This window comes from Streptomyces sp. NBC_01571 (genome assembly GCF_026339875.1).
Lineage (GTDB): Bacteria > Actinomycetota > Actinomycetes > Streptomycetales > Streptomycetaceae > Streptomyces.
Genome location: NZ_JAPEPZ010000001.1, coordinates 8052304 through 8167646 on the forward strand (window position 1 = coordinate 8052304; position 115343 = coordinate 8167646).

A 115343-nucleotide genomic window follows, 5' to 3' on the forward strand; every position below is an offset into this window, starting at 1 on the left:
CCCGTCGCGGGGCGGTCCGAGGCCGACGCCACCACGTCGACCGCCCGATCCGGGGAGACGACCGAGGTCGCGGTCCGGATCTGCGGCGATCTGGTCGCGCGGGTCGACGTACTGCTCGACCTGGGCCTCGGATATCTCAGCCTCGGGCGCCGCTCGACGACCCTGTCGCCCGGCGAGGCGCAGCGCCTGCGCATCGCCACCCAGCTGCGCTCGGGGCTCTTCGGCGTCGTCTACGTCCTCGACGAACCCTCTGCGGGCCTGCACCCGGCTGACGCGGAACCGCTGCTGGACGTGCTGGACCGCCTCAAGGCGGCGGGCAACTCGCTGTTCGTCGTGGAGCACGACATGGACGTCGTACGGCGGGCGGACTGGGTGGTCGACATCGGCCCCGGCGCGGGTGAGGGCGGCGGACGCGTGCTGTACAGCGGCCCGGTCGCCGGTCTTGAGCGGGTCGCGGAGTCGGCCACGAGCCAGTACCTGTTCGGGCGTGCCCAGCCGCTCGATCACCGCCCGCGCACACCGCACGGCTGGCTGCACCTGAGCGGCGTCTCCCGGCACAATCTGCACGACGTGTCCGTCGACGTACCGCTCTGTGTACTGACGGCGGTGACGGGCGTGTCCGGTTCCGGAAAGTCGACGCTGGTGACGCAGGTGCTCGCCGAGGTCGTCCGCGGCCACCTCGGACTCGCACCCGAGGAGCCCGACGAGGCGCAACTGGAGGTCGACGTCCAGGACGCGTCGGGGGTCGAGTCGTTCGACCGGCTGGTCCGGGTCGACCAACGGCCCATCGGCCGAACTCCCCGGTCCAACCTGGCCACGTACACGGGGATGTTCGACGCGGTGCGCAAGCTGTACGCGGCGACGGACGAGGCCAGGGCGCGCGGCTACTCGGCCGGCCGGTTCTCCTTCAACGTGCCCGAAGGGCGGTGCGAGACCTGCCAGGGCGAAGGATTCGTCGCGGTGGAACTGCTGTTCCTGCCCGGCACCTACGCGCCGTGCCCGACCTGCCAGGGCGCCCGGTACAACGCCGAAACGCTGGAAGTCACCTACCGCGGCAAGAACATCGCGGAAGTACTGGCGCTGTCCGTCGACGCCGCCGCCAAGTTCCTGTCCGCCGTCCCGGCCGCCTCCCGCAGTCTGGAGACGTTGCGCGAGGTGGGACTGGGGTACCTGCGGCTGGGCCAGCCCGCGACGGAACTCAGCGGGGGTGAGGCGCAACGCATCAAACTGGCCACCGAACTCCAGCGAGCCCGCCGCGGGCACGCGCTCTACCTGCTCGACGAGCCGACGGCGGGGCTGCACCCCTCGGACATCGCGCTGCTGCTGCGACAGCTGCACCGGCTCGTCGACGCCGGCAACACGGTCGTCCTCGTCGAGCACGACCTGGACACGATCGCCACCGCGGACTGGGTGATCGACCTCGGGCCGGGCGGCGGCGACGCGGGCGGGCGCGTGGTCGCGGCGGGCCCGCCGGCCAAGGTGGCGAGGGCCCGCCGCAGCGTCACCGCGCCCTATCTCGCGGCCCGGCTCGCGCGCTCCTGACGACGGCGCGAGGGGCTGAGCACCCGTCAGCCGGGTCCGGGGCGCAGGGTCGCGCGCGTCGCCATGCTGCGTTCCAGCTGGTGGCGGATACCGCTCGCGAGGTGCCCCGCGCGGGTCCGTTCCGCGCGGTCAGCTGGGCATGGGGTGGTGCGCCCGGGCGAACTGTTCCACGATGGCGGCGCAGAAGGCGGGCAGGTCGGCAGGGCTGCGGCTGGTGACCAACTGTCCGTCGACGACCACCTCCTGGTCGACGACCTCCGCGCCGGCGTTGCGCAGGTCCGTGCGGATGCTGGGCCAGGACGTCAGACGGCGGCCGCGCACGGCGTCGGCTTCCACCAGGGTCCACGGGCCGTGGCAGATCGATGCGACCGGTTTCCCGCTGGCCATGAAGTCCTTGACGAACTGCACCGCGTCGCGGTCCATGCGCAGTTGGTCGGGGTTCATGGTGCCGCCGGGCAGGAGAAGGGCGTGGTAGTCGTCGACGGAGGCGTCGGCGACCAGGCGGTCCACGGGGAAGGTTCCGGCCGCGTTGAGGTCGAACTGGCGGGCCTGGATCTCGCCGGGGTGGAGCGAGACGATCTCGGTCTTCGCGCCTGCGCCCTGCAGCGCACCGCGCGGTTGGTCGAGTTCCACGCGCTCGACGCCGTCGGTGGCCAGAATCCCCACCCGCATCCCCTGGAGTTCCTGTGTCATGGTAAAGCTCCCTTCACGAGTCGCTGGTTGTGACGTGAGCGGTAGGGACACCCGGCCACTAGGGCGCGACCGCTACAGCAGCCGGTCGAACACCGCGGTCACGCCCTCCCAGTGACTGGTCTGCGGGTTCTTGACATCCGGATACATGATTTTGAACGTCTCCGCGAGGGCGACGCTGAGACCGCCGATGATCTCGGGGTAGCGCTCTTCGGTCTCCTGGGTGGGTGTCCTGTCGAGGGGAGGATGCGCGGCGAGCTGTTCCAGGATCGGCTTCAGCTCGACCTCCTCGTCGAGCCGCCGGAACCGGTGGATGCTCTCCTGGAGGCCCTTGGTCATCGGTAGATCCCACGGTTCGACGGTATCCCTGCCGTTGGCCTTGGCCGACGCCTGGCCGGCGACCAGGAGGTCGTAGAGCTTGGCGTCGACGAAGTCGCCGTACCGCTTCAGGTCGTTCTTGTCCACGTCGAGGCTTGCGGCGGCGCGGAAGAACCTCTCGAACTTCGACACACCCATCACGGTCATGCCCTCTCGCCTCCTCACCGGAACGGACGGCGTCGCTCCTGCCCGCGCCGCCATCGGCTGTTACCCGGTCGAGATTCGCAGAGCCCCCCGCTGAGCGCCTCCGCACCCCAGGCCGAAAAGGGGTGCCCCCTCTTCCCCTGGCAGAGCAGCATGAAGTGCGCAGGCATCCGTCGGCCAGCCGTGCGGCCGTCCGTCGGCAGGAGACTGCACGGCGTTGTCACGTCTCGCATTGCTGACCAGACGACACGACCAGCCCGGAGGAGCGGGACCGTACAGGGCACCCAGCCGGGACTGGAACAAGGCCGGCCTCGGCGCAGGGGCCGGTCTGAAGAGTAGGCAGCGGCAGCCGTTCTTCTCCGGACTGCGAGGTGACTCATGAGACAGCGGCGACCGAGCTGCCCCACTTGCCGCCAGGCCATCGACGTGTTTCCCGCGAAACGATCCACGCAAGGCTGGGTGAAACGACCCCATGCGTGCGCACGCAAGGTAGGGCGCCGGCCTCTGGCCTCCTGGGGCCCGAAGCTCGAGGACGGCTGGGATGAAGGCGTGGCGACCGTGAGGGAGGCCCTTGGCTGCGCGCCGCACACCGGGACCGGTCACGGCGCGTCGGCCGGTCGGAAGAGGCGGCCGGACGGGCTGGTCGCGGTGGCGCGCGCAACGTGGCCCGGTGGTGGAGCACGCCCCGCGCGGGGAGGACGAGGAGATCCGACCGTACCGCCCGCACCTGTCGGCAGGGGCCAGCGTGTCACGCGGCGTCGGCGATACCTCGGGGGCATCCTGTGGGCACGGGCGGTCGGGGGGCAGCCGACGAGAAGGAGTCATGCGGGTGTCGTCTCAGGGCGTTACGGTCGTGGCTCTCCTGGCGGATCCCGACGCGCCCACGGAGATCGCGCAGCGCATTGCCCGGGTACTTCCCACTCGGCTCGCCGACAAGTCAGGCCAGGGGCGGAAGTTCGACGTCGAGGTGGTCAGTGAGCCCTTCACCGCAGGGACCGATGACCCGCCCACCTTGATGCGCCGGATCATGGACCGCGGAAGAGCGGAGAGTTGGGACATCGTCGTGGCCCTCACCGACCTTCCGCTGCACTCACACGGGCGCAAGCTCGTGGTGGATCTGAGCCACGAGCACGGCTTGGCGCTGCTGTCCCTTCCTCCGCTGGGGGGCTTGCGTCTGCAGACGAGGGCCCGGCGGGCCGTGGAAGAAGCCGTGCTCAGCTTGGCGGGCCTGCGGGCCACCGGGGCTGAGGGACCTCCACAGAGTCAGCCGCTCCTGGGGCCTTTCGTCAGTCGTCTCGCGCCTGTTCACCCGGGCCACGTCGGTGAGGAGGAGACCGCTGATCTCCGGTACGTCGTCAGCGGACCGCGCGGTTACCTGAGGGTGCTCGTCGGTATGGTTCGCGCCAACCGGCCGTGGCGCTTGGTGCCGGGCCTGTCGAAAGCCCTGGCGGCCGCACTCGCCACGGGAGCGGTCGCCACCGTGAACTCCACCATCTGGAGCCTGGCCGAGTCCCTGAGCGCGCCACGCCTCGTGATCGCCACGGTCGGGTCTGTCGCGCTCATGGTCGGCTGGCTGATCGTCGACGCGCAGCTGTGGCATCGATCAACAGAGGTCTCGCCGGAGGCGAGGCAGAGGGCGAGGCTCTACAACGCCTCGACGGTCATGACCGTGGGTATCGGGGTGCTCGTCTGCTACGGCGGTTTGATCGTCATCAACTTGGCGTGGGCTCTGTTCATCATCAACGGCCGAGTGTTCGCTTCCGTGACACACACCCCGCTGCACGCCGCGGAATACATGACGTTGTCATGGTTCGTGGCTTCGGTCGCCACCGTGGGTGGCGCGCTGGGATCAGGCCTGGAGAGCGACGAGGCGATCCGGGCAGCCGCCTACTCCAAGCGCGAACAGGAACGTCGCCACATGCTCCAGGACGACCACGATGACTAGCTGGTAAGGTGAGTTGGAGATGCGTCGTTGAGTGGTGGTCGTCCGAGTCCGAAGCGTGCGTGGCCGATTCACGTCGAGGGCCCACGGGGATTCGGACGGTATGCCACCGGAGCGCCGGGACTCCGCCTGACGGCGGTGGCACCGCCTTTCCGCCTGGACCGGGTGACCCTCCCCAGAGGCATGCCGGAGCCACGGAGTCCGTCGCACCCACTCCCCGGAGTCAGGCTCCTTACGCCGTCTCCATCCCCTGCCGTGCTGCGGTCATGCCGCGGCACAAAGGAAGCCATCATGAAAGCAGCGGTATACGAAGGCCCGCGAACGGTCACCGTGAAGGACGTACCGGACGCGAAGATCGAACACCCATGCGACATCATCGTCAAGATCACCACTACCAATATCTGCGGTTCGGACCTGCACATGTACGAGGGCCGAACCTCGTTCGAGTCCGGCCGCACCCTGGGACACGAGAATCTGGGGCAGGTCGTGGAGGTCGGCTCGGCTGTCCGCAAGGTCCAGGTCGGCCAGTATGTGGTCCTGCCCTTCAACATCGCCTGCGGCTTCTGCAAGCAGTGCGAGCGGGGTCTCACCAATTACTGTCTGACCATGCAGCCGGAACCGGCCCTCGCCGGAGCCGCCTACGGATTCGCCGACATGGGCCCCTACCAGGGCGGCCAGGCGGAACTGCTGCGCGTGCCCTACGGCGACTTCAACGCGCTGCGTCTGGGTGAGGACGCCGCCGAGCGGCAGACCGACTATGTGATGCTCGCCGACATCTTCCCCACCGGCTATCACGCCACCGAGATGGCCCACGTCAAGCCGGGCGACCAGACGATCGTCTTCGGAGCCGGTCCCGTCGGGCTGATGGCGGCTTACTCGGCCCTCCTCAAGGGCGCCGGCCGCGTCTGGGTAGCCGACTACCAGCCCGACCGGCTGCGCAAGGCGGAGGAGATCGGGGCCATCCCGATCAACACCGCCGAGCAGAAGCCGGCGGAGGTCGTCAAGGAGGCCACCCTCGGTCTGGGCGCCGACAACGGCTGTGAGTGCGTCGGCTACCAGGCACACGACCCCGAGGGACACGAGGACGCCAGTCTCACGCTCAACGGACTGATCGACTCGGTCAGGTTCACGGGCGACATCGGTGTGGTGGGCGTGTTCCTGCCGGAGGACCCCGGCGGTGCCGAGGCCCAGGGGGAGCTGGAGGCGCACGGCAAGGTTCCGATCGACTTCGGCATGATGTGGTTCAAGGGCCAGCACATGGGCACCGGGCAGGCGCCGGTGAAGAGGTACAACCGGGCGCTGCGGGACCTGATCGCCGGCGGGAAGGCGAAGCCGAGCTTCGTCGTCTCCCACGAACTCGGCCTGGACGAGGCCCCCACCGCCTACGAGCACTTCGACGCCCGTGACGAGGGCTGGACCAAGGTGGTCCTGCATCCGAACGGACACGGGAACGGTCACAAGCGGTAAGAGACCCGGGGCCGCCGTCCCGCCTGTTCCTCCCGGGCCGGTCCGGGAGACGGGCGGCGTTCTGCCCGTCCCCCGGCCGGAGCTGTGGGCAATCGCCCGCGCTCCGGTCGGACCTGAACCAACGAGTCTGTTCGCGCGGGGCGTGTGGGAGGCTTCCTTGGCCGACGGCTGCCGCACCTCAACCAGGCCGACGCGACCCGGCAGGGTGTTCCGACTAGGCTCACGCCCGTGACGTGGCTGCGGGCCTTCGGGGAGGTCGTGCGATCCGGGCTCACGATCGAGGAGACGCGGCTGGAGCCCCTGCTCGCGCTGCGCACGGCAGTTGGGGTGGCGATCGTCGTCGGACCGACTCTGTGGCTGGTCTCCCCTGCGTATGCCGCGTCCGCCGCCCTCGGTGCCTACTCCGCGGGTGGGGCCACCTTCCAGCGCACCTGGCGGCCACGCAAGGTGATCGCGCTCGGCGCGGGCGTGGGTCTGGCGCTCAGCACCTTCGTGGGCTACCTGGCGGCGGGGCGGCTCGTGACGTTCCTCCCGCTGCTGGCCGTATGGGCCTTTGCCGCGGGGATGGCGTGGGCCCTCGGATCGACCGCTGGGATCGTCGCAGCGACGACGGTCGGCAGCATGCTGGTGACCATCACCCTTCCCACGAGCGTCGGGCGAGCCCTGGAGCACGCGGGGGTCATCGCACTCGGGGGCGTGGCGCAGGCCCTGCTGATCCTGCTGTTCCCGATCCGCCGTTGGGGGGCGCATCGTGACGCGCTCGCCGACGCCCTGGCCGCCGTGGCGGACTACGCCCGCCGGCTGCGGCACGACCCGACCGCCCCGTTCGACCCGGAACCGTTGATGACGGCCCGGGACGCGGCCGCCGTGACGCCATCACAGGCCCGCACCCGTCCCCCCGTCCTGCACGGCCCCCGGGGACTCGCCGAGCGCATTCGGCCGGTCGTCGCCGCACTCGCCGACCCGGACGTCGGCGCCCCGGCGGAGGGCCCCGGGCGGGACCGCGCGCGGGAGTTGCTCGACGCGGCCGCCGACGTCCTGGATGCGGCCGCCCGTGCGATCCGCCGCGGCACTCCCGCCGAGGTGCCGCCCAGGAGCACGGACGTCCTGCGCGTCGACGAGGAGCACGAGGTGCTGGAGGGGCCCGCGCGGCAGGCCGCCGAGCGGCTCGTGGAACTGCTCGGCGAGGCGTTGGAGATCGCCGGGAGCGGCGGCGAGCGCGGGAGGACGCCCACGCCGCCCGGCCCCGCGGACGCCCAGTTCCTGGTACGCCCGACAATGTTCCGGCTGGTCCCGGTCGTCGTCCGGGCGGTCCGCCGTGAGCTCCGCCGGGACTCGCCGGTGTTCCGGCACGCCGTCCGCGTGGCGGCGGTGGCCACGCTGGGCTATCTGATCGCCGCCCGGCTCCCCCTGGGCCACGGCTACTGGGCGCCCATCGCCTCGGTGATGGTGATGCGGCCGGACTTCCACCGGACGTACGCGCGTGCGGTGGCCCGTTTCGCCGGGACCCTGGCGGGGGTCGCGCTCGCCACCGGGATGGTGCGGGCCCTGGGCCCGGACGCCCATGTGTCCGGCGCGCTGGCGGTGGTCTCGGCAGGTCTGTCGTACACGCTGATCCGTACCGGCTACGCCTACTCCCAGTGCTTCACTGCCGCGTACGTCGTCTTCCTGCTCGGCATGGGCGGCCAGGCATGGGAGCAGACGGTCCCGGAGCGGGTGGTGCTCACCCTGCTCGGTGGGGCCCTGGCGATGCTGGCGTACGCGGTGTTCCCCGCATGGGAGACACCCCGGCTGCCGGGCCGGCTTGCGGACTGGCTCGCCGCCAACGGCCGGTACGCGGCCGCGGTGCTCCGCAGCTACGCCGAACCGACCCGGGAGCATCACGCCGACATGCGCAGGGCACTGCTGGCGAGCAGGGAGGCGCGTGCCGCCTGGCAGGAGGCGTACGACAGGGCAAGGCAGGAACCGGGGCGCCCCAGGGGTCTGACGTCGCGCGAGGTGGAGGAGGCGCAGGAGGCGCTCAAGGGGTTCGGCCGGGCGGCGATGCTCATGGAGAGCCACGTCCCGCGGGCCGACAGCCGTTTCGTCCCCGAGGCGGAGCGGTTCGCCGACGCCCTGGAGGCGGACACCGCGCAGGCGGCAGCCGACGTGCGCGAGCACAGGAATCCGGACTGGGGGCGCGTGCAGGAGGCGCTCCACGCGTGGGAGGGCGCCGCCGCCGGGGACCGGAGCCCGGTGGTGCGGCGCGGGGCGGAACTGCAGAAGCGGGCCTTGGAGGACCTCGCGACAGCCGTGAGCCGCACACCCCTGGAACGGGACGTCTGTTCTGCTCGCGAGGAGCAGCGGGTGCGGGCGGCCGTGGCGGCGGAGGGTGACGGATCAGGAACCGCGCCCGCGCACCGGGGTGGGTGACGACTCCGGCGACAGGGCGCGCCGCGCCTCCTGCAGGGGAGCCGTTGCCGGCGGCTGGTGCCACAGCCCCTTGCGAGGTCTCGGGCCACGGCCGGGACGCGTCAGTGAACGACGACACCACCCGGCCTTGCGGAATCTCTTCGGGGCCGTCGTCTCCGGCAGGCGGCATCGCGCTGGGGTCAGGTGGCCCGCCACACATCCGTCCGGCCACCCCGGTCCGCCTGTCTGCCGCGTCTCTCCCGCGTCCGTGCCCGGCTTTGGTGAGCGGGCGGCGCGTACCGGTCGGGGGACCCGAGTCGTGACGGCGTCGGGCTTCCGCCGATCCGGTACTGCGCGGACGTGCAGGCCGGACCCGCGGGGCGTGGCTTCACGAACCTTCATCTTCTCCTCTACGTCTTCACATGGTGCGGCGGCCCGCTGATGCCGAGCCGTACTGCGGTGAAAAGGATCACGTTCGCCGCGTTGACCTGCCACTTTCGGCGTCTGTGGTGGCGATTCGCCTGTGGTGCGAGGGCACGGGGCGGGCTGCGGATGACTCATACGCTGTTCGGAGTGAGACTCGGCCGGGGGGCGGGTTGCCAGCGGAAGGCACGGTGCAGGATGGTTGCCGCAGGGCAACAATTCTTCGACCGGATGAGGTGAGGGGTTCGCGTAGCGGGCCTTCCTGTTTGTGACTTCCACCCAGCACGGACATGCCGTGAGCGCTGTTGCTCCGGCCCACGAGGCATTCACGTCGGTGCCCCACCCAGTTCTGGTCGTGGACGGCGCCGGCGTCGTATGTCACGTCAACCCGCAGGCGGCTGCGCTCTTTCCCAGCCTCTGCCGCGGTACTGCTCTTTCGGACGGCGTTCCGGCCTGGCTGGCGAACGCCCACGCCCGCCGGACGGCCGACAGGCGCCAGGGCGACACTGCTGCCGTCCCGGGGCTGGTGGGGGAGCGGAGCTTCGAGGCGCATCCGACCGTGCAAGATGACGGGAACGTGGTGTGGTGGCTGGTGGACGACACCGATCACCGGCTGGCCCGCGAGGCGCTGCGGGAGGAACGCGAACGCACAGCGTTTCTCACCGAGGCGTCCAACACGTTGCTGTCGTCACTGAATCTGGAGCGGTGCATGGACGTGACCGCCCAACTGGCGGCTGAGCATCTCGCGGATGCTGCCGTGGTCATCGCTCCCCGCAGCGCCCGCCGCCTGCCCGTCGTCCTGTGCCTGCGCGGCGGACGCCCACAGCGCTTCCAGTGGGACGTCGACCCGTCCGAGGTTCCCGGGCTGGCGGAGGCGATCCAGGGCTTTCCGCCGGTGCCGTCACGCTGGATCGATCCCGCGTCCGCTCCCGAGTGGCTCGTGCCGGAAGGCTTCGGGACGGTCGGGTCCATCGTCGTCACCCCACTGCCCGGGCACGGTGTACCGGCCGGCGCTCTGGTGCTGCTGCGACGCAGCGGAGAGACTGCGTTCAGCGACGGGGAGGAGATCTTCGCCCGGCTGTTCGCGGCCCGTTCAGGCGCCGCGATGTCCGCGGCCCGCCTCTATGCCGAGCAGTCGTCGTTGACGCAGACGCTGATGCGGGACCTGCTCCCCCCTGCCCTGCACCAGATCTCGGGTGTGGACTTCGCGGGCGGCTACCGCGCCTCCCGGGATCACGAGCGCATCGGCGGCGACTTCTACGACGTCCACCCCGCCTCCGTCGAAGGGGAGGAGTCCTTCGCGGTGCTGGGCGACGTGTGCGGCAAGGGAATGGAAGCCGCCGTCCTGACGGGGAAGATCCGCAACACCCTGCAGGCACTCCTGCCGATGGCAGGCGACCACCAGCGGATGATCGACCTGCTCAACGGCGCGCTCCTCAATTCCCACCACACCCGCTTCGCCACCCTGGTGATGGCGTCCGCCGTGCGCGAGGCCGGTTCCGTACGCCTGCGCGTGACGAGCGCCGGGCACCAGCCCGTCCTCATCGTGCGGCACGACGGCACGGTGGAGGAAGGATCCTCCCGCGGCACCCTCATCGGAACCTTCCCCAAGGCGCCGGCCACGACCATGCACGAGACGCTGGCGCCGGGCGAGTTCTGCATGCTGTTCACGGACGGCTTCACCGAGGCCAAAGGCGGCCCGCTGGGCGACGAGTTCTTCGGTGAGGACCGGCTCAGGGCAGCGCTGTCCCAGTGCGCGGGCATGCCGGCGGAAGCCGTCGTCGAGCACGTGCAGATGCTCGCCTCCCAGTGGGTGGGGAGCGGATCGCACGACGACATGGCCGTCATAGTGATCGCCTCGCCCCGTTCCCATCATCTGAGTGCGGTGGACGGTCATACCCGGGGCAGGTTCACCGCATGAGTACCCTCACCGCTGTCTCCTTCGAGGACCGGACCGATCAGCTGTGGCGGGCGGTCGCCGCCGGCGACGAGCACGCCGCCACCGCGGTGGTCTTCGACGCCCTCAAGGACGGCGTCACCGCGGAGCGAGCGCTCCTGGACCTCATTGCCTCCGTGCAGCGCAAGGTGGGCGAGGAGTGGGCCGCCAACCGCATGACCGTTGCGCAGGAGCACGCCGCCACCGCGATCAACGACCGGGCCGTCTCCGCGCTCTCCCACCACTACGACGCTCACACCGCTCAGGCCCGCGGCCGGGTCATCGTGGCGTGCGTGGACGGCGAATGGCACGGCCTGCCCGCCCGCATCCTGGCCGAGGTCCTGAAACTCCGAGGCTGGACGGTCGACTATCTCGGCGCGCAGGTTCCCCCCACCCACCTGATCACCCACCTCCACCAGACCGGACCCGACATGGTGGCCCTCTCCAGTTCCATCGCCACCCGCCTGCCGACCGCGCATGCCGCCATCACGGCGGTTCAGGCGACGAACACGCCTGTTCTGGTGGGCGGGGCGGCCTTCGGCGTGCACGGCCAGTACGCTCGCATGCTCGGTGCGGACGCCTGGGCGCCCGATGCGGCCGCGGCCGCGGACCGGCTCGATCAGGGACCGCTGCCGCAGCCCCGGCCGGCGCATCAGCCCATCGACGATCTGCCGCACCTGGCCGACCAGGAATACACGATGGTCGCCCGCACCCACACCAACCTGGTGCGCACCGTCATGAACGGGCTCGAGGAACGCTTTCCGGCGATGCGGGATTACACGGCCTTGCAGCGTCAGCACACGGCTGAGGACATTGCGCACATTGTGCATTTCCTGGCTACCGCCCTCTACACGAACGACGCCGAGCTCCTCACCAGCTTCCTGACCTGGACGGCCGGGATCCTCACGGCCCGCGGCGTTCCCGCCCGCTCCCTCATTCCGGCTCTGGACATTCTTGGCGAGCAGCTCAAAGACTTCCCCCGGGCCACTCTCATGCTCACCGAGGCAACCGACCATCTCACCGGGACAAGGTCCGTGAACGCCTCCGACTCCAGGAACAGTGGATGACGCCGCCGGCCGGAATAGAACTCATCACCACCCCCAGCGGCGACAGGACTGCGGTGCATCTGGAGGTGCACGGGTTTCTGGACTACGACTGCGCCGACCACTTCCTGGCCCTCGCCTCTCGGCAGCTCACCGACAACCCGGACCTGCGTGTCCTGCGCCTGGACTGCGGCCACCTGGGGGGTCTCGACTCGATGGGGCTGGCCGTGCTGCTGATGCTCCACCGCCGCACCAACGCGGCAGGCGTCACGCTGTTCCTCGACAACCGGCGTCCGACTCTCGAGCGGATGCTGGACATCACCGGCGCACTCGCCCACCTCATACCCGACCATGCGGATTCGCCCGACGTGTCGGCCGAGTCCCAGGGCATGGCATATCGTCATACGTCCGAAGGCGGCACGTCGGTCGACCGCACGAGTCGCCCAGCGGGACCGGAGGTCGGCGGCTGACTTGTCCACCTGCGTGCATGACCGGCATCAGGGACCAGGCCCCTGGAGGGGGAATCGCATGACCGACCGCCTCCGGCCCGACCTCGATCACCTCCGCGACGCTGCCCGGCAGGCCCGCAGCATCGCGGAACTCTTCGACGTCATGTGGGAGCAGGACCGCAACGGGGGCCCGCCCCCCTACATCCGCGTCTCCCAGCTGCGCGTCATGAACATCGTGGATCGCGAGGACGGCATCCGCATGCGCGCCCTTACCCGACTCCTGGGCGCGGCACGCCCCTCCGTCTGCCGCCTGGTCGACCGTCTCCAGGCCCTCGGCTTCGTCGAACGCCGGCCCTGGCCCGACAGCGGCCGCGAAGTCCTTCTTACCCTGACCCCCTCCGGCCGCCGGCATCTGGCGCAGCTACGTGAACGGCGCGAGGAACTCCTCCTGGAAGCGCTCGCCACCATGCCCGCCCATCAGCGCACAGCGATGGCCGAAGGCCTCGCCCACCTGCAGAGTGCGCTGGCCGACCAGCCCAAGCTCCGCCTTGCTCCTGAGGACGCCCCTCTCGTCTCCGTGGCACAAGGGCAGGCGCGATCCGCCTGATCAGCCGCCTCACCGGCAAGGCAAGGCCCGGTGGCCCGCTGCGCTACGTGGTGGTCGTGTTGAGCGCCATGTCGGCGGTGATGCGCTTGCCGACCGTGGTCGGCTCCACGGTGAGGGTCCGATCGAGACTCTTTCGCCCTTTCCCGTGAGGCCCCTTGCCCTGCCCCCAGGGGAGGAGTGGGGGGCAGGGCAAGGACGGCAGGAAAGGCGGCCAGGGTTGTGACGTACGGGATGCGACGGCGGTTTCGCGGACCCATGCCTGCCACGGCCTTGGGCCGGGCGGAACGACGCCGTGTCGCAGGGGCTTTCCGACTGGGGCCGGGTTCAGCCGGCGAAGAGCAGGGAGTCGTCTTCGGGCCGGGCGCCGGGCAGTTGGTGGCGTGCGGCTATCAGGGCGGCGTCGATGTCATGGGTGCCGGTGGACACGCACAGGGTGTAGGCCACGTCCTGCATGCGCTGCTCCGTGTTCGGGCTCCCGTTCTCCGCGTGCAGGTCGCGCAGCGTCTCGTACTCGGCGACCAGTCGCTGCAGAACCACCGGGTGAGCCATCAACATGAGTGTCTCCTCTACCAGCCACACCAATACCGATAACCCGGATACCCCCGCCCAAGGCCCCCACGCGGTGACTGTTTCGGACACATCGCCGACTCCCAGCCACGTGTCCGCAGAGTGGTGCCCGGGACGGAACCGGGTTGTGGACCCTGACCGGGGGCGGGACGCGGGGGCTCGCCAGGTGCGTGGTGGGGGCTGTGGTGAGGCCTCACCACAGCCCCCACCGGTGCAGTCGCCTCGGTCATACGCGGTGGTGCACCGGTGATCTGAGCAGTCGGGGACGGCCTGGCCTACGTTCTTCCAGCTGTCGGAGACGAGGTCTCGCCGCCGCCGATGACATGTCGGTCTTCCGCGACCTGCTGGTTCTCCGTTGTCCCACCGCGATGCCACCCGGGATCAGTCTCGGATCGATGTCATTTCCTCGGCGGACGAGGAGTCTGCGGCTGAGTCACCGCGTACGAGGACCACATGTGAGCTCGGATCGCGCACCGATGAGTTTCCCGCGCCGCGCCGGTCTGTACGCGTGAGACCGACTCACGGAAGGCCGGCGCCATGCGGAAACTGATCTACGGCATGAACCTGACCCTGGACGGCTACATCGCCGCGCCCGGCGACGACATCGGCTGGAGCGTGCCGAGCGACGAGCTGTTCCAGTTCTGGTCCGACCAGTTGCAGGCGACCGACCTGTCGCTGTACGGGCGCAAGCTGTGGCAGACGATGAGCTCCTACTGGCCGACCGGCGACCAGCAGCCCAACGCCACCCCGGCGGAGATCGAGTTCGCGCGCCGCTGGCGGGACATGGCGAAGGTGGTGTTCTCCTCGACGATCGACAAGGTCGACTGGAACACCCGCCTGGTCACCGGCGACGCGCTCGCCGAGATCACCCGGCTCAGGGCCGAGGACGGCGGCCCGATGGACATCGGCGGCGCGACGCTCGCCGGGGCGGCCATGCGGGCCGGGCTGATTGACGAGTACGTGCTGGCCACCGCGCCGGTCCTGGTGGGCGGCGGCACGCCGTTCTTCACCGCGCTGGACAACTGGGTGAACCTGAACCTGGTGGAGACGCGCACGTTTCCCTGCGGCGTGATCCTGACCAGGTACGAGACGAGGCGCTGAGGGCCCGTCCGGGAGCCACGGGTCATGTGCTCCACGGGTGACACCCCCTGGGTGACCCGGACCACCGCCCGAGCCTCCCCACCGAGTGAAGCCCCTGAGCTGCAAGTCTTCGTGCCCACTTCATGCCGGAGGCGGGGAAGGAGGGGCGCAGGGCGATCGACAGGCTTCTCGGGGAGCGGGAGAAGGAGATCCCGGCGCAAACTCCCACCACAGTGGTCGGCGTCTTTGGGGCCGGGGGCGGCGACGCGGTCATTACGGATGACGGTGCCGTCCAGGGTGTAACCGGCGGCCGCCGCCCGTTCCAGCGCGGTGGACAGACCCGGGGGCGGGGTCGGCGAGCACGGTCAGCCCTTCGTGCAAGTAAGCGGTACGTGGTGGGCACTGAGACCCCGTTGTCCCGGGCGAGCTGGGCCAGCCGAGCCCCGTCGACGAACCACGCCTGGCCGGCCAGGAAGATCGCGGATCTGTCGGACGGGCGGCACGGGCCAATACTCTGAGTCCCGTCCGCACTATCCGGGAGAGTCATGGCAAGTAGGTTCACCGAGTTGGTCGTTGACTGCCACGATCCGGAGAGGCTCGCGGCCTTCTGGTGCGAGGTCCTGGACTTCAAGGTGATCGACCGGAGCGAGGGCAAGGTCGAGATCGGCTCCTGGATGCCGACCGTCGAGGATGTTCGGGCCCGCCAGATGCCGCCCACCCTGGTGTTCATCCAGGTGCCCGAGGAGAAGACTGTGAAGAACCGGCTTCACCTCGACGTCAGCCCGATCGACGGCAGCACCGAGGACGAGGTGACCAGATTGCTCGGCCTCGGCGCCACCAGGGCGGACGTGGGCCAGGGCCCAGACCGAAACTGGGTGGTCATGGCAGACCCCGAAGGCAACGAGTTCGACGTCCTGCGCACCCTGGCACCGCAGACCTAGGCCGCGGGCACCCGCACCCCGTCACACACCGCAACCGCCACGTTGCCGAGAAGACCTCAGCGAAGTGAGAGGCTCCGTGTTCACGACCCGACCGACCCTCCAGGGCACCTTCGGCATGGTGTCCTCCACCCACTGGCTCGCCTCGCAGTCCGCCATGGCCGTCCTGGAGGACGGCGGCAACGCGTTCGACGCCGCCGTCGCCGCGGGCTTCGTCCTGCACGTCGTCGAGCCGCACCTCAACGGACCCGCGGGGGAGGTCCCGATCATCCTCGCCCCGGCGGACGGCGCGGTACGGGTGCTGTGCGGGCAGGGCGGCGCGCCCGCCGGGGCCACGATCGCGCACTACAGGGGACTCGGTCTGGATCTCGTACCCGGCACCGGCCCGCTCGCCGCGGCTGTTCCCGGCGCCTTCGACGCGTGGATGCTGCTCCTGCGCGACCACGGCACGAAGTCCCTCGCCGACGTCCTGAAGTACGCCATCGGATACGCCGAGGACGGGCACGCGCCCGTGGAGCGTGTCGGCGAGACGGTGGAGGCCGTCCGCGAACTGTTCGAGACGGAGTGGACGTCGTCCGCGGAGGTGTACCTGCCGGGCGGGACGGCACCGCGACCCGGTGAGCTCTTCCGCAACGCCGCACTCGCCGCCACCTGGAAGCGGCTGCTCGCCGAGGTGTCCGCGGCGGGGGACCGGGAGGCCGAGATCGAGGCGGCACGGGAGGTCTGGCGCACCGGATTCATCGCCGAGGCCCTGGTGCGCCAGGCCGGGCGGCCCACGATGGACACCAGTGGTGAGCGCCACGCCGGCACCCTGACGGCCACCGACCTCGCCTCCTGGTCCGCGGCCTACGAGACGCCGGCGACGTACGACTGGCGGGGCTGGACCCTGTGCAAGGCGGGCCCCTGGAGCCAGGGCCCGGTCCTCCTGCAGCAACTCGCCCTGCTCCCGCCGGAGCTGCCGCCGCACGGCTCCGCCGACTACGTCCACCTGCTCGTCGAGGGCTGCAAACTCGCCATGGCCGACCGGGAGGCCTGGTACGGGGACGCGGCCGAGGTGCCGCTCGGCGCGCTGCTGTCGGACGAGTACAACACCGCGCGCCGCGCCCTCATCGGCGACGAGGCCTCGTACGAGCTGCGCCCCGGCGCTCCCGGCGGGCGCACCCCGAGGACGAGCCGGCACGCCCGGCTGGTGGCCTCCGGGGAGCCCGGATTCGACGCCCTGGCCGCGCCCGGCGCGGGCGAACCCACCGTGGCCCGGGCGGCCGCCGAACCCGAGGTGGCACCGGACGGTTCCACCCGCGGCGACACCTGTCACCTCGACGTCGTGGACCGCTGGGGCAACATGGTCGCGGCCACCCCCAGCGGTGGCTGGCTCCAGTCCAACCCGGTCGTCCCGGAACTGGGCTTCCCGCTCGGCACCCGGCTGCAGATGGCCTGGCTGGAGGAGGGACTGCCCAACTCCCTGACGCCCGGCCGCCGTCCGCGCACCACCTTGACGCCTTCGCTCGCGTTGCGCGACGGAGTACCGGTCATGGCGTTCGGCACCCCGGGCGGCGACCAGCAGGACCAGTGGCAGACCCACTTCTTCCTGGCCGTGGCGCTGCGCGCCGAAGTACGCGGCGGGCTCGACCTCCAAGGGGCGATCGACGCGCCGAACTGGCACAACGACAGCTTCCCCGGCTCCTTCTACCCGCGCGGTATGCGTCCTGGCAGCCTCACCGTCGAGTCCCGCACCGACTCCCCCGTCGTTGCGGAACTGCGCCGCCGCGGTCACGACGTCCAGGTCGCCGACGCCTGGTCGGAGGGCCGGCTGTGCGCGGTCGCCCGGGACCCGCGCACCGGGGTGCTGTCCGCCGCGGCGAATCCGCGAGGGATGCAGGGGTACGCGGTCGGACGCTGAGCCGGGGGCCGCGGGGGCCGGTCCGAGCACTCCGGTCCCCGCCGGGCGTCCCCGCGAATTCACCCCGAATCCACCTGAAGTGCACTGGGCGGGCGGGGATTGTCAGCGGCGCGTGCTGTCATGGAGCCATGATCGGACACACCGAAACCATCGACGAGTTTCTCGCTCACCGCACGACCGATGTCGAAGAAGCGGTCCGCCACGCGGCCGCCGCAGAGATCATGCCCCGCTTCAGGCAGCTCGCCGCGCACGAGATCGACCAGAAGAGCGGCCCGCACGACCTCGTCACGGACGCCGACCGCAAGGCCGAGGAGTACCTCACCGAAAAGCTCGCCAAGCTGCTGCCCGGCTCGGTCGTGGTCGGCGAGGAGGCGGTCCACGCCGACCCGGCGACGTACGACGCGATCCAGGGCCCGGCGCCGGTCTGGATAGTCGACCCGGTCGACGGCACCCGCCAGTTCGTCCGCGGCGAGGCCGGTTTCTGCACGCTCGTCGCCCTCACCCTGGGCGGCGTCGTCCACGCCTCCTGGACCTACGCGCCGGCCCGTGACCAGCTCGCCGTCGCCCTCCGCGGCCGGGGCGCCCGCCTCGACGGACAGCCGCTGCGCTCCGGCTCGCCCGCGCCCGGCCGCGACCTGGAGATAGCCACCTCGCACCCCGACTACACGACGGACGAGCAGAAGCGCGCCCTGCTCGGACTGGACACCGAGGGCGTCCGGCCGCGCCCGTGCGGCTCGGCCGGCCTGGAGTACCTCGCCGTCGCCCGCGGCGAACTGGACGCGACGGCCTTCTCCTGGGAGGCGGCCTGGGACCACGCGGCGGGTCTGCTGCTGGTCGAGGAGGCGGGCGGCACCCACCTGACACTGACGGGCGAGCCGTTCCGCGTCACCGGCGGCAACGCGCTGCCGTTCACAGCGGCCCGGGACGAGGCGACGGCCCGCCGGGTACGGGAGCTGCTGGCCGCCGGAGCCTGACCGGGAGCCGCGCGGCGCCGCGTGCGCTGTCGTGAGGTTCGCGTCCTGCGTGGTCCGTGAGGTTCGCCTCCCGTGTGGTCCGTTGCGCGGTCCATCTCCGCGCTGCCCCACCTCCGCACCGCCGTCCATCCCCGTTCCGCCGTCCATCGTCGCGCCGCGACGATCCGGATCAACAACCTCAACCCGGACACCCCACCTACCTGGACGTCGCCGCAGTCGAAGCCGGGGCACCCTCGTGCCCCGGCTTTTCGGGTTCCCCCTCTCGCACGCGGCGCACTCTCCCGTGCCGGTGTTCGATCGACCCCTGCTGTGCACAGCGAGGGTGTGACTCGGTGACGGTCGCGACGAGCCGTGCCCCTGCGGACGTCGATGTGAAGGGGTGCGGGCCCGGCGGCTTCCGTGGGGTGTGCGGAAGGTGGATGGCCTCGGAAAGTTGCAGTTCAGTGGCCATTTAATGATCCTGTTCCGGCTCTTCGGGCCGTGCGGAGAAACCTGAGAGTTCCGTCTTCCTCCCGGGTGGAGGCAACCTCTCGTTCACGGGGACGTCGCCGGGGGACGGCTTGCTATGGAGCGAAGTTATCTAGACAACTTTGCTCCCCTGGGTGTCGCCGCGGCGGTGCCCGGGGCGGAGAGGACCCAACACCGTGTCATCCCTCTCACAGGCCGCCGCGTCCGGGAGCAGCGTCGCGATCGGCTCCCCGACGCCCCCGCCGCGCGGCACCGAACTGACCCTCACCTGGGCGACGGACGCCCCCGACCCCAAGAACTGGATCGGCGTCTACCCCGCCGACCGGCTGCCCGCCGGCGGCAGCAGCTCCCTCGTGTGGGCATACGTGCCCGGCGCGTCCGGGCAGACCACCCTCGACACCTCCGGCCTGAGCGGCGGGCCGTACATCGTGTACCTGCTGGCCAAGGACGGCTACGGCGTCCTCGCCAAGACGGAGCCGTTCAGCTTCGCGGGCGCCCCCGTCGGCGACTCCGTCAAGCTGACGACCCCCGCCCCGCACGAGGGCGACAAGGTCTCCTTTCACTGGACGACCGGCACACCCGACCCGAAGAACTGGATCGGGGTGTACGACGGCGACCGGCAGCCGGGTCACGGCTCCTCCCTCGCCTGGGAGTACACCCCGGCCGCCACCGGGGACATCACCCTGGACACCTCCGGCCTGAGCGGCGGGCCGTACACCGCCTACCTGCTGGCCAAGGACGGCTACGGCATCCTCGCCGAGACCGCCGCGTTCAGCTTCGCCGTGCGCCCCGAGATCCCGCGCCCGCACGCGGCCGTGGACGCCGTCACCACCGAGCCGCAGACCGCGGGCAGGGACTTCTCGGTGAAGCTGGGCGGCCTGTGGATCAGGCCCGAGGGCAACGCCGCCGGCAGCGCGACCTTCAAGCGGATCGGTGGCGACTCCTGGCTGACGGTGGCCACCGACGGCACGGTCAGCGGCAGGGCCCCGCTCTCGGCGCCCCGCAGACCCGGCCGAGTGGTCGCCGCCGTCACCGACAGCGCCGTCGGCAGCGACACCGTCACCGTCCAGGTGCCGGTGCGCACCTCCCGGGAACGGCTCCGGCTGAAGGTGGCCACGCTGAACCTCTGGGACGCCGGCACCCACGTCGACGGCTTCCTGGAGAAGCAGCTGCGGCTGGTGCTCACCCAGGGCCTGGACGTCGTGGCGCTCCAGGAATGCGGTGACAAAGCGGCCGAGGCCCTCGCCGGGGCGCTCGGTTGGCACGCGCACCAGGCCGGCGGCCTCGGCATGGTGAGCCGCTACCCGCTCGGCGACGTCGTCGCCCCGACCGCGGCGCTCCCGGCCGCGGCGGCGACGCTGCACCTGCCCGGCGACCGCACGGTACGCCTGTGGACCGCCCAGTTGGACGAAGCCGACTACGGGCCGTACGCGCTGTTGTCGGGCCGGACGCCCGCGCAGGTCGAGGCGGCGGAGAAGGGGACGGCCCGCTACCGGCAGGCGCGGGCGCTGGTCGCCGCCCTGCGGCCGGAACTCGCCTCGCGCACCCCCGTCGTGCTGGCGGCCGGACTAGCCTCGCCGTCCCACCACGACTGGACGAGCCGGACCGCGTCCGCGCACGGGGGAGCGGGCCGGGTCCGCTGGCCCGTCACCGAGGCGCTGGAGAAGGCGGGTCTCGTCGACGCCTTCCGCGACGCCCACGCCGACCCGAAGAAGTCACCCGGCATCACCTGGTCCCCCGTCAGGCCGCAGCGCGAGAGCGGTGGCGGGGCGGAACCGCAGGACCGGATCGACCAGATCCAGTACGCGGGGCGGCTCAAGGTCCTGGAGGCACACAGCCTGTTCACCGGCTGGCCCCGGCCGGTCCCGGACACCGCCGCCAACGGCTGGCCCTCCGACCACGCCGCCGCCGTCGTCACCTTCTCCCTGTCCGCCCGCGGCTGACCGCGAACGATCCGAAGGACCTTCCTCCCATGACCGAGATCAGCCGCCGCACCTTCATCGGCACCACTGCGGCCGGAGCCGCGATAGCGGCCGGACTCCCCGGCACGGCGGAGGCCGCAGGGCGCGGCACCGGCCACGGCAGCATCGACGACGTCAAGCACGTCGTCGTCCTGATGCAGGAGAACCGCAGCTTCGACCACTACTTCGGCACCCTGAGCGGGGTACGAGGCTTCAGCGACCGTCAGGCCACCGTCCTCCCGGGCGGCGACCCGGTGTTCCGCCAGCCCGCCGGGGGCCGCGCGGAGGGCCACCTCCTGCCCTTCCGCATGGACACCACGAAGTACAACGCGCAGAACGCGGCCGGCCTCCCGCACGACTGGGACAGCGGCCACTCGGCCGTCAACGGCGGCGCCATGAACAAGTGGGTCGCCGCCAAGGGCGAGCGGACCATGGGCTACTTCACGCGCGCGGACATCCCCTACCAGTACGCGCTGGCCGACGCCTTCACCCTCTGCGACGGCTACTTCTGTTCGCTGAACGGCCCCACCGACCCCAACCGTCTCTACCTGTGGACGGGCACCGCGGGCCCCGGCGTGGACGGCACCACCGGCCCGTGGACCGACAACACGCCGGTCACGGACAACCCGGTGGCCGACTGGACGACGTACGCCGAACGCCTGGAGCAGGCCGGCGTCACCTGGCGCGTCTACCACAACCCCGACGGCTCCGACGACCGTTACGGCGACTACGACGACAACGCCCTGTCGTACTTCAAGCAGTTCCACGAGTTCCCCAAGGACGACCCGCGGTACGTCAACGCGATGACGAAGTGGGACCTCACGGCGTTCGACAAGCACTGCAAGGACGGCACCCTGCCCACGGTCTCCTGGCTGGTGGCGCCCTACCTGTTCTGCGAGCACCCGAACGCCAGCCCCGACTACGGCGCCCACTGGGTCGACACCGCACTGAAGTCGCTGTTCTCCAACCCCGACGTGTGGAAGCACACCGTCTTCCTGGTCATGTACGACGAGAACGACGGCTACTTCGACCACGTCATCCCGCCCTTCCCCGAGCCCGGCACCAAGGACGAGTTCGCGGGCGGCAAGCCCATCGGTCTGGGCAGCCGGGTGCCGCTGTGGGTCGTCTCACCGTGGTCGCGCGGCGGCTGGGTCAACTCCCAGGTGTTCGACCACACCTCGGTGGTCCGCTTCCTGGAGCACGTCACCGGCGTGCGCGAGCCCAACATCTCCGACTGGCGGCGCACCGTCTGCGGCGACCTCACCAGCTGCTTCGACTTCAGCAAGCCCGACTACGGCATCCCCGAACTGCCCGACACCGTCGCCCTGATGGCCAAGGCGGACGCCGGCAGCTCGCTGCCGCCGGTCAAGGTGCCGGACCAGCAGTCCATGCCCGCGCAGGAGGAGGGCCACCGGCCGCACCGCGCCCTGCCGTACCGCCCGTGGGCCGACGTGAAGGTCGACCGGACCACCGGCAAGGTCACCTGCACCCTCACCAACGACGGCAGCGTCGGCTACCACTTCACCGTCCTGCCGAACACCGCCCTGCCCTTCGCCGGCACGCCCTTCACGGTCCCGCCGCGCTCGTCCCGCACCTATGTGTGGGACGCCGCCGGCACCGACGGCCGCTACGACTTCTCCGTGTACGGCGCCGACGGCTTCGTCCGCCGCTTCTCCGGCACGGTCGCCCGCACGGGCCAGGACGACATGGCGGTGCCTTCGGTGACGGCGACCCTGCGGCACTCCGGGCGCGCGGAGAACGCCTCGGTGGAGCTGGACCTGCGCAACACCGGCGACACCGAGGCGGCGTTCACGATCACGCCGAACGACTTCGCCGGCGAGGAGCGGACCGTATGGGTCGGGGCGGGCGACCGCACCCGGCTGACGTGGCGCACCGACGCGGGACGGTACGACTTCACGGTCACCGCGGGCACCGGCACCCGGTTCGTCCAGCGCTACGCCGGAACCGTCCACACCGTGTGAGCCACCGCCGGCCGGGACCGGGCGCCGACGACGCGGCACGCCCGGTCCCGGCCGGTGCCCGGGGCCCGCTCGCCCCGCGCGGTCCGCCGCCTCCGCCTCCGCGCGACCTGCGGTCGTGACCACGTGGGGTCCGGCGGTCACAGCCCCCGCGGTTCGTGGATTCCCACCCCGCGCCGCCGGGGTCGTCGGCTCTGCGGCATATCCTGGTGGTCAGTGGCCGTCGGCGACAAAGGAGTCCGAAGGTGCCGTCGATGCTCGATGTCGTCGTCGTGGGTGCGGGGCCGAACGGGCTGACAGCTGCCGTGGAACTGGCCCGCCGGGGCTTCTCCGTGGCCGTCTTCGAGGCGCGGGACACGGTGGGTGGCGGCGCCCGCACCGAAGAGCTGACCCTGCCCGGATTCCGGCACGACCCCTGCGCGGCCGCGCATCCGCTCGGTATCAACTCGCCCGCGTTCCGGGCGATGCCCCTGGAGCGCTACGGCCTGGAGTGGCTGCATGCCGAGCTGCCCATGGCCCACCCGTTCCCGGACGGCACGGCCGCGGTGCTCGCGCGCTCCGTCGCGGAGACGGCCGCCTCGTTCGGACCGCGCGACGCCGGCACCTACCGCCGACTGGTCGCCCCCTTCCTCCCCAAGTGGGACACGCTGGCCCACGACTTCATGTCCCTGCCCGCGACCGCACTGCCCCGCGACCCGGTCACCCTGGCCCGATTCGGCCTCACCGGGCTGCCACCCTCCACGTGGCTGATGCGGCGCTTCCGTGACGAGCGCGCCAAGGCCCTGTTCGCCGGCCTCGTCGCCCATGTCATGGCCCCGTTGGGCGGCATCGGCACCGGCGCCGTCGGCCTGGTCTTCGCCCTGGCCGCGCACGCCCGCGGCTGGCCCGTCGCGCGCGGCGGCTCCCAGGCGATCTCCGACGCGCTCGCCGCCTACCTGCGGGACCTCGGGGGAAGCGTCCACACCGACTACGAGGTCAAGCGCCTCGACGACCTGCCGCCCGCCCGCGCCTACGTCTTCGACACGTCGCCCACCGCGCTGTCCCGGATCGCGGGCTTCGGCCGCTACTACGAGAACTACCGCTACGGGGCAGCCGTCTTCAAGGTCGATTACGCGCTGGACGGGCCCGTGCCCTGGACGGCCGAGGAGGCCCGTACCGCCGGGACCGTGCAGGTGGGCGCGAGCCGCGCCGAGATCGGTGCCGCGCTGCACGCCGCCTCGCGCGAGGGCCGGGCGCCGGACGCCCCCTTCCTGATCACCGTGCAGCCCAGCGTCGTCGACCCCTCCCGGGCACCCGAGGGAAAGCAGGTCTTCTGGGCGTACGGGCACGTCCCCAACGGCTGGACGGGAGACCTCACGGACACGATCGAGCGCCAGCTGGAGCGGTTCGCGCCCGGATTCCGCGACCGTGTCCTGGCCCGCGCGACCGCCGGCCCGCGCGAACTCGCCGCGCGCAACGCCAACTACGTGGGCGGCGACATCGCGTGCGGCGCCGCGTCCGGACTTCAGCTCCTGCTGCGTCCCAGGCTGTCCGCGTCCCCGTACAGCACTCCGCACCCGGCCGTCTTCATCTGCTCCTCGGCCACCCCACCGGGACCCGGCGTGCACGGCATGTCGGGGCACAACGCGGCGAAGGCCGTGTGGCGTCGCCTGCGACGGTCCTGACCGCGAACGCGGCACGGGACGGCGGCGGGTCGGCGGCGGCCGGGGGACAATGCGGTGAGGAGCGTCCACGAGGAGGCCGAGCCGTCATGACCGTCATCACCCTGGTCCGGGGCGACATCACAGGGCAGAGCGTCGACGCGATCGTCAACGCGGCGAACTCCTCGCTGCTCGGCGGCGGGGGCGTGGACGGGGCCATCCACCGCCGCGGGGGCCCTGCCATCCTGGCGGACTGCCGCAGGCTCCGCGCCTCGCACTACGGCAAGGGCCTGGCCACCGGCGAGGCGGTCGCGACCACCGCGGGCGACCTGGACGCGCGGTGGGTGATCCACACCGTGGGCCCGGTCTTCAGCGGCACCGAGGACCGCTCGCACCTGCTGGCCTCGTGCTACCGCGAATCACTACGGGTCGCCGACGAACTCGGCGCCCGCACGGTCGCGTTCCCCGCCGTCTCGGCCGGTGTGTACGGGTGGCCGATGGAGGACGCCGCACGTGTCGCGGTGCGGACCGTGCGGGACACGGAGGCGGCGGTCGAGGAGGTCAGGTTCGTCCTCTTCGACGAGCGGGCGTACGAGGCGTTCGCCGCGCAGGTCGGCTGACGGCCGACGGCTGCCGAAAGCCCCGGCCGCCGGTGCCGCGCCGACTCCGAAGCCGGGTGGGGCCCGAGGTGGGCCCGAGACTGGGCATGGTGTCGCCGGCAAGCGGACTCGTGCCGCGCGGGCGGTGGACCCGAAGCGCACGGTGAGCGGGTAGCAGGCGGTGGCCCGGAGCGGGCGGTGGGCCGGGGTGGGTGGCGAACCGGGCGCGGGCGGTGGACCCGGGCAAGTGGCGAACCCGGGCGAGTGGCGAACCCGGCTCGGGCCGTGCGGACCCGGCGCAGAAGACGAGGTGACCTCCTGAACCGGGTTCACGGCCTGCACCGGGTTCGCGCGGCCCGTGCACGGCCTGCGCCGGGTTCCCGGCCGCCCCGAGCAACCCCGCCGCACCGGGCCCGCCGGTCGTAGCCCGGCCGGTTTCCGCGCCGGAGGCGGCGACGCGCGGGTGACGGGTGACGGGTGAGGGGTGTGGGGTGTGGGTGTCGGGTGACGGGTGTAGTGCCGGTCGCTCAGGCGGAGGCGGCGCGCAGTTCCGCCAGGGTGGCCGCGGTCAGAGGCCGGGGCGCGCTGCCGGGGTCGACGAGGACGACCGTGCAGGCCGCGGTGTGCGTGAGCGCGCTGGTGAAGCTCCCGTCGGCGAACTGTGCCAGCGGACCCCGGGGAGAGCGGCCTACGGCGACGGTGCCGGCGTGGACGTCGGCGGCGTGCTGGGCCAGGGCCCGGCCCGCGGCGGCGTGGTCGCCGACGCTGGTGAGTATCTGGCCGACGGCGGGGATGCCCTGGGCCGCGAGCCGGTCGAGGTGGGCGGTGACGGCGGAGCGGGCCTGGTCGGCGGTCTCGACGTCCACGGCCTGTTCCTCGACCACCGCGGTCTGCTGGACGTGGACGACCTCCAGGGCCGTACCCGAGTCATGGGCGAGCCGAGCCGCGGTGTCGACGATGGCGGCGGCCCTGTCGTGGGCGCCGACGGCCACGATGAGCGGCGGCCCGTCGGTGGCCGGCGCGGCGCCGACCGGCGTGAGCGTGGGCGCGACGGGCTCGCCCTGGCCTGCCCCCTGTTCGGCCCGGCGGAGCAGACGGTGACCGCTCGCCAGTACCGGGATGGCCACCACGAAGGTCCCGGCGCCCAGGTAGAACGGGACGCTGAGATCGGTGGCGTCGGCGAGCTTGCCGGCGACATACGGGGCGAGGCCGCCGCCGATGAACCGGAGGAAGCCGTAGGCGGAGGAGGCCACCGGCCGCTCGACGGGCGAGACGAGCATGACGGCCTGGGTGGTGAGGGTGTTGTTGATACCGATGAAGGCGCCGCTGACGACGACCGCCACGATCACCACGCCGGGCGAGTCGACGCCGGCCGCGATGACCGCCATGACGATTCCCAGGCCGAGCAGGTTGGCGTACAGCACCGGGGCGGTGCCGTACCGGGCCTGCAGGCGCGGGGCGAAGAACACGCTGAAGGCCGCCACCAGCAGGCCCCACCCGGTGAAGACCAGTCCGAGCTGGTGCGCGCTCAGCTTCATCGGGTAGGGGGCGTACCCCAGCATCGTGAAGAAGCCCCAGTTGTAGAGCAGGGCCATGATGCCCATGGTCAGCAGGCCGCGGTGGCGCAGCGCCTTGAGGGGGGCGAGCGGCGAGGTGGGCCGCTGCGGCTTGGGGAGTGCCGGCACGAAGGCGAGTGTCGCGGCCAGGGCGACGGCCATCAGGACGGCGACGCCGAAGAAGGGGCCGCGCCAGCTGATGGCCCCCAGCTCACCGCCGAGCAGGGGACCCACGGCTATGCCGAGGCCGAGGGCCGTCTCGTACAGGATGATCGCGCCGCCGAAGCCGCCGCTCGCGGAGGCGACGATGACGGCGAGCGAGGTGGCGATGAACAGCGCGTTGCCCAGGCCCCAGCCGGCCCGGAAGCCGACGATGCCGTTGATGGAGTCGGTGGTGCCCGCGAGCGCCGCGAAGACGACGATGACGGCCAGACCCACGACGAGGGTGCGCTTGGCGCCGATGTGGCTGGAGACCCAGCCGACGAACAGCATGGCGACCGCGGTGACGATCAGATAGCTGCTGAACAGCAGGGAGACCTGGCTGGGTGAGGCGTGCAGGCCCTCGGCGAGGGCGGGCAGGATCGGGTCGACCAGACCGATGCCCATGAACGAGATGACGCAGGCGAACGCGACGGCCCAGACGGCCTTGGGCTGCTTGAAGGGGCTGGCGGCCCTTCCGTGCGGTGCACTCATGTGCGGTTCTCCGTGGTGTCGCAGGAACGGGGTCATGAGCGGGAATGGCGGTCGTCGATGACCCGGGCCAGGGCGGGCAGCGCGACCTGGACGGCCCGCTGTTCCGGTTCGGTCAGGTCCTCGATCAGCTGCCGCAGGGCGTCCGCGCGCTCGGCCCGGCGCCGGCGGAAGACGTCCAGGCCTTCGTCGGTGGCTTCCACGAGCACGCCCCGGCCGTCGCTGTGGTCGGCGGTGCGCCGGACCAGGCCCGCGCGTTCCATCCGGGTGACCAGCTGCGTCATGTTCGGCTGGGAGACGTTCTCGGCCCTGGCGAGCTCGGTCAGCCGCTGCGGCCCCTCCCGGCCGAGTCGGCTCAGTGCCGAGGAGGCCGCCGTGCTCAGGCCACCGGTGACGGCGCTGCGACGGACGTAACGGACCAACCGCTCCACGGCGATCATCAGGTCCTCGGCCGGCGCCGGTGTGCCAGTGTTCATAACCCGCTTATGCATAACCGCATTATGCATCCAGGTGTAGATGGAAACAACATTGCGCCGTGGGCGCGGGCTCGTGTGCGAGCGCGGGCACATCAGTGGTGCCGGCTGCTCCGTGGGCGCCGGCTCCTCCCGGAACGCGGGCGCGGGCGCGGGTGTGTTCGCGGCGCGGGTCCGCGCCGCCGTCGGTCCGCCGCGGGTGACGCCGGAAGGCGCCCACCGCGGCGGACCGGTCGGCTGTCAGCCGTCGATGCGGTGCTGGGTCCAGAACGAGGTCAGGTCCGTGGTCGTGGCGGCCTGGGCGGCCGCTTTGAACTCGGACGTGGTCGAGACGCCGTACCAGTGCGAAGTGGCGTAGTCCTTCAGGAGTTTGGCCATGGCCGTGTCACCGAGGACGCGCCGCAGGTCGTGCAGGGCGCACTTGCCGTAGCCGTACACGACCGTGGAGTAGCGGGACGAGTGGGCGTCCCAGTAGGCCATCGAGTTGGTGATCTTCTCCGCGGACGAGGCCCAGGAGACGCTGTTCCAGCAGTTGGTGCCGGTCTTGTTCTGCGCCAGGTCGGTGGCGTAGTCGGTGAACGCCTCATCCAGCCAGGGGCTGTTGTACTCGTCGTCGCCGACGATCCCGTAGAACCACTGGTGACCGATCTCGTGGGTGAGTGCCGTGGTGCTGACCAGGTCGAGGACGAAGCCGGGGTACTCCATGCCGCCGAACCAGTAGTTGTTGTCGATCACCGCGTCCAGCTCGCCGTACGGGTACGCGCCGAAGCGTGCGGCGTGGGCGTCCACCGCGGACTTGGCGGTGGAGAGCATCGACTGGGAGTCGGAGGAGCTGATGCCCGAGACGGAGTAGATGTTGATCGCGGTGCCGGCGGGGGAGGTGCCGGAGATCTTGCTGAACGGCCCGGCGGCCCAGGCGAAGTCACGGACCTTTGAGGCCGTGGCCGTGGTGACCGTCCGGCCGCTCGATCCGGCGCTGTCGACCGAGGTGCCGGTGGCCGGGACGAGGAGGCTCGTCGGGTGGTCGAGGGTCACCTTGAAGTCGGCGGCCAGTGAGTAGAAGGACTCGCCGTTGTTGGTGTACGGGTCCAGGTGCCAGCCGGCCGCGTCCTTGACCGCCAGTACGGGCAGCGCGTTGCCGATGTTGACGAAGGCGCCGTCGTAGCCGAAGCGGTCGGCGCCGCTGGGAACGGTGATCCCCAGGTCGAAGCCGATCGTGGCGCTCTGACCCTGTGCCAGGGGCGCCGACAGGTCGATCTTGAGGGCCGTGCAGCCCACCGAGAGGGCGCCCGCGGTGCCGCCGGTGACGTTGCTGACCACGATCGGCATCGCGGAGCAGGTGCCGTGGTAGTTGTCCCACAGCCTCAGGTACACCTCGCTGAGCGCGGTGGAGGAGGCGTTGGTGAAGGTCGCGCTCTCGTGACCGGTCCAGCCGGTGCCGCTGGAGTTGCTGCTCAGACTGACGGTGTACGAGGGTGCGGCCGGCGTCCGGGTGGAGTCCGCGGGCGGGGTGGTGGTGCCGGAGGTGTCGAGGGCGACGTCGTCGAGGACGAAGCTCGTCCGGAGGCTGGAGTCCTCGGTGCCGGTGAAGGCGACGGTCACGGTCTGGCCCGCGAACGCCGAGACGTCGAAGGACTTCTGCGCGTAGCCGGTGTTCTTGTTGAGGTTGGAGTACGTCGCCAGCGTCGTGCTGCCGATCTTCGCCGTCAGCTTGTCGTACGCGGTGGACGTCGTCGTCTCGGTGGTGTCGATGTGCAGCCAGAAGGTGAGCGTGGCGGAGCTGCACCCGGACGGGATCGTCACGCTCTGCGAGAGGGTGTCGGTGTGCGTGCTGCCCACACCGTCCAGCCAGGCGAAGGAGGTGCCGCCGTGAGCGGTCTGGCCGGCGCGCGAGGTGATCACGCCGGTCGACGACTGGGTCCAGGGCGAAGTGCCGCTCTCGAAGCCGCCGTTGGTGACCACCTGGGCAGGGGTGCAGGCGTCGGCCGAGGGGGCGGTGGGCGGCGCGGCCGACGCCGGGGCTCCGGGGAGCAGGGCGGCGGCCAGTGCGACGACGGCGAGTGCGGCCGTCGCGAGGGCCTTGTGGGGGGTCGGTCTCACACGAACTCCTTTGAGGCGGCCGGGATTCCGGCCTGCTCGGTGGCCGTCCGCCCGGCTCGGGTGCGCCGGAGGACAGCCGGGGGCTGCGCGGATCGCTCGCGCGACCGCGGGGGTGAGATTTCTGCCGCGTCCCCTGGGGTCAGGGCGACGGCTGCCGGAAGCCTGGCAGATTTGACCAGGGCATGCCATCCGAGATGAGTAAAAGTGTGGGGACCGGGGCCGGTCGCGGCGCGGAGGGGACGCCGGAAAACGCGAATGCACCGTCCTGCCTGCCCGACAGGACGGTGCACCCGTGCCTCGGACCCGCGCCGGCGAGCGCCGACGCGGGGTCAAGGACGGTGGGGATCAGGGAAGTTGCGAGACCTGGTAGTGGCCGATCCGCCAGCCCTCGTCCGTGCGCTCGACCAGTACGCCGAGGGTGAGGCCGACGGTGGGCCGGTCCGCGAAGGAGAAGTCCACCGCCAGGTAGCCGAGTACGAGGTGGTCGGCCGGACGCCGGGTTTCGAGGATCCGGTACGCGGCCGCCATCCCGAGCGGCTGGGAGCCGTAGTACGCGGCGATGCCCGGTCTGCCGACGCTGTAGGGGCGCAGTCCCTGGAAGATCGCGTCTTCGGTGAACTGGGCGGCCACCTGCTCCGGTTCGTGGCTGTCCACGGCGGCCTTCCACCGGTCGAGGACGTCGCGCAGGATCGCCTCGTTGTCCGTCGTGCTGTTCATCGGGGTCCTTCCCTCGTGGTGCGGACTCAGTGGCCGGCGCTCATGCCGCCGTCGACGTGGAGGATCTCGCCGGTGACGAAGGGGGCGTTCTCGAGGTAGATGACGGCGTCGGCGATGTCGCTCTGCTCGCCCATGCGGCCGACGGGGTGGAGGGAGGCGAGGACTTCGTGGGTCTCCGCGGGGTGCATGGGCGTCTTGATGGTGCCGGGGGAGACGGCGTTGACGCGGATGTTGCGGGTGGCGTACTCGATGGCGAGCGACTTGGTGGCGGACTGGATGCCGCCCTTGGTCAGGGAGGCGAGTACGGAGGGAACGTTGGAGTCGGCGTTGTCGACGAGGCTGGTGGTGATGTTGACGATGTGGCCGCCGCCCTGGACGAGCATGTGCTCGACGGCGAGCTGGGTGAGGCGGAAGAAGCCGGTGAGGTTGATGCCGACGACGGTGGCGTAGTCGTCGGCGGTGTAGTCGGTGAAGGGCTTGGCGACGAAGACGCCGGCGTTGTTGACGAGGGTGTCGATGCGGCCGAAGCGTTCGATGCCGGCGGCGATGACGCGCTCGGCGGTGGCGGGGTCGGCGATGTCGCCCTGGACGGTCAGGATGCCCGCGTCGTGGGAGGGGGCGATGGTGCGCGAGGTGGCGACGACGGCGTAGCCGAGCTTGCGGTACGCCTCGGCGATGCCGGCACCGAGGCCCTGTGAGGCACCGGTGACGACTGCGACCTTCTGGTCCTGAGAGCTCATGATGACTTCTCCGAAAGGTGTGGTGAGGGTTCCTCGACCGATCCCGACTGCCAGCTTGCTAGCCGACCGGTCGACTATTTGGACCGTAGGGTGCGCGGAGGGGGAAGTCAAAGGCCCACGGGGCCCTGGCCGGGACGGGTTTCCTCCCAGGTGGTAGGCGCAGCCTCCCAGCCCGGTCGGCGGGAACGGCGGGCCTGGCCTCAGTGCCGGTGCGGATCGCCTTCGGGCAGCCAGGAGTCCGGGGTGTCGAGGCCGAGGTCGCCGACGTCGGCGCAGAGGGCTTCGGCGGCGGCCAGGACCGCGGGGCGGTCCTCGTTCGCGCGCCGGACCAGGGACCAGGTCCAGTGGATCCGCGGTGCTACGACGGGGCGCTGGACCAGGTCGGGCGGCAGCGGAGTGGTCTGGCCCTTGGGGGAGTTGACGACCGGACGGCCGCTGCGGCGGACGTGGTCGAAGAATGCGGGGCCGGTGATGCCGCCGTCGGAGATCCGCACCGCGCGGGCCCCCGTGTCCCGGGCCAGCAGTTCGGCGTAGACGTTCCAGGACGACCAGGAGGTGGTGTCGCCGTCGAGGAGGACGGCGGTGTCCCGCGCGGCCACCTCGCCGGTGTCGTCCCCGGCGGAGACGGCGTAGAGCCGGTCGGCGCCGAGGAGACGGGCGTGCAGGCCGCGTTGCTCCAGGTCCTCGGTCCGCACCCAGCACACCGCGAGGTCCAGGCTGCCGTCGGCGACCCGGGCCGCCTGGGTGTGCGAGGGGGCGATCCACGCGTCGAGGTGGAGCCGGGCCACTCCGGTGGTGCGGGCGGTCAGGTCCGGCGGGAGCCAGTTGACGTAGCCGAGCCGCACCGATTCCGACCCGGAGAGCCGCTCGGCGCACCGCTGGAGGTCCTCGGCCCGTTCCAGCAGCGCGCGGGTGTGCGGGAGCAGGGCCGCGCCGGCCGGGGTCAGGGAGACCGAGCGACGGTCGCGATCGAACAGTCGTACGCCCAAGTCGCGTTCGAGTGCCTTGATCTGCTGGGACAGGGAGGGACCCGCGATCAGCAGGCGCTCGGCGGCCCGGCCGAAGTTCAGTTCTTCGGCGACGGCGACGAAATACCGCAGTTGACGCAGCTCCACGTCCGTCATGCTACGTCGCTGCGAGGCCCCGCCTCCCAGCGGGGAGGAAGCCGGTCGTGGCGTCTTCCCGGTGTCGGACGGAGGATGGGTGCAGGGACGTCCACGGATCCTGGAACCACGGGCGTCCCTCCATCCATGGCGTTCCGGTACCCGCCGGACGCCCCACCGAGCGGAGCGGGATCATGCGAGAGTTCCTGGTCGAGATCACCACCACGATCCCCGAGGGCACCAGCCAGGACGAGGTCGACCGCCGGCGCGCCGCCGAAGCCGTCCGGGCCCGGGAGCTGGCCGCCACCGGCCATCTCGCCCGGCTGTGGCGGCCGGTCGGTGAGCTGCGCAGCCTCGGCATCTGGCGGGCCGCCGACGAGGACGAACTCCACGTGAAGGTGCTCGGCACGCTCCCGCTGCGCTCCTGGATGACCCTGAACGTCACCGCGCTGGAGTCCCACCCGAACGACCCCGGGCGGGCCGCCACCGAATCCTGACGACGCCCGCCACCGCGCCCACGGGGGCGTTGACGCCGTGACGGGTACCGTGGCCGCGGCCGTGCTGCGTGTCGCCTTCCCGCACCACATGGTGGTAGTACGGGATGCCGCACCGTACGGGCGGGCAGGCTCGCGGACCTCGTGCCGGAGCCCGGCGGGCGCGGTTCCCTGGGGAACCGAGCCGTGGCCGGGCCGGCGCAGGTGCGCCACCGGCGCACGCGACCCGCCACCGATGTCTCCGACGTGGAGTCCGACATGACCACACCGCAGGACCTGCTGATCATCGCCACGGACGTCACGTCCAGCCGTGACATCGGGCAGGGCGACCTGTCGCTGGCCCTCGCCGGGGCCGAGCTGGTCGACCTCATCGAGGCAGGGGCCCTCACCCTGGACGACGACCTCATCGTGCCCGGCGCACCGTGGACCATGGACGACGCCCTGCTGTCGGAGGCGGTGTCGTCGCTCGTCCGGCAGGAGCCGTACGAGTCGGTGGAGGACTGGCTGTGGCGCCGGGGGCGTGACCTGTTCGCGGCCTACCGGGCCGCCGTCGAGGCACAGACACCGGTCGCCCCCGGGCGCCGTCGCTGGAATCCGCTGCGCGGCGGCCCGGCGGAACGGGTCGACTCGCCGGCCCGGCGCCACGCGGAGGACCGCTGGTCGAAGGGTGATCCCGTCCTGGTCGGGCTGGCGGCCGCCGTGGGCATCGAACACCCGGACGGCGAGGGTGCCGCTCCCGCCGACGAAGCGGTCGGGACCGTGCTGGACGCCGTGCACGACGCGGAGACGGAACTCGAAGCCGTACGGCAGCGGCGCAGCATCGAGAACGCGGCCTTCGACAACATCTGGCGGGCACCGTGACGGCACGGTGGCGAAGGGCGATCAGCTGAAGGCCGGTACGCCGAGGGAGCGGCCGGCGGATCCTTCCGGGAGGCCCGCCCGCCCATCGGCAGGCGTGCGCGGTCAGACCGCGGCCACGGCCTCCCGCGGCGGACGCGCGCCGAGCAGGGCCAGGCAGTTCGCCCACAGCGCGCCGAGCCGGTGCGTGTTGTTGTAGAGCTTGGCGAACAGCACCTGCCCCTCCAGCTGGGCGACCACCGCCCGCGCCGCTTCCCGGGCGTCGGCCACGGCGACCTCCCCGCGCCCGAGCGCCTCGCCGACGACCGCGGCGACCATCTCGACCTGTTCGTCGAAGATCTCCTGCAGCCGGGTGCGGATGGCCTCGGTGTGGTTGCTCATCTCCAGGGTGAGGTTCCCGAACAGGCAGCCCGAGACGGTGCCGCAGCTCTGCTGCCCGGCGAGCTGGCCGGCCTCGGTCGCCTCGAACAGCAGCCACAGCCGGCGCAGCGGTTCCTCGCCGCCGTTCAGGATCTGCGCCCAGGCCCGCCGCTGGCCGGTCCAGTGCTCGTCGATCACGGCCAGCGCGAGAGCTTCCTTCGACTCGAAGAAGTAGTAGAAACTGCCCTTGGGCACACCGGCCGCCTTGCAGATCTCGGCCACGCCCAGGGCCGAGTAACCGCGCAGCTCGATGAGCGCTTGCGCGGTGCTGAGTATCTTCTCGCGAGCGTCGCTGGTCCGTCCCATGAGGTCAGTGTACGACCGGTCGTCTACCCCGGTCCCGGGCCTCCCCGGGCCGGGGTCACCAGCCGGTCAGCAGCAGATGGTTCAGGAGCAGCGCGAGGGCGGCCTGCGCGGCGAGCCAGGCACGCGGCCGGGGCAGCAGGGCGGCGGCCGGGAGCAGCCACATCGCGAACGGCAGCCAGATGCGTTCCGTCTCCGCCTTGCTCATCCCGGAGAGGTCGGCGGCGAGGAGGGCGAGCAGGGCGGCGAGCGCGAGCAGGGCGAGGCGGGGTTCGGCGGAGGGCGGGCGCAGAAAGCCGCGGACGCCCCCGCGCACCGGGGCGGCGCCGGCCCGCCGCAGCCCTGCCACCGTCGCCGGGCCCACGATCAGCACGGTGCACGCGAGGTTCGCCCACACCCAGTAGCCGTACGGTCTGACCCCGCCGACCCCCTGGTAGTAGCGCGTGACCAGCAGACGGTACGCCTCCCACCAGTCGAAGCCGAGCAGGGTGAACACCACCGGCACCACGGCCGCTCCGGCGACGACGTAGGGGAGGGGACGCAGCCGTCGGGAGCCGAGCAGCAGGACGGCGCCGGCGATCACCGCGTACAGCACCAGCCCGTACGAGAGATAGGCGGTGACGCCGAGCAGGAGCCCTGCGACGAGTCCGGTCGCCCGCGGGCGGGAACCGGTCACCGCGAGGGCGAGGAACGCGACGGCCCAGGTGGCGACCGCCGCGAAGTACCCGTCCGCGGAGGCGCCCACCCACACGGCGGCCGGCGCGAGGACGAGGAAGGGGGCGGCACGGCGGGCGAGGGCCTCCCCGGCCAGCACACGCACGGTGACCAGGACCGCGACCGCGGCCGTCGAGCCGACGGTGACGCACCACATGCCGGCCCAGCCCCCACCGCCCAGACCGATCCGGTCCAGCAGGACGAAGGTGAGGGTGGCCCCGGGCGGGTGTCCGGCGATGTGCGCGGGCCAGGGGGCGGGGGACTGGCTCACGATGTGGTGGGTGAAGTCCCGCAGCGTGGCGGGGATGTCGTGGAAGCGGTCGACGACGGTGAGGTACTCGTTCGTGGTCGTCAGCCGTCCGGCGATGCCGCGCTGCCAGCCGTCGACCAGGCCGAGGGAGAACGTCCAGGCCGTCGTGGTGCCCCAGGCGAGGCACAGCAGCGGGCGCCAGGGCAGGCGCGCGGCGAGGAGCGGTCCGTACGCCACGACGGCGACGGCGACCACGAGGGCGGCCGGGGTACCGGGTCCGACGTGCGGCTCCCACTGCGCGAACAGGGGAGGCCACCCTACGAAGAGCGAATGGTCACGGCGTTGGACGGCGGTGCCGACCAGGGCGGCCGCCGTGACGAGCAGTGCGGCGGCGAGGACCGCCGACAGGTCGAGGAGAAGATCGCGGAGCGAGCCGCGGGGGAGGTCGGGGGAGAGATCGCGGGGACGGTCGCGGAGAAGATCGCGGTTCACACCGGCACGCTAGGCCGCGATCCCCCCTGAGGCACCGCCACCGGGACGGACGTCAGGGTTTCGTCATGGTTCGAAGACCCTTTTGGGGGCCTTCTCCGCCCTACGGTCGGGGCATGCCACGGCCTCCCCTCCTCCCCACCTCGCCCGCGTTCTGGCGCAGTCCCGTGCGCGGCCCCTGGTTCACCTCCGTGCTCGGCATCGTGCTGCTCGGCGGGATCACGGTGCTGTTCCTGACGGGACTGCTGTCGTACGCCGCCTACAACCCGGACCTGGCCCCGGTGAACGACCAGACTCCCGACAAGGGGCTCCTCGGTTTCTATCTCTTCTCCTGGCCGACGCACCCGTCGTGGCTGTACCGGCTCACCCAGGGCGTCCACGTCACGCTCGGGATCACCCTCGTCCCCGTACTCCTGGCGAAACTGTGGTCGGTCGTCCCCAAGCTGTTCGTGCTGCCGCCCGCCCGGTCCCTCGCCCACGCGCTGGAGCGGATCTCGCTGCTCCTGCTGGTCGGCGGCGCGCTCTTCGAGTTCACGACGGGCGTGCTGAACATCCAGCTCGACTACCTCTTCCCCGGCTCCTTCTACCCGCTGCACTTCTACGGGGCCTGGGTGTTCATCGCCGCGTTCGTCGCGCACGCCGTACTGAAGACACCCGCGGCCCTGCGCAACGTGCGCCGGATGCGCGCCGAGAACGGCACCCCCGGTGCCGGTATCGGTGAACTCCCCCCGGAGCAGGATGAGTTGGTGTCGCCCGACCCCGCCGAACCCACCGTGTCACGACGCGGCGCCGTGGGGCTGGTGGGCGGCGGTTCGCTGCTCCTGTTCGTGACGACGGCCGGGCACAGCTTCGACGCGCCGCTGCGGCAGACCGCCGTGCTCGCCCCGCACGGCGGCCCCGAACCGGGCTCGGGGCCGGGCGGGTTCCAGATCAACAAGACGGCCGCCTACGCCGGGATCGACGCGCGCGAGACGGATGAGGACGCCTGGCGGCTCGTCGTCGTCGGCCGCACCGGGACCGTCCGGCTGAGCCGGGCCGACCTGTTGCGGCTGCCCCCGCACAGCTCGGCGCTGCCCATCGCCTGCGTGGAGGGCTGGTCCACCTCCGACCAGTGGTGGCGGGGGGTGCCGCTGCGGGATCTCGCGACGCTCGTCGGGTACGAGCACGGCACGGCGCCCGACGTGCTGGTGGAGTCGCTCCAGCGGCACGGGGCGTTCCGCCGGGGCGCCCTGCGCCACAACCAGGTGCGCGACCCGCGTTCCCTGCTCGCCCTGTCCGTCAACGGCGAGGACCTGACCCCCGACCACGGCTACCCCGCGCGCGTCATCGTTCCCGCGGCGCCCGGCGTGCTCAACACCAAATGGGTGGCCCGGATGACGTTCGGAGACCTGTGATGAAGCGATACGTGTCTCTCGCCGGCCGGCTGCCCGCGCTCCGCCGGCCGCCTCTGGGCAGTCCGCTGCAGATCCTCCTGCCGGCCTGCTCCTTCGCGCTCGCCGGGTACGCGGGGGTGCGGTTGCTCTCCGGTGACTGGTTCGGCGTGACGCTGTGGTTCGTCGGCGCGGCGCTCCTGCACGACCTGGTGCTCGTGCCGTTGTACGCGGGCGCGGACCGGGTCCTCACGCAGGGGCTGCGCGCGGTCGGCCGCCGGGAGTGGACGATCTACGTCCGGGTCCCGGCGGCCTTCTCCTGCCTTCTGCTGCTGGTGTGGTTCCCGCTGGTCAGCGGGCAGATGGCGGACCGCTACCAGTCCGCCACCGGCCTGTCGGGCGACGGCTTCCTGGCCCGCTGGCTGCTGATCACGGCGGTGCTGTTCGGCGGTTCCGCCGCGCTGCTCGCGCTGCGGCTGCGCAGGGCGACGAAGGAGCGGCCGCCGGTCGACCACTGACCGTCGGCGTGCCAGCCGGCGCGCCGCGCGTGCCGGAGCAGCGCCGGGGTGCCCAGGCGGGCCCAGAGGAAGGGCGTACCGGCGGCTCCCCGGCCGTCGGCGACGCGCACCCGTACCCGTTCGTCGACATCGACGGGCACCGTCTCGACGATCAACAGACCTCCAGGTGACAGGAGTTGGTCCACCCGGTCGAGCAGGGCCGCCGGGTCGCCGCCGATCCCGAGGTTGCCGTCGATCAGGAGCGCGGTGCCCCAGCGGCCCTCTCCCGGCACGGACTCGAAGACCGACCGGTGCAGTGCCTGTCCGCCGAGCCGGACGGTGTGCTCGACGGCGGCCTCGCTGACGTCGATGCCCAGGGCCCGCCGCCCCTGTGCGGCGAGTGCCGCGATCAGCCGGCCGGGTCCGCATCCCACGTCGAGCACGGCTCCCTCGCAGCGCCGCAGCACCTCCAGATCCGCGGTGTCGGCCCCGGCACACCACCGCTCCACCTCCAGCGGCAGCAGCCAGCCGTCGGTCCGGCGCAGATAGAGGGGGCCACGCCCGACACGCAGCGCGTCGGCGTACGGGTCGCTGGACCAGGGGGCGGCCTGCTCGCCGGCCGACGACGCGGGCGGGACACCGGGCACGGCCCGCCGTCCGGGGCGCCGGGCGGGGTGCCCGGCGGGGCCGGACTCGGGGTGCCTGGCGGCGCTGGACTCGGGGTGCCTGGCGGGGGTGGGCTTGGGCTGCCGGCCGGCGGTGGGCTCGGAGCGCTGGGCGTGGGTGGGTTCGGGGTTCCGGGCGTGGGTGGGTTCGGGGTGTTGCGGCAGGTCCGGGTCGGGGTGCCCGGCCGGGTCGGGTTCGGGGAATGGTGCGAGGCCCCGCCCGGGGCGTCGAGCGAGCGCGGGTTCGGACCGTCCGGTGAGGTCCGGTTCGGGCCGCCCCGCGAGGTCGGGTTCGGGGTGGCCCGGCGCGCCGGCCGGCGCCCGGTCCGCGGGAGCCGTTCTGGCAGGCGTGCCGCCCGTCGCGCCGCGCGCGGGCGCGGGCGCGGCCGCGGTCGTCGCCGACGTCCGGCCCGCGCGGCCCGTGGTCCCTCCACCTGTGGGGCCGGTGGTGGGGCCTCCTGTGGGGCCGGTGGTCCGGCTTCCTGTGGGGCCGGTGGTGGGGCCTCCTGTGGGGCCGGTGGTCCGGCTTCCTGTGGGGCCGGTGGTGGGGCCTCCTGTGGGGCCGGTGGTCCGGCTTCCTGTGGGGCCGGTGGTGGGGCCTCCTGTGGGGCCGGTGGTCCGGCTTCCTGTGGGGCCGGTGGTGGGGCCTCCTGTGGGGCCGGTGGTCCGGCTTCCTGTGGGGCCGGTGGTGGGGCCTCCTGTGGGGCCGGTGGTCCGGCTTCCTGTGGGTCCGGAGGCGTGGCCTCCCGTGGGGCCGGTGGTCCGGCCTCCCGTGAGGCCGGCGGTCGGGCCTCCCGCAGGGCCGGGGACGGAGGCGCGTCCGCGTGCCGCGCTCATCGCTGGGCCCCGGCTTCGAGCCGGGCGAGTTCGGCGGCGAACCGGCCGCCCGGTGCCGCGGCGGCGACGAGCCCGGCGTCGTACGCCGTGTCGACGTCCCGCAGGCGCGGCAGATCGCGGACACGCAGCCCCGCCGCGGTCAGCCGCTCCCGCTGCGCCGCGCCGGTGGTGGCCGTGGACATCGGTACGCCCCGCACCAGGTCCGGGTCCGGGACGGCGAGCCCCAGCGCCCAGAAGCCGCCGTCCTCGGCCGGTCCGAAGTACGCGTCGCAGTCCGCGAAGTCCACGGTGAGGAGTTCCGGCGTCACCTGTGGGGTGTCCATACCGATGAGCAGGGCGGGGCCGGCGCAGTCCGCGAAGGCGGCGGCCAGCCGTTCGTCCAGGTCGCCCGCACACTGCGGTACGACGTCGATGCCGGGCGGCAGCCAGGGACCCGGCACGCCGTCGAGCACCAGCACCCGGCGTCGCGCGGGCGTCGCCGCCACCGCGAGCAGGGTGTCCATGAGGGCCGCCTCGGCGAGCGTCGCCGCCTGGCCGGGCGTGAACGGCGGAGTGAGCCGGGTCTTCACCCGTCCCGGCCGCGGTTCCTTGGCGATGACGAGCAGGGTGCTCACGGGGTGGTTCCTCCTGGGGACGGGGCGGGGGCTCGGGACGGGACGGGCGGCTCGGCCAGCACGCGGCGCATGTCCCGTACCGCCTGCCAGGTTCCGCGCCAGGTGCCGGTGACCTTGGAGGCGCCGGTGCGCGGGAGATACGGCACGTCGTGCTCCGTGACGCGCCAGCCGGCGTCGGCGGCACGCACGACCATCTGCAGCGGATAGCCGCTGCGGCGGTCCGTGAGACCGAGCGCGAGCAGCGGTTCGCGGCGAGCGGCCCGCAGCGGGCCCAGGTCGTGCAGGCCGAGTCCGGTACGGCGGCGGAGCATCCGGGCGAGCGCGAGGTTGCCGGCCCGGGCGTGCGCGGGCCACGCGCCCCGCCCCTGCGGGCGTCGGCGCCCCAGCACCAGGTCGGCCGTGCCGTCGCGCACCTCGCGTACGAAGGGCACGAGCAGGGAGGGGTCGAGGGAGGCGTCGCAGTCGCAGAAGCACACGATGTCGGCGGTGGCCGCGGTCAGCCCGGCGTGGCAGGCGGCGCCGAATCCGCGGCGCGTCTCGCGCACGACGGTCGCGCCGAGACTGCGGGCCAGTTCTGCCGAGCCGTCCGTGGACCCGTTGTCCACGACCAGCGCGCGCCAGCCGGACGGAATGCGGGCGAGCACCCAGGGCAGGGCCTCGGCCTCGTTCAGACAGGGCAGGACCACGTCGACTACGGGGTCCGCCGGGGGAGAGGTCGTCACGGCTCTCACCCTACGAACGCGAAAGAGACATATCGGTCTTCGGCTCCTTACGAAACGCGGACGTCGCGCGGGGGAGGGCCGCACGGAGCCGGAGCCGGTGGGAGGCTGAAGCCATGCATGAGCCGTACGAATCCGCAGCTACCGGACCCGAGGCCGTACCCGGCGCCGCAACCGCCCCGGGCGGCCACGGGGGCACAGCGCGTGTCCTCGTCGTCGACGACGACCCCACCGTCGCCGAGGTCGTCTCCGGCTACCTCGACCGCGCGGGCTACCTCGTGGACCGTGCCGCGGACGGGCCCGCGGCGCTCGCCCGTGCCGCCGCGCACTGGCCCGACCTGGTGGTGCTGGACCTGATGCTGCCCGGGATGGACGGCCTCGAGGTGTGCCGGCGCATGCGCGGACGCGGTCCCGTGCCTGTCATCATGCTCACCGCGCGGGGCGACGAGGACGACCGGATCCTCGGTCTGGAGGTGGGCGCCGACGACTACGTCACCAAGCCGTTCAGCCCCCGGGAACTGGTGCTGCGCGTGGAGTCCGTACTGCGCCGCGCGCGTCCCGCCACCTCGGCGCACCCGCTGCACGCGGCCGGTCTCGGCCTCGACCCGGCCGCCCGTCGCGCCACCAAGGGGAGCGTCGAACTCGCGCTCACGACAAGGGAGTTCGACCTCCTCGCCTTCTTCCTCCGGCACCCCGGGCGGGTGTTCAGCCGCGAGGACCTGATGCGTGAGGTCTGGGGCTGGGACTTCGGCGACCTCTCGACGGTCACCGTGCACGTACGGCGGCTGCGCGGGAAGGTCGAGGACGATCCGGCGAGGCCCCGGTTGATCCAGACGGTGTGGGGCGTGGGCTACCGCTTCGACGCCACGACGTCCGCGGAGGCGGTCTGACCATGCGTGACATCCTGCTCATCGCCCTCTTCGCCTTTCTCGGCGCCGCGGGGGCCGGTCTGCTCGGCGCGGGCACGCTGTGGCTGATCCGGCGACGTTCGCTGACCGCGTCCCTCGCCGTGGTCGCCGCCGTGGGGGTGACCGCGATGCTCGCGGGGACGCTCGCCGTGGCGTGGGCGATGTTCCTGTCCTCGCACGACCTGACCGTCGTCACGACGGTGGTGGCGATGGCGGCCGTCGTCTCGCTGGCCACCGCGCTGCTCTTGGGCCGATGGGTCGTGGCCCGCAGCCGGGACCTGACGCTGGCCGCCCGCTCCTTCGGCGACGGCGGTGACTTCGCGGCCCCCGACGGTCCGGCGACTGCCGAACTCGCCGCGCTGGGGCGTGAGTTGGCGGCCACCAGTGTGAAGCTCGCCGAGTCACGGGACCGCGAACGGGCCCTGGAGACCTCACGCCGTGAACTCGTCGCGTGGATCTCGCACGATCTGCGCACCCCGCTCGCCGGGCTCCGCGCGATGTCGGAGGCGCTGGAGGACGGCGTCGCCGCCGACCCGAACCGCTATCTGCGGCAGATGCGCACCGAGGTCGAACGGCTCAACGACATGGTGGGCGATCTCTTCGAACTCTCCCGCATACACGCGGGGAGCCTGGCCCTGTCCCCCTCCCGTATCTCCGTGTACGACCTCGTGGGCGACGCCCTCGCGGGCGTCGACCCGCTCGCCCGCGAGTACGGGGTGCGGCTGGTCGGCGACCGCGTCGAGCCGGTGCCGGTCGAGGTGGACGGCAAGGAGATGAGCCGTGTCCTCGGCAACCTCCTCGTCAACGCGATCCGGCGGACACCGGCCGACGGCACGGTGGCGATCGCCGCGGAGCGGTCGGACCAGGGTGTGGTGCTGTCCGTCACCGACGGCTGCGGGGGAATCCCCGAGGAGGATCTTCCGCGCGTCTTCGACACCGGCTGGCGCGGCAGCCACGCGCGCACCCCGCCCGCCGGGGCGGGTCTGGGCCTGGCGATCGTCCGCGGCATCGTGGAGGCCCACCAAGGGCGGGCCGCCGTGCACAACGTCCCCGGCGGCTGCCGCTTCGAGGTCACCCTCCCGCTGGCCGGCCCGGCCCTGTCGGCGCGGTGACACGCTGTGGTCTCCGGTGGCGCCGGGCCTCGGTCGATCCTCCACCGAACGCCCCGTCGGGCACCGCGAATACCGGATGCGCCCAGCCGGGCGGCGCTGCGACACTCACAGCATGTCGATCACTGAAGTCGCGCCCGGAGTGTCCCTCGCGTACGAGACGTTCGGCGACTCCTCCGATCCGGCAGTCCTGCTCGTGATGGGCCTCGGCGCCCAGATGATCGCCTGGCACGAGGACTTCTGCCGTGCGCTCGCGGAACGTGGACGCCATGTGATCCGGTACGACAACCGCGACTGCGGGCTGTCCACCAGGTTCGACGAACACCCCGTGGACATGGGCCGGTTCATCGACGCTGTGAGCTCGGGCGACATCGCGTCCGCCCTCGCGATGGTGCCCTACACGCTCCAGGACATGGCCGACGACGGCCTCGGCCTGCTCACCGCGCTCGGAATCGAACGCGCTCACGTGGTCGGATCCTCCATGGGCGGCATGATCGCCCAGACGATGGCCATCAGCCGTCCCGCCCGCGTACTGACCCTGACGTCGATGATGTCCTCGACCGGCGAGCCCGACTACGGCCGCCCCGGCGACGAGGCCCAGGCAGTCCTCTTCGGCCCGAAGCCGACAGACCGGGAAGGGTATGTCGCGGCGGCGGACAGGGAACTGGTCTGGGCGTCCAGACGCTACGGCGACGCCACACTCCTTCGTGAGCTGGCTGCCGAGAGCTACGACCGCGGCTACCACCCCGCCGGTGCCGGGCGGCAACTCGGCGCGATGATCCTCGGTGGCTCACGCGCCGACGCCCTCCGCGACCTTCGCGTACCGACGTTGGTGATCCATGGCCTGGACGACACCCTGATCGATCCCAGCGGCGGAAAGCGCACGGCCGACCTGGTGCCCGGAGCGAGGCTCCTGCTGCTCCCCGACATGGGACACGACCGCCCCCGCGAACTCTGGCCCGAGATCATCGCCGCCCTGGACACGCACACGAGCTGAGCGCGCTCGGTGGCGCGCCACGAGGAACCCGCTGTCCGTCATGGCGCAACCGACCCGGTCGCGGCTGTCCATGAGTGGCTGTCCACGAGTGGCTGTCAACGAGTGGCTGTGCCCAGCACGTTCACCAGAGGCGCGGAGGGCGGTCAGCGATGGCCCAGCACATTGACCACCCGTCCATCGGGGTCGCGAACGAAGAACCGCCGCACGCCCCACTCCTCGTCCTGCAAGGGATGGATGATCTCCGCACCGCTCTCCCGCATGACCGCATGAGCCGCGTCCACGTCGTCCACCTCGACGCTCATGTCGGGAACGACAGGTGCGGTCTTGTCGCCGGTCATGACGCTGACCTGCGCCGCCGGACCGGACGGCGAGGCGAGCGTCATGATCCAGCCGTGGTCATGACCTCCTGGAGGCCCAGCAGGCCATAGAACTCCCGGCTCTCCTGCGGGGTCTTCGACCGGATGCCGGGCGCGACTCGGCGAACGGCCATCGATGACTCCGAACGAGAACGACCCTGTCTTTGCGTCTCCCCAGGAGTACTACGCCACGTCCACCGCCGCAGGCGCCTTCGATACGCCCTAGTACGCCAGTGACTCGCCCAGCAGGCGCAGCAGATCGCCGGTGGCGTCCAGCGCGCCGAGCGCGGACAGGGCGGCGAGTGCCAGCACGGCCACGCCGATGGACCACAGGTTGGGAGGCGGAGCCGTCTGCAGTGCGGCGATCCGGCGGGTGACGGCGTGTTCGGAGAAGTTCAGGGCGCAGCCCGGCCGGGCCCGCTGGGACACGAGGGCGGCTCGGGCGAGGGCGCGCGCGGTGGTATGCCGGTCGCCGACACTGCGCGCGGCTTCCTCGTCGGCCCAGCGCTCCACGAGGAAGGTGACGGTGATGCGCACCGGCTCCAGCACCGGGTTGGCCGCGGCGGCCAGTGTCACGGCGGTCGACAGCATCGAGTGCCGGTGGGCGAGATGGGCGCGCTCGTGGGCCAGCAGGACCCGCCGCTCCGCCGGTTCCAGCGCGCCGAGCATGGCGGACGTGACCAGGATCCGGCCCGGCGTCCCCGGGATCGCGAAGGCCCGGGGGGTCGAGGACGCGGCGACGACGAGTTCGCTGTCCGGGGGGTGTCCCTCGCACAGCCGTTCAAGGACGCGGCGGGTCGCCCAGTGGGCGCGCAGGGTCCGTACGAGCCGGAAGGCGATCAGCCAGAGGAGGGTGATCGCGGCGACGGCGATCGCCACCGGCACCGGTTCGGGCAGGCGCCGGCCCGTCTCGCCGGTCTCGGTGGCCACGAGCGGCGCCTCGTCGACGAGGGTGGCGGCGAGCAGGAGCAGCGCCCAGGTGGAGGCGGCAGCCGTCAGTACGGCCGCGACGGTGAGGACGCGGGCGGCCGGCGCGGGGGAGATCCGCCGGCCCACCTGTGCCGCGGCGGCCGTCAGCAGCAGCGGCAGGAAAAGGGGGATGTAGACGTTGATTCTCACGGTCCGCTCCCCCCGAGGAGGTCGCGCAGGGCTTCTTCCTCCCGGGGGCTCAGCCCGGTGACGAACTGCTGGAGGGCCGCGATCGGGTCCGGCCCGCGGTCCAGTGCCTCGTGCATGGCCTCGGCGGTGAGTTCGGCCGCGTTCTTGGCGGGCCGGTACGCGCCGCGCCGGCCGTCGACGTCCCGCAGCACCAGACCTTTGTCGTACAGGCGCTTGAGGATGGTGTGCACGGTGTTGTAGGCGAGACCACCGCCGATCTCACTCTGTATCTCGGCGGGGGTGAGGGCTTCGTCGGTGGCCCAGAGGGCGGCGAGGACCTCGCTCTCCAACGCGCCGGCGCTGCGCCGTTCCGCCCTCCCGTGGGGGCCTGTGCCAGCCATGTTCGCCACCTTACAGCGCGTAGTGGTGCGGACGGTGGTGAGGACCGACGGAGAGCGCCCCCACCCGTTTCACTCCGATCCGACCCATTTTTCCTGCGACTTCGACCTCGGCGCCCTACGTCTTGTAGGGTGTATAACCCTACGCTTTGTAGGGTGAAAGGTGGACGATGGTCAAGACCGTGAACCCGCCGCTCGCCGGCGCCGCACCCGTCGTGCGGGCCGGACAGCGGATGCCGGTCGAGGTGCCCACCGCGCCGGGCGGCCATTCATCCGCGTACGCCCGTACGGGGCGACCGCACACAGCCGGCCGCCGGCGCGTACGCCTCGCCCCCGCCGTCCAGGGAGGCTGAGCGGCATGGCGTCGTCCCTCCCGCCCGGCACCACCACGACACCCCTGAACAGGCGGGCCCTCCTGCACGCCGCGCTGACGCTCGCCGTCCTGGCCGGCGCCGCTTATCTCGCGCGGCACCACTGGCCGGTGATCGAGACCGGGACCGACCGGCTGGCCGTCGCCGACCACGGCTGGCTGTTCGTCGCGGCCGTCGCCACCGGAGGGACGTGGGTGTGCTCGGCCCTCGCACAGCAGGGCGCGGTGACCCGGCCCCTGCCCGCCGGACGGCTGGTCGCCGCGCAGTTCGCCGCGTCCGCGGCCAACCACGTGCTGCCCGCCGGCCTCGGGGCGGGCGCGGTCAACCTGCGCTTCCTGACCCGGTGCGGACTGCCGGTCGCCCGGTCGGCGACCGCGCTCGGGGTGAAGGCCACCGCCGGAGCCGTCGCGCGCGCCTTCCTGATCGCCGTCCTCGCGTCGGCCTGCCCCGGTGTACTGCGTCTGCCGGACCTCCCCGTGACCGCCGTCGCGGTCTCGGGCGTGGTGGCCGCGACCGCCGTCCTGCTCCTGCGGGGACCGGCGCGGCGCGCGGTGCGGGCCGTCCTGGCGGACGTGCGCGCCGTGCACGAGATCCCAGCGCGCGCGGCCGCGTTGTGGGGTGGCTCGCTGGCCTTCGCGGCGCTGCACGCCACCGTGGTCGTCGCGGTCGCCCAGGCCCTCGAACTCCCGGTGCCACCGGCCCGGGTGGCGCTGGCCTACCTCGCCGCGAGCAGCGCCGCCGTGCTGCTGCCCACCCCCGGCGGAATCGGCTCGCTGGACGCGGCCCTCGCCCTGGCCCTCACCCTGACCGGAGCGCCGGGCGGCGCGGCGGCGTCCGCGGTCCTCGGCTACCGGCTCCTGACGGTGTGGCTGCCACTGGTGCCGGGCCTGGTCGTGCTGGCGGTACTGGCGCGTCGCCGGGTGCTCTGAACGAACGGGGCCGCTGTCGGCCGGCCGGGGTTCGAGAAGCCGGCCGTGCCGCCACCGGGTCGTGGGCCGCGGACTCCGGGAGGGCGCGAACCGGCGCGGGGCGGCCGGAGCGCGGCGGGGTGGTGCGGGGCGGAGCCGGGTGGCGCGACGCGATGCGGGGCGGAGGCGGGTGGCGCGACGCGATGCGGGGCGGAGCCGGGTGGTGCGGGGCGGTGCGGCGGGCCGCCGCGTGGTCAGGATGTGTTCAGGATCCCGCTGGCAGGGTCGGGCCCCATGACTGAGACTTCCGAGACGACCGGGGCGTACGCGCACACCGGTGCCGCCCCCGGCCACCGCCTGCGCTGGAACAAGGTTCCCGAGGTCACCGCGTACTTCTGGATCATCAAGGTGCTCTGCACCACGGTCGGCGAGACCGCGGCGGACCTCCTGAACGAGAAACTGGGCATGGGCCTGACCGGCGTGTCGCTGCTGATGAGCGCGCTGCTGGCGGCGGTGCTCGTCGTCCAGTTCCGGACCAAGGCCTACCACCCCGGCGTCTACTGGCTCGCGGTGGCCCTCATCAGCGTCGTCGGCACCCTGATCAGCGACAACCTGACTGACAACCTGGGCGTACCGCTGACCACCAGCACCGCCGTGTTCTCCGTCGCCCTCGCGATCGTCTTCGCCGTCTGGTACCGCCGCGAGCGCACGCTGTCCATCCACAGCATCGACACCGTGTCCCGCGAGGCCTACTACTGGCTGGCCGTCCTGTTCACCTTCGCGCTGGGCACCGCGGCCGGTGACCTGGTCGCCGAGAGGATGGCCCTCGGATACTGGGTCTCCGCCGTCCTGTTCGGCCTCGCCATCGCCGCCGTGGCCGTCGCCCGCTTCGCGCTCGGTCTGAACGCCGTCCTGGCCTTCTGGATCGCCTACGTCCTGACCCGGCCGCTCGGCGCCTCGATCGGTGACTACCTCTCGCAGCCCACCGGCGACGGCGGCCTGGGCTTCGGCACCGTGATCACGAGCGTGCTGTTCCTGGCCGTCATCCTGGCCCTGGTGGTGTACCTCGCGACGACGCGCAAGGACGTCGTCGCCGAGCCCGAGCGAGCGCTCGGCCCGCGGGAGGGCTGACCCGCTCGGCCCGCGCGAAAGCTGAACCGCGCAGCCCGCGCGAGGGCCGACGCTGCGTGTGGGTGCGGGGAAGGCGGCCGACGGGCTCGCGGGAGAGCCGAGTGCTCGGCCCGTCGTGAGGCGATCGTTCTGCGTCGGGAAGGCCCGGCCCGCGTGCGGGGAAGGCGACCGATCGGCCCGCGGGAGAACCGGGACCGGGTGCTCGGCCCGCGGGAGAACCGGGACCGGGTGCTCGGCCCGCGGGAGAACCGGGACCGGGTGCTCGGCCCGCCGCAAGGCGCCCGCTCAGCCCGCGGGCAGGCTGACCACGAACGCCGCGCCGGGGGTGTGCCGCGGATCGTGGTGCACCTCCCCGCCGGCGGACCGGGCCAGACGTCGCGCGAGCGGCAGTCCCAGGCCCGCTCCGCCGTGTCCGTCCCCCGGATCGCCCCGACGGCCGGGCTGGAACAACTGCGCCTCGAACGACGGCGGTACGCCGGGACCGTCGTCGGTGACCTCGACGCGTACGCCGCCGGGCTCCCCCTGGGCCAGGATCCCGACCCTGGTGCGTGCGTGCCGCAACGCGTTGTCGAGCAGGGGGCTGACGATCCGCTCCAGGAGGGCGTCCGGCGCCCCGGCCGTCAGCCCGGCGTCCGGAACGGTGACGACGACCTCCACCCGCCCGCGCGCACTGCCGAGGCGGTCCACCAGGCGTCCGAGCACGGGCCCCACAGTGGCCGTACCGGGCGCCGTGGACGCGCTGTCGCGGGCCTCGTCGAGCAGGGTGTCGCAGATCGTGCGCATCGACAGGGCCGCGTCGGCGATGGCCGCGTGGACGGCCAGGGTGTCCTCGGCGGCGCGCGGACGGGCCTGCCACCAGTCGAGCTCGGCGACGATACGGGCGAGCGGATTGCGCAGCTCGTGCGACAGCTCCCGGGTGAGCTGACGCTCGTGGCGCAGCAGTGCCCGGATGCGGTCGAGGAGCGCGTCCAGCGAACCGCCCAGCCGGGCCAGTTCGGTGGGGCGGGCCACGCCGCCGAAACGTTCCTCGGAGGTGATGGCGCTCCACTGGGTGGCCTGCTCCGTCATCGTGCGTACGGGACGCAGCGCGCGTCCCACCGCCAGCCGGGTCAGCCCGTAGGTGCAGACGAGCATGGCTGCGTCGAGGACGAGGGAGGCGAGCAGCAGGGTGTCGGCCGAGCCGCGGTAGGGGGACAGGTCCAGCGCGGTGACGACGGCCGTGCCGTCCCTGCCGCCGGGCACCGGCTGTGAGCACAGCCGGACGGCGTGGTGACCGGGGGCGGTCACGCAGTGCCGGCCGCCGCGCCCCGCGAGGCGGCCGGCGGCACGGGTCAGGGGGCCGGTGCCGGTGGCGGACGGAGGCTTTTCGAGCAGCCTGCCGCCCGCGTAGATCCAGACGTTCGTGTCGAGGAGCTCCTCGCCCGGGGTCTCCAGGACCCGCACCCGCGAGGCGCTGGTGTCGACGGTCGCCGCGACGGCGGCGGCGCGGGTGCGCAGTTCGTCGTCCGCCTGGTGCTGGAGGTGATGTCGTACGACCGTGTTGAACGCGACGGTGAGGATCACCATGAGGAGCGTCGCGGTGGTGAGCGCGACCAGCGAGAGCCGGCCGCGCAGGGTGCGCGGCCACCACCGGGCTGCGAAGGCCCTCATGACAGGCGGTGGCCGATGCCGCGCGCGGTGGTGACGGTCAGCGTGCTGCCGCCGTCCCGGAGCTTGCGGCGCAACCGGGTCAGATACTGGTCCAGGGTGTTGTCACTGACCTGGGCGCCCTCGGGCCAGGCCGCCCTGATCAGCTCCCGCCGGCGCACGATGTCCCCGGAGCCCGCCATCAGCGCCGCCAGCAGCCGGAACTCGGTCGGGGTGAGGGCGACCCGGTTGCCCCGCACGGTGAGGCCGTGCCCGACCGGGTCCAGGACGACGTCACCGGTCGTGGCGGACGGGAGCGAACCGCCGCGTCTGAGCGCCGCTCGCAGCCGGGCGGCCAGCTCCGTCGGATGGAACGGCTTGGGCAGATAGTCGTCGCCACCGGCCGCGAAGCCCGCCAGCCGGTCTGTCAGGTGATGGTGGGCCGTCAGGAAGATCACGGGCGAGAGAAAGCCGTTCGCCCGAAGCGCCTGGCACACGTCCCGCCCGTCCGCGTCGGGCAGCCCGACGTCGAGCACGGCCGCGCCGACCCCGGCCCCCGCCAGCCGCAGCGCGGTCGCGCCGTCCGGGGCGGGCAGGGTGTCGAAGCCCTCGTCGTGCAAGCCGCGCAGCAGGACGTCCCGCAGGGCGTGATCGTCCTCGACGACCAGGATCGTGTGGCGCATGGTCCTCCTCCAGCCGTTTCCGTACTGCCGGCCCTGCCGGCCCTGCTGGCCCTGCCGGTTCCGTTCCCGTACGGCGTCACGGTGTCACGGCCTCACGGCGGTGCGGCGATGCACGGGTGTCCGGCGGGGTTACGCCGGTGCCGGTGCCGGTCCCGTCCGTCCGACAGTGCTACGCCGGGGCCAGCAGCGGTCGGAGCCGGGATCGCGTCAGCCGGCTCGCCAGCGGGTCGGAGACCCTGCCGAGGGACGTCGTCAGCGCCCTCGCGATCAGCGTGCCGACCAGGAGGCCGGCCGCCACGTCGTGCGGGTAGTGGGCGCCCACCCAGACCCGGGCTACGGCCATGGCGCACGCTGCCACCAGGGCGACGGTGCCGAGCCGGCGGGAGACGCAGAGCAGGGCGACCGCGGCCGCGGCGGCGATGACGGCGTGATTGCTGGGGAACGACCAGTCGCCCGGCGCCGGACACGCCTCCAGCGTCCTCACCCGCAGGCTCCGACAGGGCCGGTCCTCGCGGACGAGCAGCTTGAACACCGAGTTCACCCCGTACGCCACCACGACGATCGCCGGCACCATGAGCGCGATCACCGCGGCCCCGGCGCTGTGGTGCCGCGCCTGCCACCAGCCCACGAGCATGAGGACGGCGAAGACCGCGAGACCGTACGTCGACCAGGCCCGCACCAGTGTGTCCAGCCACGACGGTGCGTCCTGGGCGAGGCCCACGACGTAGGTGTAGGAGGAGCCGTCGATCGACGACCCGTCGAACGCGAGCGTCATCCCTGTGCGCCCCTCTCCGCGGCGGCGGCCCTGCGCGAGCGGCGGAGCTCGGCGGCCAGCGGGATCAGCGACACGACGACGATCACGGCGATGATCGGCAGGAGGTACCGGTCGACGTTCGGAATGGACGAGCCCAGCGCGTACCCGGCGAGGGTGAGGCCGAGGCTCCAGACCAGGCCGCCGACGATCTGCCACACGGTGAACGTGCGGACGGGCACCTGGAGCGCGCCCGCCATCGGGTTCAGCACGGTACGCACCACCGGCACGAAGCGGGCCAGCACGATCGCCTTCGCGTGCCCGTACCGGTCCAGCAGCTCCTCCGCGCGCTCCGCTCCCGCGTGCAACCGGGGCGAGCCGCTGCGGGCCAGCAGGGCGCCGCCCGCCTTGCGCCCGATGAGATAGCCGCACTGGGCGCCGGCCAGCGCACCGACCGCGGCGGCGACCAGCAGCGCGGGCAGCGACAGCTTCAGACCGGCCTGGCCCGACCCCGTGCAGAGCAGGCCCGCCGTGAACAGCAGCGAGTCACCGGGCAGGAAGAAGCCGATCAGCAGGCCCGTCTCCGCGAACATCACCACGCCCACCCCCAGGACGCCGAAGGCGGCGAGCAGGGACTGGGCGCTGAGCACATTCACCGCGAGCTCGGACCCGAACCGGGATCCGAGGTCCGCCCCGACCTGTGATCCGGCCTGTGATCCGAGATGTGTCGCGAGCTGTGATGCTGCGAACAAAGGTGCGGCCATCGTCGCGAGCCCTCTCATACTGGACAGGGACGGGTGTGGTCGTGACGACACCCGACTGACTACAATGTTGTAGACGGTCTACTGAACTGTAGACGATATCGGGGTGAGGATCGTTCCCATGACCAGCGCGAAGGACGAACGCCGGCCGGCGGGTGAGCTCGAGGCCTCCGTCATGGCCGCCCTCTGGGCCGCCGACGCACCCCTCACGCCGGGCGGGGTGCAGACGCGGCTGGGGACGGGTCTGGCCCGCACGACGGTGACGACGATCCTGTCCAGGCTGCACGAGAAGGGGATCGTCGGCCGGGAACGACAGGGCCGCGGCTTCGCCTACTACCCCGTGCAGGACCCGCACGGGCTCACCGCTCGCCGTATGCACACCGAGCTCGACCGGGACGAGGACCGCGAGACGGCGCTGGCCCGGTTCGTCGCCCAGCTCAGCCCCGACGACGAGCGTCTCCTGCGCGGCCTGCTGGAACCGGACGGGCATCCGGCATCGGACGGGCAGCCGACACCGGACGGACGGCCGGCATCGGACGGGCATCCGGTATCGGACGGGCATCCGGTATCGGACGGGCATCCGGCACCGGACGGGCAGCCGACACCGGACGGACGGCCGGCGTCAGATGGACGACCGGAACGCGGACGCGGCGAGCAGGACCAGTAACCGGAACCTGGCACGCAACTACGATCGGTGGGTCATGACCGCTCTGCTGCTCATCCCGCTCCTGGTGCCCTTCGCGGTACCGGTGGCGGCCCGGCGCTGCCTCGACCGGATCACGCCGGTCGCGGCGCTGTGGACGCTGACCCTCACGGTCCTCGTGCTGGCCGGCTCCTCCGTGGCCGCCCTCGGCGCACTGGTCCTCACCGGCCTGCTCAAACTGCCGTTCCTCGCGGGCCTCGGCGACCTCGTCCGGCCGCTGCGCACCCCGTCCGACCTCGTCGTCCTCCCCCTGGCGACGGCCGCCACCGGCCTGCTGACCCTCGGCGCCGGCACACTCGTCCGCTCCGCCCTGCGGCAGCTGCGCGCCTTCCGCGCGGCCCGCACCGAGGCCGACGGCCGCCCCGCCGCGGGCGACCTGTGCGTGATCGAGTCGCCCCACCCGGACGCGTACGCGCTGCCCGGCCGCCCCCACCGCATCGTCGTCACGACGGGAATGCTCCGCAGCCTCGGAGCCGACGAACGCGAGGTGCTCTTCGCCCACGAGCGGGCCCACAACGCCGGCGGCCACCACCGGTTCCTCGTCCTCGCCGAGCTTGCGGCGCACTGCCATCCCGGGCTGCGCCCGGTCCGCGCGGTCATCGCGCTCGCCGCCGAACGCGCCGCCGACGAGGCCGCCGCCGCCGTGGTGGGGGACCGGCGGCTGACCGCGCGCGCCATCGCGCGTGCCGCCCTCGCCGCCTCCTCCGCCCGCTCCGGGCGCCCCGACTTCGCCCCCGCGGCCACCACCGGGCCCGTGCCCCAGCGGGTCGCGGCCCTCCTCGCGGCTCCCCGGCAGCGCCGCCGTGCCGCCCCATGGATCGCCCTTCTGCTGGCCGCCTGCGCGACCGCCTCGGCCGGCACGGCGGCCACCGGCGTCCTCGCCTTCCACCACGAGGTGGAGGTCGCCCAGGGCGAGGAGCCCCGCTGACGGTCCCGGCCACGGACGCCGGTGCAGCGTGTCGAGCCGCGGACGCCGGTGCAGCGTCGGGGCCCGGGGCGGGGGTGCGTCGCGCAGAGCGGGAGCGCGTACGGTGGCCGGTGGACGGGGCGGCCGGGGGGGGAAGGTCCGTCCGAGGCCCCGCGAGGCTGATGTCGGATTCTCGCCAGCCCCACCCTCGCCCGTGCCCGATCCTGGAGACATGCGGAACGGGATGCACACCGACATCGAGCGCTGCGTACGCGCCGTCCAGTCGAAGGACGCGCGTTTCGACGGCTGGTTCTTCACAGCGGTCCTGACCACCCGGATCTACTGCCGGCCCAGCTGCCCGGTCGTGCCGCCGAAGCCGGAGAACATGACGTTCCACCCGAGCGCGGCGGCCTGCCAGCAGGCCGGTTTCCGGGCCTGCAAGCGCTGCCGCCCGGACACCAGCCCCGGCTCGCCCGAGTGGAACCAGCGCGCCGACCTGGTGGCCCGCGCGATGCGGCTGATCGGCGACGGCGTCGTGGACCGCGAGGGCGTCCCCGGCCTGGCCGGCCGGCTCGGCTACAGCACCCGCCAAGTAGAGCGGCAACTGCTGGCCGAGCTGGGCGCCGGGCCGCTCGCGCTCGCCAGGGCGCAGCGCGCCCAGACCGCGCGGCTGCTCATCGAGACCACCCCGCTCCCGATGGCGGAGATCGCCTTCGCGGCCGGGTTCTCCTCGATCCGTACCTTCAACGACACCGTGCGCGAGGTCTTCGCCCTCTCACCGAGCGAACTGCGCGAACGTCTCCCGAGGAAACGGGCGGCTGCCGTCACGAGGGCGAGCCGGGGAGCGACGACGGTCGGGGAGGCCGGAGCGAAGACGGGCGCCGGAGCGACGACGGGCGGGGGGACCGGGGCGGGCGCGACCGCACCGGCCGTACTGTGCCTGCGCCTGCCTTTCCGCGCCCCCCTCAACCCCGACAACCTGTTCGGCCACCTCGCGGCGACGGCCGTGCCCGGTGTCGAGGAGTGGCGTGACGGCGCCTACCGGCGCACTCTGCGACTGCCCTACGGCCACGGCATCGTCGCGCTCACCCCGCACGCCGACCACATCGGCTGCCGCCTCACCCTCAGCGACCTGCGCGACCTGACCGTCGCCATCAGCCGGTGCCGCCGCATGCTCGACCTGGACGCCGACCCGGTCGCCGTCGACGACCAGTTGCGCACCGACCCGCTGCTCGCCCCGCTCGTCGACAAGGCGCCGGGGCGCCGGGTGCCGCGCACGGTGGACGAGGCGGAGTTCGCGGTGCGGGCCGTGCTCGGCCAGCAGGTCTCCACGGCCGCCGCCCGTACCCACGCCGCCCGTCTGGTCACCGCGCACGGTGAGCCGGTCGAGGACTCCGAGGGCGGCCTCACCCATCTCTTCCCTTCCCCCGACGCATTGGCCGCGCTCGACCCCGAGTCCCTCGCCATGCCGCGCACCCGCCGCACCACGTTCACCACACTCGTGGGCCAACTGGCCGACGGAACAATCCACTTGGGGGTGGAGAGCGACTGGGTGGAGGCACGGGCCCGGCTCCTCGCCCTCCCCGGCTTCGGTCCCTGGACGGTCGACGTCATCGCGATGCGCGCCCTCGGCGACCCCGACGCGTTCCTCCCCACCGATCTCGGAGTCCGGCGAGCCGCCCAGGAGTTGGGCCTGCCCTCCACACCCGCCGCCCTCACCGCCCGCGCGGCAGCATGGCGCCCGTGGCGGGCGTACGCGGTCCAGTACCTGTGGGCGACGGACAGCCACCCGATCAACTTCCTTCCCGTATGAGCCCGTCACGGGCCCGCACCAAGGACACGCAGTGAAACGACACACGGTCACCGACAGCCCCTACGGCCCCCTCACCCTCGTCGCCGACGACGGCCTCCTGTGCGGCCTCTACATGGTCGGCCAGCGCCACCGCCCGCCCCAGGAGGACTTCGGCGAGCGCGACGACACCCTCCTGGCCGAGCCGAAGCACCAGCTCGCCGCCTATTTCGCGGGCGACCTGAAGGAGTTCGACCTGCCGATGCGCCTCGCCGGCACGCCCTTCCAGCGCAGTGTGTGGGACCAACTGGCCCGGATCCCCTACGGCGAGATCCGCTCGTACGGGGAACTCGCCGACGCCCTCGGCAACCCCAAGGCCTCCCGCGCGGTGGGCCTCGCCAACGGCAGGAACCCGGTCGGCATCATCGTGCCCTGCCACCGAGTGGTCGGCGCCGACGGAAGCCTCACGGGCTACGGCGGCGGCCTGGACCGCAAGCGGCGCCTGCTGGACTTCGAGCGGGGCTCCGCCCTGTTCTAACCCGGCCGCTCCCCGGCGAGCGCGCCCAGCAGCGCCGGCAGCGCGGTGCCGATCGGCTCCCGTACGACCTGATCGGCGCGGTCGTCGTACGGGGTCGGTTCGGCGTTGACGATGATCAGCCGGGCGCCGTGGTCGGCGGCGACCCCGGCGAGTCCGGCGGCGGGCTGCACCTGGAGGCTGCTGCCGACGGCGATGAACACCTGGCTGGCCTTGGTGATCGCGACGGCCTCGCCCAGCACCACGGGGTCGAGCCGCTCGCCGAACATGACGGTCGCCGGCTTGAGGATCCCACCGCACTCCAGGCACGCCGGGTCGTCCTCGCCGGCATCGACCCGTGCGAGAGCGTCCTCCATGGACCCGCGGGCATGGCACCCGGTGCACACGACACCGCGTGCGGTCCCGTGCAGCTCCAGCACCTTGCGTGCGGGCATCCCGGCGAGCTGGTGCAGCCCGTCCACGTTCTGTGTGATCACCCGCACGGGCACCCCGGACCGCTCCAGCTCGGCCACGGCCAAGTGCGCGGCGTTCGGCTCGGCTTGGAGTGCCTGGTTCCTCCGCCGCAGCTGCCATGCCCCGCGCCTGATCTCGGGATCACCCATGTAGTACTCGTACGTCACGAGCTTCTCGGCCTCGGGGTCCTTCCGCCAAAGTCCGTGGGGTCCGCGGTAGTCGGGGATGCCGGAGTCGGTGGAGATACCCGCACCGCTGAGGAGGGCGACGAGAGGCTTGGTCATGATGCCGAGAGTAGGTCGGCCGCCCGTCCGCTGCGAGTGCATATAGGGTGCGCCGGAGCGAGGGGTCGCGGGGCCGCGAGGCCGTGATCCATCGGCCGACGCGTATGAGGCCGCTGTGAATTCCCGAGGCACTTGAACGCACCCGGGCCCCTCTACGTATGGCAGGGGGGATTTCCATGCCGGGCCTGTTACGAGGCGTAGGAGTACACACGTGAGACGGAACACGCGCAGACGCCCCACAGGGGCACGGCGTGCGACATTTGCCGCAGCCGCGCTGATATTGGGCGGAGGTGGGCTGGTAGCGGTGAACGTCTACGCGTCAGCCACCGAGAGCTGGGGCGGTGGATCCGGGCAGCCGAACGAGACCAAGGCGGCGGGAGCCGCCACGATCGACTGCCCGGACGTGGGCAGCAAGCTCACGGAGGTGCCGGAGGCTGCGAAGGCGGAGGTCGACAAGCAACTCGCCCTCCTCGACCAGCAGATCTCCGAGGCGTACGCACGCCTCGCCTCGGCGGAGCAGGCCCAGAAGCAGGACCCGAGCTTCGTGCAGAACGCGGTCCTCGGCCCGCTGAAGGAGAAGCGGGGCGCGGTCATCGACCGCATCAAGATCGGTTTCAAGAACGCGGGCGCCGAGGCCCCGAACATGCTCGACGGTGCCGCCACCTGCACCGCGGTTCCCGCCACCCCGGTCCAGAACAACACCGGTGACCAGAACGGCGACGGACAGCAGCAGGGCGACAACGGCGGCGGCCAGCAGCAGAACAACAACGGCCAGCAGGGCAACGGCCAGCAGGGCGGCGGCGCTTCGCCCGTCAGCGGGCCCGTCGCCGCGGACTTCGTGGACATCACGACGGTCCAGCCGAACGTGCAGCAGAAGCCGGGCAACGGCGGCGGCGCCTCGACGGGTACGTTCACGAGCACGTGCGGGGTGAACGAAAACAAGAAGTTCAACACCGACAACGTGATCGTCGCCCCCGGTGTCGCCAATGGCGCCCACCACCTGCACGACTACGTCGGCAACCAGTCGAACGACGCGTTCGCCAGCAACGACGACCTCGCGGCCGGCGACACCACCTGCAAGAACCAGGGTGACAAGTCCACGTACTACTGGCCGGTGCTCCGTGTGCAGGACGGCACGCAGGAGTTCGACGCCGACCGCAACGGCGGTGGTCTGGAAGGCAACATCGGCAAGGTCCTGCAGGCCAAGCAGGCGCAGATCGAGTTCGTGGGCTCTCCGCAGAGCAAGGTCGTCGAGATGCCGACCTTCCTGCGCATCATCACCGGTGACGCGAAGGCCTTCGTCAACGGCCCCGCGAACGCCAACGCGCACTGGAGCTGCACCGGGTTCGAGGACAAGGTGCAGTTGACGGACAAGTACCCGATCTGCCCCCAGGGCAGCAGCGTGATTCGGAAGTTCGCCTTCCAGAGCTGCTGGGACGGGCAGAACATCGACAGCGCCAACCACCGCACGCACGTGGCCTTCGCCGACGCGAACGGCAACTGCGCGGGCGGTTTCAAGGCGATCCCGCAGCTGACGATGCGGCTGGTCTACGACGTTCCGCAGCCGACCATCGAGAACGGCCAGGTGAAGAACCCGTACGCCGTGGACGGGTTCCCCGAGCAGCTGCACAAGCCCATCACCGACCACGACGACTTCATCAACGTCTTCGACGCGAACCTGATGCGGGAGATGGTGGACTGCATCAACACCGGCAAGCAGTGCGTCGACGGTGCCGGTGACGGTGGCGGCGACAACGGCAACGGTGGTGCGGGCGGTGCCGGCGGCGACAACGGCAACGGTGGCAATGCCGGCGGCAACGGTGGTGCCGGTGGCGACAACGGCGACGCCAACGGTGGTGCCGGCGGCAACGGTGGCAATGGCGGCAACGCCGGCGGCGGCTCCGGTGAGCCGACGAAGGACGCCCCGACCCCGAGCGCCGATCCCACCTCCGGTGGAGACGCCGGGTCCGACCCCGGTACCCCCGCGGCGACGCAGCGGCCCAAGCCCCCGGCCACCACGCGCGGTGCCGAACCGCAGGACGGCGGCTCGGGCGGCGACCAGGGCGGCGTCGTACCCAAGGCGGACACGACGACTCCGGCCGCGGGGAACGACGCGCCCGGCGCGGGCAAGGACGACGACCAGGGCGGCGCGGTCGACGCCGGGCAGACGCCGGCCACGATTGGGGACGCCCCGTCCGCGCAGGTGTCGTCGCAGGCCCAGGCGCAGACCGAACCGCAGACGGTCGCGAGCGGCGACCTGGCCGAGACCGGCACGACCCTGTGGCCGGCCGCGGGCGGCGGGGTGCTCGTGATCGCGGGCCTGGTGCTCCTGCGCCGGATCAGGCGCAGCACTGTGTGACATCGCACCCCGCGTGACGCACGGGACGACGCCCGTACCCGCAACCCCGCGGGTACGGGCGTCGTCGCCGTCCTGGGCGTGCGCCCAGCCATCCGGCCCTCGGCGGACCCCGGCCGCAACGCCTGGCACCAGGGCCGGCGCCACCCGGCCGCCAAGGCGCCGCGCCCCGGCGTCACCTGCTCCCGACGGTGATCCCGACGGCAGGCCCTAGCCCACCCGGTGCCCGTTCTCGAGTTCCGCCGTCCCCGAGCCCTCGGCCAGGACGTCGAGCGCGACCAGTACCCGGCGGCCGAACGCGCCCGACAGGTGGTCGGCCAGCTCCTCGCGCGACACCAGGCGCCACGACAGCAACTCCTCCTCCTGCAGCCGGATCGCCTTGAGCTGCCCCTCGTCGAGGACCCCGCCGTCGTACAGATAGGCGACCAGCGGGGGCCGCCCGGTCCCGTTCACCCAGTCGACCGTGAGCAGCCGGCCCGGTTCGATGTCGAGTCCGATCTCCTCCGCGGTCTCGCGGCGGGCACCCTGGCGCGGGGTCTCCCCGTCGTCCGACTCGACGGTGCCGCCCGGAAGGGCCCAGCCCTCACGGTAGTTGGGCTCGACGAGCAGGATCCGTCCGTCGGCGTCGCGGAAGAGCACGGCGGCACCGGCGAGGACGCGGGGCAGACCCGCGATGTACGTGGCGAAGTCCGGAGTGGTCATCCACGAAGCGTAACGAGCGCACGCGTTCGCCCGTCGGACGCCCCGGCCGCTTCGGACCCCCGACAGCCTCCCTCGGCTCAGGACCCGGCTCAGGACCCGGCTAAGGACCCGGCTCAGGACCCGGTTCCGGCCTCCGCGAGCGTGACCGTGCGCGCGGCCAGTTCACTGATCCGTACACCGTCGAAGCCGAAGACCGCGCTGCGCACCGTGTCCTCCAAGGGGTCCTTCCACTGCGCGGGAACGGCCTCGGCCCCGCACAGGACCCCGGCGACCGAACCCGCCGTCGCCCCGTTCGAGTCGGTGTCCAGGCCGCCGCGGACGGTCAGCGTGATGGTGCGGGTGAAGTCGCCGTCGCCGTACAGGAGTCCGGCCGTGAGGACGGCGGCGTTCGGGATCGTATGGATCCAGCCGAGCCCGGCGGTCTCCTCCGACACCGTGCTCAGCGTGTCCTCCCAGGTCATCCGGGTCTCGTGGAGGGTGAGCACCCGGCGCACGGTGCGGGCGAGGCGGCTGCTCGCGGGGATCACGGTCAGCGCCGTGTCCAGCGCCTGCCGCACGGTGGGCGCGGTGAAGGCGGCGGAGACCAGCGCCGCCGCCCACATGGCGCCGTACACGCCGTTGCCGGTGTGGGACAGCACGGCGTCCCTGCGGGCCAGGGAGGCCGCCCGGCGCGGCACCCCGGGACAGGTCCAGCCGTAGATGTCGGCGCGGATCAGGGCGCCGATCCACTCCTGGTACGGGTTGTCGTAGGTGGCGGTGAGGGGCGGCTTGATGCCGGCCGCGAGGTTGCGGTACGCCGCTCGTTCCGCGGTGAAGGTCTGCAGGTAGGGCAGCCGCAGCAGCCACAGGTCGCCGACCTGCTCGGTGCTGAAGCCGAAGCCGTGTGTCTCCAGCAGGTCGAGACCGAGGATCGCGTAGTCGACGTCGTCGTCCCGGCAACTGCCGTGGATACGGCCGCGCACGCACTGCCGCCACTCGGGCCGCAGCGCGAACTCGTCGCCCCCGCCGTCGTCGCTGTCGGCGGGACCGGGAAGGTAGTCGGTGAGCGGCAGGGCGGCGGCCCGTCGCAGATAGCGGTCGATGCGGTCCCGCGTCCAGTGGTCGCCCTGCTCGACCGGTTTGCCGAGCATGTTGCCCGCGATCCGGCCCAGCCAGCCCCCGAGGACGCGGTCCGCGAGCTCAGTGCCCACAGGGGTCATGGTTCCGGTCTACCCGATTCCGGCCGACACCGTGCGGTGTTCCGGGGGCCGGTCGGAGCATGACGGCGGGGTCGTCCTCCGGTTAAGGTCGCAGCGGCGCGACTGCCTCGACGTGTGCGAGGCCGGAAAGCAAGGGGAAACGCAAGGTGGCGGACTCTGCCGAGAAGACGACACGCACGGGCGACCGGCGTGATCCGCGGGTGCTGATCGCCGCGGACAAGTTCAAGGGCTCGCTGACCGCCGTCGAGGTCGCGGAGCGGGTGACGGCCGGGCTGCGCCGGGTGGCGCCGGCCGCCGAGGTCGAGTCGCTGCCGGTGGCCGACGGCGGCGACGGCACCGTCGACGCGGCGGTCGCGGCCGGTTTCGAGCGCCGCGAGGTACGGGTCGCCGGGCCCCTGGGGGACGAGGTCACGGCCGCCTTCGCGCTGCGCGGCGACACCGCGGTCGTCGAGATGGCGGAGGCCAGCGGGCTGCAGCGGCTGCCCGCCGGGACCTTCGCACCGCTCACCGCGTCGACGTACGGCTCCGGGGAACTGCTGCGCGCCGCACTGGACGCCGGAGCGCGCACGATCGTGTTCGGTGTCGGCGGCAGCGCCACGACGGACGGGGGCGCGGGCATGCTGGCCGCGCTGGGGGCACGCTTCCTCGACGCGGACGGCGAGCGGGTGGCGCCCGGTGGCGCTGCGCTCGGCGACGTGGTGACCGCGGACCTGTCAGGTCTGGACGACCGGCTCTCCTCGGCCGACCTCGTCCTCGCCAGCGATGTGGACAACCCGCTGACGGGTCCCAAGGGCGCCCCGGCCGTGTACGGCCCCCAGAAGGGCGCGAGCCCCGACGACGTGGTGGTCCTGGACGCCGCGCTCGCCCACTTCACCACCGTGCTGGAGAAGGCGATCGGTTCGCGGGCCGCCGAGTGCGCGGCCGCGCCCGGCGCCGGAGCGGCGGGCGGCATCGGGTACGGGGCGCTCGTCGTCGGTGCGCGTTTCCGTCCCGGCATCGAGGTCATGCTCGACGTCCTCGGCTTCGCGCCGGCCCTCGACCGGGCGGACCTCGTCATCACCGGTGAGGGCTCGCTCGACGAGCAGACCCTGCACGGCAAGGCCCCGGCGGGCGTCGCGGCCGCCGCGCGTGCGGCGGGCAAGGAGGTCGTCGCGGTCTGCGGGCGGCTCGCGCTGCCCCCGGAGGCGCTCGGGCGGGCCGGTATCCGACGGGCGTATCCGCTCACCGACGTCGAGCCCGACGTCGCGAAGTGCATCGCGGACGCGGGTCCGATCCTGGAGCGCGTCGCGGAGAACCTCGGACGCGACTTCCTCGTCTGAGCGACGGGACCTGCTCGAGCGACGGGACCCTCTCGGCCGGCCGGGGCGACGTCCTCGCCCGACCGGCGGGGCTTCCTCGACTCGGCCGAGCCGACGGTCCTTCGAGGCCGCGTGCGGGGCCCCGCCGTGGAGGCAGCGCGGGGCCCCCGCACCGTACCGCCCGCCACGGTCCCGCCCGCCCCCTCACCCCGTCGTACCGCCCCCCGACAACCGGTACGCGTCCAGGGCAAGCGTCATCTCGATCAGGTCCCGGGGCCGGGCCAGGGACCGCGACGTCAGTTGTTCCAGCCGTCGCAGCCGGTTGAAGACCGTGTTGCGGTGGCAGTACAGCCGCCCCGCGGCCCGCCCGGCGGAGCCCTCGCACAGCAGCCACACGTCGAGGGTCTCCAGCAGCACCGCCCGGTCGGCCGGCTCCAGTTCCAGCAGCGCCCCGAACACGTCCGCCACCAGCCGCCCGGCCAGCTCGGGCTGGGTCACCACGAGCGCGGTCGGTATCCGCTGGTCGAGGCGTACGACCTCCGTCGAGTCCGCCGTGCAGGTGCGCAGCGCCAGCTCGGCCAGCCTCCGCGCGCGCCCCAGTTCACCGAGGCCCGCCACCACCGGACTGATACCGCCCGGCCCCGAGCACCGGCCGTGGAGCAGTCGCACCACCCGGTCCAGATCCCCGTCGGCACCCAGTGCCACCACGCCGACCTCGCAGTCCGCCCGCATCCGCCAGATGAAGCGCAGCCCCCCGCTCTGTACGGGCCGGGGGACCGCCTCCCGTAAGTCCCGGCGCTCCGGGCGCAGGACCACCACGGCGTACGGGGCCTGTTCGGGCAGGTCGAGCCCCGCCGCGGCCCGCGCCGCGAGTCCGGGTGCCTCCTGCCCCTCAAGCAGGGCGTCGAGCAGTGCCTGGAGTTGTTCGTCCGTGCGCCGCCGCAGCTCCCGCTCGGTGGCCCGGTACGCCTCCGACGCGGCGACCGTCTGGGCGTCCACGGCCGACCACACCATCGTCGCCGAACGCATCAGGACCGCCAGCCGCTCCGGTTCCCGGCCCACCGGTCCCTCCAGGAGCGCGTCCCACACGAGATAGCCCGCGGCGCGGTAGGCGTGCACGAGCAGTTCCAGCGGCAGCCCCTGCAGGGCCCGCCGGCGCCCCGCCTGCTCGGCGTGCTCCAGATCGCGGCGCGGCGAGGCCCGTGGCGCGGAGATCGTCTCGATGCCGATGCGCATGGCCGTCTCCGCCTCCCGCCACTGCTGGTCCTGCGGCAGCACCTGCGCGTAGACGGGCGAGTACTCGGCGAGCTGTCGCAGGTGCTGGTCGACGAGCTCGGGCAGTCGTTCCAGCAGAGCCTTGCAGGACTCCGCAAGCAGCTTCCAGTCATGACCGGTCCGCGGTCTGCGCCCTCCCATGGGCGGAGGATGCCATCCCGGCACCGCCCCGCACAGGCCCCTGACACGCAGCGTTGTGCGCGCGCACAACGGGCGGCCACGACCTCTGGGCACCCGCCGCGATTCGCCCGCCCCCCGTGGACGGACGCTCCCCGCCGGTGCTGAGGTGAGCGCCACACCGAGCGAGAACTACCGAGCCAACCGAGCAAGGACAACGGACCGAGCAAGGACAACGGACCGAGCAAGGACAAGGGAGGTGCCATGGGCGGTTCCGCCCTGCTCGTACGGAACCTGTCGGTCGGATACGGACCCGTGCGCGCGCTGCGCCAGGTGTCGCTGGACGTACCGGAAGGTGCCGTGGTCACGGTCCTGGGCAGCAACGGCGCGGGCAAGTCGACGCTGCTGCGTGCCGTGTGCCGGACCCTCTCCTTCCACGGAGGAGCGGTGACCGAGGGATCCGTCAGCCTGGGCGGCCGCCCTCTCGACCGGCTGCCGCCGGACCGGGTGGTCGCCGCGGGAGTGTCCCAAGTACCTGAGGGCAGGCGGGTGTTCGCCCGGATGACGGTCGCCGACAACCTGCGGGCCGGAGCGCTCGGCGCCACCGGTGGCCGGGCGGACCGGGCCCGGGCGCTGCGCCGCGTGCACGACCTGTTCCCCGTGCTGGCCGAGCGCGCCCAGCAGCGCGCCGGGCTGCTGTCGGGCGGCGAGCAGCAGATGCTCGCGGTCGGACGGGCCCTCATGGGCGCCCCGAAGGTGCTCCTCCTCGACGAGCCCTCGCTAGGACTCGCCCCGCTGATGGCGGCCCGGATCGCCGACACCGTACGGGAGATCAACGAGCAGGGCACCTCCGTCCTCCTCGTCGAGCAGAACGCCGCCCTCGCCCTCCGACTCGCCACCCACGCCCATGTCCTGGAGGTCGGCGAGGTGACCCTCTCGGGCCCCGCCGCCGAGCTGGCCGCCTCCGACGAGGTGCGCCGCCGCTATCTGGGCGTGGTGGACGAGGACGCCGCGGCCGACGCGTCACGAGCGCGCGGCGCGCTGCCGGCCCTGCCGCGCTGGAAGGGGTGAGCAACGTCGTGGACAGACCCGAAACCGTGCCGACGGCCCCCGAAACGAACGGACTTGGCGAAGACTCCGCCGTACCACCGCTCCACATAAGGGAGTTGACGGTCCGCTTCGCCGGACTGACCGCGCTGGACGCGGTGGGTCTCACCGTGCGCCCCGGCACCGTGCACGCCCTCATCGGACCCAACGGCGCCGGAAAGTCCACCTGTTTCAACGTCCTGTCCGGTGTCTACCGGCCGACGTCGGGAAGCGTCCGCTTCGGCGAGCACGAACTGACCGGCCTGCCACCGCACCGCATCGCGGCCCTCGGCGTCGCCCGGATCTTCCAGAACCTCGCCCTGCCGCCCCGCGTCACGGTCGAGGACAGCCTGCTGCTCGGCCGGCACCGGCTGACCCGTACCGGATTCCTCGCCGCGGGACTACGGTTGCCCGCCGCCGCCCGCGAGGAACGCCGGCACCGTGAACGCGTCCGTGAGATCGCCGCGTTCGTCGGTCTGGAGCGGCAGCTCGACCGGCCGGCCGGCTCGCTCCCGTACGGGCAGCAGAAGCTCGCCGAACTCGCCCGTGCCCTGTGCATGGAGCCCCGGCTCCTGCTGCTGGACGAACCCGTCGCGGGCATGACCGCCGACGAGCGGCGCCGTACCGCCGAGGTGATCGCGGGCGTCCGCGACAGCCTCGGCATCTCGATCGTGCTGGTGGAACACGACATGGGGGTGGTGATGCGGCTCGCGGACGCGGTGACCGTACTCGACTTCGGACGCCGCATCGCCGACGGCGCCCCCGCCGACGTACAGAACGATCCCGCGGTCGTCCGCGCCTATCTGGGCGAACGCCCCGACGCAGAGGAGACCGACCGATGAGCACGTTCGCCGAGCTCCTCCTCAACGGAGTCTCGCTGGGCTCCGTCTACGCCCTGATCGCCCTCGGCTTCGTCGTGATCTTCCGGGCCACCGAGGTCGTCAACTTCGCCCATGCCTCGCTGCTCCTCGCGGGCGGCTACATCACCGCGTCCCTGCACGACGACATCGGTTTCTGGCCCGCTCTGCTCGTCGGCATCGCAGGCGCCGCTCTGGTCGGTGCCGCCGTGGAGTTCCTGGTGATGCGCCGCTACCGGGGCTCCGACCACAGTGTCCTCGCCATCGTCACCATCGGCGTCGACATCCTGCTCACCACCGAGCTGACCCGCCGTATCGGCACGAACGTACTGAGCCCCGGCGATCCGTGGGGGGACGCCGTGCTCACCGTCGGGCCGGTCTCCCTCGCGCACACCCGGATCGCCGCGTTCGCCGCCGCGGCCCTGCTCATCACGGTCTTCCTGCTGGCCTTCCGCTACACGTCCTGGGGCGTGGCGATGCGCGCGGCCGCCGAGAGCCCCGAGACCGCGGCCCTGATGGGCGTCCGACTGGGCCGGGTGTCGCTCGGGGCCTGGGCGGTCGCCGGGGGACTGGCCGCCGTCGCGGCGCTGTTCCTCACCGTCTTCCCGACGCCCGGCCTGGAGCGCGCCACCTCCCTCGCCGCGCTCAAGGCGTTCCCCGCGGCGATCCTCGGCGGCCTCGACTCGACGACGGGCGCGCTGGTGGGCGGCCTGCTCGTCGGCGTCACCGAGTCCCTGGCCACCGGCTACCAGAGCGATCTCAGCTTCCTCGGGCGCGGTCTCGGCGACCTCGCGCCCTACCTGGTGATGGTCGCGATCCTGCTCATCCGGCCCGCCGGGCTGTTCGGTACGAAGGAGCTCGCCCGTGTCTGAGGTTCTCGCCCGCGAAGAGACGGCCGGTGAGCCGCGGCCCACGCGGCGCCGCGCCCTGCGGCTGCCGCACGGCCGCGTGTACGTCCGGGCCGTATGCGCCGTCCTGCTGCTCGGCCTGCCCTTCTACCTCGAGCGCTTCTGGCTCCAGGCGGGCCTGTTCGCGATGGCCGCGGCGATCGGCGCGATCGGCCTCAACCTGCTGACCGGCGCGACCGGACAGCTCTCCATGGGCCACGCCTTCTTCCTCGCGGTCGGCGCGTACGGCTACTGCGTGTTCGCCGCCGACGGGAGCGACGGGCTGACCGGTCTGGGACTGCCGACCTGGCTCGCCGCCGTGCTCGCCGTCGGCGTCTCCGGCGTCGCGGGAGGCCTCTTCAGCCCCATCGCGGGACGGCTGCGCGGCGCCTACCTCGGCATCGCCACCCTCGCCCTGATCTTCATCGGCCAGCACGTGCTGTTCAACGCGCGCGACCTCACGGGAGGCTTCAACGGCCGTGACGTCCCGCCGCTGAGCCTGTTCGGCCTCACCTTCGACGACCGCGAGACCGTCGTCGCCGACGTTCCCTTCGGCTCCGCCGAGAAGCTCTGGTACGTGGGACTCCTCCTGCTCCTCGGAGGTGCGCTGTTCGCCCGCGGGGTGCTGCGCGGCCGTCCGGGCCGGGCCCTGAACGCGATCCGCGACCACCGGATCGCGGCCGGGGTGATCGGGGTCCCGGTCGCCCGGTTCCGGGCCGGGGTCTTCGTCCTGTCGTCGATGTACGCCGGCCTGGCCGGGGTCCTGCTCGCGCTGATCTTCCAGCGCACGGTGCCCGACTACTTCGGGATCACGCTCTCGCTCGACTACCTGGCCATGATCGTCATCGGCGGCCTCGGCTCGGTCGCCGGGGCGGTGGTCGGGGCGGCCTTCGTCTCCCTGCTGCCCCAGCTGCTGACCCACTACAGCGACGCCCTGCCCCTGGTCTCGGACCCGGGCACCGGCGGCATCGCACCGGGCGAGGCGGCCCGGTACCTGTACGGCGCCGCCGTCGTGGCGGCGGTGCTCTTCCTGCCCGGCGGTCTGGTCAGCGTGGCCGCCCGGCGTCGCGGCAGGCCCAACCCAGGGGAGGAAAGATGACCATGCGCATGGTACGGAGGCCGGGGGCACCCGCGGCGAAGGCGGTCGCGGGCGCGCTCGCGGTGCTGCTCGTGCTGGCCGGGTGCAGTTCCAAGGCCAAGGACGGCAAGGAGGGCGACAAGGAGGCGGCGGGTGGCGTCAAGACCGGCGTGGGTGTCTCCGGGAAGACCATCGAGCTCGGGGTGCTCACCGACATGACGGGGGTCTACGCGACCCTCGGCAAGAGCGTCACGCAGGCCCAGCAGCTGTATGTGAAGCAGACGAACGCCGACGGCGGTGTGTGCGGCCACCAGCTGGCGCTCACCGTCCGCGACCACGGCTACGACCCGCAGAAGGCGGTCGCCGGCTACACCGAGCTGGAGCCGAAGGTGCTCGGCTTCACGCAGTTCATCGGTTCGCCGTTCGTGGCCGCCGTCAAGCAGCGCGTGGACGGCCGGGACAAGGGCCTGGTGCTGCCCCAGGCCTGGTCGGCCAACCTGCTCGGCAGCCCGTACATCCGCGTCATCGGCTCCACGTACGACATCGAGACGATCAACGCCCTCGACTTCCTGATGAAGGAGAAGGGCCTGAAGAAGGGCGACAAGGTCGGCCATGTGTACTTCGAGGGCGACTACGGCGAGAACGCCCTGGCCGGTTCGAAGTACATGGCGAAGCAGTCCGGGCTCACCGTCGTCGAACAGAAGATCAAACCGACCGACAACGACATGACCGCCCAGGTCGCCGCCCTGAAGCAGGCCGGCGTCAAGGCGATCGTGGTCAGCGCGGGCCCGCGCCAGGCCGCCTCGCTCGTCGGTGTCGCGGCGGCGGGCAGGTTCGACGTGCCCGTCATCGGCAACAACTCGGCCTTCGCGCCGCAGCTGCTCGCCACCCAGGCGGGTCCGGCCCTGATGAAGAACTACTACGTCGCCTCGCCCTCGCTGCCCATCGGCGCGGACACCCCGCAGGCCAGGAAACTCGTCGAGGACTACAAGGCCGCCTACCCGAAGGACTCCCTGGACAACGGGGTGGTGGCCGGCTGGACCGCCGCTCTCGCCTTCGGGGAGGCCCTGAAGAAGGCCTGCGCCGGCAAGGACCTCACCCGGGAGGGCGTGGACAAGGCGCTGCTGACGATCAACGCCTTCGACCCGGGCTTCGGGGTCACCCAGGACTTCACCGACCCGAAGGCCCCGTCCTCGAAGGAGAGCGTCATCCTGCAACCGGACAAGAACGCCGTGGGCGGGATGAAGGTCGTCCGGCAGGCCGCCGCCTCGGCCGTGGCCGAGAGCTACACCCCGGGCGGCTGACCGCGGCCGCCTACGCCGAAGGGCCCCGAACCGTCCGGTTCGGGGCCCTTCGGCGTCGTACGGGGCTTTACGGCAGCTGTGCCGCCCGCGCCTCACGCCGGTTGTCGCGGAAGTTGTTCACCCTCCGGGCCGTGGCGAAGAGGGGAATCACCGCACCGAGGACCAGCTGCAGCGCGCACCCGGTCTGGAGGAGGAGCTGCCCGCCCGGAGCGTCGAAGGCCCAGGCCGCCAGCATGCCCATGCTCAGGACGATCCAGGAGAGCATCGCCACCGCGAGACGTCCTCGCGGCTTCGGATACTCGACCCGGCTGACCATGAGCCACGCGGTCCCGATGATCGCCATGAGCGTGGCGACGAAGGGAAGCTCGAGCAGCACGATGGAGACCACCGTCAGCGCGCCGAACGGCGATGGCATGCCCTGGAACGTGCCGTCCTTGACCGTCACGCAGGAGAAGCGCGCCAGCCGCAGCACGACCGCCAGCAGCACCACGATCGCGCCGACCGCGGCCACTCTCTGGTGCGCGTCGTCCGCGACCATGCCGTAGACCAGCACGAAGTAGGCCGGAGCGAGGCCGAAGCTGATCAGGTCCGACAGGTTGTCGAGTTCCGCGCCCATGGGGGAGGAGCGCAGTTTTCTCGCCACCAGGCCGTCGAACAGGTCGAAGACCGCGGCGCAGAGCATCAGGATGACGGCCGTGGCGGCGCTGTGCCGCGCCATGCCCGACTCCTGGCTGCCGGTGAGGTGCGGGATCAGGATGCCGGTGGTGGTGAAGTACACCGCCATGAAGCCGCACGTGGCGTTGCCGAGGGTGAGGGTGTCCGCTATCGAGAGGCGGAGAGAGAGGGGCATCTCCTCCTCGTCGTCCACCTCGTCGGCCTCCGGCACCCAGCCGGCCTGTGTCTCAGGATCAATCACGGTCAATTCGAGTCACCCCAGCCACGGTCTTCTGACCGACTTCCACATCGACCTCGACACCCTCGGGGAGGTAGATGTCGACGCGCGAGCCGAAACGGATCAGGCCGATCCGGTCGCCCTGCTCGACCTTCGTGCCCCGGGGGATATAAGGAACGATACGGCGGGCGACGGCGCCGGCGATCTGGATCATCTCGATGTCGCCGAGCTCGGTGTCGAAGTGCCAGACGACACGCTCGTTGTTCTCGCTCTCCTTGTTGAACGCCGGAACGAACCCACCGGGGATGTGCTCGACCGAGGTCACGGTGCCGGAGAGCGGCGCACGGTTCACATGGACGTTGAGCGGACTCATGAAGATCGCGACGCGGGTACGCCCGTCCTTCCACGGCATGATGCTCTGCACCACACCGTCGGCGGGCGAGATGACACGGCCCTGGGCGATCTCACGCTCGGGGTCGCGGAAGAACCACAGCATGCCCGCCGCGAGCGCGGTGGCGGGTACGGCCACGGCCTTGGCGGCGCCGGAGCGGCGCGAGCGGGCCAGGCTGAGTGCTGCGGTGGCAACGGTCGGGAGAAGCCACGGCGATGCTCCGCGCGCAAGGCGTACGCCGACCAGGCTGTCGCGAGGTGCAGAGGTTTGGCTGTGGGGCATGGATGACCTTCGTAGCGGATGATGCCGCGCTGGAACGGGGGACGGCGGCTTTCCCGGGATCGTACCGGTCGTGGGCCACAACTGGGCAAGCCAGGAAGCCGAGTCGGCGGCCGAAGAGTGTTGACGGGGTGTGATCTTCTTCTCGAAGAAAACACCCCGAACCAGGACATCCAACCCCGGCTAGCCCTGGAGTCGATACTCTTCGAGCAGTCGGCGCCCGATGATCATTTTCTGGATTTCGGCGGTACCTTCACCGATCAACAGCATCGGCGCCTCGCGGTAGAGGCGCTCGATCTCGTACTCCTTGGAGAAGCCGTAGCCGCCGTGGATCCGGAAGGCATCCTCGACGACTTCCTTGCAGTATTCGGACGCGAGGTACTTCGCCATCCCCGCTTCGAGGTCGTTTCGTTCACCGGAGTCCTTTTTGCGTGCCGCGTTCACCATCATCGCATGGGCGGCCTCGACCTTGGTGGCCATCTCGGCCAGCTTGAACTGGATGGCCTGATGCTGCGCGATCGGCTTGCCGAAAGTGTGACGCTGCTGGGCATACGAGACACCGAGCTCGAAGGCACGCTGAGCGACACCGCAGCCACGGGCCGCCACGTTCACGCGGCCGACCTCCACTCCGTCCATCATTTGGTAAAACCCTCGGCCGGTGGCGCCGCCGAGCACCCGATTGGCCGGAACGCGCAATCCGTCCATGATGAGCTCGGTGGTGTCGACACCCTTGTAGCCCATCTTGTCGATCTTCCCGGGGATCGTGAGGCCGGGGCGGACCTCGCCGAAGCCGGGCTCCTTCTCGACCAGGAAGGTCGTCATCGACTTGTGCGGCGCCGTGCCCTCGGGGTGGCCCTCGTCGCTGCGCACGAGCACGGCCACCAGAGTCGACGAGCCGCCGTTCGTCAGCCACATCTTCTGACCGTTCAGGACGTACTCGTCACCGTCCCGGACCGCCTTGGACGAGATCGCCGACACGTCCGAGCCGAGCGCCGGCTCCGACATCGAGAACGCGCCACGCACCTCGCCCAGCGCCATCCGGGGCAGGAAGTGGTCCTTCTGCTCCTGGGTGCCGTGCTGCTTGATCATGTACGCCACGATGAAGTGCGTGTTGATGATGCCGGACACCGACATCCACCCGCGGGCGATCTCCTCGACGCAGAGCGCGTACGTGAGGAGCGACTCCCCCAGACCCCCGTACTCCTCGGGGATCATCAGGCCGAACAGGCCGAGTTCCTTCAGGCCGTCGACGATCTGCTGCGGGTACTCGTCGCGGTGCTCCAGCTCGGTGGCGACCGGGATGATCTCCTTGTCCACGAAGTCGCGGACCGTGGAGAGGATCTCCTGCTGGACGTCGGTCAGACCGGCGGTCTGGGCGAGTCGCGCCATGGCTACTTCTCCGTCTTCTTCTCCGCGGGTGCGGTCGGCTCCGGGCGGCCGGGCTGCTCGCCGCCGCGCTCCTTGATGTACGTCTCGGTGGGGACCATCACCTTGCGGCGGAACACGCAGACAAGCGTGCCGTCCTGCTTGTAGCCCTTGGTCTCGACATGGACGATCCCGCGGTCGCTCTTGCTCCGGGAGGGCGTCTTGTCGAGGACGGTCGTCTCGCCGTAGATGGTGTCGCCGTGGAAGGTCGGCGCCACGTGCTTGAGCGACTCGATCTCCAGATTGGCGATCGCCTTCCCGGACACGTCGGGGACCGACATACCGAGCAGCAGCGAGTAGACGTAGTTGCCCACGACGACGTTCCGGCCGAAGTCCGTCGTCCTCTCCGCATAGTTCGTGTCCAGGTGGAGGGGGTGGTGGTTCATGGTCAGAAGGCAGAAGAGGTGGTCGTCGTACTCGGTGACCGTCTTGCCGGGCCAGTGCTTGTAGACCGCGCCGACCTCGAACTCTTCGTACGTGCGTCCGAACTGCATGGTGCTCAGGCCTCCGGAGCTTCGAACTTGCTGGTGCGCTGCATGCCGGCCGCCCGGCCCTTGCCGGAGATCACCAGTGCCATCTTGCGGCTGGCCTCGTCGATCATCTCGTCACCGAGCATCGCGGAGCCCTTCTTGCCGCCCGCCTCGGACGTGTAGTACTCGTATGCGTCGAGAATCAGCTCGGCGTGGTCGAAGTCCTCCTGCGAGGGCGAGAAGATCTCGTTGGCCGCGGCCACCTGGTCCGGGTGCAGCACCCACTTGCCGTCGAAACCGAGGGCGGCGGCGCGTCCCGCGACCTCGCGGTACCCCTCCTGGTTGCGGATCTGCAGGTAGGGGCCGTCGATCGCCTGGAGGTCGTGCGTCCGCGCGGCCATCAGGATGCGCATCAGGATGTAGTGGTAGGCGTCCGCCGGGTATCCCGGGGGCTGCTCGCCGACGACGAGCGACTTCATGTTGATCGACGCCATGAAGTCGGCCGGGCCGAAGATGATGGTCTCCACGCGCGGCGAGGCGGCGGCGATCTCGTCGACGTTCACCAGGCCCTTCGCGTTCTCGATCTGCGCCTCGATGCCGATCCTGCCGACCTCGAAGCCCATCGTCTTCTCGATCTGGGTCAGCAGCAGGTCGAGGGCCACGACCTGCTGGGCGTCCTGGACCTTCGGCAGCATGATGCAGTCGAGGTTCTGGCCCGCGCCCTCGACGACCGTGACGACATCGCGGTACGTCCAGTGCGTCGTCCAGTCGTTCACCCGTACGACCCGCGTCTTGCCGGTCCAGTCGCCCTCGTTGAGGAACTTCACGATGGTGTGCCGGGCGTCGGGCTTGGCCAGCGGGGCGCAGGCGTCCTCCAGGTCCAGGAAGACCTGGTCCGCCGGGAGCCCCTGGGCCTTCTCCAGGAAGCGGGGGTTGCTTCCAGGAACGGCCAGGCAGGAGCGCCGCGGACGAAGGCGGTCGACCTGGGGAACAGGGCTGGTCATGCGGGGACCTCCAGGGGGTCGAGCTTGTTCGCTTTCCGGATCTCGTCGACGATACGGCCGATGATTCCCGTGATGTCGAAGTCCTTCGGGGTGAAGACCGCGGCCACTCCGGCGGCGCGCAGCTGTTCGGCGTCGGCGTTCGGGATGATCCCGCCGGCGATCACCGGGATGTCGGCCGCGCCTGCCTCGCGCAGCCGTTCGAGCACGTCCGGCACCAGTTGGGCGTGCGAGCCGGACAGGATGGACAGGCCGACGGCGTGCACGTCCTCGGCGATCGAGGCGTCCACGATCTGCTCGGGCGTCAGCCGGATGCCCTGGTAGACCACTTCGAACCCGGCGTCGCGGGCCCGCACGGCGATCTGCTCGGCGCCGTTGGAGTGCCCGTCCAGACCCGGCTTGCCGACCAGGAACCGGAGCTTGCCCACACCGAGGTCGCGGGCGGTCTCCTCGACCCGGTGGCGCACCTGTGCCATCGCGGTGCCCTCCTCGGCGGTGACCGCGACGGGCGCCGAGGAGACGCCGGTCGGGGCGCGGAACTCGCCGAAGACCTCGCGCAGGGCCTCCGACCACTCGCCGGTCGTGACCCCGGCGCGGGCGCACTCCAGGGTGGCCTCCATGAGGTTGTCGGTGCCCTTGGCCGCCTCCTTGAGCCGCTCCAGCGCCTTGCACGGACGCGGGTGGTTGAACGGCGGCTGGTAGCGGGTGTCGCGCCACTGCTGGAGCGCGGCGACGACACGGGCCTCGACCGCCGGGTCGACGGTGTGGATCGCCGCGTCCAGATCGGCGGTGAGCGGGTTGGGCTCCGTCGACTCGTAGATGTTGACGCCGACGATCTTCTCGGTGCCGCCCTCGATCCGGGCCCTGCGCTCGGCGTGCGAGGAGACGAGCTGCGACTTGAGATAGCCGGACTCGACGGCGGCCATCGCCCCGCCCATCTCGTCGATCCGGTCCATCTCGGCGAGCGACTCCTCCACCAGCGAGGCCACCTTGGCCTCGATGACGTGCGAGCCCTCGAAGATGTCCTCGTACTCCAGCAGGTCGCTCTCGTGGGCCAGCACCTGCTGGATGCGCAGCGACCACTGCTGGTCCCAGGGCCGGGGCAGACCCAGCGCCTCGTTCCAGGCGGGAAGCTGCACGGCACGGGCGCGGGCGTCCTTCGAGAGCGTCACGGCCAGCATCTCCAGCACGATCCGCTGGACGTTGTTCTCCGGCTGGGCCTCGGTCAGACCGAGGGAGTTGACCTGGACGCCGTAGCGGAAGCGCCGCTGCTTCGCGTCCTGGATGCCGTACCGCTCGCGCGTGACCTCGTCCCAGATACGCCCGAACGCGCGCATCTTGCACATCTCCTCGATGAACCGGACGCCCGCGTTCACGAAGAAGGAGATCCGGGCGACGACGTCCCCGAACTTCTCCGCGGGCACCTGCCCCGAGTCACGGACGGCGTCCAGCACCGCGATGGCCGTCGACATCGCGTACGCGATCTCCTGGACCGGCGTGGCACCGGCCTCCTGGAGGTGGTACGAGCAGATGTTGATCGGGTTCCACTTGGGGATGTGGGAGACCGTGTAGGCGATCATGTCCGTCGTCAGACGGAGCGAGGGCCCCGGCGGGAAGACGTGCGTCCCCCGCGAGAGGTACTCCTTCACGATGTCGTTCTGTGTCGTCCCCTGGAGCGTGGTGATGTCCACACCCTGCTCCTCGGCGACGACCTGATAGAGCGCCAGCAGCCACATGGCGGTGGCGTTGATGGTCATCGAGGTGTTCATCTGGTCCAGGGGGATGTCCTGGAACAGCCGGCGCATGTCACCGAGGTGCGAGACCGGAACCCCGACCCGGCCGACCTCGCCGCGGGCGAGGACGTGGTCGGGGTCGTAGCCGGTCTGCGTCGGCAGGTCGAACGCGACCGACAGACCGGTCTGGCCCTTGGCGAGATTGCGCCGGTACAACTCGTTGGACGCCTCGGCCGTGGAGTGACCGGCGTACGTGCGCATGAGCCACGGCCGGTCCTTCTGACGCTGACGCTCTGTCATCTGTGGACCTCAGACGTTCCGGAAGCGGTTGATGGCGTCGATGTGCTGCGCGCGCTTCTCCTCGTCGCGCACACCCAGGCCCTCACGGGGAGCCAGGGTGAGCACACCGACCTTGCCCTGATGGAGGTTGCGGTGCACGTCGTACGCGGCCTGTCCGGTCTCCTCCAGGGAGTACACCTTGGAGAGCGTCGGGTGGATCTTGCCCTTGGCGACCAGCCGGTTGGCCTCCCAGGCCTCGCGGTAGTTCGCGAAGTGCGAGCCGACGATCCGCTTCAGCGACATCCACAGGTAGCGGTTGTCGTACTCGTGGTGGTAGCCGGAGGTCGAGGCGCAGGTGACGATGGTGCCGCCCTTGCGGGTGACGTACACGGAGGCGCCGAAGGTCTCGCGGCCCGGGTGCTCGAAGACGATGTCCACGTCCTCGCCGCCGGTCAGCTCGCGGATGCGCTTGCCGAAGCGCTTCCACTCCTTCGGGTCCTGGGTGTGCTCGTCCTTCCAGAACTTGTAGTCCTCGGCGTTGCGGTCGATGATCGCGTCGGCGCCCATCGCCCGGCAGATGTCCGCCTTCTGCTCGCTGCTGACGACACAGATGGGGTTGGCGCCGCCGGCGAGCGCGAACTGGGTGGCGTACGAGCCGAGGCCGCCGCTCGCGCCCCAGATGAGGACGTTGTCGCCCTGCTTCATGCCGGCGCCGTTCTTCGACACCAGCTGGCGGTACGCGGTGGAGTTGACGAGACCGGGAGCCGCGGCCTCCTCCCAGCTCAGGTGGTCGGGCTTGGGCATCAGCTGGTTCGACTTGACGAGGGCGATCTCGGCGAGCCCGCCGAAGTTGGTCTCGAAGCCCCAGATGCGCTGCTCGGGGTCGAGCATCGTGTCGTTGTGCCCGTCGGAGGACTCCAGCTCGACGGAGAGACAGTGCGCGACGACCTCGTCGCCGGGCTTCCAGGCGTTGACGCCGGGGCCGGTGCGCAGGACCACGCCCGCGAGGTCGGAGCCGATGATGTGGTACGGCAGGTCGTGGCGCCGCGTGAGGTCGGAGAGCTTGCCGTAGCGCTCCAGGAAGCCGAAGGTCGACATCGGCTCGAAGATCGAGGTCCACACGGAGTTGTAGTTGACCGAGGAGGCCATGACGGCCACCAGGGCCTCACCCGGGCCGAGCTCCGGCACCGGCACGTCGTCCAGGTGGATCGACTTGCGGGGGTCCTTGTCGCGGGTGCTGAGCCCGGCGAACATCTCCGTCTCGTCCTTGTGCACGGTGATGGCACGGTACGACTCGGGGAGGGGAAGAGCGGCGAAGTCGGCGGACGTGGAGTCCGGCGACTGGATCGCGTCCAGGATTTCCTTCACGGTGTTGCCTCCGGCGATGCGCGTCCGAGGGAAGACGCTGAGGGTTACGTCGGTGCTGCTGCTGAGGTGAGGGGTGTGCCGTCGGTTCGGCGGAGGTGGTGCTGTGGCAGCGCTTTGTCGGCGCGGGAGGGTGCCTGTGACGCAGGCGTCCGGGCGCGCTCACCAGTGGTGGGCGGGGACAGCCGGCGTACGAGGGATCTCTGCACGCCGGCCGCCCGGACAACATCAACGTATGGCACGGCGTGTCACCTGGCAAGGCACGGAGTGCCATGAGTTGCGCTCAGGTGAAATCTTTACGTAACACGTGAGCGATGATCGATCAGAAGGGCCGATGATCGATCAAAAAGCCCTGCTCGGAGGGGGTGCGGCGGGAGGCCGCGCGCGGGGCGGCGAGCCCCGGGAAGTGGCGGGGAGGTGGCCGGAGGGTGGTCCGGCGAAGCCGGAGCGCGACCAGACGGGCACGGGGAGTGCCCTGGAGGGGCTGGGAGTGCCATGGAGGGCCTGGGAGTGCCACGAACGGGCCGGGGGCGTCCGGGGGAGCGTCCCGGGAGGAGGGCGGCGGTGCGGGGCACGCGGCCACGTCCGGTGGGGCGGGGTATGAGGCCACGTCCGGCGGACGAGAGGGGCATGGGGCGCGGGTCCGGTCCGGGCCCTGATCGCCTGTGCCGGCCGCCGCCAACGGCGTCCCGGCTCCCGGTCCAGCCCTCCGTCAATCGGGTGACGGAGTCACGGGTCACGGGTCACGCGTCGATGGCGGAAGCCCGCCGGGCCCCTGTCGGGACCTCTGCCGCAGGTCCTACGGGCGGTCGCGCAGCGCCTGCTCGATCGTCCGCATGACCTGGTCGAGCGGGGCGTCGACCCGGGCCACGGTCACCAGGACGTCCCCCTCCGTGAAGGTGGACGCGGGCGGCGTGCGCGGAGCGGCGTCCCGCCCGGCACCGATCCCCGTCCCGAACGTCCTGCGGACGATGGCGAAGGCGTGGTCGAGCTGGGCCTCCACGTCCCCCTGGCCGCCGGCCCGCAGCCAGCGCCGCAGGACGTGGTTGTGCGCCGTGACCACGGCGGACGCGGCGACCTCCGCGAGCAGCGGATCGTCGTTGGCGTCGTCGTCGTGCGCGTGCTCGTCGAAGTGCCCGAGGAGGTAGCGGGTGAAGAGCCGCTCGTACCGGGCCACCGAGGCGATCTCGGCCTCGCGGAGCGTGGGCACCTCACGGGTCAGCTTGTAGCGCGAGACGGAGATCTCGGGCTGGGCCGCGTACATCTTCATGACTTCCTTGATGCCGCGGCACACCGTGTCGAGCGGATGCTCGTGCGCGGGCGCCGCGTCGAGGACCGCCTCGGCGCGGATCAAGGTGTCGTCGTGGTCGGGAAAGATCGCCTCTTCCTTCGAACGGAAGTGGCGGAAGAAGGTGCGGCGGGCGACCCCGGCCCGGGCCGCGATCTCGTCGACCGTGGTCGCCTCGTACCCCTTGGTCGCGAACAGCTCCATGGCCGAGGCCGCCAGTTCCCGTCGCATCTTGAGCCGTTGCGCGGCGGCGCGACTGCCCGCGGCACTCTCCGGTGCGTCGGGCGTGGCCGGTGTACGTGAGGACTTGGCGGGCTGGGACATGACCCGAACGTACTGCATCTGCGCAGGAGAACGTGCAAGTCCGGGGATCCCCCCACCCTCGACGGGCGGGGGGTTTCCGGTCGGGTCGAGCAGTCCGCCCCAGTCGGCGCTGTCCTCGGACCGGTCGCCGGGACGCTCAGCGGCGGGCATATTCGCGGAAGCCGCGCCCCGTCTTGCGGCCGAGGCAGCCCGCGGCCACCAGATGCTCCAGGAGCGACGCCGGGGCGAGGCCCGGGTCGCGGAACTCCCGGTGCAGCACCTTCTCGATGGCCAGGGAGACGTCCAGGCCCACCACGTCCAGGAGTTCGAAGGGCCCCATCGGGTACCCGCCGCCCAGCTTCATCGCGGCGTCGATGTCGTCGAGCGTCGCGTAGTGCTCCTGGACCATCTTGATCGCGTTGTTCAGGTACGGGAAGAGCAGCGCGTTCACGATGAATCCGGCGCGGTCGCCGCAGTCCACCGGGTGCTTGCGGATCTTTTCGCACAGCTCGCGGACCGTGCCGTGCACGTCGTCCGCGGTCAGGACGGTCCGGACCACCTCGACGAGCTTCATCGCCGGGGCCGGGTTGAAGAAGTGCATGCCGATCACGTCCTGCGGGCGCGAGGTGGCACGGGCGCAGGCCACGACGGGCAGCGAGGAGGTGGTGGTCGCGAGGATCGCGCCGGGCTTGCAGACCTTGTCGAACACCGCGAAGAGCTGCTGCTTGACCTCCAGGTCCTCGGCCACCGCCTCCAGGGCGAGATCGACCTCGGCGAAGGAGTCGTACGAACCCGCCGGCGTGATCAGGTCCAGGGTGCTCGCGGCGGCCTCGGCGGTCATCCGGCCCTTGTCGACCGACCGGGCCAGTGACTTGCCTATCCGGGCCTTGGCGGCCTGTGCCTTCTCCTCGCTGCGGGCGGCCAGGACGACCTCGTACCCGGCCTTCGCGAAGACCTCGGCGATGCCGGACGCCATCGTTCCGGAGCCCGCGACGCCGACCGAGCGCACCGCACGGCCAGGGGTGCCGGGGCCGCCGGAGAGCGGTGTCAGCGCGTCCCGCACGACGCTCCCGCTGCCGGGAGCCTCGTAGGAGTAGAAGCCGCGCCCCGACTTCCGTCCGGTCAGGCCCGCTTCGCTGAGCTGCTTGAGGATGGGCGCGGGGGCGTGCAGCCGGTCGCGGGACTCGACGTACATGGCCTCCAGGACCGTACGGGCCGTGTCGACGCCGATCAGGTCGAGCAGGGCGAGCGGGCCCATGGGCAGGCCGCAGCCGAGCTTCATCGCGGCGTCGATGTCCTCGCGGGAGGCGTACTTCGCCTCGTACATCGCGGCCGCCTGGTTCAGGTAGCCGAACAGCAGTCCGTCGGCGACGAAGCCGGGACGGTCGCCGACCGCGACGGGCTCCTTGCCGAGGTCGAGGGCGAGGTTGGTGACGGCGGCGACCGCCGCGGGCGCGGTCAGCACCGACGAGACGACCTCGACGAGCTTCATCGCGGGCGCCGGATTGAAGAAGTGCAGGCCGAGGACGCGCTCGGGGCGGGCCGAGTCGGCGGCCAGACGCGTCACGGAGAGGGCGTTGGTGCCGGTGGCCAGGATGGTGTCCGGGCGCACGACGCCGTCCAGCGCGCGGAAGACCTGCTGCTTGATGTCGTACGACTCCGGGGTCACCTCGATGACCAGGTCGGCGTCGGCCGCGGCCGTGAGGTCGGTGGAGGTGCGGAAGCGGGCGAGGATGTCGTCGCGCTCCTGCCCCGTGAGCCGCTCGCGCCGCACGGCGCGGGCGGTGGAGGCTTCGAGCGCGGTGACGGCCTGGACGGCCGCGGCCTCGCTGATGTCGATGCCGACGACGTCACGGCCGGCCCGGGCGAGCACCTCGGCGATGCCGGTGCCCATGGTGCCGAGGCCGACGACGGCGACGGTCTTGAGAGGGGACAGAGGGATGTCGGACTGGGGAGCGGCCATCGCGGGACTCCAGGAAGAGGGTGACGACTGAGGAGGGCACACGGGTGCGCCAAGGAGCGCACGGGGTGCGGAGCATTGCGGGTGTTGCCGGGCTGACGAGCGCACACGCCCGGTGCCGTCCGGGCCGGGAAGCGCGCGAGGGCGTACCCGGTGAACGGTGAAGCCGACCGGCTCTGTCCCGGAGCCGTGTCGTACTGCGGTGCCTGAAGCACCGAACCGACTGCTCTCACGGCGGCTGCGTCACCAGGCCGCCCTGAGGAATACGCGAGTGGGTAACTCGCTCGTCTGAGCTTAACCCGCCGGTAACGAGCGCGCCAGCCCCCGAGTTCGTGATGTACGTCCCCACGTCCCGGAGCCGCATCTAGGCTCGGCGGCATGGACGAGGAGTTGCGATCACTCACGGAGCGTTTACGGAACGAGGCGGGGGCCTCGCCGGCGTACGACCGACTCGTGGCGACCGAGGACCTCGACGTCCTGGCTGCGGCGCTGACCGCACCGGGGCAGCCGCTGTGGGCACGGGAGCTGGCGGCCTTCCGGCTCGGGGTCGCCGGGGACGGGCGGGCCTTCGAGGCACTCGTCCTGCTGCTCAACCACCGCGAGCCACGGCGCTGCGCGTCCGCGGCGTACGCCCTCGCGCGGCTCGGTGATCCGCGGACGGCCCGCGCGGCGGCCGCGCTCGCCACCAACGAACTGCGTGTCGCCTACGCGTTGCATCCGGTACGGCTGCTGGTCGAGCTGCGCGCCCCCGAGGCCGTCCCCGCGCTGATCACCACGCTCCGGCGCAGGCTGCGCCCGCACGATCCGTACCGCACCGTCGCCCTGGCCTGTGTGGCGGGGCTGGGCGCGCTGGGCGACGTCCGCGCGCGACCCGTACTGAACGACGCGCTCGCGCATCCGGTCCTCGCGGAGGAAGCGGTGCGGGCGCTGGCGCGACTGCCGCGGTGACGCCTGCCCCGCCGTCTGCCCTCTCGTCCGTCCGGAGCGCGCGACGCGGCCCACGCGCCACGCCCGCGGAGCCGCCTTTCCGGGACGCCCCGCCGGACCGCGCCCCGTCAGACCGCGGACGCCCCGGCCCCGGCACCGGTGCGAGTAGTCACAGGAGAAGGGGGAGGGGTGGCAGGGGTGTCGGTGAGCGCGCGGACGTAGCGGACCTCGGGCACCTCGACGCCGCCCGCCTCGAACGGCTCCTCGGCGCCGTCGGGGCCGAATCCGGCGTGCTCGTAGAATCCGCGCGCCCCCGTGTTCTCCTTGAGCACCCACAGCAGCATCCGCTCGTACCCGGCGGTGGCACAGCGCTCGGCCGCCTCCCGCAGCAGTGCGCGCCCCACCCCGGCGCCGGTCCGGTCGGGGTCGACGTAGATCGCGTACAACTCGACGTCCGTGGCGCGGACTTCGCCGTCACGGTACGGGCCGTGGCAGGCCCAGCCGACCACCTCGCCCGCCCGCTCCGCGACCAGGTTCACCACCGCGCCGCCGCCCTGCCCGAAGCGTCCGCGCCGTCGTGCCGCGTCCTGCTCCGTACTGAGCGAGTCGAGGTACGACTGGGGCATCAGGCCCTTGTACGCGGCCTGCCAGCCGCGGACGCGGATCTCCGACACCCGGTCGCAGTCCGCGAGGGTCATCTCCCTGACCCGGACGCCGCTCATCCGCCCAGCACGGCGTACGCCTCGATCTCCATCAGGAACTCGGGGCCGACCAGGGCGGCGACCTGGACCGCGGAGGCGGCCGGCAGGCGGTCCGCGGACATGTGGACGTCCCGGGCGGCGCGGATGGCCGGCATATGGGCCATGTCCGTGACGAAGAAGGTGAGTTTGACGACGTCGTGGAAGGTCGCGCCCGCGGCGGCCAGGCAGCGGCGCAGGTTCTCGAAGACCTGACGGGCCTGCGCCGCCGGGTCGCCCTCGCCGACGAGCCTGCCGTCCTCGTCCAGGGCGAGCTGTCCCGAGACCGCCACGAGGCGGCCCGTGCCGAGGACGACATGTGAGTACGCGGCGGCGGGGGCGACTCCGTCGGGGGCGGAAATGCGGGTCAGTTCACTCATGCGTCCATGGTGGACCACGGGTGTGACAGCGCCCCCGACGGGCGTCCGGGTGTGCTCAGCCGCGCGGGCCGAGCAGCCCGTGCAGGGTCGAACCCTGCGAGGTGGCGGACATCGACCTCGTGCTCAGCGGCTCCGGGTCGGGCACCTTCTCGCACACCGCGTCGGCCTCGCCGCTCCCGTGCGGCACCTTGCCGTTGGTGAGATAGGCCGCCAGGTACTTGTCCAGGCAGGCGTTCCCGCTCAGCGTGATGCCGTGGTTGCCACCGCCCCGCTCGACCACCAGGCTGGAGCCGAGCAGCTGGTGATGGACCGTCACGCCACCCTGGTACGGGGTGGCCGCGTCGTCGGTCGCCTGGAAGACCAGTGTCGGCGGCAGAGCCGTGTTGGAGATGTCCACCGGCCGCAGCGTGCTCGTCGGCCAGAACGCGCACGGCGCGTTGTACCAGGCGTTGTTCCAGACCATGAAGGGCGCCTTGCCGTAGGCGGCCCAGTTGTCCTTGCGCCACTGGTTCCAGTCGCGCGGCCAGGACACGTCACGGCACTGCACCGCGGTGTAGATGCTGTAGCCGTTCCCGTCCGAGGCGTCCTTGGAGCCGATCTTCTTGTACGCCGCGAGGAGCGGGGTCGTCTCCTTCTTGTTCGCGTACGCCGAGAAGGCCTCGGCGAGACGGGGCCAGTAGCCGTTGTAGTAGCCGCCCGGGATGAAGGTGTCCTCCAGTTCGGAGGCGCCCACCTTCTCTTCGGCGGGCTTCCGGGCGAGCGCCCTGCGCATCGCGTACCACTTGGCCTCGACCCTGGCCGGGTCGGTACCGAGCCGGTAGGTCGCGTCGTGCTTGGCGACCCAGGCCAGGAAGGCCAGATGACGGTCGTTGAAGGCGTAGTCCTGCCCGATGTTGTCCTCGTACCAGACGCCGGTGGGGTCGACGACGGAGTCGAGCACCAGCCGGCGCACGCGCTGCGGGTAGAGCTTGGCGTAGACGGCGCCCAGGTAGGTGCCGTAGGAGTACCCGAAGTAGTTGATCTTCTTGGCGCCGAGCGCGCCACGGATCGAGTCCATGTCGCGGACCGCGCTGATCGTGTCGATGTACGGCAGCAGGCTCGCGTACTTCTCGCCGCACGCCTTCGCGAAGGACCGGGCGCGGTCGAGGTTGGCCCTCTCGATCGCGGGGGTGCCGGGCACGGTGTCCGGGCGGACCGGCGCGAAGTGGCCGGGCCTGCAGTCCAGCGCGGGCCGGCTCGCGCCCACGCCGCGCGGGTCGAAGCCGATGACGTCGTACTGCGCCGCCACCGCCTTGGGCAGCGCGGAGGCGACGAATCCGGCCATCGTGATCCCGCTGCCGCCGGGCCCTCCGGGGTTCACCAGGAGCGGTCCCTGATACGTCTTCGCGGTGTGCCGGATCCGCGAGAGCGCCAGCGTGATGAGCCGGCCGTCCGGTTTCGAGTGGTCCAGCGGCACCTTCACGGACGCGCACTGGAGCGCCGGGTAGGTGCTGGTGCCGCACTTCTTCCAGGTGGGCTTGGCGGTCCGGACGGTGCGCGGTGCGGTCGCGGAGCCGGCGCTCGCGTCGGCGGGGATCGACGTGATCATCCCGGCCACCACGGCGGCAGCCCCGCACAGAGCAGCTGCGCGTTTCTTCACAACGCCTCCCAGGACGGAGGATTTTGAGCCGTGCACGCCACGGCCTTCGCCGCATCGTCCCGGGGTGGGGGCCCGGAAGAACCCGTTCTGACAAGACTTGACCCGATTGGGTCGCCGGATGCGCTCGGATGACGTCAGAGAGGTTTCGGGCAGCGCGGTCCCGAAAAGCGGGAGTTCGAACACTCGTCAGAGCAGGGTGAGCTGTGTCGGCTCGGGCGCGGCCGGTTCGGCCGCGACGGTCCCGGGGGCGGCGATCCTGCGCGGCGCGCCCCCGTGGGCGGGACCGATGCCGTACTCCTGGGCGAGCTCGTGGACCTGACGGGTGATCCGGCGCTGGTACCACTTGGGGGCGTACGCCCCCTCCGCGTACAGCCGCTCGTAACGGCGGACGAGATACGGGTGGTGGTGTTCCAGCCAGGCCATGAACCACTCCCGGGCGCCGGGCCGCAGATGCAGCACCAGCGGGGTCACGGAGGTGGCCCCCGAGGCCGCGATCGCCCGCACGGTGGCGCGCAGTTGGGCCGGGTGGTCGCCCAGGAAGGGGATCACGGGGGCCATCAGGACCCCGCAGCCGATGCCGTGGTCCGTCAGGGTGCGGACGACGTCCAGGCGGCGTTCGGGCGCCGGGGTGCCCGGTTCCACGGTCCGCCACAGCTCGGTGTCGGTGAAGCCCACGGAGACGGAGATGCCGACGTCGGTGACCTCGGAGGCCTGCTTCAGGAGGTCGAGGTCGCGCAGGATCAGCGTGCCCTTCGTCAGGATCGAGAAGGGGTTCGCGTGGTCGCGCAGGGCGGCGATGATTCCCGGCATCAGCCGGTAGCGGCCCTCGGCCCGCTGGTAGCAGTCGACGTTGGTGCCCATCGCGATGTGCTCGCCGTGCCAGCGGTGGGAGCCCAGGTGGCGGCGGAGCAGGTCCGGCGCGTTGACCTTGACCACGATCTGGGAGTCGAAGTCGAGACCCGTGTCGAGGTCCAGATAGCTGTGCGTCCTGCGGGCGAAGCAGTACACGCACGCGTGCGTGCAGCCCCGATAGGGGTTGACCGTCCATTCGAAGGGCATGCGGGAGGCCCCCGGCACCCGGTTCACGATCGAGCGGGCCCGGATCTCGTGGAACGTGATGCCGCGGAACTCCGGGGTGTCGAAGGTGCGGGTGGTCACGGCGTCCGCGCCGAACAGCACGGCGTCCCGGGCGCGGTCCCCGGCGGGGTCCGCTGTGAGGTTCTCCCAGCGCATGAGGCCTCCTCGGTAGCACTGACCACAGAATAGAACACATGTTCCCTTGATCGTGCGACCCGGTATCTCGAGCTTCGTGGCGGACCCCCTCCGACCCCTCGTGGCGGACCCCCTCCGACCCCTCGGGGCGGCCCCTTCCCGGCCCTCGCCGCGGGACCCTCGCGCGCCCCCGCCGCGGGCCCCTCCCGCGCCCTGCGGGGACCCCGATTTGAGGGGGTGGCCCGCGTGGTGGTTGGCTTGCCGCACACCCCGAGTCACCAAGTGCTGGAGGAAGTGCCATGGCGCAGGTCGAGGCCACGACGGAGCGGGTCATCGCGGCGGACGCGGAGGCGGTGTTCGACGCCCTGGCCGACTACACCGGCACCCGCGCGAAGCTGCTGCCCGAGCACTTCAGCGAGTACGAGGTGCGCGAGGGCGGCGACGGCGAGGGCACCCTCGTCCACTGGAAGCTCCAGGCCACCAGCAAGCGCGTCCGCGACTGCCTGCTCGAGGTCACCGAGCCCACCGACGGCGAGCTCGTCGAGAAGGACCGCAACTCCTCCATGGTCACCACCTGGCGGGTCACCCCGGCCGGCGAGGGTAAGTCGCGGGTCGTCGTCAGCACCGTCTGGAACGGCGCGGGCGGCATCGGAGGCTTCTTCGAGAAGACCTTCGCGCCCAAGGGCCTCGGCCGGATCTACGACCTGGTGCTCGAGAAGCTCGCCACCGAGACGGAGAAGTAGCCCCGAGGGGGGCCTCCGCCGGTCCGCGGGCCCAAGAGGCGGCCCTCCAGGGTGCGTTGCCGCCCTCACCGGTTCGAGTGCATCTCCTCGCGACGCGACGGTACGCCGTAACTCGTCGCGCTTGCTCGCAGTTGTCGCGATAAGCGGGAATTGTGCAGTGGGTGCGACGAGGGGAACGGACCGTGGGCGGGATCACTCTGGTACAGGACGAACCGGCTGCCGCACCCCCGCAGCCCGCCGTTCTGGAGGTGATCGGCCCCACCGGCCCCGACCGGCTCGGCCCGCGCCAGGTGCGGCTCGTCTTCCTCGGGCTCATGCTCGCGCTGCTGCTCGCCGCGCTGGACCAGATGATCGTCGCCACCGCCCTCCCGAAGATCGTCGGTGAGCTGCACGGTCTGGACAGGATGTCCTGGGCGATCACCGCCTATCTGCTCACCTCCACCATCGGACTCCCGGTCTACGGCAAGGTCGGCGACCTCTTCGGCCGCAAGGGTGTCTTCCAGTTCGCGATCGCGTTCTTCGTCATCGGCTCGGCGCTCGCCGGACGCGCGCAGACCATGGACCAGCTGATCGCCTTCCGGGCGGTCCAGGGCGTCGGCGCGGGCGGCCTCATGATCGGCGTGCAGGCGATCATCGCGGACATCGTGCCGCCCCGGGAACGCGGCCGCTTCATGGGCCTGATCGGCGCCGCGTTCGGCCTCGCCTCGGTCGCCGGGCCCCTGCTGGGCGGCTACTTCACCGATCACCTCTCCTGGCGCTGGTGCTTCTACGTCAACGTGCCCTTCGGCCTGCTGACGCTGGCCGTCGTCACCGTCGTCCTGAAACTGCCGAAGCCCGCCCGCCGGGGACGCGTCGACGTGCTCGGGGTGCTGCTGCTCGCCGCCGCCTCGACCTGCCTCGTCCTGCTGACCAGTTGGGGCGGTACGGAGTACGCCTGGGGTTCCCGGGTGATCCTCGGGCTCGGCGCGGGCGCCCTCGCCACGACCGTCCTGTTCTTCGTCGTCGAGCGCTTCGCCGCCGAACCCCTCATCCCGCCGCGGCTGTTCAGGGACGGTGTCTTCAACATCACCGCGCTGGTCGGCCTGGTGATCGGCGTCGCCCTCTTCGGAGCGGCCAGCTACCTGCCGACGTTCCTGCAGATGGTCGACGGGGCCAGCGCCACCGAGTCGGGGCTGCTCATGCTCCCGATGATGGGCGGCATCGTCGTCGCCTCGGTCGTCTCCGGCCAGCTCATCAGCCGCACCGGCCGCTACAAGGTCTATCCGTTGCTCGGCGGCGCCCTGTCGGCGCTCGGCATGTGGCTGCTCTCCCGGCTGGAGGTCGACACACCCCGGCTGACCTACAGCGTCTGGATGGCCGTCCTCGGCGCCGGTATCGGCATGGTGATGCCCGTGCTGGTCCTCGCCGTCCAGAACTCCGTGCGCCCCGCCGACCTCGGCACCGCGACCAGCGCCAACAACTACTTCCGGCAGATCGGCGGCAGCGTCGGCGCCGCGATCTTCGGCACCCTGTTCGCCAGCCGGCTCGCGGACGCGCTCGCCGAACGCGTCCCGGCGCGGGCCGGCACCGCCCTCCCGGACCCCGAGTCCCTGACCCCGCAACTCGTCCACGCGATGCCCGCACCCGTGCGCGACGCCTACATCGCCGCCTACGCGGACGCCATGCCGCGGATCTTCCTCTACCTCGTGCCGGTGCTCGTCCTCGGCCTGTTCATCGCCTTCTTCCTCAAGGAGAAACCGCTGGTGTCCCACAACGCCCCCACAGCCGACACCGAATCCGTGCCCCTCACCCAGGTCCCCCCGGCCCGCACCACGTACGCCGCCGGGATCCCGGTCTGCGGCACCGTGCAGCACCCCGACGGAACCGTCGTGCCACGCGCCGCGCTCACCCTCATCGACATCGGCGGACAGCAGATCGGACGAGGCGCCAGCGGCGAGGACGGACGGTACGCGCTGTCCACGCCCGGATCGGGGTCGTACGTCCTGATCGCCGCGGCCGGCGGCCACCAGCCGCAGGCCGTCTCCGTGACGGTCGGGGAGCGCCCCGTGGAACTGGACGTCGTGCTCGGCGGCGCCGGCCGCCTGGCCGGGAGCGTGCTGACCGCGGACGGCACCCCGGTGCGCGACGCCACCGTCACGCTGACCAACGTCCACGGCGAGGTGGTGGCCACCACCCGCAGCGGACGTGAAGGAGGCTATGTCATCACCGAGTTGGTCGCGGGCGAGTACACCCTCGCCGGCAGCGCGCCCGCGTTCCGGCCGGCCGCGCTCCCGGTCAGCGTGCAGGCCTCCCGCGAGACCCGCCAGGACGTCGAACTCGCCGGTGGCGCCGTCCTGCGCGGCACCGTACGGGCGGGCGGCGGACGGCCCGTGGAGGACGCGCGCGTGACACTCCTGGACGCCGCGGGCAACGTCGTGGACACCCTCACCACCGGCGCCGACGGCACCTTCCGCTTCGTCGACCTGTCCTCCGGCGAGTACACCGTCATCGCGGCCGGCTACCCGCCGGTGGCCACCGTGCTCCAAGTGGCCGGCGGGGGACGCACGGAGCGCGATCTGCAGCTCGGCCACGAGGACTGACCGGGGCCACCCGCCGCACCGGGGACGGGTGGCGCGCCGAGCGCCCCCCGGAAAGGTCAATTCCCCTGTTGCCGCACATGGCGGCGGGCCGCAGTCGTACGGTGGTGGGTGCGGCACAGATCTTGCCGAGCCGCGGGGAGAGGGGCCTGGGCCATGGAGAGCGGCACTTCGCGTGGCACCGAAGTGAGCACACCCCTCGGCCGCACAGCCGGGAACGGCGTGGCGGAGTACGCCGACGCCGGGCGTGTCCCGCTGGCCGTGGTCGCGGTGGACCGTGACGGCCTCGTGTCCCACTGGAGCACCGGCGCCCGACGTCTGTTCGGCGTGTCCAAGGAGGACGCGGTGGGCCACCCCGCCGTCGACCTGCTCCCCGTCTCCGGTGTGCTCCCGGAGGAGGACGAGACGGCGCCGTACGGGGCGTACGCGGCGTACGACGGGCTCGGCCCCGACCTGGAGTCCTCGATCGACGGACGGCTCTCCTACCCGGCCGCCGGGCGCGCCCGGCTCACGGTGCCCGGCCGGGAGCACGAAGCGGACGACGGCAGCGGCCGTGCCCGTGTCGACGTGTTGTGGTGGGCGTACCCGCTGGTGGGCCCGGGGCGGGAGCGGCTGCTGGTACTGGCCGCCGACGCGGGCGCGATGCGCCACGCCGACGACCGGGTGGCCGTCGAGCGCATAGCACCCGCCTTCGCGCTGCACACCGACTTCCCCGGCGCCGAGGAACTGGCCCGCAGACTGCCGGAGATCCTGCCCAGCATGAGTGTGGACGAAGGCGCCCGCGTCGTCGCGCAGGTCCTCGAACTCGGTTACCCGGTCATGGAGTTCAGTCAGAACGACCGGGTGCCCGTCACCCCGGACTGGGGGGTGCCCCGGCGGATCGGGCGCAAGGCCCGCCGCGAGCGGGCCGCCGGGGCCGCGGCGGCCGGCCTGCCGCTCCCGCGGGACGCACAGGGCGCACGGGACACCGCCGACGCGGAGGACGAGCGCGAGGACCTCGAGTACGTCGCCGTGCGCGAGCGCCTGGAGTTCCTCAACGAGGTCAGCGGACGCATCGGCACCTCCCTCGACCTGGCGCGGACCGTCCTGGAGGTGAGCCGGGCCGTCGTGCCCCGCTTCACGGACGTGGCGGGCACCTATCTGCGCGAACAGGTCGTCGCCGGTGAGGGGTTCCCCGACGGGGTGCCCGACACCACCACCATGTGGCACCGCGTCGCCCTCGAGCACACGGACGAGCCGGGCCGCTGGGACGACGTCGTGCCCGTCGGCGAGGCCATGCCGTTCCCCGCGCACACCCCGTTCTTCCAGTGCATGACCACCGGCGAGCCCGTCCTCGTGCCGCGCATCAGCGAGCGGATGGGCCACATGATCGCCGCGCAGTTCGAGAAGCGCGACATCCGGCCGCTCATCACCGACCGTTCCATGCTGGTCGTGCCCCTGAAGGCCCGCAACGTGGTGCTCGGCTTCATGGTCCTGCTGCGTCACCCGGAGCGTGTCGAGTTCAACGACATGGACCGGGCCACCGGCGCCGAACTCGCCGCCAGGGCCGGGCTCGTGCTCGACAACGCCCGTATGTACACGTACCAGGAGAGCGTCGCCGAGACCCTCCAGGACAGCATGCTGCCGCAGATAGCGCCCCGCATGGCCGGCTGTGACATCGCCACCCGCTATCTGCCCGGCACGCTCCTCGGCCGCGTCGGCGGTGACTGGTTCGACTCGGTGAAGCTGCCCGGCTCCCGTACCGCCCTCGTCGTCGGCGACGTGATGGGACACGGCCTCAACTCGGCAGCGATGATGGGTCAGTTGCGCACCGCCGTGCAGACCATGGCGGCGCTCGACCTGCCGCCCGCCCAACTCCTGCGCAACCTCGACGACCTGGCCCAGCGGCTCGGCGAGCACTACCTCGCGACCTGCCTGTACGCGATCTACGACCCCATCGCCGGCGAGCTGCACATCGCCAACGCGGGCCACATCCCGCCCGTCCTGGTCCGCGCCGAGAACGGCCACAGCGATCTGCTCGACCTGCCGACCGGCGCGCCCATCGGGGTCGGCGGTGTCCCCTTCGAGGCGGTGCGCGTACCGGTGGCGCCCGGCGACCGGCTCGTGATGTGCACCGACGGCCTGGTCGAGGTGCGCGGCGAGGACATCGGTGTCGGCCTCGCCACGCTCTGCGAGTCCGCCGCCCACCCGGCCGCGTCCATGGACGACGCCTGCGACACGATCATCCGGGCCCTCAACACCCGCGGCGGACGCAAGGACGACGTGGCCCTGCTGATGGCCCGGCTCAACGGCATCGAACCCGAGGACATCGCCGAATGGCGGCTCGCGTCCGATCCGGCGGAGGCGGGCCGGGCCCGCGCCGCCGTTCGCGAGCAGCTGCACGACTGGGGGCTGTCCCGGCTGGCCGACCCCGCCGAGCTGATGGCCGGCGAGCTGGTGGCGAACGCCGTACGGCATGCGCACGGCCACCGGGTCGGACTGCGCCTCGTGCGCGGCGACACCCTGCTGTGCGAGGTGGCCGACGACGACCACACCCTGCCGACGCTGCGCAGCGCGGGCCGCGACGACGAGTCCGGACGCGGTCTGCGCGTCGTCAGCACGCTGGCCCGCGAGTGGGGCACGAGCCGCACCAGCGGCGGCAAGACCGTGTGGTTCGAACTGACACTGCCGCGGCGCTGACACACTCCCGCCGCTCCCGTGCACACTCCCGGGCTGAGGGGGCTCCCGGGGGCGCAGGGGGCGCGCGACGGCGTAGACGGACCGAAATGGCCGGTGAAGGAATGCGCCGTACACTTGTCGCCGCACTCCAGGCGCGATAGACCGATCTCGCCCGTCATGCTCGGCGGGCGGCGGCGCTACCTGGGGAGCGGGCATGAGCGTGACAGGTCGGTACAGGGGAGCCTGGGAGGGCTTCTGGCGCGAGGCCCCCGACGAGCAGGGAGCCGTCTTCTGGGATGCGGAGCCCGCCCTGACCGCGGGCGTCCATCTCGCTCTCTTCGAACCGTACGTGACGTTCCACGGGCTGCCTCTCGTCGACCTGGGTTGCGGCAACGGCACCCAGACCCGGTTCCTCGCCGACCGCTTCCCGCACGTCGTCGGCGCCGACCTCTCGGCCGCGGCGCTCGACCACGCCCGCCATGCCGACGCCGCCGGGCAGGCGACGTACCGGCTGCTCGACGCGTCGGAGAAGAGCGAGGTGCAGCACCTGCACGCGGAGCTCGGCGACGCCAACGTCTATGTGCGAGGCGTGCTCCACCAGTGCGAACCGGACGACCGCCAGCCGCTGGTGGACGGCATCGCCACTCTGCTGGGGGAGCGGGGCCGGGTGTTCCTCGTCGAACTCTCCGAGGCCGCCCGCCCCGTCCTGATGGGACTGGCGCAGGGCTCCGACGGCCCTCCCGCGAAGCTGGCACCCGTCTTCCGGCACGGCATCGCCCCCGGCGAGATCTCCGACGAATCCGTCCCCGACCACCTCGGCGCGGCCGGCCTCACCGTCCTCGCGAGCGGTGAACTCCCGCTCGTCACGTCGGAGTACACCGCGCTCGGTACCCGGATCGAGCTGCCCTCGAAGTGGCTGGTGGCGGGCCGTACCGCAGGCTGAGCCGTGGCACGGGTACGGCGTCACCGGCCGGCCGGTGACGCCGTACCCCTCTCAGTGGCCCTGGTCGAAGGCGCGATGGCCTCGGCCGACGGCCTTGCTCGACGGCCTCACGCACGCGCCGCGCCACGGCCCCGCGCAACGATCACCGTCAACGGTGTTCGCTGACGTCGTTCGCCGAGATCGTCGCCAACGGCCTTGTGAGGTTGCCTTGTTCAGTGGCCGGGCCAGCCGTCCATGTGGCGGTGCACCGCCACGGCCGGCTGGTCCGCGGCCTTGGGTGCGTTGGCCACCGCGTCGTGCAGGACTCCGGTGACCTCGGCGGCCAGCGCGTCGACCTTCGTCTTGAGGTCGACGGCCGGGATACCGGAGCGGCTCAGGGCGTCGAGCCTGCGGTGGATGTCGTCGAGCCGGCTCTTCGTCGCACGGTCCAGAGTGATCGGACGGGCGGTGGAGACCACGAACTGGTAGGCACCGGCCAGGGTCTGGCATCCGTCACAGTGCTGGTTCGCCGCGTCGCTGAGGTTCACCGCGTTCAGGTGCGTGTGCTGGCCCGCGAGGGTGACGATCTGGAAGGACAGGGCCACCGACCGGCAGTGCGCGTCGACCGAGCAGCCGACGGAGACCGCGTTGGCCTGGTTGCGGATGCCCGCGGAGGCCACCGTGCCGAACTGCCGAACGGTGAAGGAGTCCTTGACCTGGGTCGGATGGGCCCGGTCGGCGTGGCTGAAGGTGTGGTCCTCGGCGACGGCGGCGTTACGGCCCATGGTGCCCGCCGCGGCCGTGGCGGCCTGAGCCGGTACGGCGGTGGCGATACCGGCCGCGCCGGCCGCGAACAGGCCTATGCGCATGGCCTTCCGGCCGAGGGACTTGCCGACGGGATTCGGCTTTCGATGGGCGTTGGCGTGTGTGCTCACATGGTTCTCCTGTGGTGTCGGTGCAGGGTGCGGCCGGTCACGGTGTGGCCGGGGGCGGTTCGCCGGTCGCGCTCGGGCTGTCGGTCGGGGCGGGCGGATCCGAGGTGGGAGCCGTCGAGGTCGGTGGCTCGGACGGCGACGGCTCGGCGGGTCCCTCGGAAGGACCGGTGGGCGAACCCGCCGGGGCCGAACCCGTCGTGTTCTGGCCTCCGCCGGGCTCGGCCGGCTTCTTGGACGGGCCCGCGCTGGGCGACGCGGAGGCCCCGGCGTCCGCGCTGGGCGAGGCCGAGGCACTCGCCGAGGCGGTGCCCGAGGCGCCGGGGGACGCGGCGCCGGACGCCGGGACCGCTGAGGAGCCGGACGGGGACGCCTGCGGTCCGGGTGCGGACGCGTGCCGGGCGGGCGGCTCCGCCGTGGAGACGCCGGGCTGGAGGATCGGGGCGATCGGCGGCCGCTTGGGCAGCGGCTCGGGCGTCACGCCGGAGACCCACGCGTAGCTCAGCGTGCCCAGGCCGACCAGGGCCAGCGCGCACAGCGCCACTCTCAGCCGCGGCTTGCCGTCGGTCGAGCGCTTGGCCGCGCGGAAGACCCGGCCGCCCATCTTGACCGACAGGTAGACCACACCGGCCATCGGGCACAGCAGCATGAAACAGCCGACCACACCGATCAGCCCCGCGGCGATCTCGCCGTTGACGAAGGCGTCGCCCGTGCCCACGACCTGCGCGCTGAGCGAGCGGACCATCGTGGCGACGATCCGCGGCAGGTTCCACAGCGCGTACCCGAGTTCACCGATCAGCAGCGGCACCATCGTGAGGACCCACGTGGTGATGATGGTGCGGGAGGACTTCTTCAGCCCGACGACCTCGGCACGCGCCGCCTTGCCGCGCCGTCCGGGCACCGTGCTGAGCAGGATCGGTTTGATCTTGCCGTAGAGATCCGGGACGCCGGCCAGGTCGCCGAGGATGTAGTAGCCGTCCAGGCGGACGGCCGGCATCAGCTGCTCCAGGATCTCGAAGTGCCCGAGATACACGGTGGCCAGGAAGAACTGCTGGCCGGTGGCGAAGTACGCGGCCGTCATGCCGAGCATGAAGACGAGGTTGAAGTACACCCCGCCCAGGTCGGTGCGGAGCCGTCCGGCCCGTCCGATCCGGTAGATGTCCGTGACGTCCGTGTACATGGACGGCCAGATCAGGAAGAGCCCGCAGCCGATGCACCCCGGTCGGGCGCCTCCGTATCTGCAGGCCGAGGCGTGACCGAACTCGTGGAAGACGAGCGAGGCCACGGTGAGGCCGAACACGACGAGCATCAGCACCGGCTGGTCGAGGACCTGCAGCACGGGTTCGACCGCGCCGAAGAAGCCGAACAGCCAGACGTCCATGGCCACGGCCGCCGCCAGCATCAGCACGACCACCGTGGGGCGGTGCAGCCAGGCCAGCGAGCGGGCGATCCGGCCCGCCCGGCGCTCGTTGAAGATGATCCGGTGCCCCTTCAGGGCGAGCAGCAGATCGGACCGCGGCGCGGTGATCTCCTCCTCGTCCTGTCCCTCCGGCACCGTGACGCCCAGCGGGTCGAGTTTCTCCTCGACCAGGTAGCGCACGTTCTCCGCGCTGAGTTCCCGCCCGTAACGGGCGCTCACCCGGTGCGAGATGGTCTCGATGTCGTGTACGCCGTCGATCGCGGAGGCGACCAGGTACAGCAGCCGGGACAGCTGCACGACCTGGCCGTCTCCGCGGCGCGCGATGTACTTCGGGTCGGTGAAGCCCGACCCCTGATACTCCCCGTGCAGTTTGAGCCCGGAGCTGAGTCGGGGTACCGGCAGTACCTCGACGCCGAGGCCGACGACCGGCAGCGTCCCCGTGGCGAACTGCTCGTAGGTGACCGGGATTCCTCCCGGCCCCGGCACCGGCGACCCGGTGTCGTACAGCAACGCGGGCCCGTCCCCCAGTGCCGTCATGTGTGGTCCTTCCCCCCCCAAGGGCGGACCGCGCCCGCCCCGGGCGCGGTCCGCCGAACAGCCGTTGCGCGGCGGGTGTTACTGCGAGACGTTGATCGCCTGGCTGGCGCTGGACTCGGCCACCGACCAGCTGGAGTGGTCGTTGAGCGCGGCCGACTCGTTGTGGGCGCTGATGTTGGCTACGTGCTTGGTCACGTTGGTGGTGCGGCCGAAGCTGAACTTCAGGCGTCCGAGGGCCTCGCGACCGGGGAGCAGCTCGGCGGACTCGGACTGCAGCTCGTTCATGTCCATGCTCATGGGATGTCCTTTCGGGACGTGGTTCGTTGATGTGGTCGTGCTGGTGACGCGAAGACGGACGCGGGCGTGGCGTCCGGTACCGCGGAGGTGGGCAGGGACGCATGCGGGCGTCCCGTGCCGGACTACTGCGAGACGTTGATGGCCTGGGCGGCGCTGGACGACGCGGCCGACCAGCTGGAGTGGTCGTTGAGCGCGGCCGACTCGTTGTGGGCGCTGATGTTGGCGACGTGCTTGGTCACGTTGGTGGTGCGGCCGAAGCTGAACTTCAGGCGTCCGAGGGCCTCGCGACCGGGCAGCAGCTCGGCGGACTCGGTGTCGAGTTCACGGTTGTCCATCATGATCAATTCCCCCTCAGGGATAGACATTTCCGATCGAACGAAGGCAGGTTCCCCCCAAACTTCGTCCAATCTTGTCGGACGTTCTGTCCAACGAGATTGGACAGTAGTGGCCCCGGAGCTCGCCGCGCAAGCGGTTCGGGGAAAGACTTCTGGGGCCTGAGCGAAGCCCCACGTAGAATCGATCCCGCTTGGAAGAGTTCCGCCCGGCGGCGAGCAGGAAGTGACCATCGGTGGCCAACGCACTGCAGCAGATCATCAGAGATCGCCTCGACCGTGAGGGCTGGTCCTACGGAGAGGTGGCACGTCGGGGCGGCATTCCGCGCTCCACGGTCCATCACCTGGCGACGGCCGAGCGCGTGGTGCGCATGCCACAGCCCAGCACGCTGGAAGGGTTGTCCAAGGGCCTTGGACTGTCGTTGGACACGGTGCGCCGTGCCGCCGCGGAGGCCTGCGGCATTCACGTGTACGCGGCCGACCCGGCGTCCGCGGTGGTGGACGCGGGTGCCTCGGCCGACCCCGAGGTGGACCTGCTCATCGCGAGCGTCCAGCAGCTCTCCGTCGACGACCGGCGCCATGTCGCCGCGCTCGTGGAATCCCTCCTGGGCCGCGACGCCCACCGGGGCTGACTGTTGCGTGACGCGTGACGCGTGACGCGTGACGCGTGAGGTGGGAGGCGTGACGCGTGAGGTGGGAGGCGTGACGCGTGAGGTGGGAGGCGTGAGGTGGGACGTTTCACGCGGGACGTCCGACGTCCGGCTCGGGGCCGGCGTCGCGTCGGGTGGGCAGGGAGCCGTCAGGGTGCGGGTCCCGGTGCGGCCCGGACGTACTCCCGGCCGCGGTGCGCGTCAGGCTTCGGGGCGGTCGAGGGCGTACGTCGTAGACGTCCGGACGCCCGCTCCGGTTCCCCTTCCCGGGGATCCCGGTAAAAGAATCCAGAACCGCCGAAACCGGCAAGATCCACAGCTAGTCTCTCATTCTGCTCGGGGCACGTGAGCCGCACGACCCCTGTGTCACCCAGGGGGACATGTGCTGTTCGTGCACGGAGGACCCACCACCGCCGTTGTCCGGGGCAGTACCGGCGAGTCCGTCGTCCTGCTCTCCGGTGAACTGCCCGACATACTGACCGAGACCGCGCTCGCCGAACTCCTCGACCTCGCCGCCGCCGTCCTCAGCGAGCAGGAGCTGAAGCTCTTCCGGCGCTGCCTGGACGCCCTGGTGCGAGGTGAGGGCGGGACGCCGCGCCGCATCGAGCTGGACGGCGTCGTCCTGACCGTCTACGAGGACTGATCCCGGCCGCGTTCGCACATCGTGCCGAACCCCGGAACCCCATGGAACCTCGGAACCGGCTCCGGACCCCGGACCGCCCCGACACCGACGTCCCCACCGACGTCCGCCGAAGTGGCCCCCTCCCGCAGTTCCTCGCGGTCGTCGTGAAACCCTGACCGCCGGACGGTCGCGAAGCGTGCGACGGGACCGGTTCGGGCCGCTATGTCCATGCATGGCGTCCTGGCCCGGCGCCGCGTCGCCGCGTAGCGTGACCCGACATGAAGAATGCCGCTGACCTGTGCGAAGAGGGTGTGTCGTGAAGATCCTCATCAGCGCCGACATGGAGGGCGCCACCGGGGTGACCTGGCCTGCCGACGTGCTGCCGGGGACGCCGCAATGGGAGCGCTGCCGCTCGATGTTCACCTCGGACGTGAACGCCGCCGTGCTCGGCTTCCTCGACGGTGGTGCGGACGAGGTGCTGATCAACGAGGCGCACTGGTCCATGCGGAATCTGCTGCTCGAACGACTGGACGAGAGAGCCGAGATGCTCACCGGCCGGCACAAGTCGCTGTCCATGGTGGAGGGCGTGCAGCACGGCGACGTGGACGGGATCGCCTTCGTCGGCTACCACACGGGCGCCGGCATGGAAGGCGTCCTCGCGCACACCTACCTCGCGAACTCGATCACCGGAGTGTGGGTGAACGGCGTACGGGCCAGCGAGGGACTGCTCAACTCGCACGTCGTCGCCGAGTACGGCGTACCCGTCGTCCTCGTCACGGGCGACGACCTGGCCTGCGAGGACGCGCTCGGATACGCGCCGGAGGCGCTCAAGGTCGCCGTCAAGGACCATGTGTCGCGGTACGCGGCGGTGTGCCGTACGCCGTCCCGGACCGCCGCCGACATCCGGGCCGCCGCCAAGGAGGCGGCAGCGCTGGCCGTACGGCACGAACCGGTGGTGGGCGGCCCGTTCACGGTGGCGCTCGAGTTCGACGCGGAGCACCTGTCGATGGCGGCCACCGTCGTGCCGGGCGTGGAACGCACCGGAGAGCGCAGAGTGGCCTACACCAGCGACACCATGTACGAGGGAATCCGCACCTTCAAGGCGGTCACCACGATCGTCTCGGCTGCGGTGGAGGAGCAGTATGGCTGACGAACAGGCACTGGACGAGGTCGTACGGTTCACCTCCGACCTCATCCGCATCGACACCACGAACCGGGGCGGCGGCGACTGCCGGGAACGGCCGGCCGCTGAGTACGCGGCCGCGCTGCTGGCCGAGACGGGCCTGGAACCCGTCCTGCTGGAACGCACCAAGGGCCGTACGAACGTCGTCGCGCGGCTGGAGGGCACCGATCCCTCCGCCGACGCGCTGCTCGTCCACGGTCACCTCGACGTGGTGCCCGCGCAGGCCGAGGACTGGAGCGTGCACCCGTTCTCCGGGGAGATCCGCGACGGCGTCGTCTGGGGGCGCGGCGCGGTCGACATGAAGAACATGGACGCGATGATCCTCGCGGTCGTACGCGGCTGGGCGCGCCTCGGTGTGCGCCCCCGGCGCGACCTCGTGATCGCGTTCACCGCCGACGAGGAGGCGAGCGCGGAGGACGGCTCCGGGTTCCTCGCCGACCGGCATCCGGAGCTGTTCGAGGGCTGTACCGAGGGCATCAGTGAGTCCGGGGCGTTCACCTTCCACGACGGCAGCGGCCGGGAGCTCTACCCGATCGCGGCGGGGGAGCGCGGCACCGGGTGGCTCAAGCTCACGGCACGCGGGCGCGCGGGCCACGGCTCCAAGGTGAACCGGAACAACGCCGTGACCCACCTGGCGGCCGCGATCGCCAGGATCGGCGCGCACGAGTGGCCCATCAGGCTCACGCCGACCGTCCGCGCGGCCCTCACCGAACTCGCCGCGCTCTACGGGATCGACGCGGACCTCGACGATCTCGGCGACGTGGACGAACTGCTGCGCAAGCTCGGTCCCGCCGCCGCGCTCGTCGAGGCCACCGTGCGCAACAGCGCCAACCCGACCATGCTCAGCGCCGGTTACAAGGTCAACGTGATCCCCGGGGAAGCGGTCGCGTACGTGGACGGCCGCCATCTCGCGGGCACCGAGGACGAGTTCCGTGCCACCCTCGACCATCTGACGGGACCGGACGTGGAGTGGGAGTTCCACCACCGCGAGGTCGCCCTGCAGGCGCCGCTGGATTCGGTGACGTACCGTCGGATGCGGGCGGCGATCGAGGAGTTCGCGCCCGAGGGGCACGTGGTGCCGTACTGCATGTCCGGCGGCACGGACGCCAAGCAGTTCTCGCGCCTCGGCATCACCGGTTACGGATTCGCGCCGCTGAAACTGCCCGAGGGTCTCGACTACCAGGCACTCTTCCACGGTGTCGACGAACGCGTCCCCGTCGAGGCACTGCACTTCGGCGTCCGCGTTCTCGACCGCTTTCTGCGCACGGCCTGAGGGGGACGGAATGCGGACACTGTCATACGGATCATGGCCCTCGCCCATCGACGCGGCGCTCGCCGCGGCACACGACGGGCACCCCGAGTTCGCCGGGTTCGTCGGCGACGAGGCCTGGTGGACCGAACCCCGGCCCACCGAGGGCGGCCGGCGTACCCTCGTGCGGCGTCGCGCCGACGGCACGCAGGAGTCGGTACTGCCCGCCCCGTGGAACGTCCGCAGCCGCGTCATCGAGTACGGCGGACATCCCTGGGCGGGAGAGATGCGCCCCGAGGGGCCGTTCGTGGTGTTCGTGAACTTCGCCGACCAGCGGCTGTACGCGTACGAGCCGGGCGCCGAGCCCCGTCCCCTCACGCCCGTGTCCCGTGTCGGCGGCGGACTGCGCTGGGTGGACCCGCAGTTGCACCCCGAACGGGGTGAGGTCTGGTGCGTGATGGAGGAGTTCACCGGCGACGGGCCGACCGACGTACGACGGGTCGCCGCCGCGGTGCCGCTCGACGGATCGGCCGCACAGGACCGGGGCGCCGTACGCGAACTCACCGACGCACGCCACCGGTTCGTCACCGGACCACGGCTGTCTCCCGACGGCGGCCAGGCGGCCTGGCTCGCCTGGGACCACCCGCGGATGCCCTGGGACGGCACGGAACTCGTCCTCGCGGACGTCACCGAGGACGGCACCCTGCACGCCCCGCGGGTGGTCGCGGGCGGACCCGAGGAGTCGATCGCTCAGGCGGACTGGGCCGCCGACGGCGCCCTGCTGTACGCCGGGGACCGCACCGGCTGGTGGAACCTGTACCGGCTCGGACGGGAGACGCCCGTCTGCACCCGGGAGGAGGAGTTCGGCGGCCCGCTGTGGAAGATCGGGTACCGCTGGTTCGCGCCACTGCCGAGCGGGCTCGTGGCCGTCGTGCACGGACGGGGCGCCACCGCGCTCGGGATACTGGACCCGGAGACCGGCGAGGTCGTGGATGCGGCCGGCCCCTGGACCGAGTTCACGCCGACTCTCGCCGTGCACGGCAGCCGCGTCCTGGGCGTCGGGGCCAGCCCGCGCAGCGCCTACGAGGTCGTCGAGCTGGACTTCCGTACCGGACGTGCCCGGGTGGTCGGCGCCGCCCACGACGACCCGGTGGACCCCACGTACTACCCGGAGCCGCAGATCCGGACCTTCACCGGCCCCGCCGGCCGGGAGATCCACGCCCACGTGTATCCACCGCACCACCCCGATCACGTGGCCCCCGCCGACGAGCTGCCGCCCTACGTCGTCTGGGCGCACGGCGGCCCCACCGGCCGGGCCCCCCTCGTCCTCGACCTGGAGATCGCCTACTTCACCTCGCGCGGCATCGGTGTCGCCGAGGTCAACTACGGCGGTTCGGCGGGACACGGCAGGGAGTACCGCAACCGGCTGCGCGAGCAGTGGGGCGTCGTCGACGTCGAGGACTGCGCTGCCGTCGCCCTCGCCCTCGCGGAGGAGGGCACCGCCGACCGGCGACGGCTCGCCATCCGCGGCGGCAGCGCGGGCGGCTGGACCACCGCCGCGTCCCTCACGGCCACCGACGTCTACGCCTGCGGCACGATCCTGTACCCGATCCTCGACCTCACCAGCTGGGGTTCGGGGGAGACCCACGACTTCGAGTCCCAGTACCTGGAGTCGCTGATCGGTCCGCTCGCCGAGGTGCCGGGCCGCTACGTGGAGCGTTCACCCGCCGAGCACGCCGACCGGATCACCGCGCCCTTCCTGCTCCTCCAGGGACTCGACGACGTCATCTGTCCGCCCGCGCAGTGCGAGCGGTTCCTGTCCAGGATCGAGGGGCGCCGCGTCCCGCACGCCTACATCGCCTTCGAGGGCGAGGGGCACGGATTCCGCCGGGCCGACACCATGGTGCGCGCACTGGAGTCCGAACTCTCCCTGTACGCACAGGTCTTCGGTCTGAACCCGCCCGGCATTCCCACCCTGGAGCTCCTGAAGTGAAGTCCCTGACCCGTCCCGACCGCCTCGCACCCGGGGCCCGCGTCGCCGTCGTCTCGCCGAGCGGTCCCGTGCCCGAGGAACGGCTGGAGGCGGGCCTCGACCTGCTGCGCGGCTGGGACCTCGATCCCGTGGTGGCCCCCCATGTCCTGGACCGGCACGCCGAGTTCAACTACCTCGCGGGCGCCGACGCCGACCGCGCCGCCGACTTCCAGGCCGCGTGGTGCGACCCCGAGGTGTCCGCGGTGTTCTGCGCCCGCGGCGGCTACGGCGCGCAGCGCATGGTCGACCTCCTCGACTGGGACGCGATCCGCTCCGCGGGCCCCAAGGTGTTCCTCGGCTTCAGCGACATCACCGCACTGCACGAGGCGTTCGCGACCCGCGTCGGGCTGGTCACCCTGCACGGACCGATGGTCGCGGCCCTCGACTTCCTGAAGAACGCGCGGACGCAGGAGCACCTGCGGGCGACGCTCTTCGAACCGGAGACCGTGCGAACCCTCACGTCCGGCACGTCCGAGACGGGGGGCGCGCTGGTGTCGGGGCGGGCCCGGGGTGTCACCCTCGGCGGCTGCGTCAGCCTGCTCGCCGCCGACCTCGGCACTCCGCACGCCCGAGCCTCCGCCGAGGGCGGCCTGCTGCTGATCGAGGACATCGGCGAGGAGGCCTACCGGCTGGACCGGATCCTCACCCAGCTCCTGCGGGCCGGATGGCTCGACCGGGTCGCCGGGATCGCGCTCGGTTCGTGGGTGGACTGCGGCCCCTACGAGAGCCTGCGGGCCGTCTTCGCCGACCGGCTGGGCGGCCTCGGGGTGCCGGTCGTCGAGGACTTCGGATTCGGCCACTGCGAAGGGGCCCTCACGATTCCGTTCGGGGTCGGGGCGGAACTGGACGCGGACGCGGGGACGCTGACGCTGGACGAGCCCGCACTCGCGTAGATCCTGTCGTCGCCCGTCGCCCGTCGCCCGTCGCCCGTCGCCCGTCGCCCGCGGGGGTGCGGGGGTGTCACGTGCGGGGTTGCTCCCCTTCGGGGCGGAGCCGGGAGCCCGGGGCGTGCGGGTGACCGGGGCGGACGGGAAGGGGGGACGGGGTCCCGCCGGTCACCCGGAGGAACCTCCCACCGAGCGGGCCGCCGTCCCGCGGCCCATGCTGGGCGCATGAGTCCGAAGACCCCCGACGCCTCCGGCACGAGCGGTGCGAAGAGCCGCGCCGGGCTGATGACACCGGGCAGGACCACCGTCATGGCGATGGTCCTCCTTGCCCTGGTCTTCGTCTTCGAGAACACCCGGAGCACGAAGATCCGGCTGCTGATCCCGGAAGTGACCACGCCCCTGTGGATGGCACTGCTGGGCACCGGGGCGATCGGCGCGCTGTGCGGGGCGTACTCCACGAGGCGACGGCCGTGAGAGTGTGGAGACCACGGGGCCGCAGAGCCGCGGCGGCGTACTGTGGCCGGATGCCTGAGATCGACTCCCCCTACCTCGCCCAGGGCCCCCGCGCGGGCATACGTCACTTCACGTACGAGGACGCGGCCGAGTTCACCGCGCGGGCCCGCGAGAGCAAGGCCCTGCACCAGCCCTGGCTCTTCCCGCCGGGAAGCCCCGACGCCTACGCGGCGTACGCGGGACGGCTCATCAAGGACCCCACGAAGGCCGGATTTCTCGTCTGCGAGCGGGACGGCGGTGCCATCGCCGGCTTCATCAACATCAACAACATCGTCGAGGGCGGCTTTCTGAGCGGAGCGCTCGGATACGGCGCCTTCGCGCACGCCGCGGGGCGGGGGCTCATGTCCGAGGGGCTCGGGCTCGTGGTCCGGTACGCCTTCACGACGATGGGGCTGCACCGGCTGGAGATCAACGCCCAGCCCGGGAACGCCGCCTCCATCGCGCTGGCGCGGCGCTGCGGATTCCGGCTGGAGGGCTTCTCGCCGGACTTCATCCACATCGACGGGGCCTGGCGCGACCACGAACGCTGGGCGATCACCGCGGAGATGACCTCTTCCCCGTGACCCGTCCGCGCCCGCACGGTCCCCGGCCGCCGGGGACCCGGCGGCGCCCCCGGGCCGGGCGTCACGCCCGCCTTTGCGCAATCCTGACCGTATCCTGACGAGCGGAACCCCTGGTCAGGTGGGCGATGTCGCTGTTCCATGGTCGTCGTGACGACGATCCGACGTGACGTACTGACGCTGCCGTCAGCGGAGTTGGGCCCCAGCAACCCCCTGCCGCCCCTGCGGCCGCTCGACGACGCGCACCGCATCGACGACCGGGACCGCGAGGGACTCCCTCGTGACATGGCCCGGCAGATCGGCTACGAACCCCTGCGCGACGTCCTGCCGGAACGGGTCCGCGACGGCTACGACAGACACCGCACGCCCCGCGCGACCGACACCATCGTGATCGAGAACGACCGGCTGCGGGTCACCGTACTGCCGTCCCGCGGGGGCCGTGTCGCCTCCCTCTTCCACAAGCCCTCGCAGCGCGAACTCCTGTACCGTAACCCGGTGTTCCAGCCCGCCTGCTTCGCACTCAACGGCGCCTGGTTCTCCGGCGGCATCGAGTGGAACATCGGCGCGACCGGTCACACCACCCTGTCCTGCGCGCCCGTCCACGCGGCCCGGGTCACCGCCCCCGACGGCGGTGAGATGCTCCGCCTGTGGGAGTGGGAACGGCTGCGCGACCTGCCCTTCCAGGTCGACCTGTGGCTGCCGGACGGCTCCGACTTCCTCCACGTCGGCGTCCGCGTCCGCAATCCGCACGAGAAACCCGCCCCCGTGTACTGGTGGTCCAACATCGCCGTTCCCGAGCGGCGCAGGGTGCTGGTCCCGGCGGACGAGGCCTGGCACTTCGGCTACGAGCGGCGGCTGCGCCGGGTGCCGGTACCGGAGCACGAGGGCGTCGACCGCACCTACCCGCCGCGCGCCGACTTCCCCGCCGACTACTTCTACGAAGTGCCCGACGGGCAGCGCCGCTGGATCGCCGCGCTCGACGACGCGGGTGAAGGGCTCGTCCAGACGTCCACCGACGTGCTGCGCGGACGCAAGCTGTTCGTCTGGGGTTCCGGCGCGGGCGGCCGGCGCTGGCAGGAATGGCTCACCGAGCCCGGCACCGGCGGCTACTGCGAGATCCAGGCCGGACTCGCCCGCACCCAGCTGGAGCATGTGCGGCTGGACGCGGAGGGCGAGGTGACATGGCTGGAGTCGTACGGGCCGCTGACGGCGGACGACGCGAGCGCGCGGACGGTCCACGGAGCCGACTGGGCCGCGGCGCGGGCGGACGTGGAGGGCCGCCTGGAGCGTGCCCTGCCACGGGCCGATGTCGAGGCGGCGTACGCGGCCTGGCTCCCGCACGCCGACACCGAACCCGGCGAGGTGCTCCACGTCGGGTCCGGCTGGGGAGCCCTCGAAGTGCTGCGCGCCGGCTACAAGTTGGCGGGGACGCCGTTCGAGGAGTCCACGCTCGGAGAGGCGCAGGCGCCGTGGGTGGAGCTGCTCAGGACCGGTGCCTTTCCCGAGCCACGACGGGTCGGGCCGCCGGGCGAGACGCTGGTCGCCCCGCACTGGCGGGACATGCTGGAGACGGCGCCCGCCAAGCCGCTCGCCGAGTACCACCTCGGCGTCGCCCAGTGGCATGCGGGGGACATGGCACAGGCGGTGCGCAGTTGGGAGCGGGCACTCGAACTCGCGCCGTCGCTATGGCCGTTGCTGCGCTGTCTGGCCGTCGCGGACCAGCAGGCGGGCAACCGGGAGCGGGCCGCCGACCGGTACGCCGAGGCCTTCGACGACCTGTGCCAGGAGCGCCGTGACGACGGTGCGGCGTGGACCGCGGCCACCGCCGCGCTCGGGCGGGAGGCCATGGCCGCGCTGCTCGCGGTGCGGCGGACGGCGGAGGCGCGGGCGGTCTGGGAGCGGCTGCGGCCCGTGACCCGCGAGCGGGGCCGATTCCGGCTGATCGAGGCCGAGTTGCTGCTCGCGGAGGGGGACCGGGAGGCCGCGCGGGCCGTGTTCGACACGGGGTTCGAGGTCGCCGATCTGCGGGAGGGGGCCGAGGCGGTCGGTGCGCTGTGGGCACGGCTGACCGACGAGGCGCTGCCCGGACGGTACGACTTCCGGATGCGGCCGCCGGCGACGGAGTGGCGCGTCGATCCGGACTGAACGGGCCCCGCCCGCGTCGTGCCGGGAAGCCGGGCGGACCAGCCCGCCGCCCCGGCGCACGAGGGCAGGGACCCCGACCGGTTACCGGGCCGTCCCGCGGTCCACGTACTCGTACACGGCCCCGTCCGGATGCATGGCGATCAGGTTGCGGCCCGCGGGTGTCCCCACGGGCCCCGCCAGAATGTGCGCACCCAGCTCGCCGAGCACCCGATGGGCCTCCTCGACGTCCTTGACGGCGATGGTCGCGGTGACCTTGCGCAGGACGTCCAGCTCGGCCTCCGGTCCGCTCATCAGCAGGAAGCAGCCCACCGCGGCGACCGACACGCCCCCGCGCTCGAACCGCAGGGCGCGGCCGCCCGCCAGCCTTTCGTAGAAGGGGACCGAAGCCTCCAGGTCGTCGACGCAGATACGCAGCGTGGTTCCCAGAATCTCCATGCGGACGAGCCTAGTTGGGGCAGTCCCGGAAGGAGATCGTTTCGGACGCATCGCCGGGCGGGCGGTTCGCCCGGCCTCGAGCGGGGCGGTTCACGCGTCCTCGAGTGCGTGGGTCACACGTCCTTCCGGCAGAGGATCTCCCCGTGCAGCACGGAGAACCAGCCGTCCTCCCGCCGCCCCCACTCGCGCCACGCCTCCGACACGGCCCGCAGTTGCCCGGTGGTCGCGTGCCCGCCCTCGGTGGCCCGGTCCGCGTACGCCGAGGCCAGGGTGCGATCGGCCCACAGCCCGCTCCACCACTCCCGTTCCGCCTCGGTGGCGAAGGTCCAGGTGCTCGACGTCGCGGTGATGTCCGTGAGCCCGGCGGCCAGTGCCCACGACCTGAGACGGCGGCCCGCGGCCGGTTCGCCCCCGTTGGCGCGCGCGACGCGCAGATACAGGTCCTGCCAGTCGGTCATCCCCGGTACCTCGGGATACCAGGCCATGGCCGAGTAGTCCGCGTCGCGGACGGCGATGAAGCCACCCGGTCTGGTCACCCGGCGCATCTCGCGCAGCGCCCGCACCGGGTCGCCCACGTGTTGCAGCACCTGGTGGGCGTGGACGACGCAGAAGGTGTCGTCCGGGAAGTCCAGGGCGTGCACGTCCGCGACCCCGAACTCCACGTTGCGCAGACCGCGGTCGGTCGCCGTGGCGCGGGCCCGGTCCAGGATCCCGGGTGCGTGGTCGACGCCGGTGACCTGTCCGTCCGGAACCAGTTCCGCCAGGTCGGCGGTGATGGTGCCCGGGCCGCAGCCGATGTCCAGGATCTTCATGTGGGGCTTGAGCGAGTCGAGCAGGTAGGCCGCGGAGTTGGCGGCGGTGCGCCAGGTGTGCGAGCGCAGTACGGACTCGTGGTGGCCGTGCGTGTAGACGGCGGTCTCCTGCGGCTTCGGCATGACCGTTCCCCTTCGTCTCTTCTCGTCGGTCATGGATCACCGTACGCCCGCGTGTCGGATGGTGAGACCTGCGTCTTGCCATATGGACAAGCCCTTTCAGGGGCGGCCGACCTTCGGGAGCAGGCCCCGTACGGCGTACGCGGCGGCCGCGCCCAGCGCCGCTCCCGCGAGGACGTCGCTCGGGAAGTGGGCGCCGGTGTAGACACGGGACAGGGCCACCGCGGTGGCCAGCGGCGCCACGGCGGCGCCCCAGCTGCGCGACTCCAGTGCCACACCCGTCGCGAAGGCGGCGGCCGACGCGGAGTGGCCCGACGGGAACGAGGTGGTGATCGGCTGGCGCTTGAGCCGGCGAGCCTGGGGGACCGGGGCGAGGGACGGACGGGGGCGGCGCACCGTGCGTTTGCCGACGGTGTTGATCGTCGCGGAGGCGAGGCTCAGTGAGGCCAGCCCCCTCGCCGCGGCACGGCGTGCGTGAGGGGTGCGGGTGGCGGCGAGGGCCGCCGCCGTGGCGAACCACAGCAGGCCGTGGTTCGCGCTGTGGCTCAGTTTCGGCAGGAGGCGGTCACCGCCGGGCCAGTGGCGGGACGCGACGGCTTCGAAGAGGCGGGAGTCGGCCGTCAGGAAGCGGCTCCGGAGAGGGTGAGGGCCCGGGGGAGCGGTGGTGAGGTCGATGTCAGGCGTGGTGGTCATGGGGTGCGACTACCCGCGCCGGCGCGTTTTCCGCCCCCGTGACCCGGACCGCCCCCGCCCCGGTCGGGCCACGGGGACCGGGAATCACCGGGTACCCCCGTGCGGGGCCGGGGATGCGGATCCGCCCTTCGGCGGGTGTACGGGTGCACTGGACCTGTCCGGATGCCCACCCGTCGGATATGGGTTTGCCGGGCGGCCCCGCCTCCACGGAGAATGCCTCACCATGGGACACCTCGAAGCCGCACATCTTGAGTACTACCTTCCCGACGGGAGGGCGCTGCTCGGCGACGTGTCGTTTCGGGTGGGGGAAGGGGCCGTCGTCGCCCTGGTCGGGCCCAACGGAGCGGGCAAGACCACACTGCTGCGGCTGATCTCGGGGGAGCTGAAGCCGCACGGGGGGACCGTCACCGTCGGTGGCGGCCTCGGTGTGATGCGCCAGTTCGTCGGCTCGGTACGGGACGAGACGACCGTACGGGACCTGCTCGTGTCCGTGGCACCGCCCCGCATCCGGGAGGCCGCGAAGGCCGTCGACGCCGCCGAGCACGACCTCATGGCCGTCGACGACGAGGCCTCCCAGCTCCGCTACGCGCAGGCCCTGTCCGACTGGGCCGAGGTGCGTGGATACGAGTCCGAGACGCTCTGGGACATGTGCACCACGGCCGCGCTGGGCGTCCCGTACGAGAAGGCGCAGTGGCGTCTGGTGCGGACGCTGTCCGGCGGTGAGCAGAAGCGGCTGGTGCTCAAAGCCCTGCTGCGCGGCACCGACGAGGTCCTGCTCCTCGACGAGCCGGACAACTATCTCGACGTACCGGGAAAGCGCTGGCTGGAGGAGCGGCTCGAGGAGACCCGCAAGACCGTCCTGTTCGTCTCCCACGACCGGGAGCTGCTGGCGCGCGCCGCCGAGAAGATCGTCAGCGTCGAGCCCAGCCCGACCGGCGCCGACGCCTGGGTGCACGGCGGCGGCTTCGCGACGTACCACGAGGCCCGCCAGGAGCGCTTCGCCCGCTTCGAGGAACTGCGCAGGCGCTGGGACGAGAAGCACGCCCAACTGAAGAAGCTGGTGCTGAACCTGCGTCAGGCGGCCTCCATCAGCCACGAGTTGGCCTCCCGCTACCAGGCCGCGCAGACCCGGCTGAGGAAGTTCGAGGAGGCCGGCCCGCCGCCGGAACCGCCGCGCGAACAGGACATCCGGATGCGGCTGCACGGCGGACGGACCGGTGTACGGGCGATCACCTGCCAGGGGCTTGAGCTCACCGGCCTGATGAACCCCTTCGACCTGGAGGTCTTCTACGGCGAGCGCGTCGCCGTGCTCGGTTCCAACGGCTCCGGGAAGTCGCACTTCCTGCGCCTGCTCGCCGGGGACACCGTCGCGCACACCGGCGCCTGGAAACTCGGCGCGCGGGTCGTCCCGGGTCACTTCGCGCAGACGCACGCCCACCCCGAGCTGGAGGGCCGCACGCTCCTCGACATCCTGTGGAGCGAGCACTCCCAGGACCGCGGCGCCGCGATGTCCCGGCTGCGCCGCTACGAGCTGACCGCCCAGGCCGAGCAGCGGTTCGAGAAGCTCTCCGGCGGCCAGCAGGCCCGCTTCCAGATCCTTCTGCTGGAGCTGGAGGGCTCGACCGCCCTGCTGCTGGACGAGCCGACCGACAACCTCGACCTGGAGTCGGCGGAGGCACTCCAGGAGGGCCTGGAGGCGTACGAGGGGACGGTCCTCGCGGTCACCCACGACCGCTGGTTCGCCCGTTCCTTCGACCGCTACCTGGTCTTCGGTTCCGACGGCCGGATCCGGGAGACGGCGGAGCCGGTCTGGGACGAGCGGCGCGTGGAGCGCGCCCGCTGAGGGCTGTCCCGTCGTCCCCGGTGGGCGCACGCCGACAGCCGAGCGCCTCGCCGTGTTGTCGGGTCGCCCCGACACACCCGGTACGAGGACGGCCCTCCGCCCTGCGACGCACCGCATCCGACGCCGCGCGCCGATCCACCGGGGAGGACGGGACAGCCCCTGGACAGGGCCCGGGGCGCCCGTGGAATGCCCGGTTCCCCGGATGTTCGTAGAGTGGAGGGAGGACGGCGAGATCCATGGTTCCCTCCCGGACGTCGCCCGGGTGCCGCTCGCGGGAGTGTGTGCCCGGCGGGCACCCGGACCACGCCGCAGGACACGACGAGCGGGGTACCACCATGACCGGAGTCGACCCGGACCGGCTGGACGACCAGCAGCTGATGAGAGAGCTGGAGACGATCCACCGGACACGCCACGACACGCTGCTCCACGGCTCGAACGACGCGCTGCGGACCCACAACGTGCGCATGGCCCAGCTGGAGGGCGAGTACCTGCGCCGCCACCCGCGCCGTCCGGTCGCCCCGGGCCGGACACGCGACGGGGCCCGGGACCGGGTCTTCGGAGAAGCCGTCTGAAGGCTCCGTGACGTCGCAATGGCCGACCTGCCGGGCGACGCCGGGTTCCCGGCTGAGCGGGGCGGCGGTGCGGCCGGAGCCGAAGCACCCTGTGCGTCCGCCCCTCACACCGGTTGCGGCCCCGTCGTGCCGCGCCGGGGACCGCCGCCTCCGACCACACCCCCACGGCCGCGCCCGGCCTCTCCCGACCTGGCGGCCCCTGCCGTCGACCGGCACGCCGTCGCTCCGCGTCCCCGGCGGGGGCCCGGTCGCTCCCCTCGCACTCGCGACCGGACCCCCGCCGCTCCGGCGCCGTCGCTGACACCGGCGCCGAGTCCGGCCACCCCGTTCGCGGTTAGGCACGACTGACGTCGGCGAGCGCCGAGCCGGGGATCCCGGACACCGCGAGGTCCCCGAGACCGACCACCCCGGGCTGACCGCACTTGCCGCACGGATCGGCCATGGCCATGGGCCTGATCGGCCATGGCCATGGGCCTTTTCCGGGTTCGCGGCCGCCGGGGCGCGGGTGCATCAGCAGTACCCCCGAGACCGCGGTCCATGCCCGACGGGCGAGTGCCAACCCGCTTGGCGCGTCAGGGGTTTGCCCCGACTGCGCGGGGGCAGGCGGAATTTCAGTGCTTCGGACAGGAGGCACGTCCGTGGGAGCCGTCAGGTTCTCGCCACGGGTGTGCCTGTCCGGCGCACCCCGCGCTCCCACGGTGACCGTCCAACCCAAGGCACTTTCAAGGGAGTTGCGACGCACTATGGGAAACCAAGTGAGCGCGAAACGCCACCCGCACGATGACGCCCCCGACACCACGGAGGCGTTCCGAAGGCTCGCCGCGCTCCCCGCGGGGGGAGCGCGTGACGCACTCCGTGAGGAGATCGTCGAGGCCTGGCTGCCCATGGCCGACCGGCTCGCGGGCCGGTTCCGCAACCGTGGCGAGAACCTGGAGGATCTGCGGCAGGTGGCGGCGCTCGGCCTGGTCAAGGCCGTCGACCGGTACGACCCCGAACTCGGGAACGCCTTCGAGAGCTACGCCGTGCCGACCGTGACCGGTGAGATCAAGCGCCACTTCCGCGACCACATGTGGACCGTCCATGTGCCGCGCCGGGTTCAGGACCTGCGCAACCGTGTGCGGTTCGCCCAGCAGGAACTGTCGGGGACCGTCTCGGGCCACGGGCCCACTGTCGCCGAGATCGCCGCGCACGCCCGGATGAGCGAGGAGGACGTCCGGGCCGGTCTGGAGGCACTGGAGAGCTTCAGCGCGCTCTCCCTCGACGCCGAGCTCCGGGGCAGTGACGACGGGTACTCGCTCAGCGACGCCCTCGGCTCGGCCGACCCCGCCCTCGACGTCGTGATCGACCGCGAGGCCGTCAAGCCCCGGCTGCGGGCTCTGCCCGAGCGTGAACGCACCATCCTCTACATGCGGTTCTTCGGCGATATGACGCAGAGCAGCATCGCGGAGCAGCTCGGCATCTCGCAGATGCACGTCTCCCGGCTGATCAGCCGTTGCTGTGCGCGGCTGCGGAACCAGGTCCTGCGCGACGCGGCGTAGCCGGTCCGCCGGGCGCGGCCCGTCCGGACGAGGCGGTGGGGCGGCGCGGGTGGGGGTGACCGGGCACGCGGGTTCCCACGTGCCCGGCAGACGGGTCGTCATGGTCCGTCACGCGCGGCCCATGGCCAGGGCGACACGGCGGGACATCATGTCCATCGCCTGGGCCTCCGCCATCGAGAAGACCGGGGGGCGTCGCCCCGGAACAGTGTCGGCACCCCGCGCGCGGGGCCGGCACCACGGATCAGGGGGACGCAGAGCAGCGAGGTCACGTTCGCGCGTACGAGGACGGGGGCGCCCGAGACGTCACGGCCGAAGGCGTCTGGGTCGGTGGCACGTACCTGGAGCGCCGTCACTCCGCCGCGTGCGGCCTCGACGACGAGAGGTCACGCGGGGGGATCCTGCCCGGCCATGGCACTCGCTCCGTCGTCGGCGGGGGCGAGGACCGTCGTAAGCGACAGCCGCCCGGGACCCGTGTCGGCCGGCTGCGCCGCATCTCGCAGGGGAGTCGGCGCAAACTGGCCGACGTGGCCTCGGCCGTCGTGGACAGGCGTGGCCGCTGTCCGGAACGGGATATGTACTTCCTCTCGAACTGGCGGGCGCTTCGCCGCTGTCACCCGCTCGGGTGCCCCCGTCCCGCGAATGGTGCCCGGCCGCGCGCGCCCCGGGGCCGGGCGGGCTGTGATGGGCTCGGGGAGCACGACGGCCGTGCCCCTTCAGACGGAGCCCTTCCGAAGGAGCCCACCCGATGCGCCGTACCGTCCGTGTGCTGTCCGCCACCGCCCTGGCCTGTACCGCGCTGGGCGCGGCCGCCTCGGCCGCGTCCGCGGATCCGGGCGCCCAGGCCGTGCCGCGCTCCCTGAGACCCGGGGAGCGCGTCACCGTCTCCGTCTCCTGCGACGCGACGGCCGGTGCACCACCCGAGTTCGTCGACGCCCGTACCAACGGCTTCGAGGGGAGAGAGGTCCGGTTGCACCGGGTGAGCGGGGGCGCGGACACGAAGGCCGTCATCTACCGCGGCACGGTCCGCGTGCCGTCCGGTGCTTCGACGCGCGGAGGTTCCGGCGGCGGTAGTACCGGCGCCGCGAGCCACACAGCGGGTTCCGGCGCCTCACGCGGGGTCGGCGAGCCGGCCGTCGTGCGGGCCGTCGAGGGGATGTGTCCCGTCGGGCCGGGCGGCCGCGCGAGGCCGTGGAAGGCCTCGTACAGCGTGGCCCACGACGCCCCTGACACCGCGCTCGGCACTTCTCGGGAGGTCCGGCCTAAGACCCCGGTGGCTTCTTCGGAGGTCCCGGGCAAGGCCCCGGTGGCTGCTCCGGAGGTCCCGGGCAAGGCCCCGGTGGCTGCCCCGGAGGTCCCGGGCAAGGCCCCAGTGGCTGCCCCGGAGGGCCCGAGCAAGGCTTCGGCGGCTTCTCCGGAGGCCCGGCGCGAAGCTCCGGTGGCTTCTCCGGAGGTCCCGCGTGAAGTCCCGGCCGTTCCTCGGGAATCTCCGCGCGAGGTGCCGGGCACTTCTGGGAGCGCCGCTGTTGGTGGGGGTGTGCCGAAGGGTGTTTCCGCGGGGGCGGCTCGGGACAGTGCTCCGGTTGTTCGCGGGGACGCGGCCGGTGAGGGTGTGTCGGCTGTTCCCTCGCAGGCTCCGGGCGAGGTGCCGGGCACTTCTGGGAGCGCCGCTGTCGGTGGGGGTGTGCCGAAGGGTGTTTCCGCGGGGGCGGCTCGGGACAGTGCTCCGGTTGTTCGCGGGGACGCGGCCGGTGAGGGTGCGTCGGCTGTTCCCTCGCAGGCTCCGGGCGACGTCCCGGTCGTTCCTGGGAGCGCCACTGCCGGCGAGGGTCTCCAGGACGTACCCCCGGGCGTCGCAAGCGACAGCGCCCCGGTCCTTCCCGAGAACGCGGCCGGTGCGGGTGTCCAGGGTGTCCCTCCGGGCACGGCACGCGACACCGCCCCGGTCGTCCCTCAGGACGCGGCCCCCGGGGATGACCAGGACGTACCTGCGGGTACCGCTCGTGAGGGTGGTCAGGACGTACCTGCGGGTACCGCACGCGAGGGTGGCCAGGACGCACCTGCGGGTACCGCCCCTGAAGGCGGTCAGGACGTTCCTGGTGGCGCGGGTCGCGACAACGCCCCCGGCACCTCCCAGGCCACCCCTCACGACAGCGCTCCGGACTCCCCGAACGCCGCGGGGCGCGACACCACGCAGGAGTCCGGTCGCGACGGTGAGGGCGACACGGCGGACCGACCCACGGGCGCCCAGCACGGCGTGGAGGCCGGCGAGGGCGGCGCCTTCACCGAGTCCGTTCCGGCCCTGATCGCCGGAGCACTGCTCATCGCGGGCGCCCTGGGCGCGGCCGGACACCGACTGTGCCGCGAGCGCCTCTCCGCCGGCCGCTGACGATGTGACGGGCGCAACCCGGCGGGCGCCCATGGCGGAACCGAAGCGTGGGTACGGAGTCACCGGAGCGGATCACGGGCGGCGGACCGTACGGCAGGGGCGGCGGATACAGGGCACGGCATCACGGACTGCGCGGAGGCACGGATGCGGCGGACGGTTCCGGAGGGGCACGGTCCGGTCCGCTACGGCCCGCCGCTCCCCGATCAGGGCCTGCCGGTGCTGCCGGAACTGCGCGCCGTCCTCGCCACCGCCGCGGACCGCACCGAGGCGGAGCCCCCCGGAGGCGGCCCCGACCTCCTCGACGCCGCCCGCGGCTACTGGAACCGGCGCGGCCTGGCCGCCGCACGCGATCGGATGGCCGCCGCCCCCGGCGCCCCCGCGCTGCTCCTCGCCCTGACCGGCGCGCTCGGCGGTGACGTCCTGGTGCCGAGGCCGTGCGCCGCCTGGTGGGCGCCGCAGGCGCGGCTGCTGGGCCGATCCGTGTTCCATGTGGCGACGCCCGCGGAGTGCGGCGGCCTGCCGGACCCGTACGCGCTGCTGGAGACGGTCCGCAGGGTCCGCGGCGAGGGCGGCGATCCACGGCTGCTCGTCCTCTCCGTCGCCGACGACCCCACGGCCACCGTCGCGCCGCCCGAGGTGGTCCACGAGACCGTCGAGGCCGCCGTGGCCGAGGGACTGCACGTGGTCAGCGACGAGACCTGGCGCGACACCCTGCACCGGCCGCACGACACCGTGCTGCTCAGCCCCGCCGAGATGCTTCCCGAAGAGGTCACCGTCATCGCGGACCTCTCCGGGGCCTTCCTGCCGCAGGGCTGGCCCGCCGCCGTGGCGCGCTTCCCGCTCACCGACGAGGGCGTCCGGCTGCGCGCCCGCGTCCTCGACGTGCTCACGGTGCTCGGCGCCCGCGTCGCCCGGCCGGTCGCCGTCGCGGCCTCGTACGCGCTCGACGAGCCGGACGCGGTCACCGAAAGACTCACGGCGGCGGTACGTCTGCACGCGTGCGTGGCCGACGCCGTGCACCGCGCGGTGACCGGCGCGGGTGCCCTCGCACGGCCGCCACGGGCCGGCAGACATCTGTACGTGGACCTCGGCCCGCTGCGCGCCGCGCTCACCGCGCACGGCGTCGGCGACGCGCAGGAACTGGAGGACTTCCTCACCGCCCGGCTCGGCATGCCCGCGCCAGGCGGCCACCGCTTCGGCGACGACCTCGGAGCGCTGCGGGTGCGGCTCGGGACCGGACCGCTGTTCGGCGCGAGCGACGAGGAGCGGGCGCAATGCCTCAGTTCACCCTCGCCGCTGGAACTGCCACATGTGCAACGTGCGTTGACCCTCTTGGGGTCGGCCTTCGACGATCTCCGCGACGACGCTCAGCGATGGGAGCCTCTTCGATGACGCAGCAGTCCCAGTCGACCACGAGCACCGACACCAGCGCACCCGACACCGACGAGCCGACGCCCGCCTCGACTCCCGCGGCGCGTTCCTCGCCCGCCGCCCCCGAAACCCCGGCAGTACTCCTTCCCGCCACCCCACCCGCCCCACCGCTCCGTCCCACCGTCCCGCTCGCCGAGCCCCGACCGCTCGGCGAGCGGCGTGTCTGGCCCGGATCGTTCGTCGACCGGCTGACCGCGCCGCTGCCGGGGCTGCGCGCCTTCGCCCGGTTCGCCCGGGAGGGCGCGCTGCGGCCCCGGCCCGAGGGGCTCGCCGACATCCCCTCCTTGCCCTTCGAACCAGGACCGCTGCCCCGGGTGGGC

98 protein-coding genes and 5 pseudogenes (2 of these 103 only partly in view) are annotated in these 115343 nt (G+C 72.1%); 57 read left to right on the forward strand and 46 right to left on the reverse strand.

The genetic code is table 11. From position 1 onward, the window contains the following. A protein-coding gene (gene uvrA / locus OHB41_RS36285) for an excinuclease ABC subunit UvrA (RefSeq protein WP_266703171.1) crosses the window boundary here: on the forward strand, positions 1–1542 show its 3' portion. It extends 927 nt beyond the left edge of the window; only the last 1542 of its 2469 coding nucleotides appear in the window; the start codon falls outside the window, past its left edge; its stop codon occupies positions 1540–1542. Positions 1543–1671: 129 nt separating this feature from the next. On the opposite strand, the gene OHB41_RS36290 is transcribed toward uvrA, so the two are convergent. Beyond that, complete coding sequence (locus OHB41_RS36290; RefSeq protein ID WP_266703173.1) at positions 1672–2235, reverse strand: type 1 glutamine amidotransferase domain-containing protein; 564 nt, start codon at positions 2233–2235, stop codon at positions 1672–1674. Positions 2236–2307: 72 nt separating this feature from the next. Further along, positions 2308–2757: a DUF1931 family protein gene (locus tag OHB41_RS36295; RefSeq protein WP_266703175.1), complete on the reverse strand. Its 450-nt coding sequence runs from the start codon at positions 2755–2757 to the stop codon at positions 2308–2310. Between the two features lie 820 nt (positions 2758–3577). On the opposite strand from OHB41_RS36295, the gene OHB41_RS36300 reads away from it, so the two are divergent. The 7 genes from OHB41_RS36300 (at position 3578) to OHB41_RS36330 (ending at position 13012) form a co-directional block, all read left to right on the forward strand. Beyond that, positions 3578–4699 carry a hypothetical protein gene (locus OHB41_RS36300; RefSeq protein ID WP_266703177.1) on the forward strand — a complete coding sequence of 374 codons (1122 nt, stop codon included), beginning with the start codon at positions 3578–3580 and terminating at the stop codon, positions 4697–4699. Between the two features lie 288 nt (positions 4700–4987). Further along, positions 4988–6163, forward strand: coding sequence for a glutathione-independent formaldehyde dehydrogenase (locus tag OHB41_RS36305; protein WP_266703179.1), 1176 nt, complete (start codon positions 4988–4990; stop codon positions 6161–6163). A 228-nt stretch (positions 6164–6391) separates the two neighbouring features. Beyond that, the gene (locus OHB41_RS36310; protein ID WP_266703181.1) at positions 6392–8575 is read left to right on the forward strand and encodes an FUSC family protein; all 2184 of its coding nucleotides are present in this window, start codon (positions 6392–6394) and stop codon (positions 8573–8575) included. Between the two features lie 697 nt (positions 8576–9272). Further along, positions 9273–10898, forward strand: coding sequence for a PP2C family protein-serine/threonine phosphatase (locus tag OHB41_RS36315; protein ID WP_266703183.1), 1626 nt, complete (start codon positions 9273–9275; stop codon positions 10896–10898). Further along, on the forward strand, positions 10895–11980 hold the full coding sequence (locus OHB41_RS36320; protein ID WP_266703185.1) for a cobalamin B12-binding domain-containing protein: 1086 nt from the start codon (positions 10895–10897) through the stop codon (positions 11978–11980). The genes OHB41_RS36315 and OHB41_RS36320 overlap by 4 nt, the downstream gene beginning before the upstream one ends. After that, positions 11977–12426 (forward strand): STAS domain-containing protein, encoded by a 450-nt coding sequence (locus OHB41_RS36325; RefSeq protein ID WP_266703187.1) that lies wholly within the window; start codon positions 11977–11979, stop codon positions 12424–12426. The genes OHB41_RS36320 and OHB41_RS36325 overlap by 4 nt, the downstream gene beginning before the upstream one ends. A 58-nt stretch (positions 12427–12484) precedes the next feature. Continuing rightward, positions 12485–13012 carry a MarR family winged helix-turn-helix transcriptional regulator gene (locus OHB41_RS36330; protein WP_266703189.1) on the forward strand — a complete coding sequence of 176 codons (528 nt, stop codon included), beginning with the start codon at positions 12485–12487 and terminating at the stop codon, positions 13010–13012. A gap of 324 nt (positions 13013–13336) precedes the next feature. Here OHB41_RS36330 and OHB41_RS36335 read toward each other — a convergent pair whose 3' ends face one another. Next, the gene (locus OHB41_RS36335; protein ID WP_266703191.1) at positions 13337–13567 is read right to left on the reverse strand and encodes a DUF5133 domain-containing protein; all 231 of its coding nucleotides are present in this window, start codon (positions 13565–13567) and stop codon (positions 13337–13339) included. A 549-nt stretch (positions 13568–14116) separates the two neighbouring features. Here OHB41_RS36335 and OHB41_RS36340 point away from each other — a divergent pair. Then, positions 14117–14680 (forward strand): dihydrofolate reductase family protein, encoded by a 564-nt coding sequence (locus OHB41_RS36340; RefSeq protein WP_266703193.1) that lies wholly within the window; start codon positions 14117–14119, stop codon positions 14678–14680. Positions 14681–14895: 215 nt separating this feature from the next. Here the strand turns inward: OHB41_RS36340 and OHB41_RS36345 are convergent. After that, a pseudogene (locus OHB41_RS36345) lies at positions 14896–15116 on the reverse strand (IS5/IS1182 family transposase); the annotation flags it as partial. Between the two features lie 88 nt (positions 15117–15204). Here OHB41_RS36345 and OHB41_RS36350 point away from each other — a divergent pair. The 7 genes from OHB41_RS36350 to OHB41_RS36380 all read left to right on the forward strand — a co-directional run bounded on the left by OHB41_RS36350 (position 15205) and on the right by OHB41_RS36380 (position 25139). After that, positions 15205–15600, forward strand: a complete 396-nt coding sequence (locus tag OHB41_RS36350) for a VOC family protein (RefSeq protein WP_266703195.1) — start codon at positions 15205–15207, stop codon at positions 15598–15600. 76 nt (positions 15601–15676) lie between these two features. Next, positions 15677–17497 carry a gamma-glutamyltransferase family protein gene (locus OHB41_RS36355; protein WP_266703197.1) on the forward strand — a complete coding sequence of 607 codons (1821 nt, stop codon included), beginning with the start codon at positions 15677–15679 and terminating at the stop codon, positions 17495–17497. Between the two features lie 128 nt (positions 17498–17625). Continuing rightward, a complete protein-coding gene (locus OHB41_RS36360; RefSeq protein ID WP_266703199.1) occupies positions 17626–18471 on the forward strand; it encodes an inositol monophosphatase family protein in 846 nt (281 codons plus the stop codon). 644 nt (positions 18472–19115) lie between these two features. Beyond that, on the forward strand, positions 19116–20882 hold the full coding sequence (locus OHB41_RS36365; protein WP_266703201.1) for an endonuclease/exonuclease/phosphatase family protein: 1767 nt from the start codon (positions 19116–19118) through the stop codon (positions 20880–20882). Between the two features lie 29 nt (positions 20883–20911). Beyond that, positions 20912–22882, forward strand: coding sequence for a phosphocholine-specific phospholipase C (locus tag OHB41_RS36370; RefSeq protein ID WP_266703203.1), 1971 nt, complete (start codon positions 20912–20914; stop codon positions 22880–22882). Between the two features lie 251 nt (positions 22883–23133). Next, the gene (locus OHB41_RS36375) at positions 23134–24543 is read left to right on the forward strand and encodes a phytoene desaturase family protein (protein ID WP_266706398.1); all 1410 of its coding nucleotides are present in this window, start codon (positions 23134–23136) and stop codon (positions 24541–24543) included. 86 nt (positions 24544–24629) lie between these two features. After that, the gene (locus OHB41_RS36380) at positions 24630–25139 is read left to right on the forward strand and encodes an O-acetyl-ADP-ribose deacetylase (RefSeq protein ID WP_266703205.1); all 510 of its coding nucleotides are present in this window, start codon (positions 24630–24632) and stop codon (positions 25137–25139) included. A gap of 506 nt (positions 25140–25645) precedes the next feature. On the opposite strand, the gene OHB41_RS36385 is transcribed toward OHB41_RS36380, so the two are convergent. From OHB41_RS36385 to OHB41_RS36410, 6 genes are all read right to left on the reverse strand, one after another. Continuing rightward, complete coding sequence (locus OHB41_RS36385; RefSeq protein WP_266703207.1) at positions 25646–27367, reverse strand: MFS transporter; 1722 nt, start codon at positions 27365–27367, stop codon at positions 25646–25648. Positions 27368–27399: 32 nt separating this feature from the next. Next, the gene (locus OHB41_RS36390; protein WP_266703210.1) at positions 27400–27840 is read right to left on the reverse strand and encodes a MarR family winged helix-turn-helix transcriptional regulator; all 441 of its coding nucleotides are present in this window, start codon (positions 27838–27840) and stop codon (positions 27400–27402) included. Between the two features lie 237 nt (positions 27841–28077). Further along, a complete protein-coding gene (locus tag OHB41_RS36395; RefSeq protein ID WP_266703212.1) occupies positions 28078–29937 on the reverse strand; it encodes a M1 family aminopeptidase in 1860 nt (619 codons plus the stop codon). A 345-nt stretch (positions 29938–30282) separates the two neighbouring features. Then, a complete protein-coding gene (locus OHB41_RS36400; RefSeq protein WP_266703214.1) occupies positions 30283–30654 on the reverse strand; it encodes a YybH family protein in 372 nt (123 codons plus the stop codon). A 26-nt stretch (positions 30655–30680) separates the two neighbouring features. Beyond that, positions 30681–31394: an SDR family NAD(P)-dependent oxidoreductase gene (locus tag OHB41_RS36405; RefSeq protein ID WP_266703216.1), complete on the reverse strand. Its 714-nt coding sequence runs from the start codon at positions 31392–31394 to the stop codon at positions 30681–30683. Positions 31395–31594: 200 nt separating this feature from the next. Beyond that, entirely contained in the window at positions 31595–32518 is a 924-nt protein-coding gene (locus OHB41_RS36410) for a LysR family transcriptional regulator (RefSeq protein WP_266703218.1), read from the reverse strand. A gap of 173 nt (positions 32519–32691) precedes the next feature. Between OHB41_RS36410 and OHB41_RS36415 the strand changes: the two genes are divergently transcribed. After that, complete coding sequence (locus tag OHB41_RS36415) at positions 32692–32994, forward strand: muconolactone Delta-isomerase family protein (protein ID WP_266703220.1); 303 nt, start codon at positions 32692–32694, stop codon at positions 32992–32994. Between the two features lie 255 nt (positions 32995–33249). Beyond that, a complete protein-coding gene (locus tag OHB41_RS36420) occupies positions 33250–33852 on the forward strand; it encodes a GOLPH3/VPS74 family protein (RefSeq protein ID WP_266703222.1) in 603 nt (200 codons plus the stop codon). Between the two features lie 102 nt (positions 33853–33954). On the opposite strand, the gene OHB41_RS36425 is transcribed toward OHB41_RS36420, so the two are convergent. Together OHB41_RS36425 and OHB41_RS36430 are read right to left on the reverse strand one after the other, a co-directional pair. Then, complete coding sequence (locus tag OHB41_RS36425) at positions 33955–34575, reverse strand: TetR/AcrR family transcriptional regulator (RefSeq protein WP_266703224.1); 621 nt, start codon at positions 34573–34575, stop codon at positions 33955–33957. A 55-nt stretch (positions 34576–34630) separates the two neighbouring features. Further along, the gene (locus OHB41_RS36430; protein WP_526025002.1) at positions 34631–36028 is read right to left on the reverse strand and encodes a hypothetical protein; all 1398 of its coding nucleotides are present in this window, start codon (positions 36026–36028) and stop codon (positions 34631–34633) included. Positions 36029–36141: 113 nt separating this feature from the next. Between OHB41_RS36430 and OHB41_RS36435 the strand changes: the two genes are divergently transcribed. Together OHB41_RS36435 and OHB41_RS52695 are read left to right on the forward strand one after the other, a co-directional pair. Further along, on the forward strand, positions 36142–37419 hold the full coding sequence (locus OHB41_RS36435) for a molybdopterin-dependent oxidoreductase (protein WP_266703226.1): 1278 nt from the start codon (positions 36142–36144) through the stop codon (positions 37417–37419). Further along, positions 37419–37913 (forward strand): hypothetical protein, encoded by a 495-nt coding sequence (locus tag OHB41_RS52695; protein ID WP_266703228.1) that lies wholly within the window; start codon positions 37419–37421, stop codon positions 37911–37913. Before OHB41_RS36435 ends, OHB41_RS52695 begins: the two co-directional genes overlap by 1 nt. Before the next feature lie 173 nt (positions 37914–38086). Here the strand turns inward: OHB41_RS52695 and OHB41_RS52700 are convergent. The 3 genes and pseudogenes from OHB41_RS52700 to OHB41_RS36455 all read right to left on the reverse strand — a co-directional run. Further along, positions 38087–39394, reverse strand: a pseudogene (locus OHB41_RS52700) (class I SAM-dependent methyltransferase); the annotation flags it as partial. Then, complete coding sequence (locus OHB41_RS36450) at positions 39391–40008, reverse strand: TIGR04282 family arsenosugar biosynthesis glycosyltransferase (protein WP_266703230.1); 618 nt, start codon at positions 40006–40008, stop codon at positions 39391–39393. The pseudogene OHB41_RS52700 and the gene OHB41_RS36450, both read right to left, overlap by 4 nt. Next, on the reverse strand, positions 40005–40739 hold the full coding sequence (locus OHB41_RS36455; RefSeq protein WP_266703232.1) for a glycosyltransferase family 2 protein: 735 nt from the start codon (positions 40737–40739) through the stop codon (positions 40005–40007). Before OHB41_RS36455 ends, OHB41_RS36450 begins: the two co-directional genes overlap by 4 nt. A gap of 104 nt (positions 40740–40843) precedes the next feature. On the opposite strand from OHB41_RS36455, the gene OHB41_RS36460 reads away from it, so the two are divergent. The 3 genes from OHB41_RS36460 (at position 40844) to OHB41_RS36470 (ending at position 43741) form a co-directional block, all read left to right on the forward strand. Beyond that, positions 40844–41617, forward strand: a complete 774-nt coding sequence (locus OHB41_RS36460; protein ID WP_266703234.1) for a response regulator transcription factor — start codon at positions 40844–40846, stop codon at positions 41615–41617. A 2-nt stretch (positions 41618–41619) separates the two neighbouring features. After that, positions 41620–42747, forward strand: a complete 1128-nt coding sequence (locus OHB41_RS36465; protein ID WP_266703236.1) for a sensor histidine kinase — start codon at positions 41620–41622, stop codon at positions 42745–42747. Positions 42748–42859: 112 nt separating this feature from the next. Beyond that, positions 42860–43741 carry an alpha/beta fold hydrolase gene (locus tag OHB41_RS36470; protein ID WP_266703238.1) on the forward strand — a complete coding sequence of 294 codons (882 nt, stop codon included), beginning with the start codon at positions 42860–42862 and terminating at the stop codon, positions 43739–43741. 143 nt (positions 43742–43884) lie between these two features. Here OHB41_RS36470 and OHB41_RS36475 read toward each other — a convergent pair. The 3 genes and pseudogenes from OHB41_RS36475 to OHB41_RS36485 form a co-directional block, all read right to left on the reverse strand. Beyond that, positions 43885–44231, reverse strand: a pseudogene (locus OHB41_RS36475) (VOC family protein). 88 nt (positions 44232–44319) lie between these two features. Continuing rightward, positions 44320–45216 carry a M56 family metallopeptidase gene (locus tag OHB41_RS36480; RefSeq protein WP_266703240.1) on the reverse strand — a complete coding sequence of 299 codons (897 nt, stop codon included), beginning with the start codon at positions 45214–45216 and terminating at the stop codon, positions 44320–44322. Then, the gene (locus tag OHB41_RS36485) at positions 45213–45596 is read right to left on the reverse strand and encodes a BlaI/MecI/CopY family transcriptional regulator (protein WP_266703242.1); all 384 of its coding nucleotides are present in this window, start codon (positions 45594–45596) and stop codon (positions 45213–45215) included. The genes OHB41_RS36480 and OHB41_RS36485 overlap by 4 nt, the downstream gene beginning before the upstream one ends. A gap of 167 nt (positions 45597–45763) precedes the next feature. On the opposite strand from OHB41_RS36485, the gene OHB41_RS36490 reads away from it, so the two are divergent. The 3 genes from OHB41_RS36490 to OHB41_RS36500 all read left to right on the forward strand — a co-directional run bounded on the left by OHB41_RS36490 (position 45764) and on the right by OHB41_RS36500 (position 48003). Beyond that, the gene (locus tag OHB41_RS36490) at positions 45764–45946 is read left to right on the forward strand and encodes a hypothetical protein (protein WP_266703244.1); all 183 of its coding nucleotides are present in this window, start codon (positions 45764–45766) and stop codon (positions 45944–45946) included. Between the two features lie 5 nt (positions 45947–45951). Beyond that, entirely contained in the window at positions 45952–46893 is a 942-nt protein-coding gene (locus tag OHB41_RS36495) for a lysylphosphatidylglycerol synthase domain-containing protein (RefSeq protein ID WP_266703246.1), read from the forward strand. 273 nt (positions 46894–47166) lie between these two features. Further along, positions 47167–48003, forward strand: a complete 837-nt coding sequence (locus tag OHB41_RS36500) for a COG4705 family protein (RefSeq protein ID WP_266703248.1) — start codon at positions 47167–47169, stop codon at positions 48001–48003. Positions 48004–48288: 285 nt separating this feature from the next. On the opposite strand, the gene OHB41_RS36505 is transcribed toward OHB41_RS36500, so the two are convergent. The 4 genes from OHB41_RS36505 to OHB41_RS36520 form a co-directional block, all read right to left on the reverse strand. After that, positions 48289–49653 carry a sensor histidine kinase gene (locus OHB41_RS36505; protein WP_266703250.1) on the reverse strand — a complete coding sequence of 455 codons (1365 nt, stop codon included), beginning with the start codon at positions 49651–49653 and terminating at the stop codon, positions 48289–48291. Further along, on the reverse strand, positions 49650–50312 hold the full coding sequence (locus OHB41_RS36510; RefSeq protein ID WP_266703252.1) for a response regulator transcription factor: 663 nt from the start codon (positions 50310–50312) through the stop codon (positions 49650–49652). The genes OHB41_RS36505 and OHB41_RS36510 overlap by 4 nt, the downstream gene beginning before the upstream one ends. 169 nt (positions 50313–50481) lie before the next feature. Further along, positions 50482–51087 (reverse strand): phosphatase PAP2 family protein, encoded by a 606-nt coding sequence (locus OHB41_RS36515; protein WP_266703254.1) that lies wholly within the window; start codon positions 51085–51087, stop codon positions 50482–50484. Continuing rightward, entirely contained in the window at positions 51084–51845 is a 762-nt protein-coding gene (locus OHB41_RS36520) for a VTT domain-containing protein (RefSeq protein WP_526025003.1), read from the reverse strand. The genes OHB41_RS36515 and OHB41_RS36520 overlap by 4 nt, the downstream gene beginning before the upstream one ends. A gap of 100 nt (positions 51846–51945) precedes the next feature. Here OHB41_RS36520 and OHB41_RS36525 point away from each other — a divergent pair. From OHB41_RS36525 to OHB41_RS36540, 4 genes and pseudogenes are all read left to right on the forward strand, one after another. Then, positions 51946–52308, forward strand: a pseudogene (locus OHB41_RS36525) (BlaI/MecI/CopY family transcriptional regulator); the annotation flags it as partial. 217 nt (positions 52309–52525) lie between these two features. Beyond that, positions 52526–53455 carry a M48 family metalloprotease gene (locus OHB41_RS36530; RefSeq protein WP_266703275.1) on the forward strand — a complete coding sequence of 310 codons (930 nt, stop codon included), beginning with the start codon at positions 52526–52528 and terminating at the stop codon, positions 53453–53455. 211 nt (positions 53456–53666) lie between these two features. Then, the gene (locus OHB41_RS36535; RefSeq protein WP_323138423.1) at positions 53667–55247 is read left to right on the forward strand and encodes an AlkA N-terminal domain-containing protein; all 1581 of its coding nucleotides are present in this window, start codon (positions 53667–53669) and stop codon (positions 55245–55247) included. A 31-nt stretch (positions 55248–55278) separates the two neighbouring features. Further along, positions 55279–55761 (forward strand): methylated-DNA--[protein]-cysteine S-methyltransferase, encoded by a 483-nt coding sequence (locus OHB41_RS36540; RefSeq protein WP_266703277.1) that lies wholly within the window; start codon positions 55279–55281, stop codon positions 55759–55761. Here OHB41_RS36540 and OHB41_RS36545 read toward each other — a convergent pair. Then, positions 55758–56495 (reverse strand): SIR2 family NAD-dependent protein deacylase, encoded by a 738-nt coding sequence (locus OHB41_RS36545; protein ID WP_266703279.1) that lies wholly within the window; start codon positions 56493–56495, stop codon positions 55758–55760. The genes OHB41_RS36540 and OHB41_RS36545 overlap by 4 nt on opposite strands. Positions 56496–56706: 211 nt before the next feature. Here OHB41_RS36545 and OHB41_RS36550 point away from each other — a divergent pair, with 211 nt between their 5' ends. Continuing rightward, on the forward strand, positions 56707–58854 hold the full coding sequence (locus tag OHB41_RS36550; protein WP_323138424.1) for a DUF1996 domain-containing protein: 2148 nt from the start codon (positions 56707–56709) through the stop codon (positions 58852–58854). A 207-nt stretch (positions 58855–59061) separates the two neighbouring features. Here OHB41_RS36550 and OHB41_RS36555 read toward each other — a convergent pair whose 3' ends face one another. Continuing rightward, a complete protein-coding gene (locus OHB41_RS36555; RefSeq protein WP_266703283.1) occupies positions 59062–59553 on the reverse strand; it encodes an NUDIX domain-containing protein in 492 nt (163 codons plus the stop codon). A gap of 113 nt (positions 59554–59666) precedes the next feature. Then, entirely contained in the window at positions 59667–60752 is a 1086-nt protein-coding gene (locus OHB41_RS36560; protein WP_266703285.1) for an ADP-ribosylglycohydrolase family protein, read from the reverse strand. 200 nt (positions 60753–60952) lie between these two features. Between OHB41_RS36560 and OHB41_RS36565 the strand changes: the two genes are divergently transcribed. Further along, positions 60953–62071, forward strand: coding sequence for a glycerate kinase (locus OHB41_RS36565; protein WP_266706404.1), 1119 nt, complete (start codon positions 60953–60955; stop codon positions 62069–62071). A 183-nt stretch (positions 62072–62254) separates the two neighbouring features. Here the strand turns inward: OHB41_RS36565 and OHB41_RS36570 are convergent, their stop codons facing one another. Further along, a complete protein-coding gene (locus tag OHB41_RS36570; protein ID WP_266703287.1) occupies positions 62255–63466 on the reverse strand; it encodes a PucR family transcriptional regulator in 1212 nt (403 codons plus the stop codon). Positions 63467–63706: 240 nt separating this feature from the next. On the opposite strand from OHB41_RS36570, the gene OHB41_RS36575 reads away from it, so the two are divergent. The 5 genes from OHB41_RS36575 to OHB41_RS36595 all read left to right on the forward strand — a co-directional run bounded on the left by OHB41_RS36575 (position 63707) and on the right by OHB41_RS36595 (position 68654). Continuing rightward, positions 63707–64513, forward strand: coding sequence for an ABC transporter ATP-binding protein (locus OHB41_RS36575; RefSeq protein ID WP_266703289.1), 807 nt, complete (start codon positions 63707–63709; stop codon positions 64511–64513). A gap of 86 nt (positions 64514–64599) precedes the next feature. Then, a complete protein-coding gene (locus OHB41_RS36580; RefSeq protein ID WP_266706406.1) occupies positions 64600–65370 on the forward strand; it encodes an ABC transporter ATP-binding protein in 771 nt (256 codons plus the stop codon). Continuing rightward, positions 65367–66257 (forward strand): branched-chain amino acid ABC transporter permease, encoded by an 891-nt coding sequence (locus OHB41_RS36585; protein ID WP_266703291.1) that lies wholly within the window; start codon positions 65367–65369, stop codon positions 66255–66257. The genes OHB41_RS36580 and OHB41_RS36585 overlap by 4 nt, the downstream gene beginning before the upstream one ends. 55 nt (positions 66258–66312) lie before the next feature. Next, entirely contained in the window at positions 66313–67371 is a 1059-nt protein-coding gene (locus OHB41_RS36590) for a branched-chain amino acid ABC transporter permease (RefSeq protein ID WP_266706408.1), read from the forward strand. Further along, a complete protein-coding gene (locus OHB41_RS36595) occupies positions 67368–68654 on the forward strand; it encodes an ABC transporter substrate-binding protein (protein WP_266703293.1) in 1287 nt (428 codons plus the stop codon). Before OHB41_RS36590 ends, OHB41_RS36595 begins: the two co-directional genes overlap by 4 nt. Positions 68655–68721: 67 nt before the next feature. On the opposite strand, the gene pssA is transcribed toward OHB41_RS36595, so the two are convergent. The 9 genes from pssA to OHB41_RS36640 all read right to left on the reverse strand — a co-directional run bounded on the left by pssA (position 68722) and on the right by OHB41_RS36640 (position 80043). Next, the gene (gene pssA / locus OHB41_RS36600) at positions 68722–69540 is read right to left on the reverse strand and encodes a CDP-diacylglycerol--serine O-phosphatidyltransferase (RefSeq protein WP_168534203.1); all 819 of its coding nucleotides are present in this window, start codon (positions 69538–69540) and stop codon (positions 68722–68724) included. A gap of 22 nt (positions 69541–69562) precedes the next feature. Beyond that, positions 69563–70219, reverse strand: a complete 657-nt coding sequence (locus OHB41_RS36605) for a phosphatidylserine decarboxylase (protein ID WP_153292814.1) — start codon at positions 70217–70219, stop codon at positions 69563–69565. Positions 70220–70399: 180 nt separating this feature from the next. Continuing rightward, positions 70400–71605: an acyl-CoA dehydrogenase family protein gene (locus OHB41_RS36610; RefSeq protein WP_266703295.1), complete on the reverse strand. Its 1206-nt coding sequence runs from the start codon at positions 71603–71605 to the stop codon at positions 70400–70402. A gap of 2 nt (positions 71606–71607) precedes the next feature. Then, positions 71608–72135 carry a MaoC family dehydratase gene (locus OHB41_RS36615; RefSeq protein ID WP_266703297.1) on the reverse strand — a complete coding sequence of 176 codons (528 nt, stop codon included), beginning with the start codon at positions 72133–72135 and terminating at the stop codon, positions 71608–71610. A gap of 5 nt (positions 72136–72140) precedes the next feature. Then, positions 72141–73115, reverse strand: a complete 975-nt coding sequence (locus tag OHB41_RS36620) for an HpcH/HpaI aldolase/citrate lyase family protein (protein ID WP_266703299.1) — start codon at positions 73113–73115, stop codon at positions 72141–72143. After that, on the reverse strand, positions 73112–75145 hold the full coding sequence (locus OHB41_RS36625) for an ethylmalonyl-CoA mutase (protein WP_266703301.1): 2034 nt from the start codon (positions 75143–75145) through the stop codon (positions 73112–73114). Before OHB41_RS36625 ends, OHB41_RS36620 begins: the two co-directional genes overlap by 4 nt. A gap of 9 nt (positions 75146–75154) precedes the next feature. Next, positions 75155–76492 carry a crotonyl-CoA carboxylase/reductase gene (ccrA, locus tag OHB41_RS36630; RefSeq protein WP_266703303.1) on the reverse strand — a complete coding sequence of 446 codons (1338 nt, stop codon included), beginning with the start codon at positions 76490–76492 and terminating at the stop codon, positions 75155–75157. Between the two features lie 796 nt (positions 76493–77288). Next, complete coding sequence (locus OHB41_RS36635) at positions 77289–78101, reverse strand: TetR family transcriptional regulator (RefSeq protein ID WP_266703305.1); 813 nt, start codon at positions 78099–78101, stop codon at positions 77289–77291. Between the two features lie 136 nt (positions 78102–78237). Further along, complete coding sequence (locus tag OHB41_RS36640; RefSeq protein WP_266703307.1) at positions 78238–80043, reverse strand: 3-hydroxyacyl-CoA dehydrogenase family protein; 1806 nt, start codon at positions 80041–80043, stop codon at positions 78238–78240. A gap of 375 nt (positions 80044–80418) precedes the next feature. On the opposite strand from OHB41_RS36640, the gene OHB41_RS36645 reads away from it, so the two are divergent. After that, positions 80419–80988: an adenylosuccinate lyase gene (locus OHB41_RS36645; RefSeq protein ID WP_266703309.1), complete on the forward strand. Its 570-nt coding sequence runs from the start codon at positions 80419–80421 to the stop codon at positions 80986–80988. Between the two features lie 107 nt (positions 80989–81095). Here the strand turns inward: OHB41_RS36645 and OHB41_RS36650 are convergent, their stop codons facing one another. The 4 genes from OHB41_RS36650 to OHB41_RS36665 form a co-directional block, all read right to left on the reverse strand. Beyond that, a complete protein-coding gene (locus OHB41_RS36650; RefSeq protein WP_266703311.1) occupies positions 81096–81689 on the reverse strand; it encodes a GNAT family N-acetyltransferase in 594 nt (197 codons plus the stop codon). Beyond that, on the reverse strand, positions 81686–82084 hold the full coding sequence (locus OHB41_RS36655) for a RidA family protein (protein ID WP_266703313.1): 399 nt from the start codon (positions 82082–82084) through the stop codon (positions 81686–81688). The genes OHB41_RS36650 and OHB41_RS36655 overlap by 4 nt, the downstream gene beginning before the upstream one ends. Before the next feature lie 55 nt (positions 82085–82139). After that, entirely contained in the window at positions 82140–83723 is a 1584-nt protein-coding gene (locus OHB41_RS36660; protein ID WP_266703315.1) for an alpha/beta hydrolase, read from the reverse strand. A gap of 186 nt (positions 83724–83909) precedes the next feature. Further along, the gene (locus tag OHB41_RS36665; protein ID WP_266703317.1) at positions 83910–84956 is read right to left on the reverse strand and encodes an Rv2578c family radical SAM protein; all 1047 of its coding nucleotides are present in this window, start codon (positions 84954–84956) and stop codon (positions 83910–83912) included. A gap of 278 nt (positions 84957–85234) precedes the next feature. Here OHB41_RS36665 and OHB41_RS36670 point away from each other — a divergent pair, with 278 nt between their 5' ends. The 4 genes from OHB41_RS36670 (at position 85235) to OHB41_RS36685 (ending at position 91855) form a co-directional block, all read left to right on the forward strand. Further along, the gene (locus OHB41_RS36670; RefSeq protein ID WP_168530923.1) at positions 85235–85678 is read left to right on the forward strand and encodes an SRPBCC family protein; all 444 of its coding nucleotides are present in this window, start codon (positions 85235–85237) and stop codon (positions 85676–85678) included. Between the two features lie 182 nt (positions 85679–85860). Next, complete coding sequence (locus OHB41_RS36675; protein ID WP_526025004.1) at positions 85861–88257, forward strand: MFS transporter; 2397 nt, start codon at positions 85861–85863, stop codon at positions 88255–88257. A 153-nt stretch (positions 88258–88410) separates the two neighbouring features. Further along, complete coding sequence (locus tag OHB41_RS36680) at positions 88411–90933, forward strand: ATP-binding SpoIIE family protein phosphatase (RefSeq protein ID WP_266703321.1); 2523 nt, start codon at positions 88411–88413, stop codon at positions 90931–90933. 193 nt (positions 90934–91126) lie between these two features. Then, positions 91127–91855, forward strand: a complete 729-nt coding sequence (locus OHB41_RS36685) for a class I SAM-dependent methyltransferase (protein ID WP_266703323.1) — start codon at positions 91127–91129, stop codon at positions 91853–91855. Between the two features lie 212 nt (positions 91856–92067). Here the strand turns inward: OHB41_RS36685 and OHB41_RS36690 are convergent, their stop codons facing one another. The 4 genes from OHB41_RS36690 to OHB41_RS36705 all read right to left on the reverse strand — a co-directional run bounded on the left by OHB41_RS36690 (position 92068) and on the right by OHB41_RS36705 (position 95358). Next, the gene (locus OHB41_RS36690) at positions 92068–92769 is read right to left on the reverse strand and encodes a hypothetical protein (RefSeq protein WP_266703352.1); all 702 of its coding nucleotides are present in this window, start codon (positions 92767–92769) and stop codon (positions 92068–92070) included. Between the two features lie 37 nt (positions 92770–92806). Continuing rightward, a complete protein-coding gene (locus OHB41_RS36695; protein ID WP_266703354.1) occupies positions 92807–94723 on the reverse strand; it encodes a hypothetical protein in 1917 nt (638 codons plus the stop codon). Between the two features lie 78 nt (positions 94724–94801). Beyond that, positions 94802–95020 (reverse strand): hypothetical protein, encoded by a 219-nt coding sequence (locus OHB41_RS36700; RefSeq protein WP_148013015.1) that lies wholly within the window; start codon positions 95018–95020, stop codon positions 94802–94804. Between the two features lie 122 nt (positions 95021–95142). Then, a complete protein-coding gene (locus tag OHB41_RS36705; RefSeq protein ID WP_266703358.1) occupies positions 95143–95358 on the reverse strand; it encodes a hypothetical protein in 216 nt (71 codons plus the stop codon). Between the two features lie 230 nt (positions 95359–95588). Between OHB41_RS36705 and OHB41_RS36710 the strand changes: the two genes are divergently transcribed. The 9 genes from OHB41_RS36710 (at position 95589) to OHB41_RS36750 (ending at position 105193) form a co-directional block, all read left to right on the forward strand. After that, positions 95589–95984, forward strand: coding sequence for a helix-turn-helix domain-containing protein (locus OHB41_RS36710; RefSeq protein WP_266703360.1), 396 nt, complete (start codon positions 95589–95591; stop codon positions 95982–95984). Between the two features lie 400 nt (positions 95985–96384). Next, positions 96385–96645, forward strand: coding sequence for a hypothetical protein (locus tag OHB41_RS36715; protein WP_228120474.1), 261 nt, complete (start codon positions 96385–96387; stop codon positions 96643–96645). A gap of 295 nt (positions 96646–96940) precedes the next feature. Beyond that, positions 96941–97774, forward strand: coding sequence for a M55 family metallopeptidase (locus OHB41_RS36720; RefSeq protein WP_266703369.1), 834 nt, complete (start codon positions 96941–96943; stop codon positions 97772–97774). Further along, a complete protein-coding gene (locus tag OHB41_RS36725; protein ID WP_266703371.1) occupies positions 97767–99080 on the forward strand; it encodes a M20/M25/M40 family metallo-hydrolase in 1314 nt (437 codons plus the stop codon). The genes OHB41_RS36720 and OHB41_RS36725 overlap by 8 nt, the downstream gene beginning before the upstream one ends. 10 nt (positions 99081–99090) lie before the next feature. Beyond that, positions 99091–101049: a prolyl oligopeptidase family serine peptidase gene (locus tag OHB41_RS36730; RefSeq protein WP_266703373.1), complete on the forward strand. Its 1959-nt coding sequence runs from the start codon at positions 99091–99093 to the stop codon at positions 101047–101049. Further along, on the forward strand, positions 101046–101981 hold the full coding sequence (locus OHB41_RS36735; RefSeq protein ID WP_266703375.1) for a S66 peptidase family protein: 936 nt from the start codon (positions 101046–101048) through the stop codon (positions 101979–101981). The genes OHB41_RS36730 and OHB41_RS36735 overlap by 4 nt, the downstream gene beginning before the upstream one ends. A 219-nt stretch (positions 101982–102200) precedes the next feature. Next, a complete protein-coding gene (locus OHB41_RS36740) occupies positions 102201–102449 on the forward strand; it encodes a LapA family protein (protein ID WP_266703377.1) in 249 nt (82 codons plus the stop codon). Positions 102450–102499: 50 nt separating this feature from the next. Beyond that, entirely contained in the window at positions 102500–103051 is a 552-nt protein-coding gene (locus OHB41_RS36745; RefSeq protein ID WP_266703384.1) for a GNAT family N-acetyltransferase, read from the forward strand. Between the two features lie 138 nt (positions 103052–103189). After that, a complete protein-coding gene (locus tag OHB41_RS36750; RefSeq protein WP_266703386.1) occupies positions 103190–105193 on the forward strand; it encodes a DUF5107 domain-containing protein in 2004 nt (667 codons plus the stop codon). A gap of 81 nt (positions 105194–105274) precedes the next feature. Here the strand turns inward: OHB41_RS36750 and OHB41_RS36755 are convergent, their stop codons facing one another. The 3 genes and pseudogenes from OHB41_RS36755 to OHB41_RS36765 form a co-directional block, all read right to left on the reverse strand. Then, a complete protein-coding gene (locus OHB41_RS36755) occupies positions 105275–105628 on the reverse strand; it encodes a VOC family protein (protein WP_266703388.1) in 354 nt (117 codons plus the stop codon). A gap of 113 nt (positions 105629–105741) precedes the next feature. Next, a complete protein-coding gene (locus OHB41_RS36760) occupies positions 105742–106563 on the reverse strand; it encodes a class I SAM-dependent methyltransferase (protein ID WP_266703390.1) in 822 nt (273 codons plus the stop codon). A gap of 114 nt (positions 106564–106677) precedes the next feature. Continuing rightward, positions 106678–107253: pseudogene (locus OHB41_RS36765) on the reverse strand (phosphatase PAP2 family protein); the annotation flags it as partial. 223 nt (positions 107254–107476) lie between these two features. Between OHB41_RS36765 and OHB41_RS36770 the strand changes: the two are divergent. From OHB41_RS36770 to OHB41_RS36795, 6 genes are all read left to right on the forward strand, one after another. After that, the gene (locus OHB41_RS36770) at positions 107477–109096 is read left to right on the forward strand and encodes an ATP-binding cassette domain-containing protein (RefSeq protein ID WP_266703392.1); all 1620 of its coding nucleotides are present in this window, start codon (positions 107477–107479) and stop codon (positions 109094–109096) included. Positions 109097–109431: 335 nt separating this feature from the next. Next, positions 109432–109668 carry a DUF6158 family protein gene (locus tag OHB41_RS36775; RefSeq protein WP_266703394.1) on the forward strand — a complete coding sequence of 79 codons (237 nt, stop codon included), beginning with the start codon at positions 109432–109434 and terminating at the stop codon, positions 109666–109668. A gap of 743 nt (positions 109669–110411) precedes the next feature. After that, the gene (locus OHB41_RS36780) at positions 110412–111206 is read left to right on the forward strand and encodes an RNA polymerase sigma factor SigF (RefSeq protein ID WP_266703396.1); all 795 of its coding nucleotides are present in this window, start codon (positions 110412–110414) and stop codon (positions 111204–111206) included. Positions 111207–111951: 745 nt separating this feature from the next. Beyond that, positions 111952–113592 (forward strand): hypothetical protein, encoded by a 1641-nt coding sequence (locus OHB41_RS36785; protein WP_266703398.1) that lies wholly within the window; start codon positions 111952–111954, stop codon positions 113590–113592. Positions 113593–113736: 144 nt separating this feature from the next. Further along, complete coding sequence (locus OHB41_RS36790) at positions 113737–114984, forward strand: aminotransferase class I/II-fold pyridoxal phosphate-dependent enzyme (protein WP_266703400.1); 1248 nt, start codon at positions 113737–113739, stop codon at positions 114982–114984. After that, positions 114981–115343: the beginning of an MBL fold metallo-hydrolase gene (locus tag OHB41_RS36795; RefSeq protein ID WP_266703402.1), read on the forward strand. The gene runs 771 nt beyond the window's last position; the window shows 363 of its 1134 coding nt (coding positions 1–363); its start codon is at positions 114981–114983; its stop codon lies off the right edge, out of view. The genes OHB41_RS36790 and OHB41_RS36795 overlap by 4 nt, the downstream gene beginning before the upstream one ends.

Bases quoted from the DNA above. Each gene is read 5' to 3' on its own strand.
- OHB41_RS36640 (WP_266703307.1), bottom strand. From the start codon at position 80,043: ATGGCCGCTCCCCAGTCCGACATCCCTCTGTCCCCTCTCAAGACCGTC.
- OHB41_RS36575 (WP_266703289.1), top strand. From the start codon at position 63,707: ATGGGCGGTTCCGCCCTGCTCGTACGGAACCTGTCGGTCGGATACGGA.
- OHB41_RS36330 (WP_266703189.1), top strand. From the start codon at position 12,485: ATGACCGACCGCCTCCGGCCCGACCTCGATCACCTCCGCGACGCTGCC.
- OHB41_RS36545 (WP_266703279.1), bottom strand. From the start codon at position 56,495: ATGACCAAGCCTCTCGTCGCCCTCCTCAGCGGTGCGGGTATCTCCACC.
- OHB41_RS36725 (WP_266703371.1), top strand. From the start codon at position 97,767: ATGGCTGACGAACAGGCACTGGACGAGGTCGTACGGTTCACCTCCGAC.
- OHB41_RS36745 (WP_266703384.1), top strand. From the start codon at position 102,500: ATGCCTGAGATCGACTCCCCCTACCTCGCCCAGGGCCCCCGCGCGGGC.
- OHB41_RS36515 (WP_266703254.1), bottom strand. From the start codon at position 51,087: ATGACGCTCGCGTTCGACGGGTCGTCGATCGACGGCTCCTCCTACACC.
- OHB41_RS36635 (WP_266703305.1), bottom strand. From the start codon at position 78,101: ATGTCCCAGCCCGCCAAGTCCTCACGTACACCGGCCACGCCCGACGCA.
- OHB41_RS36730 (WP_266703373.1), top strand. From the start codon at position 99,091: ATGCGGACACTGTCATACGGATCATGGCCCTCGCCCATCGACGCGGCG.
- OHB41_RS36470 (WP_266703238.1), top strand. From the start codon at position 42,860: ATGTCGATCACTGAAGTCGCGCCCGGAGTGTCCCTCGCGTACGAGACG.
- OHB41_RS36605 (WP_153292814.1), bottom strand. From the start codon at position 70,219: ATGCCCCACAGCCAAACCTCTGCACCTCGCGACAGCCTGGTCGGCGTA.
- OHB41_RS36465 (WP_266703236.1), top strand. From the start codon at position 41,620: ATGCGTGACATCCTGCTCATCGCCCTCTTCGCCTTTCTCGGCGCCGCG.
- OHB41_RS36700 (WP_148013015.1), bottom strand. From the start codon at position 95,020: ATGAGCATGGACATGAACGAGCTGCAGTCCGAGTCCGCCGAGCTGCTC.
- OHB41_RS36535 (WP_323138423.1), top strand. From the start codon at position 53,667: ATGCGGAACGGGATGCACACCGACATCGAGCGCTGCGTACGCGCCGTC.
- OHB41_RS36380 (WP_266703205.1), top strand. From the start codon at position 24,630: ATGACCGTCATCACCCTGGTCCGGGGCGACATCACAGGGCAGAGCGTC.
- OHB41_RS36375 (WP_266706398.1), top strand. From the start codon at position 23,134: ATGCTCGATGTCGTCGTCGTGGGTGCGGGGCCGAACGGGCTGACAGCT.
- OHB41_RS36695 (WP_266703354.1), bottom strand. From the start codon at position 94,723: ATGACGGCACTGGGGGACGGGCCCGCGTTGCTGTACGACACCGGGTCG.
- OHB41_RS36495 (WP_266703246.1), top strand. From the start codon at position 45,952: ATGGCGTCGTCCCTCCCGCCCGGCACCACCACGACACCCCTGAACAGG.
- OHB41_RS36485 (WP_266703242.1), bottom strand. From the start codon at position 45,596: ATGGCTGGCACAGGCCCCCACGGGAGGGCGGAACGGCGCAGCGCCGGC.
- OHB41_RS36555 (WP_266703283.1), bottom strand. From the start codon at position 59,553: ATGACCACTCCGGACTTCGCCACGTACATCGCGGGTCTGCCCCGCGTC.
- OHB41_RS36530 (WP_266703275.1), top strand. From the start codon at position 52,526: ATGACCGCTCTGCTGCTCATCCCGCTCCTGGTGCCCTTCGCGGTACCG.
- OHB41_RS36510 (WP_266703252.1), bottom strand. From the start codon at position 50,312: ATGCGCCACACGATCCTGGTCGTCGAGGACGATCACGCCCTGCGGGAC.
- OHB41_RS36415 (WP_266703220.1), top strand. From the start codon at position 32,692: ATGCGAGAGTTCCTGGTCGAGATCACCACCACGATCCCCGAGGGCACC.
- OHB41_RS36505 (WP_266703250.1), bottom strand. From the start codon at position 49,653: ATGAGGGCCTTCGCAGCCCGGTGGTGGCCGCGCACCCTGCGCGGCCGG.
- OHB41_RS36625 (WP_266703301.1), bottom strand. From the start codon at position 75,145: ATGACAGAGCGTCAGCGTCAGAAGGACCGGCCGTGGCTCATGCGCACG.
- OHB41_RS36620 (WP_266703299.1), bottom strand. From the start codon at position 73,115: ATGACCAGCCCTGTTCCCCAGGTCGACCGCCTTCGTCCGCGGCGCTCC.
- OHB41_RS36780 (WP_266703396.1), top strand. From the start codon at position 110,412: ATGGGAAACCAAGTGAGCGCGAAACGCCACCCGCACGATGACGCCCCC.
- OHB41_RS36500 (WP_266703248.1), top strand. From the start codon at position 47,167: ATGACTGAGACTTCCGAGACGACCGGGGCGTACGCGCACACCGGTGCC.
- OHB41_RS36300 (WP_266703177.1), top strand. From the start codon at position 3,578: ATGCGGGTGTCGTCTCAGGGCGTTACGGTCGTGGCTCTCCTGGCGGAT.
- OHB41_RS36585 (WP_266703291.1), top strand. From the start codon at position 65,367: ATGAGCACGTTCGCCGAGCTCCTCCTCAACGGAGTCTCGCTGGGCTCC.
- OHB41_RS36645 (WP_266703309.1), top strand. From the start codon at position 80,419: ATGGACGAGGAGTTGCGATCACTCACGGAGCGTTTACGGAACGAGGCG.
- OHB41_RS36410 (WP_266703218.1), bottom strand. From the start codon at position 32,518: ATGACGGACGTGGAGCTGCGTCAACTGCGGTATTTCGTCGCCGTCGCC.
- OHB41_RS36570 (WP_266703287.1), bottom strand. From the start codon at position 63,466: ATGGGAGGGCGCAGACCGCGGACCGGTCATGACTGGAAGCTGCTTGCG.
- OHB41_RS36685 (WP_266703323.1), top strand. From the start codon at position 91,127: ATGAGCGTGACAGGTCGGTACAGGGGAGCCTGGGAGGGCTTCTGGCGC.
- OHB41_RS36490 (WP_266703244.1), top strand. From the start codon at position 45,764: ATGGTCAAGACCGTGAACCCGCCGCTCGCCGGCGCCGCACCCGTCGTG.
- OHB41_RS36615 (WP_266703297.1), bottom strand. From the start codon at position 72,135: ATGCAGTTCGGACGCACGTACGAAGAGTTCGAGGTCGGCGCGGTCTAC.
- OHB41_RS36385 (WP_266703207.1), bottom strand. From the start codon at position 27,367: ATGAGTGCACCGCACGGAAGGGCCGCCAGCCCCTTCAAGCAGCCCAAG.
- OHB41_RS36520 (WP_526025003.1), bottom strand. From the start codon at position 51,845: ATGAGAGGGCTCGCGACGATGGCCGCACCTTTGTTCGCAGCATCACAG.
- OHB41_RS36705 (WP_266703358.1), bottom strand. From the start codon at position 95,358: ATGATGGACAACCGTGAACTCGACACCGAGTCCGCCGAGCTGCTGCCC.
- OHB41_RS36350 (WP_266703195.1), top strand. From the start codon at position 15,205: ATGGCAAGTAGGTTCACCGAGTTGGTCGTTGACTGCCACGATCCGGAG.
- OHB41_RS36655 (WP_266703313.1), bottom strand. From the start codon at position 82,084: ATGAGTGAACTGACCCGCATTTCCGCCCCCGACGGAGTCGCCCCCGCC.
- OHB41_RS36750 (WP_266703386.1), top strand. From the start codon at position 103,190: ATGGTCGTCGTGACGACGATCCGACGTGACGTACTGACGCTGCCGTCA.
- OHB41_RS36760 (WP_266703390.1), bottom strand. From the start codon at position 106,563: ATGCCGAAGCCGCAGGAGACCGCCGTCTACACGCACGGCCACCACGAG.
- OHB41_RS36390 (WP_266703210.1), bottom strand. From the start codon at position 27,840: ATGAACACTGGCACACCGGCGCCGGCCGAGGACCTGATGATCGCCGTG.
- OHB41_RS36305 (WP_266703179.1), top strand. From the start codon at position 4,988: ATGAAAGCAGCGGTATACGAAGGCCCGCGAACGGTCACCGTGAAGGAC.
- OHB41_RS36680 (WP_266703321.1), top strand. From the start codon at position 88,411: ATGGAGAGCGGCACTTCGCGTGGCACCGAAGTGAGCACACCCCTCGGC.
- OHB41_RS36560 (WP_266703285.1), bottom strand. From the start codon at position 60,752: ATGACCCCTGTGGGCACTGAGCTCGCGGACCGCGTCCTCGGGGGCTGG.
- OHB41_RS36460 (WP_266703234.1), top strand. From the start codon at position 40,844: ATGCATGAGCCGTACGAATCCGCAGCTACCGGACCCGAGGCCGTACCC.
- OHB41_RS36665 (WP_266703317.1), bottom strand. From the start codon at position 84,956: ATGCGCTGGGAGAACCTCACAGCGGACCCCGCCGGGGACCGCGCCCGG.
- OHB41_RS36425 (WP_266703224.1), bottom strand. From the start codon at position 34,575: ATGGGACGGACCAGCGACGCTCGCGAGAAGATACTCAGCACCGCGCAA.
- OHB41_RS36775 (WP_266703394.1), top strand. From the start codon at position 109,432: ATGACCGGAGTCGACCCGGACCGGCTGGACGACCAGCAGCTGATGAGA.
- OHB41_RS36785 (WP_266703398.1), top strand. From the start codon at position 111,952: ATGCGCCGTACCGTCCGTGTGCTGTCCGCCACCGCCCTGGCCTGTACC.
- OHB41_RS36650 (WP_266703311.1), bottom strand. From the start codon at position 81,689: ATGAGCGGCGTCCGGGTCAGGGAGATGACCCTCGCGGACTGCGACCGG.
- OHB41_RS36770 (WP_266703392.1), top strand. From the start codon at position 107,477: ATGGGACACCTCGAAGCCGCACATCTTGAGTACTACCTTCCCGACGGG.
- OHB41_RS36740 (WP_266703377.1), top strand. From the start codon at position 102,201: ATGAGTCCGAAGACCCCCGACGCCTCCGGCACGAGCGGTGCGAAGAGC.
- OHB41_RS36295 (WP_266703175.1), bottom strand. From the start codon at position 2,757: ATGACCGTGATGGGTGTGTCGAAGTTCGAGAGGTTCTTCCGCGCCGCC.
- OHB41_RS36790 (WP_266703400.1), top strand. From the start codon at position 113,737: ATGCGGCGGACGGTTCCGGAGGGGCACGGTCCGGTCCGCTACGGCCCG.
- OHB41_RS36435 (WP_266703226.1), top strand. From the start codon at position 36,142: ATGCCACGGCCTCCCCTCCTCCCCACCTCGCCCGCGTTCTGGCGCAGT.
- OHB41_RS36335 (WP_266703191.1), bottom strand. From the start codon at position 13,567: ATGTTGATGGCTCACCCGGTGGTTCTGCAGCGACTGGTCGCCGAGTAC.
- OHB41_RS36370 (WP_266703203.1), top strand. From the start codon at position 20,912: ATGACCGAGATCAGCCGCCGCACCTTCATCGGCACCACTGCGGCCGGA.
- OHB41_RS52695 (WP_266703228.1), top strand. From the start codon at position 37,419: ATGAAGCGATACGTGTCTCTCGCCGGCCGGCTGCCCGCGCTCCGCCGG.
- OHB41_RS36755 (WP_266703388.1), bottom strand. From the start codon at position 105,628: ATGGAGATTCTGGGAACCACGCTGCGTATCTGCGTCGACGACCTGGAG.
- OHB41_RS36610 (WP_266703295.1), bottom strand. From the start codon at position 71,605: ATGGCGCGACTCGCCCAGACCGCCGGTCTGACCGACGTCCAGCAGGAG.
- OHB41_RS36400 (WP_266703214.1), bottom strand. From the start codon at position 30,654: ATGAACAGCACGACGGACAACGAGGCGATCCTGCGCGACGTCCTCGAC.
- OHB41_RS36320 (WP_266703185.1), top strand. From the start codon at position 10,895: ATGAGTACCCTCACCGCTGTCTCCTTCGAGGACCGGACCGATCAGCTG.
- OHB41_RS36325 (WP_266703187.1), top strand. From the start codon at position 11,977: ATGACGCCGCCGGCCGGAATAGAACTCATCACCACCCCCAGCGGCGAC.
- OHB41_RS36340 (WP_266703193.1), top strand. From the start codon at position 14,117: ATGCGGAAACTGATCTACGGCATGAACCTGACCCTGGACGGCTACATC.
- OHB41_RS36290 (WP_266703173.1), bottom strand. From the start codon at position 2,235: ATGACACAGGAACTCCAGGGGATGCGGGTGGGGATTCTGGCCACCGAC.
- OHB41_RS36670 (WP_168530923.1), top strand. From the start codon at position 85,235: ATGGCGCAGGTCGAGGCCACGACGGAGCGGGTCATCGCGGCGGACGCG.
- OHB41_RS36405 (WP_266703216.1), bottom strand. From the start codon at position 31,394: ATGAGCTCTCAGGACCAGAAGGTCGCAGTCGTCACCGGTGCCTCACAG.
- OHB41_RS36420 (WP_266703222.1), top strand. From the start codon at position 33,250: ATGACCACACCGCAGGACCTGCTGATCATCGCCACGGACGTCACGTCC.
- OHB41_RS36360 (WP_266703199.1), top strand. From the start codon at position 17,626: ATGATCGGACACACCGAAACCATCGACGAGTTTCTCGCTCACCGCACG.
- OHB41_RS36595 (WP_266703293.1), top strand. From the start codon at position 67,368: ATGACCATGCGCATGGTACGGAGGCCGGGGGCACCCGCGGCGAAGGCG.